Here is a 115,343-nt window from a genome sequence, read left to right on the forward strand (position 1 = left end):
ATTGAATCGAGTGGATTCTTTAATACCAAGCGTTAATAAAAATGCCGTAGCAAAAATAATCAAAATCGCAGGTACATTAATATATGTGCCAGCAGCTGGATTAAAGGCTCCTGAAATTGCTTGAGGCAAAACGATATGAAAGCCAGCAAGAAGTGAGTTTAAGTAAGAGGACCATCCTGTCGCAACAGCGGCAACAGCCAGTCCATATTCCAAAAGCAAAGCCCATCCTACCAACCACGCGATAATCTCGCCAAAGACAATATAGCCATACGTATAGGCGCTCCCAGTTACGGGGACGCTTGATGCAAATTCGGAATAACACATGCCAGCAAAAGCGCAAACAATGGCAGCGATAATAAAGGAAAAAACGATCCCAGGTCCAGCATGTGTTGCTGCCACTGTTCCGGGCAAGATGAAAATACCAGTGCCGACGATGGCGCCAACGCCTAATAATATAAGATCAAAGGCACCTAACGTTTTCTTTAGTTGAATAGTCCCTTTGTTTTGTAATAGTTCCTCAATTTTCTTTCTTCTAAATAATATTTTACTCACATTCAAACCTCTTTTTCTTAGAAATATGTAAAAATATTATACTTTTTTGATAATTGGGTCAATATTTTTGTCGAAATAAAGCGAAAAAACTATAATATTTAGAAAATTCAGAACCTTAATAGTCAGGGCGCTACTCCTTATGCTAAATCTATCAAAAAAACATTATTTTTTGTTTTTCCTAAAAATACAATTGTCTTTTTTAGAAAAATTGATTATGATTTTAAAGTATATTCAACGTAGATAGAACAACAGGGAAAGAGGCGTTATGGAGTGGCCAACAAAGAATTACAACGAGGATTAGAGGCACGTCACATCCAAATGATCGCACTTGGCGGTACGATTGGTGTGGGCTTATTTATGGGTTCTGCAAGTGCCATCCAATGGACAGGACCTTCTGTACTCCTTGCCTATGGAATTGCAGGTATTTTTATATTTTTCATTATGAGAGCAATGGGTGAGATGCTTTATATGGAGCCAAGTACAGGCTCTTTTGCAACATTTGGCTATAAATATATTCACCCCCTAGCAGGCTATTTAACGGCATGGAGCAACTGGTTCCAATGGGTAATTGTTGGGATGTCAGAAATTATAGCCGTGGGAACGTATATGCAATATTGGTATCCAGATTTACCTGCATGGATACCGGGTCTAATTGCGATGATAATATTAGGTGTGGCAAACTTTATCTCGGTTAAATCTTTTGGTGAATTTGAATTTTGGTTCGCCATGATTAAAATCGTAACCATTATATTAATGATTGTAGCAGGGGTTGGACTGATCTTCTTTGGCTTTGGTAATGATGGTATTGCAATTGGCTTGTCAAATCTATGGAGTCATGGTGGCTTCTTTACTGGCGGCTGGACAGGCTTCTTCTTTGCTTTATCGTTAGTTGTTGCAGCTTACCAAGGCGTAGAGCTTATTGGCATTACAGCAGGAGAAGCGAAAAATCCACAAAAGACAATTACGAATGCTATTCAAAGTATTATTTGGCGCATTTTAATTTTCTATATCGGAGCTATTTTTGTCATTGTGACAGTGTATCCGTGGGATGAATTGGGTACTATCGGTAGTCCTTTTGTTGCGACATTTGCCAAGGTAGGTATTACAGCTGCTGCAGGTATTATTAATTTTGTCGTTATTACAGCTGCTATGTCTGGCTGTAACAGTGGTATTTATAGTGCAGGACGTATGTTATATACTCTTGCGATGAATGGACAAGCACCGAAATTTTTCGCGAAGCTTTCCAAAAATGGTGTACCTTTATTTGGTACAGCTGGCGTGTTAATTGGTTTAGTGATTGGTGTCATTTTAAGCTATATTGCACCACAGAATTTATTTGTCTATGTGTATAGTGCAAGTGTTTTACCAGGAATGATACCGTGGTTCATTATATTAATTAGTCAAATGAAATTTAGAAAAGTAAAAGGTGAACAATTAGCGAATCACCCGTTCAAAATGCCATTAGCCCCTATTACGAATTATTTAACAATTATCTTTTTAATCATGGTGCTGGTTGGCATGTGGATTAATGATGATACGCGTATATCATTAATTGTAGGAATTGTTTTTTTAGTAATTGTAACTATTAGCTATTATGCATTTGGTATTGGCAAAAATCGCTACAGTACGGATCAAGGCGAATAGCAAAAAAGATGCTTCTCTCAAAAAGAGAGGCATCTTTTTTTTGCCTATTTTTGCTAGTATATTTTTTACATAATCATTCGTAAACATGCCAAACTATAAAAAAATACATGTGGACTGGTATTCGTTGAAATAAAAGGGGTTGAACGGAATGCACGAAATGCCTGAACAGCTTGTTGCTAAATTAAAGAAGGAAATAAATGATGTAGATGATGTAAAGCTAAATATGATTGCAACAGAAGAAGGGGATGTTACCCTTATCTATTTTTCCTCTCTTATAGAAAAGATGACGTTACAAACAATGGTATCTATTCCGTTAACCAATAATATTAAACAAATTCATCAAATGGCTCAATATGTGGACCCTAAAGATATACAAGGCGTCATTAAAAAATTAAACTCTGGGCAAACACTGCTGTTTTTTCATGAAACCAATGCACTTTTAAGTATGGATACGTATAGTGCACCTACAAGGGCCATTACAAATACTGAAACAGAATCAACGGTTATAGGGCCTCAGGATGCATTTACAGAATCTTTGGAGACCAATATTTCTCTAGTGAGAAGACGAATTCAAAGCGCTCAGCTGAAAAATGAAAATCGTATTGTTGGTTCAGAGGCTAATATTAAAATTTCCATTATGTATATGGATAATATTGTGAACCATAAAAACTTAGATGATCTTCGGAATCGTATTGATCAGGTGGAATTCCCTTTATTTACGGATATATCAGTGTTGAAGCAATTAATAGAGGATAATCCGCTATCACCATTTCCTCAATATTATATGACGGTACGTCCCGATAGTATTTGTCGATACCTTATTGATGGCCGGATTGTCATGTTTATGGATAATAGCCAATTAGCTATTGTTTGTCCGACATCTTTTTTTGAAATGTTCGTGTCAATTGAGGATTATTATAACAGGTGGACCACAGCCTCATTACTAAGGATGCTGCGCTTCTTTGGTTTTTTCTTAACGATTATGATTACGCCCATGTATATTTCTGCCTTAACCTTTCATCCAGAAATATTGCCATATGAGCTATTGTTAAATCTTCAAGAATCGAGAAGTAAAGTTCCTTTTCCACCTCTCATCGAAGTGCTATTTATCGAACTTATTGTAGAGGTATTAAGGGAAGCCGGTTCTCGAATGCCTGCCAAAGTCGGACAAACAATCGGTATCGTAGGAGGTATAGTAATTGGGACTGCGGCTGTGCAGGCAGGATTGCTTAGTAACATCCTCATTGTGTTGGTGGCCACTTCTGCACTATTATCTTTCCTACCACCGATTTTCTTAATGAGTAATACTAGCCGATTTGTACGGTATATTTTCATTTTATCCGCCGGGTTATTCGGTCTATTTGGACAAATGCTTGCCTTTGCTTGGCTAATTCATCATTTACTAAGTTTAAAATCATTAGGAACTCATTATATGACGCCAGGTATACCGAGAAAACCAACGGATTTATTAGATAATGTCATCAGATTTCCTATCAACTATTTAACGAAAAAGTCGGGCATTTCAAGGGTTCAGAAAAAAACGACAGAGGAGAAATGAGGTAAAAAGCCTTGGGCGCAGCTAACGTAAAAATGCTAAATCGCTATCACGTCATTTTTTTGGCCCAGAGTATTATGGTTGGGACTGGGATACTGTCATTGCCTCAAAAATTGAGTGCTATGGGCTATACTGAATGGTTTATGCCCATATTATTCGGTATAGTTGCTACCTTAACGCTATGGCCAATGGTTTGGCTTTGTTCTAAATACCCGAATGACCATTTATTTCGTATCAATGAAATTCTTCTTGGGAAAGTGTTAGGGAAAGGGCTCAATGTCTTATTTGTGATTCAATTTATTATCTTTAGTGCAGGAATTATTAGTAACTATATGCATCTTATACAAAGTACAGCGTTACAAGAGCAAACGATCACCTTGCCTGTTCTTTGCTTCTTACTTTTATTGATTTATATTGTAAGTGGTGGTATCAAATCCATCTCTAGATTTTGCATGATGACTTTTTTTATTACGCTTGGCATGTTCTACTTTACACGGTGGGCCATTGAAAAGGGGGAGGTAAGTCATTTACTTCCTTTATTTAATTTTAGTGGGATCGATTTTTTTCATGCATTTAAAGAAGGGTATTTATCAATTCTTGGCTATGAATTAATTTTATTTTACTTTCCATATATAATCGATCAGAAAAAAGCCTTTCGCCATTCATTGATTGGTATTTGGATTAGTATTTTTCTCTGTTTTTTCACGACAGTAGTAAGTGTCATCTATTATTCTGAATGGCAGCTGAAAAATGTAGAGTTTTCCGTCTTAAATTTATTTAAAGCAGGCGAGTTTACCTTTGTGGAACGAATCGATATTATCGGTATAACATTATGGGTATTTTTAATATTATCTACGGCCACAGCCTATGTATGGTGTGCCAAATTAGGGGTGGATTCCGTGTTTAAAAAGAAAAATAGTTATCCATTATATGTGATTGCAGCGATCATATTTTTAATTATTAGAATGCCATTTTCTCGAGAATTCCAAGAGAAACTTTTTACAGCAAGCAATTATATTGGTTATATGCTAATTATTTGGCCTATCTTCTTAAGTATGATCTATGTAGTTCGAAAAAAGAAGGTGCAACCATGAATAGAAACCTTCTACTAGGCATCACACTTGTGCTCTTAGTGTTATTGGCTGGTTGTTCTAGAAAAGAGCTGAAGGTACCATTAGAGGATATAGGTATGGTGGGGACTATGGCATTTGATTATATGGATGAAGACCAAATGAAATTAACGGTAGCCATTCCTCAATACGCACCTGAGGCACAACAAAACACACAAATCTTTTCAGTATCTACAGATCTAGTTTCGAATGGTATTGTAGAAATCGAAAAGCTTTCGGATAAAAAGATTGTCTTTAACCAATTACGTGTTGTGCTCGTTAATGAAGAATTTGCACGAAAAGGAGAGATACGAAAGGTAATTCAGCATCTGTACAGAAATGCTGAGGTGGGCAATAAAGTGCTCATTGCTATTGTGAAAGACAAAGCAGAAGGAATTATAAAAGGAAATTATCCAGATAAACCAAACATTAATTTATACATTAATGATTTATTGGAACCGAGCATAAATACGGCTTTTAATCCGAATACGAATATTCATGATTTTATGTATACCATAACGAACCCAGTGACGGATACGATCATTCCATATCTTGAAAAGCGCGATGATAAAATTGAAATTAAAGGTGTGGCTGTATTTCAAGGGGATCATATGCATGAAGTTATTAAGCCTGAGGAGGCACTAATCGTTCAGGCATTACTAGGAAGAAAAAGTCTAGCGCCTCTCCATTTAGATATACATGAGGGACATGGGGAGGAAAAATTGATGATAGATTTAATTGAGAGCTCTATCAAAATGCAAAGTAATAAGAATATTGAATCACCAAAGCTTGTTATTCGGCTTAAGATTAAAGGAACGCTAAGTGAATATAAAGGAGCAAGAGAGTATGAGCTGAATACAATTGAAAGTATTAGCCACTTAGAGAAAGATGTTAATAAGCAGCTAGAAGTGGATATCACTAAGTTTTTAGATAAACTTAAAAATATGGATGTCGATCCTAGCGGGCTAAGTGAAAAATTTAGAATGTACTATCATGGAAAGTGGACGACCAAAAAAACGAGGGAAGTCATAGGCAAATTACAAACGGAAGTACATGTCGAGACATCGATCATTAGTACAGGTACGTTAAAATAAACAGGACAATCCTTAAGAAATTGAAGTGGATTGTCCTTTTCGTTTGTTTAAGATTTTCGCATAATAAAGCTTAAATGTCTGCCTGCCTGTTTGTCCTGACGATAGGAGAAGCCATCAGGGCTAAGGAATGTACAAGTGGCATCAATCTGGATTTGCTCAGATGGAATACCAGCAAGCTCGCATTGTTTTTTCACCGTTTTTTGATTATCAATATGGTATTTATTCGTCTCGGCATTAAAATACATGAATTCCTCTGCATAACCAAGGCTGTGGAACTTCTCATAAACATCAGCATCTACCTCGAATTTTTGCTGGCTTAATGCCATACCAATTTGAACGTAAAAATCTTCTGGTCGACATTGTTCTTCTTCCAACAGATGCTTGAACAGTTTAGGTGTAATTTCTTTAATAGTGCCTTGCCATCCTGAATGAATAACACCCACTAAACCATTGACCGCATTATAAAAAATCACAGGAACGCAATCTGCTGTAAAACTGCATAATAATAAATTAGGCTCAACTGTATAAAGAGCATCTGTGTTTTTCACTGCCGTATCCATTTGCTCCGCGCCACGTCCTTTATCGGCTAATGTCACTCGATGGAAGTTGGCACTATGTGTTTGTTCCGTACAAATAAAATCTTGAAGGTCGCAGTTTAATGTTGTTGCTAATTGTTGACGATTGTCAATGACATCATGGATATTATTGCAAACATGCAACGCCATATTATTGTGCTCTAATTCAATCGTATCCTTTAAGGTAGTACCAGCGATAAATTGATCATTATCTACATATATTTTTGATTTCATTCAATCACCCCGCTTTACTATATAGGATTCCACTACGAATGTATAGGTTCCATTCCTTTGAATATTTGTTACTCCTTTCCCTTACCCTGCTAGCAAACTTTTAGACATAATGAATAGATTTCTTCACATATAGTATGGGGAATCATATATGGAGGGAGAGAATAAAAAGATGGCTCAACTAGATATTTTATTAATTTGTCAATTAGGCATGGGCCTTTTCTGGATCATTACATATATATTAGTTATTTACAAAGGGTGGAAGGATAAAAAATACGGCATGCCTATGGTTGCTATTTGTGCCAATATTGCATGGGAATTTATCTTTACTTTTCTTTACCCACAAAATGACCTTCAACGATTGATTACGCTTACTTGGCTCGTATTAGATATCGTCATACTGATGCAATTTTTACGTTTTGCACCACCAGAATATCGGAGAATCCTCTCTAAAAAATTATTGTATGCCTCTTTTTTGGTCACTTTAATTTTCAGCATGTTGATGATTTTAGGGATTATTCATCAATTTCAGGATTTTGAAGGGAAGTACGCTGCGTTTTTGCAAAACCTCATGATGTCAGGATTATTTATCGGTTTATTATTGCGTAGAGGGAATTTAGATGGTCAATCCATGGGCATTGCTATCTGTAAGATGATGGGAACATTGTTTGCTGCGGTGGGCTTTTATCTTTATTTCCGTACGCCGCTGATTACCATTATTTCTATGGCTACCCTTTTTTATGACGGTCTCTATATTCTATTAATTTACCAAATGAAGAGGAAATTAGTAGTGAAGTAGGGATTATTCAGTAAATATTGCTGACTTATATAGATGGTAATGTTTGTTAATGACAATTAGATTGCAACTTGATGACAAGGTGCATCAATATAAATGGTGTTAAAATGGGATTCGTCGATTTTTATTGTTCGTCTGTCATGTATTTGTAAAAATCCTTCCAAATATTTTGTGATGATTATTGCTCAGAAACTATTTACGATAATAGGAGAGCAAACAGGAAGGATGATAGACATGTTGAAAAAAGTAAAAAAAGCGGTACTTGCTTCAGTTATTGCAGCTTCATTATTAGTACCAGTGGGGGCAATGGCGGCTGAATCCTATACAGTCTCATCTGGTGACACTCTTTGGAAAATCGCATTGAAGACAGAAACGGGTGTACAAGAATTAATTGATGTAAACCCACAGCTTGCAAATCCAAATCAAATTTATCCTGGACAAAAAATAAATGTCCCTGTAAAAGAACAAGCAAGTGTTGAACAAGAAGTCATTAAACTGGTGAATGCGGAACGTGCCAAAGCAGGTCTTTCAGCATTACAAGACGATTGGGAGTTATCAAGAGTAGCCAAATACAAGTCTCAAGATATGCATGATAAAAAATACTTTGACCATACAAGCCCAACGTATGGAACGCCATTTACGATGATGAAAAATTTCGGTATTTCGTATCGATCAGCCGGTGAAAATATTGCCAAAGGTCAACGCTCTGCACAGGAAGTCGTAACGGCTTGGATGAACAGTGAAGGGCACCGTGCCAATATTCTCAATAAGAACTATACACATATCGGTATAGGCTATGTAGCGGATGGCAATTACTGGACGCAAATGTTTATACAAAAATAAAAGAAGAAATGCCCAAATCAGGTAAGACTGAGTTTGGGCATTTTTTTACTAGAATTTATTAATATTTCTCCGGATCTTCTTTGGACGGTACATTATTATATTAAATAACTTTGAACAAATAACAAAGATAAATAAATGAATCTTTATAGCAAAACGCATCCGTGTCAGTCCTCGATGCGTTTTATAAGCTTCAATATTTTTTGAGGGCAATCGCCTTGGCTCGGGAGTTGACCCCTAGCTTACTATAAATTGTAGATAAATAAACACGAACAGTGCCTTCTGATAAATGCAGCCGCTTAGCTATTTCACGATTAGTTATACCATCTACTAGTAAATCATAAATATCCTTTTCACGTTGTGTCAGCATTGCCGGAGCTTTTGCATGAAATGTTGTACCTTCTTTCAGATAATTAAAATAAACTGTCGGAATGGATTCCCATCGCTGATGAAGCTGTTCGAAATAAATTTCTAATAGTGGCTCTAAATCCTTTTCATCTAAAAATGATCGAACATAATAGTAGGGTGCTGCGAGTTCGAAAGCCTCGTGTAAAGTTTCTAAGGCAAGTTCCTGGTGTTCTAGACTGTATTGACAGATAGCTTCAAGTATTGTGGCTTCAATAATTGTAGCAATTTGCTCTTCCTGCTGGCCCTTCATTTTTACCTGAATCAAAATCGTTAAGGCTTCGTTCGGCATTTTCTTCAATAATAGTAAACGGGCGTGTACTAAGAGCCAGAAGGGTTGCTTTGATTGGGTAGACTGTAAAATTAAATGAGCCTGATGACTATCGCCTGCGATAATATGACAGTAGGCTTGCATAATTTGGATAGATGTACGCCAGTGCTTTTCAGTCACATCCTCTAATAGCTGGGTCAGCATAGCCCGAGCAGAACTAATTTGATTTTGCTGTATATAGATTTTTGCTTTCAGGAGATACATGGGGATACATAATCCAGGATCTTGTAATTGATGACCAAGCTTAAGCGCCATCTCAATTTCTTTATGTGTAAACGTTATTAAGTTGCGTTCATATAACGATTCGGCGGCAACACCATAGCTAAAGGCAGTAACATTAGCTGTTTTTAAAGACGTTTCTCGAAAAAGCTCACTTATGACTACTCCTTGTTCCATTGTTTGAAGTTTTCCTTTTGAGCCAATGCTTGTTCGTAAAAGTTTATATTCAAAACTATTATAGGGAATAGGCACATGATCCCATCTAGAAGGGATATGTCCTTTTGCGAGCTGTTTTCTCATAATTTGTTCCACTAACTGTAAATCACCACCAGCGGCAACAATAGCAAAAGCCTTTGCACTTTCATAAATATAAGTCATGGCCGCATGTTCCTCTTGATCCATCCAATGTTCAGTCTGCTGTCGCAATTCAAGTTCCTCCATAAGAGATGACGCTGCTTCAACTTCCGTGGTTGAAATCGATGTCAAAAAACCAATGACTAGCATTTCATAAGAGACTTTATAGTGGTCACGACGAAGCTGGTGCAACCACCGCATAAACGTTGCTGTCTGACCTGATAAAAAAAGTTGGACAAGGTGATTGGTCATCCATGGCGTCGCAAGTTCATATTGTCTATGTTTAAGTGCTAATTCAATGGCAGAAATATAATCCCCTTGGTCATAGATGAACTGAGAAGTTTCTAGAACGAGATTATGTATGTCCTGCTTCGAAAATTGTTTTGTTAATTCCATTTGCAATGCTTCCGCTAATAAATGATGGTAACGGAATATGGGCTGTTTGGATTGCAGTCGAATGGTGAAAAGTCCTTTTGCTTCTAAATGCTCCAATTGTTCAAGACTATTTGTCCGCTTGGTCAATTGATCACAAATAGCAGGATCCAACTCCTGTAATAGGGAAGTGCGCAGTAAAAATTGTTGTGTTTCAGATGGTAGGTTATGAATAATTTCTTGCCATAGAAATTCTGAAATGAAGGGCTGTGCAGCTTCTTCAAATGCTTCTATTTCAGGGTCATGCGCAAAGCTAGTTAACAATAATCCAGCTACCCACCCTTCAGTTTTATCTAAAATAGTTTGCAGCTGTTGGTGGTTGAGAGTAGGTAAATGTTTGCAGGAAAAGAATCGCTTCACCTCCTGTAATGTAAAGCGTAAATGTCCCGAATGGATTTCATGAATCCATTGCTTAACTCGCCACTTAACTATTGGTAGTGCAGGGACGGAACGAGAGGACATATAGATATGCACATGACTAGGTAAATACTCTACGAATTGTGTCATGAGTCGATGTATCACAGGATTTTCTATGACATGATAATCATCTAATACAATCGAGATGGGCTGTTGAATGGCATTTATTTCTTCTAACAGTGAATAGATAAAAAATTCAAGTGTTGCAGGGTCCTGCGAGTTGAGGAGCGGTGCCAGAATCTGATCTATTTCACTTTTAGAAGCCCTCGCAATAGCGTGTAAAATATATGTCCAGTAACGTATAGGATCATTATCAGCAGCATCTAAGGAAACCCATGCAGTGGTTTCTTTTTTATTTTTCAGCCAGCTACTTAATATACTGGTTTTTCCATAACCCGCTGGAGCTCGTAAAATGGTTAATTTAACATGTATATGTTGATCGAATAGATCGAATAATTGTGTTCTTTCTATTAAAGTGGGTGAATGATGAGGCATTGTTATTTTAGAAGATAATAATGTTTGAGGCATCTTAACTTCCTCCTTTTATTCAGAAAAGTTCCACAATTTTTATTGTACTAAACTATTATCATTTTTTCGTATGTTAATAGTCCTATCATTTCCATCTTTCATTGTTTTTTGGTGTCTAAATGTAATGGTAATGGACATTCAAAACTGAGTCCATCGTTCTCCTCTTTTTCATGATCCATTTCAACGGTGTAGAGCCTACCTGCCCTCACGCAAAAAACTAGTGGATAAATAATTTAAAGGAGCTGGGCAACTCATGTAAACAACTAATCAACACATTTTACACTAGTTAGATTAGGTGAATGTACAAGAAACCCCATTTTGTGGGCATATAGTAGCCTTATATGTCTGGGAGGTTGTTCAGTGTGGGAAAAGAACAAAAATTTTTTAGGATCAAGTTTAAATCAAATCCAGGTTGTCATTGCCATTGCTGCGGTTTTTGTTGCCCTTGTCGTTGTAAACACCCATTTTTACCAGTACCACCGACTTGTAACTATCTCGTCTATGTAACAGACGCTGGACAGTTAGCAACTCCTGATAACAGAGTATCAGTGATCGATACAGCAACCAATACGATAGTCGCTTCCATTCCAGTAGGAACGGCTCCACTAGAAATAGCGATTACACCAAATGGTGCGTTTGGTTATGTGCCAGCACTCTTCTCCGATAATGTAACTGTATTTGATACTGCGACAAATATGGTAGTCGCTACGATTCCGGTAGGAAATGAGCCTCTTGGTATAGCGATTTCACCAAATGGAGCTCTTGCCTATGTCTCAAATCACGGAATAGGTGCTAACTCTGTATCCGTCATAGATACAGCGACAAATACTGTCACGGCTACTATTCCAGTAGGGCTTCAACCTCAAGGTATTGCGTTTACGCCGAATAGTGCGTTTGCTTACGTGGCAAATGAAAATTCAGGGAATGTATCGGTTATAAATACAACAACCAATATGGTGGTTGCTACTATCCCTGTTGGAATCCGCCCAAGGTCAATTGTCTTCACACCAAATGGACAATTTGCTTATGTTACAAATGAAAATAGCAATAATGTATCTATCATTAATGTTGCAACAAATACAGTAGTTGGTACAATCCCTGTAGGAACAGGACCTGTAGGAACAGCTATTACACCTGATGGAACACTTTTGTACATCGTCAATAAAGGTAGTGATACCGTATCTGTCATCAGTACAGCGACAAATATGGTGATTGCTACAATTCCTGTTGGATCTTCACCTGACCAAGTAACGATCTTGCCGAATGGCACTTTTGCATATGTCACAAATCAAACAGACAATACAGTATCTGTCATAGATATAGCAACAAATATGGTAGTGGATGTAATCCCAGGGTTTAATGGCCCGACTGGTATAGATACAGGGGTAATCTGTCTATAAATTGAGTGTTAAAAAGAAAGAGATAAACATCATATTGGGGTAGCGGCCGTTTGCATATAACATGTCTTAGTGCCAAGCTATCCCAACTTTACATAATAAAAAACCTACCTTATTAACTGTAAGCTTCCATAGTAAGTAAATCCGGAATGTTCATTTTGTCGACAAACAAATAAATATCTACAAAAACCACACACTATAAGCAATTGATGAATAAGATGTCTCTGTAGTATGACCATAGAGGTAGGTGTATATGTTGAAAAGGAAGTTAGTTTCCGCATTTTGCGTTTTATGTATGGTGGGACTAGTAGGTTGTCAAAAAAATTTGAACAACGACCAAAGTCTAGAGCAAGAAAATCAACCATTAAAACAGCCAATCGAAGAAATGAAAAAGCCAGTTAGCTATGAGCAAGTTCCACAAATTGGGCCGGCTCTTGTAGAGATTGTAGATCCTAGGACAAAGACGATTATTGAAACCATTTCACCAAAGGATAGTGGCTATGAGACTAATATACATGCCTATCAGCAGCACATCGAGCAGTTAGCAAAGGAATTAGCACGAGGGACAGATGAGATGGAAGGCTATGACCAGAGAATGATGCTCGATCGATTGGATGAAGAAGGAAAAGTAATCAAGGGAAGGCCACAAATGATTTTAAAAGAAAGCGAATTAGTGGAGAGAATTCTGGAAGCCTCTGCGACTGGTGGTCAAGTAGAAGTACCTCTTTATTTAACGCAAAGTGGGTATTCATTTGAGGACATTCCTTATTTAGAGGAAGTCGTTGTGGCATCCTATACGACGTATTTTAATAGCACTGATGTGGGAAGAAATAAAAATATTGAACTTTCTGCCGAGGCCATTAATAATGTCATCGTTGGTAGTGGAGATCATTTTTCATTTAATACGATGGTCGGACCACGTGATGAAGCAAATGGCTATCAGCCTGCACCAGAAATTATAAATAAGAAAGTGGTAATGGGGATTGGTGGGGGTATTTGTCAAACTTCTTCGACCCTCTTTAATGCAGTGGATCAGCTACAAGTCAAGTATGTAGAACGTCACCATCATTCTCTGGATATTGGATATGTGCCAAAAGGAAGGGATGCTACGGTTTCCTATGGAAGCTTGGATTTCAGGTTTCAGAACACTAGTGATGTCCCATTTTTAATTCAAACTACCTATGGAAAAGATTTTTTGACGATCGAAATACGAACTGCTGAAAAATATGTAGAAATATTGACAAAGGGTTAATGCTGCGAAAAGACACCATAAGACGTTGGTGTCTTTTTATAAGTGTCATGATATAGTTAAAATTGAATATATAGTAAACATTTGGGAGGGGGATAGATAATGCATCCAAAACTACTGGCCGTCATAGAGACGATGGATCTATATCAGGCAACATACCCAGAGGATGCTTGTGTCATAGTGGCAGACACTGAAAAAGTACTTGCCTATAAACCGGGGAAGCATGTTGACTTAAAAGTAGGTGTAGGTGAACCTGTACATAAATATCGGGGAACAGCAACGGAAGTCGCGTTGAGTTCAGGTCGATTCGTTAAAGAGGAACGAGGAGCAGAGGGGTTTGGTATGGCGTATATCGCCTCGGCACAGCCTATTTTTGATGGAGGTCAGATCATCGGTGTATTAAGTGCCATCATTTCTAATGAGAAAATGGATCGTATGCGTCTATTGGCGACGGATCTTTCGAGTGCGGTTGAAGAAATGACTGCCACAAATGAAGAATTAGCTACAGCCAGTATAGATGTTTCCAATCGTTTAGGAGAATTATCAAATTTCTCAGAATCAATGGCAGGCGATATTGAACAAATTAATGTAATTGTTCAGTTAGTAAAAGATTTAGCGATGAAATCTAAAATTCTTGGCTTGAATGCATCCATCGAAGCGGCTCGTTCTGGTGAGCATGGTCTTGGTTTTGCAGTTGTCGCAACTGAAATACAAAAAATGTCCCAAAGCAGTACAGAAAGTGCGAATAGTATTACGAAACAATTAGAAAGCATTAAACAATCGATTGATCAGGTGAATGTTTCCGCAAATCAAGTTGCTGCCTTTACCCAGCAATTTGCAATAAGTATTCATGAATTAAGCGATGCATATAAAGGGGTAAACCATACTGCTGAAAAGCTATTGCATATTAGCGAAATCAAAGTTTAAACATATAAAGGATAATAGCCGATAAAGGGCTATTATCCTCCTATTAAATAATCTCTAAAATTTCCTCAGGTGTCGCTACCTTGTATTCTGGCTCTTCATTTTGTATGACTTCAATTGCGTCATAGCCCCATTCTACCCATATAATAGGTACCCCTGCTTTTTTACACGCCACAATATCCCTTTGTTCATCCCCTATATATATTACTTCAGATGATGAAACACTCGATTCCTTTAAAAACTTTTTCATGACTTTATCCTTGCCAAAAATACGATTGGAGCAAAGGACATCTGCAATACAGTCAATGCCATTCATTTTGAGAAATTCTAAAATATTGTCCTTCGAATTAGAAGAGATAATCAAAATCTTATAACCTCTTTTATCAATTTCTAGCAATACTTCTTTCATCCCTTCAAAAAGATGAACATCGTTTAATGATTGGCGATATAACTTGTAAAATTGCGGTAAAATCATAGGCAATTTATACATCGGGAAATCAAATAATTTACTACGTTCTGAAATCGATAATTTTTTTAATGTATCAATTTCCTTTAATTCAATCCCTTTAAATTTATATTTTTGTGCTAACGTATTCCATGCTGATGCAAACACGGCGGTTGAATCTGCAAGTGTTCCATCAAAATCAAAAATTATATGCTTCATTGCAAACTTTCTCCTTTATCATCTAGTTGTATTGACGTTTTATGCAAAAAAATGTTACATGGAATGGGCGTTTGATTGGGGCATGAAATATGGAACAACAATCCTATTAAAAGTTCTGTATTCATCATATGGTAAATATTATCAGAAAATACGGCATTTGCAATGGAAATCATGCAACAAAATAGGGCGTCTCAAAAATCATTTGAGACACCCAGTAAGCTACAGCCCAGCCCCTCTGACGAAAGATAGGTATGGTATCTATGTGAGTGCTATTCTGTTTTTTCTCGTGTTTTAACTAAATAATATGCATTGACGGAGGATGCGATAGGAATAATGAGGGCAATGCCGATGCCTGCGCAAAAAATCGTCATCATTTCTGCGCTAAATACTTTGGAATTGACGATTTCGCCAATTGAATAAGAGAGATCCTTAAACCATATGAGTAAACTTAAATAGCCACCAAAGAAAGCAAAAAATAAAGTATTTGTATCGGTTCCTAAAATGTCTCTTCCAATATTTAATCCAGAGGTAAACAGTGACTTTCTACTAATCGAAGGATTATGATAAAAAATTTCATGCATCGAAGTCGCGATGGAAATGGCAACATCCATAATGGCACCAATCGTACTCATAATAATGACCGATGCACCAATCTGCACGAAATTCACACCAATATATAGGGAAAAAATACTTATTTCCTCCGTTGATTCTTCGCCAAAGCCTTGAATCATCGATTTTTTCGTTACTAACGTAATAAAAAACAATAAAACAACGATCGTCACCATTGTGGAAATAAACGCTGTAATGGTTTTACTATTTGTTTTATTAATATAAAACAAACTAATGCAACTGATAACAGTGCACGCAATAAACGTCAGGATGATAGGGCTATTTTTAGGGTTTGTCATAAGAAAAATAGTCACAAATAGCACGCCGAAATTTAAAAATAAAGAAAGAAACGAGCGTAGTCCTTGCTTTCCTCCAACTACCACCATTAATAAACATAAAATGCCTGCCAATACAACGATGACATTCATGCCTTCACCCTCTTTCGATTAATGAAAAAAATAGCGGTATATTGACTAATAGGTATGGTGAGGACTACTCCAATACCCCCTGCAAGGGCACGAGCTAGCTCTAAAGAAAGGTTCAAGGATAGTGTCAGTCCTAATGTAGAGGAATTTTTCAAATAGAGTATGACCATTGGTATGGAGCCACAAATATAGGCGAAAAATAATATGCTTGTAATGGTACCCATAATGTCTTTTCCAATCTCATGACCGGATGCCTTTAAAGCTTGTAAAGAAATACGAGAATCTTGTTCATATAGGGCGAAAATAGAAGAAGACATCGTAATGGCGACATCCATAACAGCCCCAAGTGAACCAATAAATAAACCAGCCATAAAGACGGTTCGGTAGGGACGTGTTAAAAATTGCATTTCCTCATAGCGTAGACCGTTTTCCCCTGTTAACCACATCACAGCTGTGCTAATTATGAGGGCTATCATTGTCCCTAAAAGTGTAGATATAATCGCTGCATATGTTTTCGTCTTCAAACCACTAATCAGTAACAACGAAATAATGGTAAATAATAGGACACAAACCCCACTTATGAATAATAAATTGAGGCTGCCATGCTTTACGTAAAGGTCTAATGCAAATGTTAAAATGCAGGCATTTATGACTAAGCTAATAATGGCAAATAAACCTTGTCGTTTACCGATGATAAGTAGCGCAAAGATAAAAATCCAAGCGATCATCATAATTGTTTGATCTCGTTTCAAATCGAGAATAGAGCCCGTTAACTCTGATTTTGTTGAATGTTCATCTATGGCGACAAAGATTTCATTGCCGACATGGTATTCCTGATCAAAAGCTCCGGATGAAGAATAGTCATTCGTCAAATCAATTATTTGTCCTTTGTGCTGCCCATTTTTAAGCACAGCTTTCATTTGCTGTGTATACAACATATCGTCATTATCATACATATCTGTTATTGGCTCAGAATCTGCCACTTTGACTTTTAGAATTTCAGCAATGGGTCGATCATAAAATTGTTCATTATGATGAACGAAAAAAATGGAAAGGGCACAGCCAAGTAATAACAAGGCGTAGAAAATACGTTGTTTATACGTTATGTTTCTTAAATATTGCAATGAAATGACCTCCAAACTAGTGGACTGAATAGTCACTTGTACAGGAACGATTTTAAGAATAGTAAGTTCCAATATATTCTCAAGTTTAACGATAGGAATGATATATTCCAAGGCATTTATACTATAAAAATGCGGCAGGACATTTGTATTCTAAAAAAAAATATGATAGATTAATTGGTATTATAAATTCGAAGGGAGGGCGAAGTGATTGGAAACTGTTTGTGCGAAAGGTTTAACTGAATCAGAGGTAAAATCTTACAATCTTTGTGGGGATTTGCTGGCTAAGGGAGAAGTGTGCCCTTTTTTAAGCAAATTTCATATCGATACAGATTCCGGTGCTTTTTGCCTTCTTTATTTCTAACAGATTGATGCCCAATTAAATGGGATGAATAGATTGCTAGACGCCGGTACGTAACGGCGTTTTTTTGTTTAATTGTAAAATTTAACATGCCCTATTGATTATAGGGATGTTTGTAAGGTGCCGTTTATGACGGCGCCTTTTTTTGTGTTTGAAAGGAGTGAAAAGTGATGTGTAACCTTATATGTCCATTTATTTCTTGAGCAATTAGCTTAGTAGTAATGGATAAAATAAATAAGGAGATTGAAAAAATGATACTTCAATTAAATGGAATTAGTAAGAGCTACTTGGGAGATCCGATTCTTTCAAAGATATCAATGAAATTGGAACGTGGCGATCGGATTGGACTTATAGGTGTAAATGGAGCAGGAAAATCAACACTACTAAAGATCATTACAGGGGATCTTTCTTATGATGAAGGGGACATTTTTATAGGGAAGGGAATTAAACTAGGTTATTTGCGACAAGATAGTGGGTTACAGCCAGACCATACGATTTGGACAGAAATGCTTGGCGCATTTACTGAGCTTCAAGAGGCTGAAAAGGAACTTCGAGAGCTGGAAATGCAGATGGGTGAGCCTTCCTGCATAAATGACCCTGAAAAGCTGGAACAAGTTATGAAGAAATATGAGAGAAAATCAGATTGGTTTTCACAGCAAGGTGGCTATGATGTCGAGGCAAAAATAAATAGTATGTTAAATGGAATGGGCTTTGGGAGTACGCCGACAAACACACTTGTCGCATCATTAAGTGGCGGACAGAAAACTAGACTGGCACTTGCTAAAATTTTATTAGAGCAGCCGGATTTGTTGCTGTTAGATGAACCGACTAATCATTTGGATTTTGCGACTTTAAACTGGCTTGAAAGCTATTTACGGGGCTATCAGGGGGCTATTCTTGTTATTTCTCATGATCGTTATTTTTTAGATGCCCTTGTCAATGAAATTTATGAGATTGAACGTACCCATGGAACAACATACAGCGGTAACTACTCTAAGTATGTGGAAAGCAAGGCGAAAAATCGCGAATTAATGGAAAAGAAATATACAATGCAGCAGCAGCAAATCGCCAAAATGGAGAATTATATTGAGCGGAATATTGCGATGGCTACTTCCTCAAAAAGCGCCAAGAATAAAAGGAAGCAGCTTGAACGAATAAGTCGTCTTGAAAAGCCTCACAAGGATCTAAAACACGCACAAATGGCATTTGCTACAGATAAGAAATCACATAAAGAAGTGTTGAAGGTAAAAGATGTAGTGCTCTCCTATCAGCTAGAAAATAGCAGGAAAACATTAGTGCAAGATATTGAGTTTTCCTTATATAGAGGCGATCGGGTTGCATTAGTAGGTCCCAATGGTGTTGGGAAATCAACGCTATTAAAGGCGTTATTACATGAATTGACACCAGACCGTGGCGTTATCGCATGGGGGAATGGTGTGACAATAGGCTATTATGATCAGGAGCAAGAGTCATTGCATCCTAATAACACAATATTACACGAAGTTTGGGGTCCTTTTCCTTCGGTGGATGAGGCAAGAATACGATCAGTACTCGGTAATTTTTTATTTACGAAAGAAGATGTTTTTAAAAAGATAGCCTCCCTTAGCGGTGGGGAAAAAGCACGTGTAGCCTTAGCAAAGCTTATTTTGCAAAAAGCAAATGTGCTTATTATGGACGAACCAACCAATCATCTTGATTTATTTAGCAAAGAAGTATTGGAGGAGGCTCTATTGCAATTTGACGGCACATTATTATGTATTTCTCATGACCGTTATTTTCTTAATAAGCTAGCGAATAAATTGTTAGAATTATCACCAACTGGGATGACGGCCTTTTCGGGAAATTATGATGATTATGTTCAAAAAATAAACCATTAAAGGACTTAGCAGCCACCTCTATAGCAAGAGGTGGTGCTTTTTTTAAAAAAATTACGGACAGAAGTATAGATAATATAATTAAATAGTGTTATCGTAAGAACTAGCTAAATAAAATGATCCTTCGGGGTAGGGTGAAATTCCCAATCGGCGGTGATGAAGTCATTCAAAGTCCGTGAGCGCAAGCTGATTTGGTGCAAATCCAAAACCGACAGTAATAGTCTGGATGGGAGAAGGGTATAAGTGCGAGCTTTTTAAATTCAATTTAATTTAGAAGGTCTATTTGACTATGCATTTATGACACTGCTTCCCGCAAATATGTTGGGAAGTTTTTTTTTAGCCAATCAATTGAATAGAAGATGTTCTTCGGGGTAGGGTGAAATTCCCAATCGGCGGTGATGAAGAAATTCAAAGTCCGTGAGCGCAAGCTGATTTGGTGCAAATCCAAAACCGACAGTGATAGTCTGGATGGGAGAAGAACAAATAAGATAATAGTCTATGGAAAAAATGAATATCCAAGTAGGCTTATTTATTGATGTCTTATACTCCCAAAACCCCTTTGTCAAAGGGGTTTTTCGTTTTATATAAGCTTTAGAAGGGAGACGGATAGAAACCCAAAAGCGATGGATAGAAGCTACGAAAGATCAGTGTGAAAGTAGGTGAAGAAATGTTTACAGGTATTGTAGAGGATATTGGCACTATTAAAGCCTTGCAAAGCAATAAGAACAGTATGAAAATTACGGTTCAATCATTTAAAGTTGCTGAAGATGTAGGGTTAGGGGACAGTATAGCAGTCAATGGTGTTTGTTTAACGGTGACCCATTTTACGGATGAAGAGCTTACGATGGATGTTATGCCTGAAACCGTCAAAGCTACAAATTTACATCAGCTGACAATAGGTGATCCGGTTAATTTGGAGCGTGCCATGCCTGCTAACGGGCGATTTGGGGGGCATTTTGTTGCTGGTCATGTAGATGGCATTGGGAAGATTTTACGAAAGCGTCCAGTGGCCAACGCGGTTTATATTGATATCGAATTGTCTGAGGAACTAACAAGTTTCTGTATTCCAAAGGGCTCTATAACGATTGATGGCACAAGCTTAACAATCTTTCAGGTTGAAACGAATCAAGTCACTATTTCACTGATTCCTCATACTTATAAGGAAACGATTTTAGGTATGAAAAAAATGGGCGCATTCGTCAATATTGAAACAGATTTAGTCGGTAAATATATTTTAAACGACTTGAAAAATGGGCAAGGCAAGTCAATGATAACAAGAGATTATTTGGCACGACACGGTTTTTAAGATCACATAATGAGGAGATGAAAAATAGTGCTACATGCAATTGAAGATGCCATAGAGGATTTAAAACAAGGGAAAGTGATCGTCGTAGTGGATGATGAAGATCGGGAAAATGAGGGGGATCTTCTAGCGCTTGCTGAATTTATCACTCCGGAAACGATAAACTTTATGGCGACTTATGGAAAAGGTCTAATTTGTACACCGATTTCGCAGGAGCTAGCATATAAATTAGATCTGCACCCAATGGTTCAGCATAATACGGATAACCATCAAACTGCATTTACCGTAAGTATCGACCATATGGACACAACAACGGGGATTAGTGCCTTTGAGCGAGCTTTCACCATACAAAAGATGCTGGAGTCTCAGGCAAAAAAAACTGATTTTCGTCGACCGGGACACATTTTTCCACTAATCGCAAAGGATAATGGTGTCTTAGAGCGAAGAGGCCATACGGAGGCGAGCATTGATTTAGCCAAGCTTTGTCACAGTATTCCTGCTGGAGTAATTTGTGAAATTATGGGAGACGATGGTCACATGATGCGCTTTGATGAATTGACAAAGTATGCAGCACATCATGGATTAAAAATGATTTCTATTGAGGCGTTAGCCGCTTATCGTAGTCAATCATTTACAACAAACTAAAAACGAGGGAGATATAAAAAAATGGGTCAAACATTTGAAGCACAATTAATTGGGACGGATTTAAAAATTGCAGTAGTCGTAGGTCGATTCAATGAGTTTATTACAAGTAAATTATTAGATGGTGCAATGGATGGGTTAAAACGACACGGTGTAGATGAAGCTTCCATTGATGTTGCATGGGTGCCAGGAGCTTTTGAGGTGCCTTTCATTGCGAAACAATTAGCAGAGACAAAGAAATATGACGCCATTATTGGTTTAGGTACTGTTATTCGTGGTTCTACGACACATTATGACTATGTATGTAATGAGTCTGCCAAAGGTATTGCGAATGTTTCATTAACAACCAATGTGCCAGTTATTTTCGGTATTGTTACAACAGAAAATATTGAACAGGCGATTGAGCGTGCGGGAACAAAATCAGGTAATAAAGGCTATGACTCCGCGATCTCGGCAATTGAGATGGCTAATCTACAAAAAATGATTGGCTAAAGACATCCTGAATAGGTTATAACAGTATTTGTTTCTTGAATAATTTTTATGTCCATGGGAAAAATATGCCTAAGTATATTTATTACATGTCGAAGTTTTCATAAATGTACTAAACTTGAGCAGGCTCAGTAGGAGATGAGAAGTATTTCAATGGAACAAATGATGAATTTGAAAATGTTGAAATCACTATTTCAACGCTCTGCTGATGTAATATTCCAACAGTATAAATTTCAGCAACATACGGTCCATATGATAACCTGTGATGCCATGATAGACGAAGAACTCCTTCAAACAGTTGTGGTCGAACGTGTCCAATCCTTATTTAATAGTGGTTCTGATGAAACGTTAGAGGAGCTAATTGAACAGCATCTTCACGTTCCCTATTTACAAAAGGTCACTAAGAAGGAGGATATAATTACAAGAGTCTACAAGGGCCATGTCTTATTATATTTTGAGGAAGATCACTTGATTTATTCCAGTGATATTTCAAATAGACCTAATCGTGAGACGGGGGAAACAACGCTTGAGTTAGTTGTAAAGGGACCAAGAGATGATTTTATTGAAGATGTATTTATTAATATAGCTTTATTAAGAAAACGTTTACCTACAAATTCATTTAGTGTAGAAACATTAGAAATCGGTCAACGCTCTAAAACAACGGTAGCCGTTTTATATATGGAAGACATTGTGAATTTAAATATGCTAGAACAAATCCGATTACAATTACAAAAAATTGATACAGATATTGTCGTCAATGGTGATTTGCTAATGGAGGCAATTGAACAAACGGCAAAAGTTCTCCCTAGACACGATTATACGGGAAGACCAGATTTTGCTCTTCAAGCATTAATGAGGGGACGAATATTAATAATGATCGATGGCGTTTCCTACGCCATGATTATTCCCGCTAATATTATGCTGCTCTTTAAAACATCTGAGGACAATGAATATCCGATCATTGTCAGTTCAATGGAACGGGTGCTCCGAATATTTGGGATACTGATCAGTATGTTACTTCCTGGTTTTTGGCTAGCCGTAACAACTTATCATCAAGAGCAGCTCCCATATCTTCTACTTGCGACAGTGGTTGAATCAAGAACGGGATTACCATTTCCGACGATACTAGAAATAATGATGATGCTATTTATGTTTGAAATGTTCCGCGAGGCCAACTTACGCTTGCCTAGTGCCATCAGTGGCTCGATCAGTGTTGTTGGAGGGTTAATTATTGGAGATGCTGCGATTAAAGCTGGTGTGACAAGCCCTTCGATGATTGTTATCATTGCAATTTCAAGCATTGCTGCATTTACACTGGTCAATCAAGCCTTTGTGACCGCAATGAGTATTTTCCGGTTAATCATCATTTTATTTTCAGCCTTTTTGGGTCTATTTGGATTTTTTATTTCAGTATTTTTCATTATCATTTATGCAGCAAATATGCGTGTTCTAGGTGTGCCCTATATTAATTTTAGTGCAGATTTTGAAAAGGGTAATATTGGAAAATCCTTACTGCGTTTATCGCCGAAGGGCTATAGTCTACGTCCTTCCTTCCTAAAATCACAGGACAGGACAAGAACTGCTAATAATAAAACAAAAAAAGATCAGGGTGTATGACCATTACCAGACATCAGACTGTAGACAAGCTCAAAAAAATTAGAGATTGTCTACAGTCTTTTTTACATTAACTTGCCACTATGGGAGGGGAGCTGTTTCTCTCCTATTTCCGTAGGAGCTGTTACCCCTAGTACCAATCAACTTTTAAGAAACCTTAGTGCTGAACTTCTATTTCTACGCATGTGAAAGAGAAGAAGAACAACAAACGCCATTGAGAGTTATCTTCTCAATGGCGTTTGTCTAAAGCTCTCTACATTTTGTAGCTATTTAAAAGGAATATGGACGATGGCAGTCGTTTCAAGGTGTTTCGATGATTCAATCGAAATATCTCCATGATATTTATGGACAATTTCTTTCACAATAAATAGTCCTTGCCCTCGAATTTTACCATTTTCATGCTTTTTCGTAGAGAATCCTTGTTTAAAGATTTGGTTTGCGTCTACAATATTCGGTCCTGTATTCGTAATTTTAAATTCATATTGTCCTTCATCAGCTCGACAACAAATCATAATTTTACGTTGCCCCTCAGGCAATTCATTCGCAGCATCAATCGCATTGTCAATTAAGTTCGATAGAATCTTGATTAAATCGGTCGTTTTAATTTTATTAAAATCGCCCTGAGAGATGGTAAAATCCATATCAATATTATGATTCTGTGCTGTTAGCTTTTTCGTTTGTAATAATATGGATAAACCTGGATGGTCAATATTTAATTTTAATGATTTAATCGCTTGTACTTCTTTAGACAGTGATGCTAAATATTGTTTTGCTTGATCTGTTTTTTCTAACTGTAAAAGGCCATGTAAAACTTGGATATGGTTCGTGAAATCATGACGTAACGATGACACCGAAGTAATCAACGTTTTGATCTCTGCTTGGTAAGTGTCTTCTGTAGCTCCTACTTCCTTCGCTACCTCTTTTTGGTACCATCTTTGTAAAAATAAAAAAGAACCAGCAACAATTAAAATAAATACACCATTGAAAATAAAAATAAATAGGTTATCTTCAATTACTTTGCCTTTAATACCATTCAATGTATCTGCACTTATATCAATGCCTAGGTAACCAATTATTTTGCCTGTATCATCTTTAATTGGCGCACCAACAGATAAATAAGAACCATGGACTGAATCATGGATTACCTCTGTGACATAGGTTTCACCATGATAGGCTTTTTCTACTTGTTTAGCTGGAACAGTACAAACCTCACCTATTTCAAATCCTTTTTTTAGTTCACTTGGCAGACCCATCACCATTGCTTTTGAAACTTTTGGATTATCCACCTGTAATGTATAAACAAATAATGCACCTAGCTTTACCCTTGCATCATTTAAGTAACTTCTTACTTCCCAATAATAATCATTCTTTTGCGGATTATTCAAAAATTGCTGATAAGCAATTGTATCGATGGAAGAAGCAATGGAATTAGCAGCCTCAAGACTTTGATTAGCAATTGATTCTTCAACGGTCTTTTTAATTTTTACATAGGAGGTAATGATGTTTAAACTTGTAAACAAACATAATAAAATTGTGGATAGAATTAATATAAGCTTTATTTTTCGATTTTTCATATTACTCGGGACTTCCTCATCTATTAATATTCTAGAATATTAATTAACTCTATTTTTTGTTTGTAAACCAAACAATGCTTGTTTATCCTACATAAATTAAAACACAAAATCAATATGACTTTAAAATTACACACCGTAAACACTAGTTTAATAATCCTTTACAAGAAAGTAAACTAAAAAGGTGAAACAGCACATTTTATGTCTCATTTCCTATACTCATGGAAAATTCAAAAATTTTCTAAAACAAAGGTCACATAAAAAAAGAATAGGTGCCAGTCGTATATAATCTTTTCGACAAAATTTGTAGATAAAGTACTGTATATAAAAGTTGAGGGGAACGAGGAGCAGCGACTCATGCGGAAATCGATAGTTTCATTATTTCTATATAGAGGAAAAAATCTCTCTGAAAAATAGGGAGCTTTTTTCTATTTGTAAGACATACATTACAAAGAATAAAGTGATAAAATGAAGGGGATGAAAGAATTGGAAAAGGATCTCCTGAAATTATTAAAAGAGGGAGGACTTATTTTATATGCAAGACATGGGACTGCAACAGTTGGTGTAGATCAAGCTAATGGTCTATTTCAAAGTTGTCAGTATCAAAGAAATTTATCAGAACAAGGCCGTCATGAGGCTATTTATTATGGCCAAATGTTACGTTATTGGCAAATTCCCATCCTTGCGCCTATCACAGCAAGTCCTTTCTGTCGAACGATTGAAACAGCTCAGTTGGCTTTTCCAAATGTTCAAGTACAGATTGACCCTTTTTTGTTTGAGATCTTTATGTTAGGTGGAAATCTTTCGAATGTTCAACAAAATACAATTTTAATGGCTTTTCAATCTATGTTGGAAATGAAACCTCCAGAGGGAATCAATAGAGTAATGATTGGTCATAGTTTTCCAGAAAATGTGGGACTAGGGGACATCTCGAATATGGGCACGGTTGTTGTAAAACCTAAAGGCTTAGGTCAAGGATATGAAGTTTTGGGGAAAATGACATTAGAAGATTTAGCAAAATTAGATTCCATTTGAGGTGAGGAAACGATGAATATTAAAACAGTTTCACAATGTACATTAGAGGAAGTATTACGGGCGTGGAACAAAGGCTTTGAAGGATACTTTGTGCCAATCCACATGACAGCAGAGATGTTTTTACAGCGGCTTGTTGGGGAAGGATTGTCAGCTGAGCACTCCATTGTCGCTTTTGACCATAATGAACCAATTGGTATTGTCGTGAACGGTTTTCGTCACATGGATGGCAAGAAAATAGCTTGGAATGGGGGAACGGGTATTTCGCCTAATTATCGTGGGAAAGGCGTTTCACGATTATTAATGGAGGAAACTCTAGCTATTTATGAACGAGAAAATGTTGAAATTGCCACACTGGAAGCAATAAAGGAAAATTCGGTAGCGATTGCTTTGTATGAAAAATATGGCTATGTTATAACTGATCAACTTCAGTTTTTAAGTGGGGAATATGAGGCGAAGGTAGAACATACATCAGCAATTCGAGTAGAAATAATTCGCCCAGAGCAATTACCTCATGTGCCGTTTTATCAGGAAGATGTTCCTTGGCAATGTAGCTGGCATAGCGTTAAGCAGGGAGAGGCTAGGGTTTTCTATAACGAAGCAAATGATGTGCTGGGCTATATGTTATATAAAACAGCATGGGATAAACAGGGTGAGTTGGAGCAGGTCATTCTTTATCAATTGGAAGTAGTAGAAGAGAGTAATATCCAATTACTGCCGCGCTTCTTAGCCAGTGTGACAGCTCATAAGGTGAATATAACAGCCGTTAATTTCTTAGCTAGCAGTCCAGCCACGAGCTATTTAGTGGAAAATGGACTAAAGGTGACGACAGAGCAGGTACAGATGAAAAAGCAATGCTAACCATAGTTGTCAACCTAACTAAAATCCAGTATACTAATGCGATAATGGATGGGAATAGAGGATGAAAGACATGACATTTGAAGAAATATTACCACGTTTTAAAGCAGGAGATAAAGGTATTCGTGAAGGTTGGGGCGGTGCTGAACTATATGTGAAGCTAGTTGGTCAAAGCCAACACGATGGTGAGACTTTAAACCCTTATTTTTTGATTAATGTACGCGGAGAAGGCTACACAATGTTCACGCCTACAGTATGTGATTTATTAGCAGAAGATTGGATTGTCGTTGAATAATAATATGAGAAGTCATCTCAATTTTGAGGTGGCTTCTTTTTGTAAGGAGACTTGTTATGAAGTTCGAAGAATATAAAAATAAAACTGTTTTCATTACAGGGGCAGCATCAGGTATTGGATATGCTCAAGCACTTGGATTTTTAGAAAATGGCGCGTATGTATTTGGTTTTGATATAGAGGTACGAGGGTTAGTCCAATTACAGCAGCAATATCCGGAGCATTTTGCCTATATGGTAGGAAGTGTTTGTAGCCAACAAGATGTGGAACAGTCGTACGAAGCTGCTATTTCTTCATTTACACAAATTGATATTTTATGTAATACAGCAGGTATTTTAGATGGCTTTGCAAAAACGCTTGATACGGACGAGGCACTGTGGGATAAAATTATGAACACCAATGTCAAAGGAACGTTTTTTGTGACAAATAGAATCTTGCCTCATATGGTTGCACGAGGAGCTGGTACGATTGTCAATATGGCTTCGATTGCTGGACTTGTTGCTGGTGGTGGAGGAGCAGCCTACACAGCTTCTAAGCATGCCATTGTTGGCTACACGAAGCAGCTAGCTTTAGATTACTGTAGAGCGGGAATACGGGCAAATGCAATTGCTCCTGGAGCCATTCAAACTCCGATGAATCAGGCAGATTTTGAAGGAGATGGGGAAATGGCGAACTGGGTGGCAGAGGAAACGCCAGCTGGTCGCTGGGCACAACCTCAAGAGGTGGCAAATCTAACCTTATTTTTAGCAAGCTCAGCAGCAGATTATATGCATGGCACTGTCTTGCCGATCGATGGCGGCTGGTTGACCAAGTAGCATTGTTCATTCAGATATTCTTCTGCTATAATACGCAAGTAAGTAAAATTGCTTGCACTACGGCACTTCAGATAGGGCGCTAAGCTCTCGTCCTTTGGTCGTAGTTATTACTAAAATAGCGATTAGCTATTTTACAAAGGAGAATAGAATTGAATACTTCGACTGTAAAAGATTCAAGTCTTATGTCAGCAAGTGAACTGACAAAGACGGCACTTGTTGCAGCTCTCTATGTTGCTGTAACGGTTTTATTGTCAGTCATTAGCTTTGGCGCTGTTCAGCTACGTTTGTCAGAAATGTTTAATTATCTGGCATTGTACAATAAGCGCTATGTAGTAGCAGTGACGTTAGGCGTTATACTTGCAAATTTCATGTCGCCCACATGGATAGTAGATGTGCCGATTGGTGGGATTGCCACCTTCCTAGTCTTATTACTTTGTAGGAGTATTACAAAGCATATCGCCCATGACATTGGAAAAATGGTTGTGACAGCACTAATATTTGCTGTATCTATGTTTACGGTTGCTGGGCAATTAACCATTCTTTATGACCTCCCTTTTTGGGCTACATGGTTCACAGTGGGGATTGGAGAATTATTGTCTATGACTGTTGGTGGACTGACAGTTTACTTATTAAATAAAAAAATAGATTTGTCTAAATAATTGAATGATCCTAGCATTATCCATACAGCAAAAAGGGACTCCCATTGGGAGTCCCTTCTATATAAACTATTTGTTTATTGGTTAACTGGAGCTTCTTTTGACGTCTCACCATTAGTATTATCAGGTTTTGCCATAAGCAGCACTGAATTAATGGACGTATTTGATAGTATATAATTTCCTTTTACTACAGCTAAAACCTTAGCCACATATTCTGTGGAAGTCGTGAGTGGCTTACCAAATGCATCCGAATCTATGTTTAGACTTTGACTCACATTGGAGAGACCATTCTGATAAATTCTTGTACTATTAGTATTGTTCATGGCATCACTTTCTTTGAAACTATCTGCTTCATTTTTAGGTAACATAAACACTCTATATTCCGTTACATTTTGTCCGTTTTTGACATCGAAGCTAACTGTAATATCGGAATACTTATTTTTGTCCCCTTGAACACTCAATTGCACTTTCTCTATCGTTACAGGTGCTAAACGCTCCACTAAAGTAATAGAAGAAGATGGGTTGGATAAGTTATACATTGCCTTGGAATTTCCATTACCTACGGACAAGATATACACACGATATTCTTCACCATTTGTGATAAGTCTTCCATCTATATCTCTACTACCAGTTCCCAAACTCATACTATATTGGCCTTTATTTATATCTGTATAATTAGTGACTTTACTAGCTGCGTTCACATCAAAGCCATTTGCTTTTGATGCAGGTACGACAAGAATGCGGTAACTAGCTATATTTGATTCATCAGAAGGCTTCGCGAACGATATTTGTAAATCTCGACCATCTCCATAATCACCAATATCGCTTACAGTAATATTACTTACCGCTTGAACCCCTTTACTCTTACTAAGTGTAATCACAGGCGAAGCAGAGGACAGGGCATAGGTATTTGGAGTATTTCCATTGGATACAGTCAGTACATAGACGCGATAGCTAGTTCCTTCTGTAACATAATTACCACGCACATCCCTAATCCCATCCAACGTTCTAGTTGTAGCAATATTCCCACCTTTGTTTTCTGTGATGTAATAAGTACTACTATTGGCTTGTGAAAGATTAAAGCTACTGTAGTAGGCTGTCGGTACGATTAGAATTCGATAATGATTGACATTTGATTCTTCAAAAGGCTTCGTAAATGTTACTTGCACATCACGGCCATCTCCATTGTCATCTATATCTGCAACATTCAGATTGGTTACAGCTTGCACATTAAAGTTCTTAGTTAGCGTCATTGTAGATGTCGGCGCAGATAGTGCATTGTTTCCAACGGAGCTTCCATTCACTACAGTTAAAACATAAATTTGGTAGCTAGTGCCTTCTTTGATTGCATTTCCGCGCACATCTCGAGCATTTTCAGCTAACGCCTGCTCATACGTGGATTTTCCAGATGTGTAGACAGTCGTGTAATTGTTGCTAGAAACATTATTTGCTTCCGTTAGACTAAAATTAGTGTAATTTGATGTTGGTACAACTAAAATCCGATAATGACTAATTTTTGACTCGTCTACAGCTTTATTGAAAGAGACAAAGAGGTCACGCCCGTTACCATAATCACTTATATCGCTAACATTGAGATTCGTTACTGCACCCAAATTGCTGCTAAATAGCGAAATCGGATTGGAGACAGGAGACAACACGTTATTCGCAGAGTTATTTGTTACGGCCATAACGAATACACGATAGCTAACTCCATTCTGAATGGCATACCCGTCAGTATCTCTTGCTCCAGAAGAAAGCACCTGAGTAATATTGTAGCCTGTCTTGTTCACTTGTGTGTAATAAGTGTTACCTAAACTATTCGCCTTCGACAATGTAAAGTCCGAATAGTTATTAGCTCTTACAACAAAAATTCGGTAAGCGCCGATAGTAGATTCATCGGACACTTTATTGAAGCTAACACTCAGATCGCGTCCATCCCCAAAGTCATTCACATCATTCACTTGTGTAATAACCGGAGTAGACATTGTATTTTGGCCTAGTGTTACTGATGATGAGCCAGACGACAGCTTGTTTCCTACTGAATTCGAATTACTTACAGACAGAACGACCGCTGTATAAGGTACGTTATTTTTAATGAGATCACCAGAAGTATCACGTGCTGTGGAAGACAATGTTCCTGTCAAAATACTGCCGTTACTTCCCGATTTATTCACTGTTGTATAGTAGCTGCTTGATAGACTATTGGCAGTAGTGAGATTAAAATTGCTAGCATCCTTGGTCTTTACGATAAACACACGATAATTGGCAATATTGTTATCATTTTGCGGACGAGTGAAGCTAACAGAGACATCGCGTCCATCACCAAAATCGTTAATATCGCTAATCTTCACACTTGTTACCTCTGTTACTGAAGACAAATTGGTTAAGGTAATCTTTGGAGAAGAACTCGATAAAACGCTAGAATAAGAACCTTTCCCAACAGCAAGTATACGAACCACATATGGCTGATCATTTCTAATATAGTCTCCGTCCACATCTCTTGAATTCTGCGTTAAAGTAACAGCACGGTTCGAACCTGATGTAGACACCACTGAATAATTAGAAGGGGAGACTTTCAAGGCAGATGCCAAATTGAAGCTCTTTGAAGCCTTCAAAACCATTACCCGATAATGATCGACGTATGATTCTGTAGACGATCTGGAAAAGCTAACCTCCATGTCACGCCCATCTCCCTGATCATTGACATCGCGAACGGATACATTGCTCGCAGGAGAAATACTAATATTGCTTGGGGTTTCGTCAGATATAATCGTTACGGTCTGATTTCTTGAGTTCCAGTCAACTTCCTGACCAAGCGCTTCACTTACGAAGCGGACTGGTACCATTGTTCTGCCTCTTAAAATTTGTGCTGGTACATCAAGTGTAACCGATTGGCCATTAATAGTTGCTACCTTCGATTTCATCCTGAGAACTACTGTTGTATCTCCTTTAAACCCTGTTACCGTTTGACTCCTTGAATCCCAATTTACAGTGGCACCCAATGCCTCAAAGATTGCTCTAAGTGGCAGCATAACACGCCCTTGAATCATCGCTGGCGGCTGATCGGTCTTCAATTGAACCCCGTCCACAGTAATTGTGATGGCTTTTGCCGCTTGTGCGGTTGCCGGCTGCAGCAATAGCGGTACAATAAGCATTGCTGCAAAAAATAAAGTCCATATTTTTTTCATAAATTCCACCCTTCTACATGCCATATGACTGACGCAGCATGACAACTAATTTAACGTATCAAAGGTCTAAAAGTTTCACCATTTTACCTCTAAAAGAAAATTTAACCATTAGTGGCTGTGGAGCGGTATTTTTTAGGGAGGAGGATCGACTAAAGTAGATGATTACACTGATCTTTATAAAATTAAAGAAGGCAACTCTCTTACCCATAGTCACTTCCACTGAATGAGAGGTTGGTGACTATAGAAAAAAGAACTGCCGAGAAATTAGAATGGCTTACTTTTTGGTGTTATTCCACTGTAACTGATAATTCCTTTACAAGTAAAGATGAGGAGCCATATCCTTTTGGTAGGAAGTAAAGCTCAGAGCTAGTTTCTTTAATATCATGTAGGAACTCGAAAAAATTACCAGCTATTGTCATTTGCTTAACAGGAGAGGCGATTTTACCATTTTCAATATGAAACCCTTTTGCAGCAACTGAAAAATCACCTGTAACCGTATTCGTACCAGAGTGAAGACCAGACAATTGAGTAATAAATACACCATTACTAACTGAGTGAATTAACCTGTCTAGAGATTTCTCACCAGATGAAATATATAAAATTTGGGGCGCAATCGTTAAGGCTCCCTTGTAGGAATCTTTATGGGCATGCCCGGTTGTTTCACAGTTATCTTTTTTAGCCGTTTTTCTATTATGCAGAAGTGTTTGGAGTGTACCTTCTAAAATAATTTCCTGCTCTTTTGTTGCAACACCCTCACCATCAAAGCTTGCTCCAGACAATGCGGCGGGATGGAATGGAGTACTCAGCAATGTAACGGCTCCTGATGCCACTTTTTGCCCGACTTTTCCTTTTAGTAGAGATTGATCTTTTTGAGCATTTTCAGCTGACAGTATCGGCATAAAAGTTTCTAATAATGAGGCTGATGCATCAGAGCGAAGAATGATTGGATATTTACCACCCGGAATCGATTTTTCGCCTAAATTCGCAAGAGCTTCCTCAGCTGCTTCCTTTGCAATATCATCAGCCTGCAGAGAATGAAAATCACGTGTCATTTTCAAATAATGGCCTGTTTTCATTTCTTCACCTTCTTTTACAACTGTGGAGAGGAAAATCACGAAGCCGTTCTCCTTATGTGTTAAGGCAAGATTTTTGCTATTCACTAATGAGCGTTCAGCTGTATATTCTTGCAGGAAACAATAATCAAGAGCAATAATGCGTGAATCGTATGCACGAATCTTTTCCTCGATGGAACGAAGAAGCTCTATTTTTTCTGGAATTCCGATAGTCTCTAATTCTTCATTGTAATATTCATAAGATGGGTATTCAGAGCTGCCATCAAAAATAGCTATGCCCTCACCCTCATCAAGTATGTTTGCATTTGCTTTAGCGCTATTAATTAAAAAGGGAATTGAATCATCGTCTAGCTTTTCCGTATAGGAATAGCCCATTTTTCCGTTGTAAAGTCCTCGTAGGCTTAGACCTCCGTCCTCAGACGTTTCGTAGCTATCAATCTCGCCCTTGTAGAGCATGCATCGGATCGATTTATTTTGTTCATAATAAACCTCAGCTTCTATAAAACCAGCTTCTTGCGCCTTGTCTAATAGTTTTTCCTGGTATTTAGCAATGTTCATCCATTATTCCCCCTTCGTTCCACCAACTGTTATTTCACTTACGCGAATCATTGGCTGACCTACATTGACAGGAAGACTCCCACTTAGAGAGCCACACATACCAGCTCCATGAGCGAGATTATTACCCACTCGATCAACGAGCTGCAATGTTTTTGCGCCATTTCCAATGAGTGTTGCGCCACGTACAGGGCGTTCGATTTTTCCGTCTTTGACGATATAGGCCTCCATTACCGCAAAATTATAATCACCAGTAGAAGGGGAAACCTGTCCACCTCCCATATACTTTGCGTAAATACCATACTCTGTCGATGCGATAATATCGGCTGGCGTAGATGTGCCTGGGGCGATATACGTATTTGTCATACGGGATGTAGGGTTAAATCGATAGGATTGTCGACGAGAAGAGCCTGTTGGCTGTGCACCCATACGGCGAGCATTAAATTTATCAATTAAGTATCCCTTTAAAATACCATTTTCAATTAAAATGTTCTTCCTAGTTTTTTCTCCCTCGTCATCAATATTTAATGAGCCCCACTCGTTCGGAAGTGTACCATCATCAATATATGTAACAATTTCAGGAGCGACTCTTTCACCGATACGGTTGGCGAACACGGAATTATTTTTGGCAACAGCAGTTGCTTCTAAGCCATGTCCACAAGCCTCATGGAAAATGACACCACCAAATTCATTATCAATAATGACAGGGAATTTACCGCTTGGACATTCATCTGCATGAAGCATTGTAACCGCGATACGTGCAGCTTCACCTGCATAATGGTTTAGGTCTAGCTTTTCAATAAATTCAAAGCCTGCATGTGCACCTGGTCCATAGAAGCCCGTTTGTACTTCAGTACCTTCTGTAGCTGTCGCTTGCATACTAAGTCTACTGTGAACACGCGTATCCTCAACAAATTTACCCTCTGAATTTGCAATCAGTACATTTTGTTGTTCATCTAGATATCGAACTTTTATCTGGTGAATTCTGGGATCGTATTGTCTGGCAATAGAATCTGCTTGTCGCATGACAGCTGTTTTACTTGCGTGCTCCACTGTATGAGGCATGCGGCGAATTTGATGAATAGGAGTGATAATCTCTTTATGAAGAGGGTGAATGGTACCCGATTCACCGCCTTTGATGGCTAGGGCTGCACGCTCTGCCGCTGCAAGTAAACCTTTCTCAGAAAAATCATTGGTATACGTATAAATGCTCTGAAGTCCTGAAAAAATACGGATGCCGATTCCGAAATCACGCCCAGTAATACTTTGTTCAATCTTGCCGCTTTGTAAGACAAAGTCATTGACATATTTATCCTCTATAAAAATTTCTGAAAAGTCCCCACCAGTTGCTAGCGCGGCTTCAAGGACATTTTCAATAATGGATTGTTTGATCATATATCTTCCTCCTTTTCTTGATTATACCAAATAGTTAAAAAATTCTGTATTATCCTATTTTCCTAGATTTGAAGATAGGGTCACATAAATTTATGTATATTACATAAAAAATTTTTTATGACATATTTCTCTAACCATTTCACCACACTAACAGAAAGACAGAGGAAGGTGAAAAGATGCAACAACCATATAATGTCGGAGATATCGTTTATATTTTTTATCGGAATCCTCATATTCAGGATGTAGCGAATATACAGGAAGCCGCGGTAGTTTATCATCCAGAGCAACCAGAAGAGCTAGCCGTATTTCTATTTGAAACCTATTACCCGATAACGCAAGACATGTTAATTTTTTCAAGCGAAATGGCGGCTGAGCAAGCCTACCATCAGTATTTTCAATGAGGGAGGATTACGATGAATAAACCGTTTATCCCTCAGCTCGTCTATTTTGAGCCTGATGCGCTCCATTATCCGTTAGGTCAGGAGTTAAAAGAAAAGTTTGAGCAGATGGGGATCGAAATACGTTATACCACTTCGCATAATCAAGTAAGAAATCTCCCTGGAGACAATGATTTTCAAAAGTATCGCGTAGCGAAATCTACTTTGGTAGTAGGCATTCGGAAAACGTTAAAGTTTGATACATCCAAGCCCTCCGCTGAATATGCTATTCCATTTGCTACTGGCTGTATGGGCCATTGCCATTATTGTTATTTACAAACAACGATGGGGAGCAAACCTTATATTCGTACTTATGTCAATGTGGATGAAATATTGGAGCAGGCTGATCATTATATGGCTGAACGAGCTCCTGACATTACACGTTTTGAGGCATCCTGTACGTCCGATATTGTAGGGATTGACCATCTCACACATACATTGAAACGTGCTATTGAGCATTTTGGACAAAGTGAGTTAGGTCAATTACGATTTGTGACGAAGTTCCATCATGTGGATCACCTATTGGATGCTAAACATAATGGTAAGACAAGATTCCGTTTTAGCGTCAATGCAGATTATGTTATTAAACATTTTGAGCCAGGAACTTCTCCATTAGCAAAAAGAATTGAGGCGGCTGGTAAGGTGGCAAGGGCTGGCTATCCGCTCGGTTTCATCGTCGCCCCCATCTATCTACACGATGGGTGGCAGGAAGGCTATTACCAAATGTTTGAGCGGTTAGATGCTGAATTGCCAAAGGATGTACGTGAAGATATTACATTTGAATTTATCCAGCATCGTTTTACGAAGCCAGCTAAACGTGTGATTGAAAAAAACTATCCGATGACAAAGCTGGAACTTGACGAAACCGTGAGAAGGTATAAATGGGGGAAATATGGAATAGGTAAATACATTTATCAAAAAGAAGAGGAAGAAGATATTAAGGAACATTTATATGGCTATATGAAAAAGTTCTTTCCACATGCAAAATTAGAATATTTTACGTAATGAGAGAGAGCCTTTGCCGTTCTCTCTAAATTTTATTTGAGCTACATATGGTTCAATGAAACGACGATTCAAATCATAGCATTGTCTGTGACTGATCGTATTGTATAATTCTCCTTTCAATGGTAACGCTAGCAGAGAACGACAAGCAGAAGGGGAGAATAAGGATGGACTCATTTCGAGTAAATTGTTGGTCGGAGCATGAGGAACTAAAGGTGGTCATGCTTTGTGCACCTTCGAAAGTTGATGTAACAGATTCGAAAATAGCCGAGCAGGTTGGGTGGAGTGAGCCTGTCAACCATCATAAAGCTATGGAAAATTTTCTGGCATTGAAGACAATGCTTGAAAACGCTGGGGTAAGAGTGATCGATTATGCCGAAGAATTATCAAATGATCAGCAGCTGTTAAGTGAGCAGCTCATTAATCGTTATTTTGTGCGCGATCTAGCCTGTGTTGTGGGCCAGCAGCTTTTACCTGGAAATGCAGGAAGCTCATTAAGGCGCCCTGAGTATCCACATGCTCATGCTATTTTAGCCAAGTGGTTTTCTGAACAATTTATTAGTAAAGCACAGCCTTCTCAATCACTTGAGTGTGGGGATGTGATGCTATTAAATAAGGATGCAGTCCTCATGAATCTAGGGATGAGAACTTCAATAGAGGCTGTTGAAAGCTTGAAGGAACGCTTCTTTCAACAAGGATTTTCAGAAATTGCGGTCATTGATTTACCGAAGGGCAATGATACGCTTCATTTAGATATGAATTGTAATGTTGTACATCATAACTTAATGATTGCTAAAAGCTTTGTGCGTTATTTTCCTGTACAGGTGTTCACAGCTCAAGGCAGTCATTTTGATATGCCAGAATCATTTTTAAAGCGGCATGGCTTTGATGTTTACTGGCTCGAAACCTATAAAACCATTCCGGACATTAACTTGATTAATCTTGATCCAGAAACGTTAGTAATCAGTAAGCAGGCATCTAAACAGGAGTTATTAAAGCATCCATTATTAAGTAAAAAGAAATTACTGGAAGTGGACGTTACAGAGCTTGAAAAAGGTGGGGGAGGCATTCGATGCATGACATTGCCTTTAGTAAGAAAGTAGTGAAGGGTTGATTACATGACATCAAATACAAGTAAGGGCAGGTTGTCTTGGTGGCAACTTTCGCTTCTCGGTATTGGCTGTACATTAGGAACGGGTTTCTTTCTTGGGACAAGTATGGCCATTCATAAAAGTGGACCGGCTGTGTTAATTCCTTTTTTATTAGCGGCCATTTGTACGTATATTGTTTATGATGCACTTGTTAAAATGTCTGTTGAAAATCCTGATAAAGGCTCATTTCGTACTTATGCTAAACAAGCATTTGGGAGGTGGGCAGGATTTAGTAATGGTTGGGTCTATTTAATTTCGGAGATTCTAATTATGGGGAGTCAGCTCATGGCACTCGGTATTTTTACGAAGTTTTGGTTTCCGTCATTGCCATTATGGGTTGCGGCCTCTATCTATGCTGCTATAGGGCTAGTCGTGATTCTCACAGGCATGAAGGGTTTTGAAAACTTCCAAAACATCTTTGGGGCATTAAAGGCGGCAGCAATTGTGATGTTTATTATCGTAGCTGTTGTAATCCTCCTGAAAGGCTCACAAGCATCAACTTTGGATTCACTCTATGCAAATTATGAACAGTTTTTCTCACAAGGTATAAAAGGAATTTGGCTCGGGCTATTGTATGCCTTTTACGCCTATGGAGGCATTGAAGTAATGGGGTTAATGGTCATTGATTTAAAAAACCCAAAAGAAGCACCAAAAGCAGGAAGAATAATGTTAGTTGTTATTACCATCATTTTTTTAATGGCGATTGCCCTTGCGTTAGCGCTTGTCTCTTGGAAAGACTTTACGATTGATGAGAGTCCTTTTATTACAGCTCTTCAAGGTTATCACATTCCCTTTGTGGCGGATATTTTTAATGGTGTTTTAATCATTGCTGGATTTTCAACAATGGTAGCTTCACTCTATGCGGTGATTACAATTCTTATTACACTTGCAGAGGATCACGATGCACCAAAAATATTAGCGAAGAAAGGGAAAAGGAAAGTGCCTATTCCTGCCTTTATTTTTTTAACTTGTGGCTTAGTCATAACAATTGTTATTGGCTTTCTCATGCCAGAAAAAATCTTTGAATATTTGATGACAGCAGCGGGTTTAATGTTGATCTATAATTGGCTGTTTATTTTAGTGACATATAGGAAGCTGATGGAGTTATCTAAGTGGGAGCATGTGAAAAATGGGTTGGGAATGCTGCTCATTGCTGTTACGGTATCTGGTACGTTAGGAGAAAAAACAAGCAGACTCGGTTTTTTCGTGAGCCTGCTTTTTATTGTCCTCATAGGGATTGCAACCTGGATTGTTGTGAAAAGGCAAAGTCATAAGGAAGCCTAATGGACGTTAGTTTTGTAGCCTCCGTAAGAACGGGCATTTGGACGGACTTTGATTATCATCACTTAAAAAATATTGCTTCCATTCATAACTATCTTCTTGTCCGTACCATTTTAAATCCGGATGCCCTGGGAGTGCATCATAATTGGCAATGCGTTGACGGATGAGCTTCTTTAATTTTCGCCCGAATGCAGTAAAGTCGTTTATTTCTTCAAAAATCCAGCGTGGTTGAATGGCCATGAGCAAAGTAGAAAAATGGCGACTCCTGCGCAATTTGTGTGCGGGTGTTGCACAGGAGATAAAATAGGGCTCACCGTTAAAACAAAACTCCCATTCATTGTGGGCAGGGTCAGTTGGTATTTCTTCAGGCCAATCGAGAGCGTCGATTTTAGTTAATTGGTTAAGAATGGTCCAAAATAATTGCTGATAATCCTCAACTTTATATTGAGCGAGCATATCCTGAGGGCTATGAAAGAAAACAGTGAGTGTCGTATATTTACCAAAAGTTTGGGAGGATTTTGCGAATTCCTTTAAACATTGTGCTAGCTCATGAATGGATGGCTCCTTCCGTGGATCTCCGATAAAACTATAGCGCAAATGGTTCGATAAAAACCCCATTCTTGCAGGTACACATGGAAAGGTATTTTCTTCATCGGCAATTGTGGCGGCAAAATCTGTGTAGGCAGACTGTTGCCAAATTGGAAGGGTGTCCAAATGTTCCTCAATCCACTTCCTATCAAATACTCCTACGTTCACTTGAGTCTCCTCCTTCTATACACCTTTATTCTATTAAAGAAAAAGCTAATGGGTTACGAAATCATGATGAATATGTAAGGATATAAGGATCGATTATTAATCACTCAATGGATGGTATGAATGGTAGAGTCTTGCTTAATTTGAATTGTTTTGAGCAAGGGAGGAGCGGCATTAAAATAATGACAATTGTTTTGAAAACTAGTGCTGCTTCAATGGCTGATAAATCAGAACCATTGAAGCAGCACATGTTAATCTTTTTGTTGAAAGACCTTTTGTTCAAGGATAGATAGGGCATGTTGAATATCTTTTATATCATCCTGTGTCGCATGTTGAATAAGCTGTAGAAAACGTTCCTCGATGCATGCAAAGGCCTCCTCCATCATTTTATCTCCCTCCATAGACAAGCGAATATACTGCTTTCTGCGGTCCTCCGTGTCGTTCCATTTTTCAATGAGGTTTTGGTCTTGTAATTTTCGCAATTCACGACTTGTGTTGGGTAAGGACATATGCTGACATTCGCTTATTTCGGTAGGCGTGACGGGCTGACTTACTTTAATATATTCAAGAATTTTATATTGAAGCGGTGTTATATTGGCAACGGTCACGTTTTGTGTCAGCTCGTGTGTCACTTGGTGGACATTGGCTGTAAACGTTACGAATTGATGAAATAAACTGCTTTTATCCAATTGGATCACCTCTTATTGTCAAGATAACAAATAACTTGTCTTAAAACAATTATCATTTGACAACAAAAAACAAATCAATTATTATTTAGTTATCAAATGATAAGTAGTGGAGGCGTAGTATGAAAACGTTAATTGTCTATACATATCCAAACCATAAGAGCTTAAATTATGCATTTTTACAGGAAGTAATGAAGGGGTGTCAAGAGAATCCTGCCATTGATGAGATACAGTTACTAGATTTATATGAAGAAGAATTCGATCCTCGTTTAATTTTCCATGAGCATAAACGACGTCGGGATATGTATCGTGATCCGCAACTGGAAAAGTACCGTCAACAGCTGACATGGGCAGATCAAATTGTATTTGTTTATCCAATATGGTGGGGGAGACCGCCTGCTATGCTGTTAGGCTATATTGATCAATTATTTGCATCGAATTTTGCGTATCGGGATACAAAGGGATTATTTCCAGAAGGACTCTTAAAAGGAAAGTCGGTTGTTTGTGTGTCCACGATGAAGGGGCCAACCAAATATCCACTGCTATGGCTGAATAATGCTCATAAAATTTTGATGAAAAGAGCGTTATTTAGTTATGTAGGAATGAAGAAAGTGAAGTTTTTTGAGTTTGGAAACATGGAAAGTAAAAAAGGGCAGCAACAGCGAAAGCTGAACAAAGTTTATCAGTATTTTAGAAAGGTTGCATACTAATAAAAAAACTCGTGCAGACATCCTTAGACGTTTGCACGAGTTTCTGTAGTATCGATGGGCAATGTAATCGAGAAGGCTGTAAATTCTCCAAGCTTGCTTTCGACGGCAATAGTACCGTTGTGCATATCAATAATTTTTTTGACGATGGCTAAACCGAGACCACTTCCTCCGTTTGTGGCAGTCCGTGATTGGTCGGCCTTATAAAATCGTTCAAATATATGCATTTGCTGCTCTTCCGATAGCCCAATACCAGTATCTTGCACAATGATGGTAACGGTATCGAGATGCTGCGTCATAGTTAACGTGATTGTACCTCTGTCGGATGTGAATTTAATGCTATTCGTTAGCAAATTCATCCAAACTTGATTCAATAAATCTTCATCTGCAGTAATAGTTATATTGTCCAGTTGGACATCGAAGTCCAGTTGTTTAGCTACCCAATTTGGTTCAAGAGCCAGTATGACATTCCGCAATTGTTTATCCAGCCGATAGGTTGTAGTTTCAAATGGATGATGCTGAGATTCTAAGGAAGTCAGCTTCAGCAAATTATCACTAATCTTTGATAACCGATTACTTTCCAATTCAATAATTTCTAAGTAATGTTGACGCTTTTCTTCAGGCAGATGAATGTTCTTAAGAGCCTTCGCAAAGCCATTAATAGACGTTAAAGGTGATTGGATCTCATGGGAGACGTTTGAAATAAATTCTTGTCGCATCCTTTCAAGCTCACCTAATTCAACAGCCATATGATTAATGCCATGGATTAATTGGCCAAATTGGTCCTCCTCATTGCCTTTTACATCTAATTGGATATTAAAATCCCCTTTTGCCATTTGTCTTAATGCTTCAACAATAGCGTCCCAGTAATTCCGTTGTCGATTGAGCCCAATTAAGAAGATAATAGCGGCCGAACAGGCAAAGAGTACAAAAACGCCAAGGACAGTGCCTAATTGCTGCCAAAAATCATGGGGTTCTGTACCTAACTGACCATATAACCATCCTGTTGCATGATAAGAAATAAAAGCAAATAGAGTATTTGTAATGAGAAAGAGGAATAGAACAAATAAAATTCTAACAAAGAATTTTCGTTTTCTCATAATGCTAGTTCCAAGCGGTAGCCAAGACCTCGAATGGTACGGATGGCAAAGCCACTAATCTCCTGAGGAAAACGCTCACGTATTCTTTTAATATGGACGTCTACTGTGCGTTCGTCTCCTTCATAATCATAGCCCCAAATTTCTTCAATCAATTGTTCGCGAGAAAATGTTTTGCCCACATAGCTCGCTAATGTAAATAATAGTTCGAATTCCTTTAAACGAAGGACAATGATTTCTCCGTTCAGATCAACTTCATGTGTATGTCGATCGAGTTTAACATTGCCTGCTTCTACTACTTGAGAGAGCGCAATACGATATCGTTTTAATATCGATTTTACACGCACAATTAGCTCGGCAGGTTCAAAAGGTTTTACCAAATAATCATCTGTCCCTAAATGGAAACCCTTGACCTTTTGAGCAGTTTCTCCTTTAGCAGTAAGCATGAGAATAGGGAGATCAGTATTATATGAACGAATTTCCTCACATAAAGTCCACCCATCCATGTTTGGCATCATGATATCCATGATAACCATATCTACCTTTTCATAGGTTAACTTGGACAGTGCATCGACACCGTCCGTCGCTTCAATAACCTCTAGACCTTCATTTTGTAGAAATACTTTTACTAATTCTCGAATATGGGCATCATCATCTACCATTAACAGTTTGGTCATCTAAACAATTCCCTTCGTTAGTCCTCTTTAATTCGTAATTGCTGCTTGGCAAACTCACGATACATGGCATGCGTCTCAAAGAGTGTCTCATGTGTACCACAACCTGTAATATGTCCTTTTTCTACAAATAGTATTTGATCGGCATCGACTACCGTTGATAGGCGGTGAGCAATGACTAAAGTTGTGCGACCTTGCATTAAATTATCTAACGCTTTTTGTACATAAATTTCTGACTTACTATCTAAACTTGATGTAGCTTCATCGAGCATTAAAATTTGCGGATTCCGTAGTAGCGCTCTTGCAATAGAAATACGCTGACGTTGTCCTCCTGAAAGCTTGATGCCTCTTTCGCCTACTTCGGTGTCAAACTTATCGGGAAGATCGTTAATAAATTGTTCAGCATAAGCCATTTTAGCCACTCTTTCTAGCTCATCATCCTGCACTTCACGGTCAACACCATAGCAAATATTTTCTCGAATCGTTCCTGACAGCAAAGCACTTTCTTGCGCAACATAGCCAATTTGACTGCGCCAAGAGTGAAGTGAAAATGTCTCAATAGGCGTTTCTCCTAGTGTAATATTACCGTTAGTTGGTTGGTAATATCGTTCTAACAGGGAGAATGTGGTTGTTTTACCGCCACCACTTGGACCTACAATGGCCGTTACTTTGCCTGGCTCTATTGTGAAGTTAATATCGGATAAAATCGGCTCCTCACCATATGAAAAGTCAACATTATTAACATAAATTGGCTGATCTATTTTTTCAACAGTAATGCCTTCTTCAATATGTTCCTCCTCATGGTCCAGTAAGGCACTAATGCGTTCAGTGGCACCCATTGCTTTTTGAAGTTGCGTAAAGAACATCGTTAATTGTGTCATTGGCATGATGATTTGGATTAAATATAAAATAAATGCCACCATATCACCAGCTGTCAGCTCACCAGAGGAAACGCGCACGCCACCATAGCCAATAATAGCGACGAGAACCGACATCAGAACGAATGAAATTAATGGTGAAATAAGAGCATGGATTTTTGCTTCTTTTAGGCCAAAGTTAAAGAGATTCGTAATGCCCTTTTTCCCACGCTCATATTCTACTTGCTCCGCATTAGAAGCTTTAACCAAACGTGTTTCAGGTAAAACTTGGTTTAATACCGAAGTAAACTTAGCGGTTTCATCTTGCATCCCTTTAGAAATGACAAACATGCGTTTTCCTAGAAGCATTAAAATAACCATCGCTAGTGGAACAGCGATTAACATCACTAAAGTCATTTTCCAATCTAGGAATAAGAGAATAATAATGGAACCGATGATGGAAATAACACCCGATAAACAGTTCGCTAGATGCTCTGTAATGAGCTCCTTTACGACCGCTGTATCATTTGTTACACGGCTTAATGTTTCGCCAGTATCGTTTTCATCATAATAGGGGATTGGTAAATGCAGCAGCTTGCGCCAAAGTTGATCCCGTAATTTTGCTACTACATGGTGACCTACACGATTTAAATAATAGATAGATAATCCACTTGCAATGGCTTGGGCGATAAAAGCAATACCAAGCAAAATGATCTGCCAATAATTAAGTGATTCTAATGAAAAGCCGTCCACTAATTGTTTTGTAAATAATGGGACGATAAAACCTACGCCCGTAGTTGCTAAACTCATAATTAAAGCTATAACTAGGAGCCAAATAGGTGGTTCAGCTCGTTTTACTAATTGTATAAAACGTCGCCAATCTGGTTTTTTAGTAGTTTCTTTTGATGTCTCTTGCAAAGAAATAGCCTCCTTCAATATCGTCAAACAACGTATGTCGTTCCTATGGCTTTTACTATAGCATGTGTTTATGAACTGAATATGAAATGAAATAAAAGGTGATGTGCAAATCATCATCACCTTTTAAATAGGACTAGTCAGCAAACTCATCATGGTATAAAGACTTACCTAGTAGTCGATAAATTCTTAGAGCTAATTGTATTTGTAATAGTTCCTCATAGCTTTTTAAATCGGTCTTTAAAATCTCTTTAATTTTTTCGATACGGTAAATTAAAGTATTGCGATGAATAAACATTTCCTTAGCGGTTTCACTAATATTCATATGATAAATAAAGTAATTTTCTAACGTAATTAAATAGCTTGTCCCATGTAATAAATCGTGCTCAAAGACAGCCCCTAAGCTCTCTAAGAAAAAATCTTTTAATTGAACCTCATTAATATTCGAATCTAAAAAGTGATAGATGGAGTGATCGGCAAAATGGGCCACAGCTCCGCTTTCTTCAAATCGGTGCATGAGACGGAGAGCTTCGTGAGCCTCGGCAAAGCTTTTATGAACGTAACGAATTTGTTTATATTCTTTCCCAATACCAATTAAAAAGGAAGTTTCTGCTTGATACTGACTTAATAATTGCAAAATTTCCTCAGCATATCGTTTCGTTTCATTAACAGTCATATCTTGCTTACCTTCTTGTTGTCCCACCAACACGATAATTTGATGATTTCGATAAAGACATGTAATTTCACCATTGATGGTACTAGAGTGTTTATAGATTAAATTCATACATTTTTTTGCAATATTATCAGATTCGTACTTTCGAGAAATTAAATCATGATGATCCTGCACGTTATCACGGATCATAGAAATTACAATGCAGTAATATTTATAATTGATATTTAATCCATGGAGGTCACAGAGCGTTTGAAGCGTCTCGCTGGATGTGATTTTTCCCGTTAATAAATCATCAAAAAACTCCTGTTTAATTTTTAGTCGGACGTCCTCAATTTCCTTCTGTTTAATCCTCTCTAATGCCACGATCGTGGAGGCTTGCTCTAAAACAATGTAATCAAATTCATTGAGATCATGAACGGTTTGCCAAATGACTATATAGCCGTAAATATAATTAGCTACTGCTACAGGAAGAATTCTACATTTTACAATAAGGTCCTCTAAATGATAATTTCTTGTAATCAATTTTTGCATCTCATTGAGATCCTTAGGAATGGAATCGATAAAATCCTTTGAAAAAGTCGGACGATTTTTTTTAAGGTTGATGCCATAGGCAAGTGGTACTGGATTGGCATCGAGATCAGTGAAATGCAGTAAATTCCAATCCTGGTCTAAAAAGATAATAGGATTATTAATGGTTTTGGCTAATTTTGAGGAAATCGATTCGATGCCCCCTCCTTCTAGCGCTACTTTAAACAATGTGTTGTGCATATCCAATGATTTTCTATTTAATAAGTCATAGCGGCCGGATGCCTTTTCATTAATGATCGATATGACCTTGGACAAGATGTAGTTATAAGGTAACTCCAACAAAGGTAATCCATATTGATTGGCAATATCGATCATGTTTTGAGGTGTTTTTTGTAGATAGCGTCTCATTTTAATGACGAGGCCCGCACAATTGACTTTAGATAGTTCTTGGATAATTTTATTTTGTAACTCTTCATCATCTTGGAATATATAACCGGTTGTTAATAATAATTCATTCGGTGTTAGCCAATCAAATGCATCGGGATTCTCGATGATGTTCACAAGTGATATTTTATTGTGAATGCCTTGCTCTCCCGCAACAATTTTAATCCCCTCCAAAGCCTTAGTTTCTAATAAATCTTTAATTGTTAGCAAATGATTTCACTCCTTTGCCATAATCTTATCACAAAACATTGTACATATTGCCCAAATCAACTGCATTCTTTTTGGTATTGCTAAACAATGATATATAGAGCATAAGGGAATAAAATAAGGCATGTAAGACAGGAATGTGGAAAAACTAACATTCTCGCGATTCATTTTCATTTAGATGAAATGAACAATAGGTCAGGAAAATGGAGGAATGAAAGAAATTGGAAGATACAATTATCATCTCAGAATTTTTAGCGGCAGCTGAAGCGGGAGATAGAGATACTTTGCAACGTTTTTTACAACAAGGTGTAGATATTAATGCTCGCAATAAGCAAAAGCGAACAGCAATTTTACTTGCTGCCATGAACGATCAATTAGAAACGGTAAAATTTCTAATACAAGAAGGGGCAGATATTAACCTTCAAGATCAAATTTGTTTAAATCCATTTTTATATGGCTGTATTAATGGGAAATTAGAGCTTGTGAAAATAATGCTCCAAGCAAACACAGATTTAGAACGTCTAACACGTTTCGGTGGAGTAGGTGTTCATCCAGCAAGTGAGAAAGGATTTGTTGAGGTAGTTCGTGAGCTTGTTACAAAGACAGATATTAATGTCAATCATACGAATATTTGTGGTTGGACACCATTAATTGAAGCAATCCTTTTGAATGATGGTGGAGAAAAGCAGCAAGAAATTGTTCGTTTATTAGTAGAGCATGGCGCAGATACACAATTGGTCGATCAATATGGAGTGACTCCATTAGCAATCGCTAGAGAAAAAGGTTTTACGGCTATTGAAAAAATTCTACTAGAAGCTGGGGCAAAATAGTAGCATTCCAACGACTCAAAGGGGTGTACATATGATACACGCTAAATCTGGTGATAACTATTTCCTTCAGCAATTAGCTGAGACAGAGTTTACTGGGACGGTTCATAGTGTATTTAAACGTGCATTAAATATCCGCAGTGTAGCAAATGGTGAAATTTTTACACTTGCAACGAAAGCTATGGACAATGCTCCTAATACGCTTGTCATTGATCTTGATACTTTGGACAATTTGCACATAAACCAAAATGACCAAGTAAGGATGAAGTATCACCAATTATTAATAGAAGATAAATTAACAATAGCGATAGAAACAGCCACTCTTTGGCAGTGTCGTCTCCCTATTTTCCCGTCAGACACGGCAAAGTTAAAACAGAATATCGTTCAAGTGAAACAGTTTATTGATATATATGGAAAAAGTGGGGGGATGAAGCGCAGTGATTCACCAGTTAGTGAGTTTGAGGCAGAAACTTCGAGATTGCTAAAAGAGCGCACAGCATTACTCCATGAAGCATTATGTAATCGCCGATTTGATAATTTTCAACAGTATGCACTTGATTTAGTGGGCTTGGGGCCAGGGTTAACGCCATCAGGTGATGATTTTTTAGTTGGATTATTGACGGTCATCCATTTAGAACATAGTCCGTGTTCTATGTATCAGCCATTGTGTGAAAGCGTCATCAAATTGATGAAGCCCTTAACCAATGATATTAGTTACACAACATTGAATAAGGCTGCATATGGACAGGTTAGGGAATCTATTCATGCACTTGTCTCTGTCATGCTATCTGGCACGGAAGGTGAAGCGATTCAAGCACTGAAAAAAGTACTTGCCATCGGCTCTTCATCAGGTACAGATATCGCCTTAGGGCTTATAAGTGGCTTTGAAGCCAATATAGAATTAGGAGGATAAAAATGAGTATTAAAGTCGTAATTAAGCGAAACACATATTTTGATTCAGTATCATTGATGTCACTTTCAACAAAAGCGAATCAAATTGAAGGCGTTGAGCAAGCCATTATTGGTATGGGTACAGAAATGAACAAGGGAGTCATTCGCAACGTTGGTTTAATGACTCCTGAAGTAGAGGAAGCAACAGCAGGGGACTTGATGATTATTGTGAAAACTGCTAATGCGGATGAAACAGAAAGCGCTTACTTAGCAGTGGAAGAATTATTTACAAATAAAAATTCAGCACAAGCAAAAAGCGATATTAAATACGCAACGATTGATTCAGCTGCACAAGGTATCCCAGATGCAAACTTTGCTGTCATTTCTGTGAATGGTGCTTTTGCTGTTCGTGAAGCACGGAAGGCTCTTGAGAATGACTTACATGTTATGTTATTCAGCGATAATGTAAGCGTGGAAGACGAAGTGGAATTAAAAACATTAGCACATGACAAAGGCTTATTAATGATGGGTCCAGACTGTGGTACAGCAATCATTAGTAATATAGGACTTGCCTTTGCAAACGCTGTAAGAAAAGGCAGTATCGGTATTGTTGCAGCATCTGGTACTGGTAGCCAAGAGGTGAGCGTTCGTATACATGACTTCGGTGGTGGGATTACTCAACTTATCGGTACAGGTGGCCGTGATTTAAGTAAAGAAGTAGGCGGAATTATGATGCTAGATGGTATCCAAGCTCTTGATGCCGATGAAGCGACAAAAGTAATCGTCCTAGTATCAAAGCCGCCTGAAGCAAGCGTGGAGAAAAAAGTATTAGCACAAATTAAAGAGTGTAGCAAGCCTGTTGTTGTTTACTTTATCGGTGGTAATGAAGAAGCAGTAGTAGCAGCTGGTGGACATTTCGCTAAAACGTCTAAAGAAGCAGCGTTAAAAGCAGTATTACTTGCTGGTATTGATGAAGCAGGCATTAACAAACGTGCACTGAACCTTCCATTAATTGAAGAGGTTCGTGCTAAATTATCGCCAGAGCAAAAATATATCCGAGGATTATTCTGTGGTGGAACGCTTTGTGATGAATCTATGTATCTAGCAATGGAAAAATTCGATCATGTATATAGTAATATCCAAAAAAATCCTGATTTTCTATTAAAAGATATTAATGTGAGCCAGGAACATACTTTCATAGACTTTGGGGATGATGACTTTACTAACGGTAAACCGCACCCAATGATTGACCCATCTTCTCGTATTGAGCGTTTTTTACAAGAAGCAAAAGATCCATCAGTTGGTGTCATTGTAATGGACTTCGTTTTAGGCTTTGGTTCACATGAAGACCCAGTTGGTGTTATGCTGCCTGCTATTACTGAGGCTAAACAATTGGCTGAAAAAGAAGGTAGACACTTAGAGATTATTGGATATGTGCTAGGAACAGATTTAGATAAACCAAGTTTAGAAGATCAAGTGAAAAAATTAGTCGATGCAGGTGTGACACATGCAAGCAGCAGTACAAATGCGGGCTTACTTGCTAGAGAAATGGTTTTGAAAGGAGATTATCATGAGTAAGATTAATGAACTTTTTACAAGTAAAATTAACGTAATTAACGTAGGTATTGAACTTTTTAACAATGATATATTAGCGCAAAATGCGAGTGCTACACATCTAGCATGGTCACCACCAGGTGGAGGGAAACCGGCAATAATCGAGGCACTAAACAAAATCGATAAAGCTGAATTGGCTGAAAAAATTGAAACAGCAAACCGTCTTGCAGTCGAAAAAATTGTTAACTCTCAACCGGTTCTGATTGGTTTCGATCAAGCGATTAATGTAGTACCAGGCATGACGAAGAAAACAATTTTACACGCTGGCCCACCAATTACATGGGAAAACATGAATGGTCCAATGAAAGGTGCCGTTATGGGAGCTCTCATTTTCGAAGGCTTAGCAAATGACCTTGAGGAAGCGGCGAAAGTTGCAGCATCAGGAGAGGTTACATTCTCACCATGTCATGAACATAACTCTGTAGGATCTATGGCTGGTGTTACATCTGCCTCCATGTTTGTGCACATTGTTGAAAATAAAACATACGGTAATCGTGCATTTACAAACTTAAGTGAGCAGATGGCTAAAGTTTTACGTATGGGTGCAAACGATGACAGTGTTATTGATCGTTTAGTATGGATGCGTGATGTTTTAGGACCAATTTTACGTGACGCTATGAAGCTCAATAAAGAGGGTATCGACCTTCGTTTAATGCTAGCACAAGCACTTCATATGGGTGATGAGTGTCATAACCGTAACAATGCAGGTACTGCTTTACTCATTCAAGCTTTAACACCTTATATTTTAGAAACAGATTACCCTGTTGAACAGAAACGTGAAGTATTTAATTTTGTAGCAAGTAGTGAGTATTTCTCAGGGCCTACGTGGATGGCTTGTTGTAAATGTGCATTAGATGCTGCACATGGTATTGAGCACAGTACGGTTGTGACAACAATGGCACGTAACGGTGTAGAATTTGGTATTCGTATTAGTGGAATGGCGGGTAACACATGGTTCACGGGCCCTGCACAACAAGTTATCGGGCCAATGTTTGCTGGGTATAAGCCAGAAGATTCAGGTCTAGACATTGGAGATAGTGCTATTACAGAAACATACGGTATTGGTGGTTTCGCTATGGCTACTGCACCAGCAATCGTTGCCCTAGTAGGCGGAACAGTGGATGAAGCAATTGGTTATTCACGTCAAATGAAAGAAATTACGACAACTGAAAACCAAAACATTACTATTCCATTATTAAACTTCATGGGAATTGCTACTGGTATTGATATCCGTAAAGTAATTCAAACTGGTATTCTTCCAATTATTAATACAGCAATTGCACACAAAGACGCTGGAATTGGTATGATTGGTGCCGGTATTACTCACCCTCCAATGGAAGCTTTTGAGAAAGCATTAATCACAATTAGTGAGAAGTGGGCTTAAGCCCACTTCCTATAAGTAGGAGGAGCTTTAGATGGAACATGCAAAAATTGAACAGTCCTATCAAGACTATAGAGCACTAGGCTATTCGGAAGAACTATTACCAAAAGGTCCTCTGGAAAGAGACTGGGGGATCTTTAACTACATCACAGTTTGGATGGGCGCAGTTCACAATATTATGTCTTATATGACAGTTGCAGGATTTTTTATCTTGGGATTATCTGTTAATCAAGTTTTCTTAGCCATTATGCTATCAGCAGTGATCGTTTCTGCAGGCTACGCCTTAAATGGATATGCTGCCTCTAAATATGGTATACCATTCGCAATATTACTGAGAGATGCCTTCGGAGTAAAGGGTTCCATTATTCCAGCCTTATGTCGTGGATTAATTGCAGGGGTTGTTTTCTTTGGTACAACCACAGTGGTAGGGGCTCAATCTCTAAATGTTTTATTCGCTAGATTCATTCCGAACTATATGTCTATTGGTGGGGACTTCACTCTTTTTGGCTTAGATGTTCCGACAATGATTTCTTATAGTATTTTATGGATAGTTACAGTGTTACTATTTTTGGGCGGCATGGATATGCTCACTGTTTTTGGTAAATATTCATCACCAATCGTTTATATCTTCATCATTGGAGCAGCGATTTGGGCGATCAATATTGCTGGTGGTATTGGTCCAATTTTAGATTACACACCTGCAACAAAAATGGAAAGTCCATTAGTATTTATTGCTTGTGTGAGCGCATTGGTATCTAATTGGGCAGGTCCAATCGTTAATATTGCAGACTTTACAAATAGAGCTAAATCACCAAAAGCTATGGTCTATGGTTTATCTATTGGTATGATCGGTTCGTATCTACTATTTGCCATCACTTGTATTAGTTTAATAGCGGGGACAGAAATTGCATTCGGACAACCAATTTTTAATATTGTCGATGCAATCGATAAAATCCAAAATCCATTTTCTGTTATTGTATTAATTTTAGCATTAAATGTTGGGGCAACTGCATTTGTCGTATTCGGTAATTTACTACCATCTGGATTACAAATGACAACGTTATTTCCTAAAGTATTTACTGTAAAAACAGCAGGAATTTTAACAGCCATTGTTGGAACAATGATTTTGCCTTGGAAACTAGTTTCTAGTACAGAAACTTTATTCTTCTTCTATAGTTTTATTGGCTCTATGTTTGGCCCAATCGCAGGTATTATGTTGTCTAGTTTTTATATCGAACGTAAACGTCGTATTGAGTTATCTACAATTTATGTGAAAGACGGTAACAATGGGGCTTATAAATCTGGCTATAACATCGTAGCATGTGTCGTGCTATTGATTAGTTTTATGCTACCAATGTCAGGTGCTTTCCTTAAAGGTGTGCCTTTCCTAGTGAAGCTAAATGACTTTGCCTTCTTTAGCGGACTAATCGTGTCGTTCATTTTATATACAGTGTTATATCGATTTAATAACCAGAAAATTCAAAATAATGCGGAAAATGAAGTAGGGGTGTAGTTGTGAGTAAATTAGTAATTGTAGCAATCGGAGGCAACTCGTTAGTAAAAGATAGCGGCAGTGAATCTATTCAAAGCCAGCAGGAAGCTGTTGCTCAAACTGTCGAACATATAGCAGATATGATTCAAGAAGGCTATAAAGTGGTTGTCACTCATGGCAATGGGCCTCAAGTAGGTTTTACGCTACAAAGAAGTGAAATTGCTAATGAAATATCTGGCATGCCAGCGGTTCCTTTAGTGAACTGTGTTGCCGATACACAAGGCGGAATTGGATATTTAATTCAACAAGCCCTAATAAATGAACTGGCGAAGCGTCAAATTAATAAAAAGGTAGTCAGTGTGATTACACAAGTGGAAATCAATGAAAATGATCCGAACTTTGTCAATCCTACTAAGCCAGTAGGTTCATTCTTTACGAAAGAACAAGCGGATGCTATGTTAGTGGAACATCCAGATTGGAAAATGATAGAAGATTCTGGGCGCGGATATCGTCGTGTGGTACCTTCACCACTACCAATCGATATTGTAGAAAAAGATGCAATCAAATCACTTATTGACAATGATTATGTAGTCATCGCAGTAGGTGGGGGTGGTATCCCAGTAATTAGAAAAGAAAACAATATTTACAAAGGTGTAGATGCTGTTATTGACAAAGACTTTGCAACAAGTCTGTTAGCAGCTCAAGTAAATGCAGATTCATTAATTATTACAACGGGCGTTCCACGTGTATTCATTAACTTTGGGAAGCCAGAACAACAAGCACTTGAAGAAATTACGATTGAAGAAACAAAGAAACATGTTTTAGACAATCAATTCCCACCAGGAAGTATGCTACCAAAAATCGAAGCAAGTTTGAGCTTCTTAGAAAATGGTGGTCACCGAGTTATTATTACAAATCCTGAGAGTCTAAAAGAGGCAATCAATAATCAAGCGGGTACTCATATTATTAATTAACATAGGGGGAGTCACGGTATGGATTATATTCAATTAGCAGTTGACAAAACGAAAGACGGTATCGACCAAAATATTGGTGGACCTTTTGGTGCAACGATTGTAAAAGGTGATGAAATCATCGCTGTTGTAGGAAATACGATGATGCGTGATACAGACATAACTGCACATGCAGAAATAGTAGCCATTCGCGAAGCTTCTAAAAAGCTTGGCACAATGGATTTATCGGATTGTGTAATCTATGCAACATGCGAACCATGTCCAATGTGTGTTTCAGCAATTATTTGGTCAGGTATAAAAGAAGTGCATTATTGCAATACAGCAGAAGATGCTCATGTACATGGCTTCTCTGATATGCATATACGTGATTACTTAACAGGTAAAGATACAAGTGTGTTAAACATGCATAAAATGGAGACGCCAGAAGAATGTGATGCACTATTCCATCATTCCCATAACAAAATGGCTAATAGCAAATAATAGCCTATGATCAAGACATTAGAGTAGGGATCTCGTTATCGAGAATCCCTTTTCTAATTTTCATTTAATAAGATATGAAATAATTGGTACAATTAAAAAAGATACAGGGCATGAGCAAATTTGGTTTGATTTTCATCTTCGTAATTCTTAAGAAGGAGTTGTTTACATGGTTGACAAAGAACGTTATCAACAATTACTAAATAAAATGAATCAATATAATTCAGGTGAGAAAGGAATTACGAGAGTTGCCTATACAAATGAAGAGCAGGCTTGTTTACATGCCTTCATTCGTTTATGTAAAGATGAACATCTTCAAATTCATATTGATCAATGTGGAAATCTTATTGCTCGAAGAGAGGGTAAAGTACCAGGAGTACAGCCTGTAGTCATGGGCTCTCATTTAGATACAGTCTATCAAGGTGGAAAGTATGATGGTGTTGTTGGCGTAACGGCAGCCCTAGAAGTAATCAAACGATTAAATGAGAAATCAATCGTGACCAAGCATCCAATAGAAATTATTGCATTTGCCTGTGAGGAGTCTTCTCGATTTGGTGTATCAACGGTCGGAAGTAAAGCAATGGCAGGGCTTATAGATAAAGAAAAATATCGTCATCTTGTAGATCGAGATGGCATTTCGATGGAAGAGGCCTTTGCACATTGTGGACTGGATTTTAGTAGTGTAGATCAGGCAAATAGAGTAGGGGAAGGTTTCCATGCCTTTTTTGAGTTACATATTGAGCAAGGTCCTATGCTTATTAGCTATGAGAAAAAAATTGGAATTGTGACGGGGGTGGCAGCACCAGTCCGTTTATTAATGACATTAAATGGGAAAGCTTCCCATTCAGGTACAACACCGATGAATATGAGGAAGGACGCACTTTTAGGAGCATCAGAATTGGCATTAGAATTGGAAAAAGCAGCGATAGCCGAGCAAGAGTTTGGAACAGTGGCAACAGTAGGTATTTTAGACGTTGTTGCAGGGTCTATGAACGTAGTCCCAGGACAAGTGGAGCTGACAGTCGACATTCGCTCCTCCTCAGTACAATCAAGGGATCGAGTTCTTCAGCATTTCTATACTGCCATCGCAAATGTTCAACAAAAGCGAATGCTTGCTATTGACTATAAGGTCATTAGCTCGGAGGAGCCTGTCCTACTTTCTCCAAGTCTAATGAAAGAGTTGGAAAGTATTTGTTTAGAAAGAAACCTCTCCTATCAATATATGCAAAGTGGTGCTGGACACGATTCAATGAATATGACTAGACTCGGACCAGTCGGCCTTATTTTTATCCCATCAGTGGACGGCTTAAGTCACCATCCTGATGAACATACAGACCTTGAAGATATTTTATTAGGCATAGATGTTTTAGAAGAAGCGGTTTTAAGATCCGCCATAGTTATCTAGCATTATACGTGACAATGAATAGGGGTTTTTTACAATAGTGGGAGTATAGTTTGTCGTGCAGGTATGTAATACTTAATTACCCTCCGAAGCAGATGCATGTATGGTGACAGCTAATCGTCCAGTAGAAACTCCGGTAAAAGAATGAATACTAAAGCGACGCTCCTTAAAATGACTGGACAAGATTCTTGGAATGAAGAAATTGAGTACATCCGAAGAAAGACGACTGTTGATTATGTAGTCGTCTTTTTCGTATGATTTTAATGGGTAGCATGAGGCTTCTGATTACCAATTATTAATTGGATGATGATCATGACGATCACGATGATCATCATGCCAATAATGGCAGCTGTAAAGTTCCCTGTGTAATCTCTTACAAGGCCCACAAATAGGGGACCGAGAGCAGCAAATACGAAGCCGACAGATTGGGTCATAGCGGCTAAGAAACTTGCTTCTTGGATATCTTCAGCTTCATCTATTGGTAAAGTTAATCCTAATGAGAATAAGCCGCCTGCCCCAATGCCGATAAGGACACTGCTTAGCCAAGGGTTAATGGTAAATAGTAGCATCAATAAACCGATTAATTCAAGTGATGAACAAGCTACTAGCCAAACAGCTCGATGCTGGAAGCGGTTATTTAAAATAGGGACTAAAAACGTTGCGGGCATTTGGGCAACCGTTAATAGGGTGAGCATCATTCCGGCATCATGTTTGCTATAGCCCATATGTTCAGCTATTGGCGGTAACCAGGCCATAATCGTATAAAACATGAAGGCCATTAAACCAAAAAAACCTGTTAATAACCAAGCTTTTTCACTTGTTAAAATTTTCTTGATAGGGAATATTTTTTTATTACCTGTAGTATTTGCTTGGTGTGCTTTTCGCTCGAGAGGCTTCCACCAAAAAAATAGAGCGATGATGGCAAGTAAAGCCCAGGATGCTGCAGAGGTTTGCCAAGAATGAAAAATAGTGCTTAATGGGATGGAAAGACCTGAACCTAAGGCAGCCCCTACAACTAAAGCGAGTGAATAAATACCAACTATACGAGAAGGATTTGCAAACTTTGCTTTAATAAAACCTGATAGTAATGGACCAACAATGGCAATGCCTATTCCCGCAAATAGAGCTGTAACATGCATGACCCAGGGAGAGTAAGCAAAGTACCTTGTAGCGGTTGCAAGCCCAATTAATATGAGGGAGTAGGCTATTGCTCGTTCAATACTCCAACGATTGGCGAGCTTGAGCGCGATCGGTGCAAATAACCCCATACATAAGACAGCTAATGATGTCAATAAACTGGCACTTGCCGCACTCATATGCAATGATTCTCGGATAGTGCCTAACAAAGGTGAAACGGAAGTAATTACAGGTCTTAAATTTAAAGAAGCCAAAACAATGGCAATTATAGGTAGTACCGTTTGCTTCATTTTCATGTTTGATCAACTCCGTAAATTTGAATAAATAAATCCTAAGTTGAAGTCTATAGCAATCTAAATGATTGGACAATACTATTATTGCTATTACAATGATAGATACAAACTATGATTGGTTGTGATTCATATGGAAATACGTCATCTACATTATTTTATGGCAGTCTGTGAGGAGCTACATTTTACAAAAGCGGCTGAAAAGCTGGGCATTTCTCAACCAACGTTAAGCCAGCAAATACGGGTGCTTGAGGATGAGCTAGGAATGCCGCTATTTGATCGAATTGGCAAAAAAATAGTGGTTACGGAGGCTGGTGCCTTATTGTTTACCTATGCTACTGCTATGCTTAATACACTACAAAATGTCAAAAATGCTATTAAAGATTTACAAGAGGTTCAAGGTGGTCAAATAAGTGTTGGTATTATGCCATCTGATTTAGATTATCGAATTACACAACTTGTCATTGATTTTCATCAAAAATTTCCTAAGGTAAAGCTTACAATCCTTGCTTCTATCGATATCATGAGGCAAGTTCTTGAAAATGAAGTGGATATAGGAATTGGGACGAATGTTGAGCCCCATGATCGCTTAGTCATTATTCCTTTACGAAAGGAGGAGTATGTTGTAACGGTTTCAAAGGAACATCCATTGGCGCATCGAGAAGGGGTCACTATTGCTGAATTAAAAGATCTTCCAATGGTCATGTATCCTGAAGGATTTTTAGGAAGAGAAATAGTTGAGGAGACAGTGAAAAAACATGGTTTCCAGCTCCATACTATTCTTGAAACAAGCTCCGTTACGTCAATTATGAATCTAGTACGCGCGAATATAGGAGCTACGGTGCAGCCCTATCCATTGGTTCAGCAAATGAATGATTCGGATTTACGTATCATTCGTATATCAGATGATATTCCTAGTCGAAGTTTGTCAATTATCTACCGAGTGGACCGCTATGTAAGTCACGCCACCACAGCTTTTATAGAACAAATAAAAGCATATTTAAAAGAAGAATTTTGAAAAATCCGTAAAAATAAGTTCCTTTTTTTGGAGAGTTCTCATATACTAATTATAAACCGACAGTCGGTCTAAAAATGTGGTATAAGTTTTAGTCACAACTAACACCTAAACTTATCGCTACATTTTTTTTATACAAAAATAATGATCGACAGTCGGTCTATTAGGGAGGAGTTATTACATGGAAACATTCGTAAAGGAAAAAGGATTTTCAAAGGATTTTAAAATACTTGTATTTGGGCAGATTATTTCTATTTTGGGTTCTGCCTTATTAAGGTTTGCGCTATCGCTTTTTGTTTTAGATATGACGGGAAGGGCCGATCTTTTTGCCGTGCTATTTGCTATTTCAAGCATACCTATTCTTCTTACGCCATTCGGTGGTGCCCTTGCCGATCGTTTTAATCGACGGCATTTAATGGTGTTATTTGATGTCATTAATAGTGTCATTGTTTTGATATTCTATCTCACATTGTGGACTGAATATCATTCAGTGTTAGGGATAGGCGTAGTTATGGTGCTCCTTTCCATTATTAGCGCTATGTATTCACCTGCAGTCATGGCTAGTATTCCGTTATTAGTAAGAGAACAACACCTTGAGCAGGCAAATGGAATCGTGAATGGGGTGCAGGCTTTGGCCGGTGTTGCTGCACCGGTACTAGGTGGAATTCTTTATGGATTACTAGGCATCAAAATTCTGGTCCTTGTAAGTGGTCTATTATTTTTCGCTACAGCCATCGTAGAAATGTATATGACCATTCCATTTGTGAAACGAGATGATGATGGACAATTAAACATGACGTTATTCAAGGATATAAAGGAGGGGTTTACATATGTTGTGAAGCAATCTTTTATTTTGAAATGCACGGTACTGGCCGCCTTATTAAATTTATTATTTACACCGCTCTTTATCGTAGGAGTACCCATCGTCCTTCGTGTCACGTTAGAAGTAAGTGATTCGATGTACGGAATAGGGATGGGCATTATTGATTTTGCAACCATACTTGGTGCATTAACGATGGGCTATTTCGCTAAAAAGCTCCAAATTAACAGGCTATATATTTGGGTATTGGTGACTGCTTTTTTAGTGATTCCTATGGCTATTGCTGTCATTCAGCCCATGCTTCAAATAGGCTATTATGCTTCATACTTATTATTTACCGGTTGTGCGCTTGTGATGGCGATGATGATGACGATCATTTCAATATACGTAATGACACTTGTGCAAAAGGAAACACCCAATGAAAATTTAGGAAAGGTCATGGCGATCATGATGGCTGTTTCACAATGCATGGCACCACTTGGGCAAATGGGCTATGGACTGTTGTTCGAGACCTTTCGCGCCAACATCTTTATACCCATTTTAATGATTTGTGTTATGATGCTGCTTTTGGCGCTACTCACGCATAGATTATGGCGTATACATGCTTGAACACAAAAAAACTACCACTTAAACGGTAGTTTTCTTTGTGTGATTGGCTTGCTAAAATCTTCTAGGTCTACGGGGTCTAGATCTAATTGTACCAGTGCGTGTGGACGTAGTTGGGAAAAGCAGGATGGGCCTGTGTTGATCATTATTTCCGATATGTGTAGATTCCTCTGCTAGTGATTCCACAATTTCTTCTTCCTCTGTGAAAGGAATTTGAGAAGCATTTAATAATGGTGCGGGTGACTCATTATGATGTGTTGTGCTGGTAGTATTTTCCATAGGTGTAGAAGTCGTTGTAGTAGTAGTAACCTCATGATGGGTTGGTTGTTCTATTTCAGCATGTGGCTGTTGAACAGCGTGGACATCCTTCATAACAAGAATAGGTCGCATCATATCATGGTCCTCGTGCTCAAGGAAGTGACAATGCCACATGTAATTCCCCACATGATCCTTCCAATGCATAATAATTTTCGTCACTTTGCCAGCATCCACTTTCACCGTATCCTTCCAACCACGTTCATAGTCCCGAGGTTCCTCTGGTGGTCCTGTAAATGATACGATTCCTTCATTTTGATAGAGTTCTAAATCAAATGGCCGACGTTCAAGAATTTTAAATTGAATGAGATGCAGATGAATAGGATGAATAAAAGGCGTAGTATTAATAAAACTCCAAACTTCAATACTATCTAAGGAAGGTTTTTCTGTCGCTGGGTCATGATACATTCGGTTGTTCAATAACAGCATAGGTCTTCCAAATTCATCCGTTGTTGCTGTCAAAGGTAATTGTCTATCAATATGTGCATGATGTGGATGTAAATCCATTGTGACTGCCAGTCTCTCAGGAATTTCACTCGTATCCTCACATTTTAAGGGAAGTGATACTTTAAATTGCATAATGACGTTTGTATGCTCATCGATAAAATCTGTATCTGTGTTGAGTAAGGTAATTTCCTGTCCCTCACAAGCTGAAAAATCGATGATGATATCTGTTCGTTCAGCAGGTAGTAACTCCACAGATTGGATTGCTTGAGGTGCTGATAAAAAACCGCCATCTGTGCCTATTTGCATCATAGTCTGCTCATTTGACAAGCTGATGATATAGCCTCTTCGATTGGAGCCATTCAGGAACCGAAATCTATATTTACGAGGTTCAACATCTAAATATGGCCAAAGCTTTCCATTGACCACAATCGTATTACCTACGAAGCCGGGGGTAATCGATGGGTGTACAGTAACTGGAAATGGCGGTTCATCAGGATAAAATAACGAGCCATCCTCATTAAAAGATTTATCTTGGATTAAAATAGGATATTCGTATTCACCACATGGTAAATTGGAACGTTCCTCCAGAGCATCTCTAAGTAAATAGAAACCTGCCAAGCCTGCATAGACATTTAAACGTGTTAAAGCCATGGCATGGTCATGGTACCACATTGTAGTACCAGGCTGGTGGTTCGTATATTCATGAATTTCTTTATTGAATTTTGGACCAGTATGTCGATAATCTCTTGTGTACCATGCTTCTGGATGACCGTCGCTCTCCCAATCCACGTTAGCTCCATGTAAGTGAGTGACGGTTCTTACCTCTTGGGAATCGTTGGCGGCATGAAGTGTAAAATCCACTGGTAAAAAGTGCTGTAATGGTAATTGATTTTTATATTTAACGTAAATCGGTTTATCTTTCGTCGCTTCTATAGTTGGTCCTGGATAAAGGCCGTTGTACCCCCATATTAATGTATTAGGAAAATGCTTGTGAAAACGATGCTCGCCCTCCATCATGATCAGTTCGTAATAATCATGTTTTTTTTGACCCCTACAGTACTTTGGTTTTGCTGTTACTGGCTTCTGTAGAGCATCTACAAATTTTGGAATGGTAGCTGGATCAGAAGGGTTAATTGGTAAACTCAAAACATCACATCCCTTTTCAATTACTTAACATGCCTAGTTATCACATCATATGGGTAAAAACAACAGTTGACTGGGACAAAAATGGAGAAAAATGTGTAAAGGTATAAAAATTTAATGGAGGGGGAAAACAATAGGGCATTATAAAGCAGTCTTACAAAAGTTTTTTGAAATCGAGGTAATAGTTGGTATATTGCTAAAAAGTCGGACGAAGTGAATAAATATGTCTTATAATTGTTACAGCAAGAAATGAAAGTGGATTAAATAGGGGCTTGGAAAAGTGGTGAGACAGTGGTGTTAACATTAGAGGAATTAAATAAGACAATCATGGAAATGCGCATAAAGGGGTATTTAACAGATGCGCTGAAACTGGCAGATCAAGGTCTTTTAGTAGCTTTAGAGGATAATAACTATGCGTATGTATTGGATTTGTACTATCAGAAAATTTTAGTACATCATTCTTTGGGTGATACTCTAGCCATTGTCAGCCTTATTTTCGATTATGAGGCTATTTGTGAAAAGTATGGTACTAGCAAAGATTTGATGCAGTATTATTTGGTCATGTCATTAATCTACGATATGGTAGGAATCCGTGAAAAAACAGCAGAGATGACGAAAAAGTCAATTGCTTATGCTCAAGAATTACAAGATATTATGATGCTTGTTCGTTGTCACAATAATTTATGTTATATAGAGGTAGAAAAGGGCTGTACGAAGGAAGCCCTTCAAGCAGGTTTGTTAGCAAGAGAATACAATAAAACGCTATATGAGACACAACCAGATTTAGCAAGATTATTAGATATTCGCATTAATAATAATTTAGCAGATGTGTATATTTTAGAAGGGGATTTTGTGGCAGGGAAGGCATTGCTTGATGACTCATTGACCTCTAGCATAATTTCTCAACATAAACCTGAAAAAGTAGCAGCTTGGTTTGGCTATGGCTTTTTATATGAAAAACAGCACAAGCTTGAGGAAGCGGTGCACTATTATCAACAAGCAATAGAACTTGCCAAATCCTATGGTGATAAGCCCATTACAAAAAAAGTGATGCGCTTATTGTTAAATGTCCTGTACCAATTGAATTGGCGAGATGAAATTTTTGATGTCCAAAAAGAATATATAGATCTTTCAGAACAGATGAGCATTGATCATTTATTACAGCAAGTGTTGAATTTGGAATTTAAGCGTCAAAAAGAGAGATTAGAAAGAAAGGCACATTATGATCCATTAACAGGTGTCTTGAATCGACACTTTCTGGATCACGAGCTAGATGAATGGTTTCGTGCTGCCAAAATGGCGGAATCCTATGTATGTATTACAGTTCTTGATATTGATAATTTTAAACTATTTAACGATACGCATGGACATTTGTTTGGGGATAGGGTTTTACAGCTTTTAGCTAATGGTTTGAAGGAGTTTTTGCAGGAGGAAGACATAAAAATTATCCGTTATGGAGGGGATGAATTCATTGTCTGTATTCGCCACCCACAAAAGGATTTCATGAAAGCACTTGTCCAAAATACACACGCTCATTTGCTAACGTTAACATTAGAAAAAGACCAGAAAAGCTATCCTTTAAAGGTCAGTATGGGAGCTTGTATAAATGATCGAAAAAATTATCATTATAATGATTTATTTGGTCAAGCTGATCGTTGTTTGTATGAGGCAAAAGGTAAAGGCCGTGCCACCTATGTTATCTATGAACTATTATAATTTGAGTGATTCCTATTTACAGTGTTGAATAGGAATTTTTCTCTTGTTTCAGGGAATATTTTGACAGAAATTGAAGCGTCATCGCAGATTAGAACGAGGCAAAATGATACGGAATGAAATTTACTGTACCAATCATTTGAAAACGTTATTCTAGCAACGTACAATATATGAAATTAAGAAACACGACAGCACAAAATTGTTGTATAATGTTGTGGTATGAGGAAAGAAAGCAGGTTGACAAAATGGAAAGCAAAATGAATTGTTATGCAGTTAAAAAAACACACAAACATCCGCTATGTGTTGTGCCAAAAAAGCACGATGTGAAACAACAGGTGAATAGATGAAAAACTGGTTAATTTTCATTTCTGTCTTTATTGTTTCGTTGTCACTTGTCATTAGCATTTTAGTACTCTGGAAAGCCGAGGCTCCGTTCCGTTCAATTGAAGAGCAGGCTGAACAGTTGGCACTCGATGCCAAAGCCCTCGCAATTGTATCGGAGTCCTACACATATAATGGCAAACATTCGTATGTTACTGTGTTCGGGGTAGACGAATACGGTGATAAAAAGGCTGTCTTTGTTCCGACGAATCTAGACAAGGATTCCATTCAGGAAGTGTTATTAGAAGATGGCATTACGGAAAAGCAAGCATTATCGGTTTTTAAAAATGAAGGAAATGTACAAAAGGTCCTCCACATGAAATTGGGCTATGAGGAGCCGGGCGTTGTTTGGGAGATTACATACCTAAACGATCATGACAAACTCAACTATGTCTATATTATGTTTAAGGATGGCGACTGGTGGAAGCGCATTACGAATTTATAAGAGGAGTAGATCCCGGATGAAAAACTTATTAGCAACACGTGTAAAAACTTTAACACCATCTTCAACATTAGCTATTACTGCGAAAGCAAAAGCATTAAAAGAGCAAGGTATTGATGTCATTGGCCTTGGAGCTGGTGAACCAGACTTTAATACACCTCAAAACATTTTAAATGCTGCCATTGATTCAATGGAAAAGGGGTATACAAAATATACACCTGCTGGCGGACTTCCAGTGCTAAAAAAAGCTATTATTGATAAACTACAGCGCGATAATAACCTTACTTATCAGCCAAATGAAGTGATTGTTGGTGTAGGTGCAAAGCATATTTTATACACATTATTCCAAGTTATTTTAAACGAGGGTGATGAAGTTATTATTCCAATCCCTTATTGGGTGTCTTATCCTGAGCAAGTTAAATTAGCGGGCGGAGTACCTGTATATGTTGAAGGTACACGTGAACAAAACTATAAAATTACTGCTGATCAATTAAGAGCTGCTGTGACTGATAAAACAAAAGCGGTAATTATCAACTCACCTAGCAACCCATCTGGTATGATATATTCACGTGAAGAGCTTGCAGAACTTGCTGCAGTTGCAGAAGAAAAGGATATTTTAATCGTGTCAGATGAAATTTATGAGAAGCTTGTATACAATGGTATTGAGCATTTTTCAATTGCACAACTTTCTGATGCAGTGAAAGCACGTACAATCGTTGTAAATGGTGTAGCAAAATCTCACTCTATGACAGGCTGGCGTATTGGTTATGCTGCGGGTGATGCGGACATAGTTAAAGCAATGACTGACCTTGCATCACACTCAACATCTAATGCGACGACAACTGCACAATATGCAACTGTTGAGGCGTATAATGGACCACAGGACGCGGTAGAGGAAATGCGCCAAGCATTCGAATCTCGTCTTGAGGAAATTTACCCACAGTTAAGTGCAATTCCTGGCTTCCATGTATTAAAACCACAGGGTGCATTCTACTTATTACCAGATGTAGCAGAAGCAATGGCTCACACTGGCTATGATTCAGTAGACGCATTCGCTGCGGATATTTTAACAGAAGCAAATGTGGCTGTGATTCCAGGCTCTGGCTTTGGTGCACCAACTACTATGCGATTATCTTATGCTACATCTTTAGACTTACTAGAAGAGGCAGTCCGTCGTATTGATACATTTGTAAAATCAAAATGGCAAGACTAATCCCTCTAGACGACTTTGGAGGATTTCTATGAAAAAAATTATGATTAAAGATATGCCACAGCATATCGGTGAAACAGTCAAAATTGGCGCTTGGCTAGCTAACAAACGTTCAAGTGGTAAAATCGCCTTCTTACAACTTCGTGATGGCTCTGGCTTTGTTCAGGGTGTTGTCGTGAAAGAAGAAGTGGGCGAAGAAATTTTTGCAACAGCTAAAGGACTAACGCAAGAAACTTCTATGTATATTACAGGAGAGGTGAAAGCTGACGAACGTTCAAGCTTTGGCTGTGAGCTAGCTGTAACAGGAATTGAGGTTCTACATACAGCAACAGATTTTCCTATTACACCAAAGGAGCACGGTCCTGAATTTTTAATGGATAACCGTCATTTATGGTTACGTTCTCGTAAACAACATGCCATTATGAAAATCCGTAATGAAATCATTCGTGCAACTTATGAATTTTTTAACAACAATGGTTTTACAAAGATGGACCCACCAATTTTAACAGGATCTTCACCGGAAGGTACATCTGAGCTATTCCATACGAAATACTTTGATGAGGATGCATTCCTTTCTCAATCGGGGCAGCTTTATATGGAAGCGGCAGCTATGGCATTAGGAAAAGTATTTTCATTCGGTCCAACTTTCCGTGCTGAAAAATCTAAAACGCGTCGTCACTTAATCGAGTTCTGGATGATTGAGCCTGAGATGGCCTTTGTAGAGTTTGAAGAAAATCTAGAAGTACAGGAGCAATATGTAACGCATATTGTACAATCCGTTCTGGCTAACTGCAAATTAGAATTAGAGCGACTTGACCGTGATACATCGAAACTTGAAAATATTAAAGCGCCATTCCCTCGTATTTCATATGATGATGCGATCAAGCTTTTACATGAACAAGGTTTTGACGATATCGAGTGGGGTGACGATTTTGGGGCACCACATGAAACGGCTATTGCCAATTCATTCGACAAGCCAGTATTCATTACATGCTATCCAGTAGGCATTAAGCCATTCTATATGCAACCACATCCAGATCGCGATGACGTTGTATTATGTGCTGATTTAATCGCACCTGAAGGCTATGGTGAAATTATTGGTGGTTCTGAGCGTATCCATGACTATGATTTATTAAAATCTCGTCTTGAAGAACATAACCTATCATTAGATGCATATGCATGGTATTTAGAGCTTCGTAAACAAGGTTCTGTTCCACATTCAGGCTTCGGACTTGGATTAGAGCGAACTGTGGCATGGATTTCTGGCACAGAACATATTCGTGAAACAATTCCATTCCCACGTTTATTGAACCGCCTATATCCATAAGCAAATCAATTTAAAAGTCGCGTAGTGAAATATCTACGCGGCTTTTCTACTTACTTAAAGAAGGAGTCTAGAGGAATATGAATGCAAATAATCATCGACTCCGTACATGGACTGAGCAGAGAATGATTCCCATTCCCCAGCTTTTTTTTCAGTTTTATAAGGAGTTAAATATAGAAGATGAAGAGGCGCTAATTGTTATGCACTTGTTAGCCTTTCATATGGAAGGGTATGACTTCCCTACACCAAATGATCTAAAGAATCGTCTCACAATGCCAGAAAATGAACTAACATCCCGTTTACAACGATTAATGCAAAAGGGCTTCCTTGAAATTACTCGTGATGTGGATACAAGTGGCAAGCTCTATGAAAAATATTCGGTTTACCCACTCTGGGAGCGAATTGTGCAGATGATCGAGATGAAAGAGCAACAAAAATCTGCCACAACACTTCAACAAGAAGAAGGAGAGATTTTCCGACTCTTTGAAGAAGAAATGGGACGTCTTTTATCTCCTTTAGAGCTTGAAAAAATAGGATGTTGGCTTGATGAGGACAACCATAGTCCAATACTCATTAAAGAGGCATTGAAAGAAGCTGTTTTTGCTGGGAAACTGAGTATTCGCTATATTGATCGTATTTTGTTAGAGTGGAAGAAGAAAAATATTACGACACCTCAAGCTGCACAAAAGCAAAGTGAGCAGTTCCGAGAGAAGCAAACATTTAGCAGGACTCCAGCACGGACAGTTCAGCAAGATGCGCAACCAACTAACAAAGTACCTTTTTATAATTGGTTAGAAGAAAGAGAATAGGGGGCATCCAGTTTGTTAACAAAAAAACAGTGGGAGCATTGCCTAGAAGAAATGGATCGAATGTTTCCTAATGCACATTGTGAGCTTGTACATGCCAACGCCTTTGAGCTCACAATTGCGACATTATTATCTGCACAATGTACGGATGTACTTGTTAATAAGGTAACAAAAACATTATTTCAGAAATATAAAACGCCTGAAGATTATTTGGCTGTCCCGTTGGAAGAATTACAACAGGATATTAGGTCTATTGGCTTATATCGCAATAAAGCAAAGAATATTCAGGCTTTATGTCAACGTTTGCTAGATGAATATAATGGCGAAATACCGGCAACCCGAGAAGCACTTGTAACATTGCCAGGTGTAGGTCGGAAAACAGCAAATGTGGTGCTATCAGTAGCCTTTGATATTCCTGCTCTAGCAGTTGATACCCATGTAGAGCGTGTTTCCAAACGTCTAGGTCTATGTAGATGGAAAGATTCCGTACTTGAAGTGGAAGAAACAATCATGAAAAAAACGCCTATGGATAAGTGGTCGAAAACGCATCATCAGTTAATTTTCTTTGGTCGTTATCATTGTAAGGCCCAAAATCCTGGCTGCCATGCCTGCCCTTTACTTAGCGATTGTCGTGAAGGTCAAAAGCGTTTGAAGAAAGGCTTGGTGAAGGAAGCATGAATAGTAAGGCGATTGAAAAAGATCAGGTAGATGCTTGGTTTGCTCAATGGACAACCCTTCAAGCAAACATCCACGAAGCCCATGATGCTAGAGACGGTACAGCAAAAGGTTTAATGGAAGAGGCAATCCAATTGTTTGAACAGCTTGTACAAGCTGCAGGAGACGAGGTGCTGCCGATTAATGGGGTTGAACGACTTGCCTTTATTAAAGCGAAGCCAGGGCAATATGCTTGTTATCGTCAGCTTGATGAATTGTTTAAGGAAACGAAAAAGCGTACAGCACGTTTACGAATTCAAGCTAGTAAAAAATAAAGTGGCAGGATAAAATACTCGTGCCGATAGAAAAAACCGAGAAGCATTATATGCTTCTCGGTTTTTTGTTTATTCTGAGCTTTGTTCTTCATTATTTGGGTCTACAGGATCTGTAGGAGGAGTTGGTTGCTGGCTTCCATCTGAACCGCCGTTGTTTCCACCGTTGTTGCCGTTATTCCCATTCCCATTCCCATTTCCATTATTATTATTATTATTGTTATTACCACCGTTGTTGCCATTACCGTTACCATTGCCATTATTATGACCGTTATCTTGATCTTCTTCACCAGGATCTGTTGGTAAATCAATGTTTGGCTCATCCGGATCTTCCGTTTCTACATCCTCTTCTTCAGTTGTACTTGTAATTTGGAAAGTTGTGGTACCTGGTTCGCTTCGTGTACCGTCCACAATGGCTACGACTGAAATCGTGTAATTGCCATCTTCCAGCGTATTGGCAACTGATAAACCTTTGCTCTCTGTTTTACCAAGGTCAAACTTTTTACCGTCATCACGGGTTGCAGTTACTTCAAAGGAAGTTGGTAATGGTTCATCTGTTTCCGGATTCAAGCTGGCATCATGTTCCCAAGAAATATTGATAGACTGTGCCCCTAAATCTAAGCTTGCAGATACGTTGTATGGCGTAGCTAATTCTGGTGCCTCATAAACACTCGACACTTCTGTTGGCTCAGTACCACGAACGAATAGCTCTGTTTGACGTAATTCGTTTGGTGTAAAGTCACTTGCCAATTTCAATGGCTTAGACCCCACTTCAATCGTTGCTTCTACAACTGTACTTGGCTTTTTAAAGCTTTCTGTTTCAACGTTTGCTGAAATGTCTTGCATAATCGATTTAAATAGATTTTGTGGTAAACGACGTTCTTCCCACGTTGTAATTGGATCAAAATGTTTTTCATAGCCACTCCATATAGCGATGGAATAGTTTGTCGTATAACCAGCAAACCATGAATCTGGAACACTTGTGTTCGGTAAATTATATTTATTAAAATCTTCAGCTGAATAGTTGGTTGTACCTGTTTTACCTGCGATGTCTAGTCCAGGGACATTAGCTGCAGTACCTGATGCGTCAGGTTTGTTGCCAACTACATCACGTAGCATATCTGTTACCATATAAGCTGTAGCTTCACTCATCGCTACATTAGGCTCAGGTGTATAATTTTTAGATGTTTTCCCATCACGGTAAACAATTTTTGTAATAGCGTGTGGGTCCGTGTAAACGCCGTTATTTCCGAATGCTGCATAGGAAGCCGCCATTTGAATAGGGGAGATAGTAATCGCTCCACCACCAATTGCGTCTGATTCATAAAGGTTTTCTGTTTCAATCCCTAAACGTCCAACAAATTCCTTCGCATTTTCAGTACCTACTTCTTGTAATGCTTTGACAGCTGGTACGTTTCGTGAAGCATATAATGCCTTACGAGCGGTCATGGCACCCATATATCTGCCATCCCAGTTAGTAATAGTTTGTTTTGAATTGGAATAGTTCATAGGTTCATCTACAAGTGTATGGCCTGTAGACCATTTTAAATATTCAATGGCTGGACCGTAGTCCACTAATGGTTTCATTGTAGAACCAGGTTGATTTTTTGTTAAATCATCTGCATAGTTCCAGCCACGTTCGGCACCATAATGTCGACCGCCACCAACAGCTTGGATCGCTCCTGTTTTCGTATCAATGACCGCTACACCTGACTGAATATCTTCTGTTGGGAAATTGCTGTCATTGTTCATCACATTTTCAACAACTTTTTGGGCATTTGGATCAAGTGTTGTATAAACTTTAATCCCTTCTGCCATGGCTGAACCATCGCCATTATTTTCTAATTCATTAATAACGACATCTAGGAAAGCATCGTATTTAGAGCCAGCAAATGATTGACGTGTTGCATCGTCAGCAAGACCTGCTTGGACATCAACGTTTTTAGCTTCTTCCATTTCCGTTTTTGAAATTTTTCCGTGTTGATACATTAATCCTAAAACCGTATTACGACGTTGCTTAGCAAGGTCAGGATTTTTCAATGGATTATAAGCATTTGGTCTTTGTACTAACCCTGCTAATAATGCTTCTTCATCTAATGTTAAATCTTTTAATTCTTTCCCGTAGAAATATTGGGCTGCTGTACCAAAGCCATAAATACGGCCTGACATTAGCATTTTATTGAAGTACATTTCAAAAATTTCTTCTTTTGAATATTTACGTTCTAATTGAAACGCTAGCCAAGCTTCCTGTGCTTTACGCTTTAATTTCTTTTCATTTTGTAAAAATGAGTTTTTGACCACTTGCTGTGTTAGGGTAGAGGCACCTTGTGCACCAAAGCCATCACGGAAGTTAGCAAGTATAGCACCACCTAGACGGTAGAAGTCCATGCCGTGATGTTTAAAAAAGCGTACATCTTCCGTTGCAAGAATTGCGTTCACCATATCTTCGGGTATATCTTCATATTTTATATATTTACGGTTTTCAGCACCGATTGTTGCAAAGATTTCACCGTTTTTATCGTAGAACTCTGAAGACACAGGGTCTTTCAATAATTCCTCATCAAGCTTAGGAGCTGTGCTTGCATAGTAAGCAAATAAACCTGCTCCTCCAATGAAGCCTACAACACCGATGACTAATAGCGTTAAGAAAATACGTTTTATCCACATTTTAGCGGGTGTTGACGATTTTGTTGTTGTTTTCTTACCTTTTTTATTTTTTTCAGCGAGAGCCTTTTGATGCTCTCCACGTGTTCGACGACGTTCAGTCATACTATTTCTCCTCACTTTCAAACCCGCAGCATTTTTCATCGATCAGTTGTTGGATGATGGGTAAATAATCGATACGTGGATAATAGCTAGTGGGAATTTCATACGCCTCTTCTACAATCGTTGAAAAGGGTATAGATTTACGATTGCCATTTTCCATTGCTTGCCAGGCCTTTTGTAAAACTTCATATGGCACAATAAAATATCGTTCAAAAGCTGAAAAGCGAACGATAATAAAAGCCACACCATTTTGTTCAGTCACTTGCTGCATATGGGTCATTTGATGCTCATGAATATTTTTTAAGGGGAAACTCGTTTTGGAAGCTGTTTCCTTTGCATCAAAATCAATATAATGCCCATTCCAAACACCATTGTAGTCGGTTGTAGAGGGTGTTCGAAAATATGCTTCACGAATGACAGCAGCACTTCGTGAAGGGTACTCTACTTTGACGATTTGTACAGGAACAGGTTTCTTATGAATGATAGCAAGTCGTCTTTTAATATAATAGTCGTTTGCTTCATTAATTTCATCTTCTAGTGTCTTTCCACGATTACTAAAAGACAAATCTTTACTTTTACTCTTTTTTTCCGTTTTCTGTACAGAAGTATTGGGGGTATATAATTTCCCATTTGGATAGCGAATTGTCATTTAGCTCACCCTTTATTAAACTGCTTTCCTATATATGAGTTTACCATGATTTGATGGCTCTTCTCTACCTCCATCCGTGTTGTCTTTGTTACAAGAGTAGTAGACAGTGGAAGCAAAGAATAAACAAATTGCGTCGAAAAAAAGCTAATGATTGTCTTCCTTGAATCGTCAAAATAATTGATAAATTTAATCATCGAAACGGTTGAAAAATGGTGAATTATCTACACCTTTCATTCAGGACGCTTTTTTAGTTGGAAGGTTCATTTATAAAAATTTATCGAAAATCTTCTTCTTTCAGCTAACTTACGCTTATTTTGTCACGCATGAAGGTAATTCTATACATGCGAGGAATACTTTAAGTAAAGCAAAGGGGGCGTTATTTTGAACAAGTTAGAACAATTAGTTGCGCAGTTAGATCTGGTCAATCAATTACTTTTCACGAGAGTGTCACTGGAGAACAATGCTCAGAATATGCACTTTTTTTTGCAGCTCAAAGCAGTTAGCCAGAAAGTAAGCTTAGCAGAAAAGAACTGGCAAGTAAAGAATGCTTGTTCGCCTATTAGTAGTGAAAAATGATAGACTTTGGTACACTTATCTCATAAGCAATTGAACTAACTCAATAGCATTAAAATTGATACAGTATTTACCACAAAATAAGTAGGGGAAGGTAAAGGTATCAAGAAGTGCCATATTTTCGTAGTTGAAATGATGGACAGGACATACTCATCATATATATGTACTTGCTACGAAAAATATTTGCTTACGTGTAATTGATGAGAGATGAGGTGCAAAATTGTTAGTTATTCAGCAAACATCCAAATTATTAGATGAATGTGATCGATGTGTTTCACGTTTTTGGCAAATGCGTGAGGAGGACCGTACACCTGATTTTTTTCAAGAGGTGAAACCACACGCTGATAAAATTCACCAACTGTTGAAGGAATGGCAGCAAGAGGCCAATAAATGGATTCAAGAGAATCGACCGAAATATATGCATACACAACAAATTGCTTCAACGGTAGAATCGATGGAGCAATTTGTTGTGCAATCTTTTTATAAAGAAACAAGTAAAAAACGCTTTTTAGACGCGATTCATTCGACCTCCTTTACAATGAAAAACTTTGAACGACTGGTAAAGGAGGAGGCAGTAAATGCTATCAAAGAAACGAACGATTAGCGAGCTTTTGCATGAATGGAGATATGATGAAGAATTAAAAGAACGTATTTTACATTGGCAAACACTTGAAGGCCGACCTGCTAGATATGCTCCTTTCCCAGAAAATTTACATCCTTCTTTAGTGAAGGCTTTGCAGGCAAGGGGGATCGAGCAACTTTATACGCATCAGCGAGAGGCCTTTGATTTGGCACAGAGTGGTACATCTTTCACGGCTGTTACACCAACCGCATCAGGTAAATCGTATTGCTATCATTTGCCGGTGTTGCAAAAAATAGTAGAGGATAAAAATGCACGAGCCATCTATTTATTTCCAACAAAGGCATTGGCGCAGGATCAAAAAAATGACTTGAATGAGCTTATTGAACAAAGTGGTGAGGAGATTTTAAGTTATACCTATGATGGTGATACGGCTCCAGGCATTCGTCAGAAAGTTCGCAAAGCAGGACATATCGTTATGACGAATCCAGATATGCTTCATTCAGGAATCTTGCCACACCATACAAAATGGGTATCGCTATTTGAAAATTTGCAGTATATCGTTATTGATGAATTGCATACATATAAAGGGGTATTTGGTTCCCATGTTGCCCATGTTATACGTAGATTAAAACGCATATGTGAATTTTATGGTAGTAAACCTGTGTTTATTTGTACCTCGGCAACGATAAAAAATCCTAAGGAGCTGGCCGAGTTGCTAACAAATGAATCACATGCGCTCATCGCAGACTCTGGAGCACCTGTCGGCAAGAAGACATTTCTTTTCTATAACCCGCCTATTATCCACAAAACTTTTGGGGTGCGTAGAAGTGCCGTGTTAGAGGTAAGTGATTTAGCAAAGAGGCTTTATATAGCTGGTATTCAATCTATCATTTTCGCTAAAAGTAGGGTACGGGTTGAAATGATTGTCACTTATTTAAAGGAGCTCACTCGCAATAAGCTGCTTGATGAATCCGTGCGTGGCTACCGAGGTGGTTACTTGCCATCTGAACGTCGGGTGATCGAAAAAGGCTTGCGTGATGGAACCATTCAAACCGTTGTCAGTACAAATGCGTTAGAATTAGGGGTCGATATCGGCCAGTTACAAGCATGTATTATGACTGGTTACCCAGGAAATATTGCAAGTGCCTGGCAACAAGCAGGGCGTGCAGGAAGACGGCAAGATGAAGCTTTAATTATCTATGTTGCACAATCGACTGCACTTGATCAATATGTGGTGAATCATCCTTTATTTTTACTTGGTAGTGCACCAGAGGAGGCACGTATTTATCCAGAAAATATGTTAATTTTAATGGATCATTTAAAATGTGCCGCTTTTGAATTACCTTTTTCTATAGAAGATACTTATGGTGAATATGACATACAAGAGTTGTTAGATTATTTAGCGGAAGAGGGCGTTGTCTTTAAGACGAGCGATAAGTGGCATTGGATGAGCGATCGTTTCCCCGCACATGATATTAGTTTACGGTCCGCTTCACAGGAAAATGTGGTTATTATTGATCTATCTATTCCTGCCCAAACAAAGGTAATTGGAGAAATGGATCGTCATAGTGCCATGACATTATTACATGAGGAAGCCATTTATTTACATCAAGGGATTCAATTCCAAGTAGAGAAGCTCGACTGGGAAGAAAAGAAAGCTTATGTCCGAGAAGTCGACATCGATTATTATACAGATGCCAATCTTGCCGTTGAAATGAAGGTATTAGAGGAAGATCGAAGCCGAACTTATAACGGCGGTACGATTAGCTTTGGAGATGTAGGATTAGTCGCACAAGCAACCATTTTCAAGAAAATTCGCTTTGGTACGCATGATAATATAGGATCAGGGCCCATTCATTTACCTCCTGATGAAATGCATACAAGCGCATCATGGCTATCACTTCATCTAACAGAACAGTGGTCAGAGGCGGAATTGACAGAGGCAATGATTGGAGTAGCCTATGCCATGAATGCCTTTATTCCTTTGTTTATTCAATGTGATAGCAGTGATGTAGCAGTTGTCCCACAAGTCAAAGCATCCCATAATGAGTTGCCCACATTCTTTGTTTACGATAAATACCCTGGTGGGATTGGTTTAAGTGAAAAGGTCTATGACTTATGGGAAGAGCTATTAATGAAAACCTTGGAGCATGTTTCAAATTGTCTTTGTGAATCTGGATGCCCGTCATGTATTGGAGCCCAAGACAGTTTACAAGAAGGCAAGAAGAGGGTCATAATACTTCTTCAGAGATTAAATCAAATTAATTAACATGAAAAAGAGGGCTTGAGGAATAACTTATTATTTCCTCAAGCCCTCTTGATCTATCAGTGTATATAGATGATCTATCGGTTAATGACAGTAGGCTTTTCTAACTCACGTCCAGTAGCATACTATCAAGTTAAAGATGATTAGATAGATATTTTGTGTTTTTCGTTAAGTAGTGTATTGCCATTTACTTTAACGACAATATTTAGACTTAGAAATCCACCGATTTTTACTTTTACTTTAGAGATCGTGCCATTCGCTTCTTTAATTTCACCTGTCAATTTAACATAAGGGTAGATTTGTTTGAACATACTATCTCTACTTTTTTTATCTACTACTTCATTATTAATATAAAGAACTTCTTCAGTCACAGCATTTACAATTCGAATAATATGGCCTTTATATTCTAACTGCCATACTTTAAATACTTCTTTTTCTAAATCCTCGGTTGTGTTTTTCCATTCTTCTTTTAGTTCTTCACGCAAATTTTTAAACAAGGCATTTCCTCCAAAAAAATAATAATTATATCATAATCTATATATAATTTCATTTTATAGGAAATACTTACAATAGTACACAGGCAATAGACAATTGCGTAAGTTTTCTGTACAAAAAAGTGACATAAATCAATAGGTGTCGTTTCTAATAATGTGAATGGGGAAATGTTTGAATCACTATAAGTGAGAATTTCCTGCGATGAAAATTTTGAATGAGTCAAGCAATCATGGTAATCTTGCAAGAGAGTCTTATATTATTAGCAGAAAATGAGTGAAATACATGTCTTACGAAAATAAAATACTGCAAATGAAAAAAATGCTTAGTAAAAAAACAGCGGCGGCTCACCAAAAGGTAGAGGAGCCAGCTTATCAAAAGCCAGCTAGGCCGAGCTATACCAAGCGATGGGAAGAGGCTGGTCTTACGGTTGTAGAAAATAACTTTGGTATTGTGTTTAAGCGCTATGTACAATATCCGTTTTCTTTTCAGCATGGTCATTATCAGTTACAATCATTTTTTGATGCGTTGAAAAAGTGGCAGGGTGCTGCGTTTGAACATCCGTATGCACTGGATTTTCATGAACCTGTATTATTTTTTGATACAGAAACGACAGGCTTAAAAGGTGTGGGCACTCATATTTTTTTGCTTGGGTTTTTAGAGGTAGACAAAGAATGTTTTAGTTTAACTCAATATATTCTTGCAGACCCTGCACATGAGGCAGCGTTTTTGTTTGAATCGAAACTGTGGCAAAAAACTGCAACGGTCATCACCTATAATGGTAAAAGTTTTGATTGGCCACAGCTTGAAACACGCTGGACACTGCATCAAAAAACATTACCCAAATTAAGATCACAACGACAAATCGATTTATTGCATAGTTCCAAGCGTTTATGGAAAAATGATATGGAGCGCTTAAAATTAAAATCTGTGGAGGAAGAGAAGCTTGGTTTCTCTCGGAAGGGAGACATTCCCGGACATCTTGCCCCTATTATTTATTTAGATGCTGTGAAAAGTGGCGTACCAGATGCTCTTATGAAGGTTTTACTGCATAATGAGTGGGATTTACTGTCGCTTATCACGCTATATAGTCATTCTACTCAGCTCTTGTTTGAAGAGGGATATGAAGAATCTGCAAAAACCTTTACCAATATTGGGAAATGGTATGGTGATTTAAAAGAAAGCACACAAAGTGTTAAGGTGTTAGAACGAGTGACAACACAATTTGATGCACTGGAAGCGGGTAATGCTCAATATTATTTAGCACTACAGCATAAAAAGAGTAAACGCTACAGTGAAGCCATTGATGCATTTGTGGCCTCTCTCCATTTTGTCGAAGCAAGAACAAAGTTGCATGTCCTTGAGCAGCTAGCCATACTTTATGAGCACCAAATAAAAGATTATAAGCAGGCCCTTTATTATACGCAACAAGGCATACATCTCATTCAAAAGAATGAGCAATGGAGAGTAGAACAAAAACAAAAATGGGTAATTTCTTGGGAAAAGAGGTTGCTCAGATTAGGAAATAAGAAATAATTTCCCAGGTAATCGCATAAAACGACAAGATTAGCCTTACAATTGGAGTTTTCAGACGATATAATGTGTTGTAGTATGCTATAATGTATTCGTGTATGTAGTGTGAGGAAGGGCGATGTGAATGGACATTAAATTAACGTCAAAAATGATCCTTGAAAAGGAATTTAAAAAGAACTTTAAAGGCTATAATGTGGAAGAAGTAGATTCATTCCTTGATGAAATTATTCAAGACTATGAAACGTTTGAAAAAGTGATGGCCCAACTACGTGAAGAAAATAGACAATTAAAAGAAGAAATTGAAAATACACCGAAGAGACAACCCGTTGCTTCAGTGGCAGCAGCAGGTACAACTAATTTTGATATTTTAAAACGTCTTTCTAATTTAGAAAAACATGTATTTGGTAGTAAGCTATACGAATAATTTTAGTCAATTATATTGTATTTAACATAAAACTCTAGTATAATCTTTCGTATCATCATGAAATTCTGGTAATCGCTGCGGCGCTAGACGTCGTAGAGGAAAGTCCATGCTCACACGGTACTGAGATGTCCGTAGTGTTCGTGCTTACTGAAAAAATAAGGTAAGGCAGCTGTTCAGGCTGACGGCGGAAGGAAAACCTAAGTCCTTGGATATGGTTGACACTTCCTGAAAGTGCCACAGTGACGAAGCTTGCTTGGAAACTTGCAAGGTGGAACGAGGTAAACCCCACGAGTGAGAAACCCAAATTATGGTAGGGGCACTCTCTTGAAGGAATTGAACGGATAGAGGGACGGAGCTTGCTCTGTAGATAGATGATTACTACCTGGTCGTACGAGGCGCAAGCTGTTTGAGTACTCAGGAACAAAACATGGCTTATGGAATTTTTTTGATGCTTATTTACGAAATAACAAGCGCTCTCCAACTCGGTGGAGAGCTTTTCTTTTGAGTTTATGAGGAAAAAGTAACCTAGTTAATCAAGTCTTGGTATGCGCGATACGTTTGAGAATGGCTACTTGCTAGCCAAGCCTCTATCGCTACCGCTTCTAAGTCACAACATCTGAAAACGGTGATCGCATCAATGTGTATTTATCTTGATTCAGCAAAAGTTTGGGTACCTAGCAAAGTGTTAGATACACATGACTCTACTCTATAGGTAGCGAGAGTTTGCACATTTTCTTTCCATTCAGGTGGCGACAGGACGACTGCTGAATCAAGTATAAACCTCTAAGGATGTCACAGATTTTTAAGACGAGCTTACGAGTTACTCAAAAAAACTGTACACCATCTAAATGGGGTGTCAATGATTTACATACGAGTTGGCCTGACGTAAGTGCCCTTTAAAGGGGAGTATAGAGAGATAGGATGGGGCGGAACATGAACGGAGTAAATAATTGGGAAAGTGTGGATAAATTGAAGTTGATTTCTCAATATCCTACTACCTTAATACTTAAAATCTTCGAAAATGTATCTGAAGGTATCATGATTACTGATAAATACAAAAAAATAGTAATGGTTAATCCTGCCTTTGAATTTGTCACAGGCTATAAACGTGATGATGTGGTGGGTAAAACACCTGCCGTTTTACAATCAGGTGTTCATGAATTACCGTTCTATTTAGAAATGTGGGAACAGATACGACAAGAAGGAATTTGGCAAGGAGAAATATGGAATCGTCGTAAAACTGGAGACGTATATCCTGAATGGTTAACAATTGTTTGTGTAACCAACGATGAGGGTGAGGTTACAAATTATTGTGGTATTTTCACAGATTTGTCTGAAAGAAAAATAGTAGAAAACGAACTAGAAAAACGTTTACTGACTGATTCACTAACAGACGTATCCAATCGTTTTGCATATATCGAAAGAATGGATAATCTTTTAGAATCAACTTCTGCTATTTCTCATTCAGTGCAGCATGCGGTCTATTTTTTAGATTTGGATAGATTTAAGCAAATTAATGATACATTAGGACATGCTGTTGGAGATTCCATTTTAATTGAAGTCGCCAAACGACTAAAACAGTTACTGAAAAACAAAGATATTATTGCAAGATATGGCGGAGATGAATTCGTCATTACATTAACGAATGTAAAAAACGTAAAAGAAGCTGCACAATTTGCTGAACAAATAATAAGTAGTATTGAAAAGCCAATGATGATAAACGGCCAGGAAGTTTTTATTTCTACAAGTATAGGCGTAAGTGTCTATCCAGTAGATGGGAAAAATACGGAAGAATTGATTAATTGTGCAGACAGAGCAATGACCTATTCAAAAAAGAATGGTTTGAACGGCTATTCTTTTTATTTTGATGAACTGCAAACAGATGCACAGCGTGTCTTATTGCTAGATTCAGAGTTAAGAAGAGCCATTGATAATCGTGAGTTTGAGCTGCATTTTCAACCGAAAATTTACATGGACAATGAGCAAATTCAAGGATTAGAGGCATTGGTCCGTTGGAATAATGAAAGGCTTGGCTTTGTCTCTCCTGGAGAGTTTATCCCTTATGCTGAGGAAACAGGATTAATCATTCCTTTAAGTGAGGTCATTCTGGAAAAGGCGTGCGAGGCAGTTATTCAAATGCAACAATACGGGTGGAAAATACCGGTTGCCATTAATATATCAAGCATTCACTTTAAGCAGCAAAATTTTTTAGATTCGATACAAGCAATATTAGAACGCTATAATATGCCAGCAAACAATTTTGAAATAGAAGTAACGGAACGGACAGTCATGAACAGTGCTAACGAAACCGTAAGCAAATTAGTTCGGTTGAAACAATTAGGCTTTAAAATCTCCATAGATGATTTTGGGACAGGCTATTCGTCCCTGAGCTATTTAGTTCGCTTTCCGCTAGATTGTTTAAAAATCGATCGAAGCTTTATTCAACATATTGGGTCGCTCGATGAAAAACAGGCAGTTGTAGATGCTATTATTCAAATGTCCCATCGCCTAAAAATGAAAGTTGTGGCAGAAGGTGTAGAACAGGCACAACAAGTGGATATACTACGTAAAATGAACTGTGATATTATTCAGGGCTATTATTACAGCAAACCATTACCATTAAACGACCTCATGGAGTTTATGGAATATTGGGAAATTGAGCATCAAGGAAGGAAATAATCTATGGCAAATTATCAATTAGTAGCAACGTCAGCAATGGGTTTAGAGGCAATTGTAGCACAAGAAGTAAAAGCACTTGGTTATGAAACAACTGTTGACAATGGCAAAGTATATTTTCAGGGTGATGAAACAGCGATTGCGCGTGCCAATTTGTGGCTACGAGTAGCCGATCGTGTAAAAATTGTCGTTGGACAATTCCCTGCAAAATCATTTGAACAATTATTTGAAAGTGTAAAAGATTTACCTTGGGAAAAATATTTACCAGTGGATGCTGCCTTTCCTGTTTCAGGGAAGTCGGTTAAATCGAAATTATATAGTGTGCCTGATTGCCAAGCAATTACAAAAAAAGCAATTGTTGAACGAATGAAACAGCATTATAAGCGACTTGGCTTTTTAGATGAATCAGGTGCTACTTACAAAATTGAGGTTTCGATTTTAAAAGATGTGGCGACACTAACGATTGATACATCAGGCGCAGGTCTTCATAAACGTGGCTATCGTCAAGCACAAGGTGAGGCACCGTTAAAAGAAACATTAGCGGCGGCACTTATACAAGTTTCAAAATGGAATCCAAATCGTCCGTTTGTCGATCCATTCTGTGGTTCAGGAACAATTACTTTAGAGGCAGCCATGTTTGGACAAAATATAGCACCAGGCTATAATCGTGAGTTTATTTCTGAAGACTGGCCATGGATGAAAGCGCAAATCTGGGATGCTGTCCGAGACGAAGCAGAAAGTTTGGCCAATTATGATCAACCGTTAGAAATAGTAGGTTCTGATATTGATCATCGTATGGTAAGCATTGCACAAGAAAATGCTACAGAAGCAGGATTTGGCGAGCTGATTACGTTTAAGCAAATGCAAGCACGTGATTTCACGACTCAGCTAACAGATGGCGTAATGATCGGTAACCCGCCATACGGAGAACGTATTGGAGATGTTGAAGTTGTAGAACAGGTTATCCGTGATTTAGGAAAAGTTATGAAAAACTATCCAACTTGGTCCGTATATATGCTATCTTCCATGAAAAATTTTGAAGAATTATATGGACGACAAGCGACGAAAAAACGGAAATTATTTAATGGTTTTATCGAAACAAATTATTATCAGTTCTGGGGACAAAAGTCTAAAAGAGATTAACGAATAGTAACGGAAGATAAGATTTTTTCTTATCTTCCGTTTCGTCGCGTATAATAGCACCAGATAGTAAGAGGGGGAACATCAATTGCGTAAATCTTTACCATTTGCATTATCAAAGGACCGATCTTTTTTTGATTCACTAGGTGACTGGATGGGTGACGTCCTTTATGATGAATTGCCTGAAAAAGGCTTTGAATGTCGTGATGAGCAAATCTTTATGGCTTATCAAATAGAACAAGCGCTTAAAGAAAAAAACGTACTCTTTGCAGAAGCAGGTGTTGGAACTGGGAAAACAATAGCCTATTTACTCCCAGCTATTTCTTATGCACGCTATACAGGGAAGCCAGTACTTATTGCATGTGCTGATGAAACATTAATCGATCAGCTCGTTAAAGAGGGCGGAGACATCTATAAGCTTCAAAAAACGCTTGATCTGGAAATTGATGTTCGTTTAGCCAAATCACGGGATCAATATTTATGCTTAAAACGCTTTGAGGAAGCGGAAAAAGTTGAATCGGATGAATGGATTGACGATATTTCCTTCTCCATTCCGGATGGTGTGTATGCCCAAGGTTCAATGATTGCTATTCATCCATATGGAGAACGTAGTAATTATCCATCTGTCAGTGATGAGGATTGGCAAAAAGTTAATTACAACTCGATTATGCAATGCTCTGTTTGTGATCTTCGTAATCGCTGTGGGCAAACATTGCATCGTTCTCATTACCGTAAATCAACGGATTTAGTTATTTGTTCACAAGATTTTTTAATGGAGCATTTAGCTACGAAGGAATCTCGTGAGCGTGAAGGACAGCTTGCCTTACTGCCAGAAGTGTCTATGATGGTATTAGATGAAGGACATCTGCTGGAATACGCTGCACAAAAAGCAATGACTTATAAAGTACAGGCAACAACGATTGTCCAACTTTTAGAGCGATTAATGGTAGATGGTGTGCGAGAACGAACATTGTATGCTATGGAAAAATTGCAAGATGATCACGAGCTATTTTTTGATCAGCTTCGTGATGATATCGTTGCTTCAGATGAGGATCGTAAACGTATCAATAAATCCAAAACATTGCTTGCTTATGGAAAACAATTGATACATGATGTGGAAATATTGATGGAAGAATTTGTTTTTGAATCTGAAATGTATATGATTCCTGAATATGAGTTAAATATGGCAGAGGAATATTTAGAACAATATGAGGCTTCCTTACGTATTTTCATAGCTCAAGGAGATGCAGTCGATTGGCTTGAGGAAACAGATGGGGAAGAAACGTTGGTTATTATGCCTCGTTTAATTACAGAAGTTTTAGCAGAAAAACTATTCTCTAAAAAGCTTCCGATCGTCTTTTCGTCTGCCACTTTATCCGTCAATAAAGACTTTTCGTATATCGCCTATAGTTTAGGTATTCGAGAGTCCCAATCATTTTCAGTCCCTTCGCCATTTGATTATGAAGAAGTAATGAAAATCTATTTACATGAACTTGATCAACATGCTAAAACTGCACGTGTACAGCAATTACTAAGTGATGGTGAGCAAACATTAATTTTATTTAAATCAAAGCAAGCCATGTTGAAATTTAAAGCCGAATTGCCATTAATGGACCGCATGCACGTTGCCTTTGAAGGGGATCGAGAGCTCTCCGCCATTGTTCGTGATTTCCAGCAGGGAACCGTTAAAACATTATGCTCATATCATTTATGGGAAGGCTTAGATTTACCTGAAGAAGCATTAACACGTGTCATTATTTATGATTTACCGTTTCCTCCACAAGATCCATTATTTGATGCGAAGCGTACGTTTGCTGAAAACCCATTTGAAGAAGTGGAATTACCATTTATGCAATTACGCTTACAGCAAGGAATGGGCCGCTTAATTAGGACGTCAAACGATCATGGCGATATTCATATTTTATTGAATGAAGAAGAACAAAAACAACGCGCAGCCTTTGAAAATATATTAGCTGTTGCACCTGAAATAAAATAGAAATAAGAGAGTTTGCTAAATCAGCAAGCTCTCTTTTTTTGTTATATCGAAATAACTATTTTGCCCTTGTTAAATAATGTAATAACAAAAAGATGTTGAATATTTCTCTTTTAAGCTATATAGTTCTTTGTAATGCAATGAATTTTGATGAAAGATAATATTTTTTGTATTGAAAATAATTTCACAAAAGGTTTATAATAATGACAAGAATTTTTAAGAATAATCAAATTGATTGTTGATTATTCTGTGATGGGGGGCTTTAACCTGTCGAACATTCAATCATTGTGTAGAAACTATACTAATCTTTCGGCAACGGATATTGACAAGTTAATAGAAATAGAAGCTACGCTTAAATATTATGCAGAGCTCACTGATTGTTATATGTTCATAGATTGTATGATGGATAATTTATCACATGCAATTGTCGTGGCAGAAGCATTCCCAAACAAGGAAAAAGGTTTATACGAAAAATCGGTTATTGGAAAATTCGTTTTTGAAAGTTTTGAACCAGCCGTATTTACTGCGTTTAAGCAAAAAGAAAAATCATCGATTTCCAGAGCCGTTACACAAGAAGGCATTACGGTCGAGCAAAATGTGATTCCGATCTTTAATGAACAACAGCAAGTAATTGCTGTATTGATTCAGGAAAAGACGGTGAAGATGCAAACGACACCAAAAGATGATTTTCAAAATATGCCTTTTGCATTAATTGAACATATTGTAGAACCTAATTCTCAACCTATACCAGTTGTTTCTGATTTACTTGTAGAGTCAATTATTCTTACCAATCACGAAAACAAAGTCATTTACAGTAACCCAGCTGGCTATCATTTTATTTCAGAACTTTCGGGATTGGAAAACTTTGACAATGTTGCATTGGATAAAATCTTACCGTTTTTACAGGAGGTCTATGATAAAGGCGACGATGTCTTTTTCCTAGAAATTACGATTGAACGTAAATCCTTTATCGTCAAGAAAATTCCAATTCGCAGTCAAAATGACAAGGTTACACTCCTCATTATTCATGATCTAACAGAGCTAAAGCTGAAAGAAAATGAACTTATGATGAAAACATTTGCCATACGAGAAATTCACCATCGTGTGAAAAATAATCTTCAGACAGTGACAAGCCTATTACGCCTGCAAATGCGCAATGAATTGTCGGCTGTCAATGCAAGTGCTTTTCAGGAGGCATTAAATCGAATATATAGCATCTCATCTGTATATGAGCTTATTTTAGAAAATGAGGATAACGCTGAAGAAAGAGTTGACGTTATTGCATTAGCTAAAAAAATTGGACATAAAATGATTGGCACGTCCAATACAGCAACTATCCAACTAGCATTTCATCACGAACATTTGCAAGTATTTTGCCATTCCAAAAAGGCAGTATCCCTTGCACTCATTATTTGTGAGCTACTACAAAATGCATTAAAATATGCTTTTGTTGGTCGTGATGAAGGAGCCATTGATATTCATTTCATGCAGGAGGCTTCAAATATTTCACTTCATATTTCTGACAACGGCGTTGGAATGCAAGAAGTGAAGGCATCATTTGGCATGGAAATTATCACAAGGCTTGTGGAATATGATTTAGCTGGCTCATTTTCAATTATCCCTAGTGAAGAAGGTACACATACTCAAATTCAGTTCCCTGTAAGTGAGGAGGTATTTATCGTAAATGACTAGGAAAGTTATGATTGTCGAAGATGAATCATTGATTGCCATTGATTTGAAGTTTATGCTAGAGGATAATGGTTACGAAGTAGTGGCACAAGCTAATAATGGAGAAACCGCCATTGAGCTAGCCTTTTTGCATAAACCACAATTAATCTTAATGGATATTAAAATGCCTAAACTAGATGGTTTAAAGGCAAGTAAAATTATTGAACAACAGCTTGGCATACCTGTTCTCTTCATCTCGGCATATAGTGAAAAAGAATTATTACTATACATGAAGCAGGATAATATATTAGGATATGTTATGAAACCGTTTTCTGAAAAAAATGTGTTGCCTGTGTTAGAGGTTGCTTTTCATCAAATTGATAAGTTCAATCGTCTCAATGGGGAGATTTTACATAAGCAAACACAATTGGATAAGCGAAAAGTCATTGAACGAGCTAAAGGATTGCTTATGCAGGCTGAAAATATAAGCGAGGACGAGGCTTATCGCAAAATTCGCAATGAAAGTATGCAAACACAACAAGAAATGGTGCATATTGCGGAGCAAATTATTTTAAACTTACAAGTCAATAGTTGAAGCAAAGGCGCTTTAAAGAGATTTCTTCTTTAAAGTGCCTTTTTTTATATAAATTTATTAATCATAAAGGGGTGATGAGTAAGATGGCAATGATAGGAACGATTATCGTTTATATTATTATGATTTGTGCTGTTTTAGGGGCAATCGGAGCAATCCGAGATGCTGAGTATGGAATTGGTAAAGAGTTTATGAATGGTATCCATACAGTTGGTCATATTTTCGTCCCAGCAGCGGGGATCATGGCAGCTATACCTTACTTAACATGGTTTATTAGTCATTTTATTAGTCCGATTTTTGAGTTAATTGGTGCAGATCCTGCGATTGCAGCGACAACTATTTTAGCTTCGGACATGGGTGGTTACCAATTAGCCAATGCTTTAAAAGAGTCATATGAGGGATGGGTAATGGCTCTAGTCGTTGGATTTATGTCAGGTGCTACTATTGTCTTCTCGATTCCAATGGGTCTTGCGATGTTAGATAAGCGTGATCATAAATATATGGCGCTTGGTATTATGGCTGGTGTATTAACAATTCCGATTGGTGCATTTATTTCATCGATTATGATCGTGCTATTTAACACAGAAGTACGTGAAGTTATTAGTACAACAGAGGCGCCTACATATGTATTTGCCATTTCTGTTTTACAAATTTTAATTAATTTACTGCCTTTGTTCATCTTTGTTGTGTTAATCGCGTTAGGCTTAAAGCTTATTCCAAACGGTATGATTGCAGGCTTCATGTTATTCGGCCGTGTGATGGATGCGGGAATCAAATTGGTATTAGTGTTCTCGATTGTTGAAATTTTTACAGGTATTTTTACAAAAATATTTGGTGCATGGGGCTTCGATCCAATTATGGCTGATGAGATCGATCAATTCCGAGCATTAGAAACAGCTGGTTATATAGGTATTATGCTAGCCGGTGCATTCCCAATGGTTTATTTAATTCGAAAATATGCATCGAAACCACTTGAAGCGGCTGGTAAGAAATTGGGCCTATCATCCGTAGGGAGCGCAGGGATTTTAGCAACAATTGCTAATATATTGGCGATGTTCACGCTTGTTCGCCATATGCCACCAAAAGATAAAGTTATTAATATTGCGTTTGGTGTATGTTCAGCATTTTTATTAGGCGATCACTTATCGTTTACAGCTAATTTCCAGCCGACGATTATTTTACCTGTTATTGCTGGTAAGTTTTTAGCGGGTGTGATTGCGATTATTTTAGCGTATAAGCTTTCTGTACCGACTGCTTTAAGGTTAGAAATGGAAGATCGCAAGGCAGGCATTATAAAAGAAGGCGAATATTTAGAACAAAAATCTTAATCAATTAAAAGTGAGGTGATGATGTGTGAGTGAAGAAAAGAAACGATTTATTCAGGAGTTTGTGCCGGGTAAACAGCTAACATTGAGTCACCTTATTGCGAACCCTGACCCCGAGATGTTTCAAAAATTGGGTATTCAAGAATCGGGTGCACTAGGTATTATGACGTGTACTCCGAGTGAAACGGTTATCATCGCAGGAGATTTAGCGACCAAAGCTGCCAATGTCAAATTAGGATTTTTAGACCGTTTTACAGGCAGTCTCGTTATTGTCGGTAGTGTATCAGAGGTGGAAATGGCGATGTTAGAAATTAATCGTTTTTTATCCGAGGTATTAGGCTATACACCATCAAGAATAACAAAATCATAGGATGTGTCGTATGAAAAATCGAGTAATGATAATAGGCGGTGTGCAAGCAGGAAAGTCAACATTGATGAATACTTTGTTGGGCAAAGAAAGCAGTGCCAATAAAACACAAGCACTCGTTTATGAAGACTGGATTGTCGATACACCCGGTGAATATATTGAAAATCCCATGTATTACAGAAACATTATGGCCACTTCGTTGGAAGTAACACATGTCATTTATTTGCAGGATGCCACATCTTCAAGAAGTGTGTTTCCTCCGCAATTTAGCTTAGGGATTCCGAAAATACAAATCGGTGTCATTACAAAAATTGATGCACCTGATGCAGATGTAGAAAGAGCTACAGGTTTATTAAAAAATGTGATGACACAGGGCCCTATCGTGAAAACTTCTTCGTGGAAAAAGCTTGGCGTTGAATGGATTGCGCCACTTATTCAGCTTCATACACACGAAGAAATTCAACAATTCGTGAAGGATTGCGATAGTCCATATCTCATGTATTGCTCACAGTAGCGAGAGGATGGTGTAGGGTGAAGACTGAAAAAATTTATAGTGCTGGTATTGATATTGGGACAAGCACGACCAAAATGGTAGTTAGTAGTTTTTTGTTAAAGAATGTGGCTGGCGTAACACATGTGCCAAGGATTGAAATTATTGAGAAAAAGGTGTTACATCAAAGTCCCATCATTAAGACACCATTTATCAATAAAGACATCATCGATATGAAAAAAATTGAAGAATTCATTTTTCAGCAGTATCAATTGGCTAAAATCGCGCCAACTGATATTTCAACAGGCGCCATTATTATAACTGGCGAATCTGCCACGAAGGAAAATGCAAGAGAGGTTGTCCATACCATTGCGGACGGCGCTGGTCATTTTTTAGTTGCTACTGCTGGTCCTGATTTAGAAGGCATTATTGCGGCTAAAGGGTCAGGTACTTTACAGCAATCCAAAAATTCCTCTAAAGTGATCGCCAATATTGATATTGGTGGTGGAACTGCCAATATTGCAGTGATGCAATTTGGAGAAGTCATCGGGACATGTACCTTACATGTTGGTGGTAGATTGATTGAATTTAACAATGGTAGGATTCAATCAATTTCTCCACCACTCATGGAACTGATGGAAAAATGGTCTAATCCGTTATCCGTCGGTGATGCGGCAGAAGATGCTCGAGTGACGCAATGTATAGAGGAAATGGTCGGTACACTTGCTTTAATTTTGAAGGGTCAGTGTACGGATGACAAACATCCATTATTACTTGGGCATTTGCCAAACTGGCATAAACCAGTAGATGCCATCGTCTTTTCTGGAGGAGTAGCCTCTTGTATTTATGAAAATGAATGTACACAGCGTCAATATGATGATATTGGTGAACGATTAGCGAAAATGCTCGTTCAGCATGAGCAGCTGCAATCATTTTTATGGCTCCAACCAAAAGAAACCGCTCGTGCTACCGTCACTGGTGCAGGTACACAAACTACGGAAATTAGTGGGGCAACCATCCAGGTGGATGGCGAGGTGTTACCACTCAAAAATGTTCCTGTGTTTAACTGCCATCTGGATGAAACAGCAATAGACTATAACAGCACGGTGAAAACAGCGGTGGAGCGAGCAGATGATTTATTTGCAATACAGGATTATCGTGCACCATTTGCACTCTATTTTAGTGAAATGCCATATTTAAGCTTTCAGGGTGTACATGCATTGTGTGAGGCCATTTTGCAACATTTGGCAACAAGATGCTCCAAGGACATACCAATTATCATAGTCATTCAATCAGATTATGCAAAGATTATTGGACAAACCATACAAGCAATCAATCCGACAGTCCCAATTATTTGCATCGATCAAATCAAAGTGGAGACGGGTGATTACATTGACATTGGAGAGGTTCTGCCATCAGGCGTTGTTCCAGTTGTTGTGAAAACACTTGCCTTCCACTCAAAGTAAGGAGGATGAATGTGAATTTATCGGTGATATTTGGTGGAGAGAAATATAATTTTAAATCATTAAAAGATGTCATGGCCAAGGCCAATGAAGAAAAATCAGGTGATCAGCTAGCGGGAATTGCAGCTGAGACCGTCCAGCAACGTATAGCAGCGAAGGCAGTACTAAGTGAGCTTCTAGTGAAAGATATCCGAGAAAATCCATTAGTGCCACAAGAAAATGATGAAGTTTCACGAATTATTGAGGGCGACATTAATGAGCAAATATATGGAGAAATCAAAAACTGGAGCATTGAGCAGCTACGCGAATATATTTTATCGAATGATACTGGTGATCGTGAGTTAAAGCGTTTAAGCAAAGGCATGAACTCTGAAATTATTGCGGCTGTCACGAAGCTAATGTCAAATCTAGATCTCGTTCATGCAGCCAATAAAGTAGAAATTTTATCTACATGTAATATTACTATCGGTCAAAAAGGTACGCTGTCCTCACGTTTACAGCCAAACCATCCAACAGACAATATCGACGGTATTATTGCATCCCTAAAGGAAGGTCTTTCCTATGGTATTGGTGATGCAGTTATTGGTATCAATCCTGTGGATGATTCAGTAGAAAGTGTCAAAAAGGTGTTAACTGCTACAAAGGAATTTATCAATGATTGGTCAATTCCTACGCAGAATTGTGTATTAGCCCATATTACGACACAGATGAAGGCCATTAAACAGGGCGCACCAGCTGATATGATTTTCCAAAGTATTGCTGGCACTGAAATTGCCAACCGTTCATTTGGGATTTCAGCAGATTTAATACGAGAAGCAGAAGAGCTCATTAAAAGGCAGGGAACGGGTACTGGTCCGAACCTATTCTACTTTGAAACAGGGCAAGGCTCGGAACTATCGGCAGAAGCTCATATGGGCATCGACCAAGTAACACTTGAATCTCGCAATTATGGATTTGCTAGACATTTCAATCCTTATATCGTTAACACGGTAGTTGGTTTTATCGGCCCGGAGTATTTATACAACAATAAACAAGTAATACGAGCGGGTCTTGAGGATCACTTCATGGGCAAAATGCATGGTATCCCTATGGGTGTAGATATTTGTTATACAAACCATATTAAGGCAGATCAAAATGATGTAGAAGATTTAAGTGTGTTACTGACAGCGGCTGGCGTTAACTTTATTATTGCGGCGCCAATGGGTGATGATGTCATGCTCAACTATCAATCAATGAGCTTCCATGATGTAGCTACATTACTACAAACATTTGGAAAAAAACCAGCACCAGAATATTTAGCATGGCTTGAGAAAATGGGCATTTATGAAAATGGTCGACTTTCAGCTAGGGCTGGCGATTTATCCATTTTTGAAAGGTAGGTGAGTCGAGTGAATGATCAATTAGTCTCTATGATTACACAACTTGTCATGGAAAAGATGGAGAAAACTACTGAGGGGCAAGCACCTGAGGTAATTGCAACACAAACAGAGGAGCCGCTTATTAAGTTCTATGATACAACAGCAACTAGTGGGGCAACAGAAATAGTAGAACCTATGTCTACAACAAGTGAACCATTAATTCAGCTGTATCAGCACGGAATTCCTCAGCAGGCACATATAGCTCCTGCAACTTTTGAACAACCGGTAAATGTAGCTGTACCCATTAAGCCTTTTCAGTTCGAAGCAGACACATTAACGGAAAGTATACAGGCAGCTAAAAAACATACACCAGCTCGAATTGGAGTAGGTAGAGCGGGCACAAGACCAAAAACAAAAACATGGTTAAAGTTCCGTCTCGATCATGCCGCTGCAGTGGACGCTGTGTATGGTGAAGTGACAGAAGATCTTTTACAAAAACTTGATGTCTTTCAAGTGACAACGAAAGTAACAGATAAAGAAGAATACATTACAAGACCTGACTTAGGTCGTCGTTTATCAGATGAAGCCAAGTCATTAATTCAACAAAAGTGCAAGCAACAGCCGAAAGTACAGATTATTATTTCGAATGGCTTAAGTGCGAGTGCGATTGAGGAAAATGTACAAGATGTTTATTTAGCGCTTCAGCAAAGTCTTAGCAATTTAAATATTGATATCGGCACAACGTTCTATATTGATAAAGGCCGAGTGGCTCTCATGGATGAAATCGGTGAGTTGTTACAGGCTGAGGTTATTGTTTATTTAATTGGTGAGCGTCCTGGACTAGTATCAGCTGAATCGATGAGTGCTTATTTATGCTATAAACCTAGAATCGGCACAGTAGAAGCAGAGCGCATGGTCATATCTAATATCCATAAAGGAGGCATCCCACCATTAGAGGCGGGTGCGTACCTTGGAACAATCGTACAAAAAATCTTGCATTACGAGGCAAGTGGGGTAGAGCTTGTCGCAAAAGAAGGTTAGGAGGCTGAAATATGAATCCTCAAAAAATAATGGCCCAAATTTTGGCGATGCAAACTATTCCAAGAGTCAACAGTGAATTAGCAGAGCAGCTAGATTTGAAGCCGCACCATCATAGTATTGGGCTCGTGACCCTCACGATTGATGATGTAGGATATGTAGCACTAGATGAAGCAACGAAGAAGGCAGATATTGATGTTGTCTATGCGAAAAGTTTCTATGCGGGAGCGGCACATTCATCTGGTCCCTTGTCGGGGGAGGTTATTGGCATTATTGCTGGCAGCTCGCCTGATGAAATTCGTAGCGGTCTAGATGCCATTCAACAGAAAATAGAGTTTGACACGTACTTTGAAGCTATTAATAACAATGACAACCATGCTTTGTTTGCCCATACCGTGGCAAGCTGTGGGACGTATCTTGCTGATCTAGCAGATGTAAAGGTTGGCACACCTCTTGCGTATTTAATCGCACCGCCATTGGAGGCAGTTGTTGGTTTAGACGCAGCATTAAAGGCGGCAGATGTAGAGCTAAAGGTTTTCTTTGGCCCTCCCTCGGAAACCAATTTTGGTGGCGGTTTATTAAGTGGCAGCCAATCTTCCTGCGAGGCTGCGGCACAAGCTTTTAGAGAAGCCATCGAAAATTTAGCAAGAAACCCAGTGATTTAGAAAGGAGGCGGCTTTATGGCCACATTAGACAAAGACTTATTAGCTATTCAAGAAATGAGAGATGCTGTTAAACATGCTAATACAGCACAAGCTGCCTATATGCAATTTTCACAGCAACAAGTAGACAGCATCGTGAAAGCTGTTGCGGATGCTGCCTTTAAGGAAGCTGATCGCTTAGCCAAAATGGCTGTGCAAGAAACAGGGATGGGTATCCCTAATCATAAAAAAATGAAAAATGAAGTTGCTTCACGAGATGTCTATGAAGATATTAAAGAATTAAAAACGGTTGGTATCGTAGGCTATGATCGTATGAAAAAAGTGGCAGAAATTGCAAGTCCTTTTGGGGTTATTGCAGGGATCGTGCCAACGACGAATCCAACATCAACAGCCATTTTTAAAACATTAATTTCTTTAAAAACGAGAAATGCCTTAGTGCTAAGTCCTCACCCATATGCTGTGAAATGTACAAAAGAGGCGTTAGACATTTGCCGAGTAGCTGCAGAACAAGCAGGTGCACCAGAGGGTTTACTGCAATGCTTAACGATGTCTTCTATGGAGGCAACACAGCAGCTAATGAAGCATCCTGATATTCATTTGATTTTAGCAACAGGTGGCGGCGCATTAGTGAAGGCGGCATATAGCTCAGGAAAACCTGCTTATGGAGTAGGACCAGGGAATGTCCCTGCCTACATCGAAAAATCAGCAAATATTCAAAAGTCTGTACGTCAATTGGTGCACAGTAAATCGTTTGATAATGGCACCATTTGCGCTACAGAGCAAGCTATTATTGTAGATAAAGCAATTGCCGAGCAGGTACAAACAGAATTAAAGAAAAACGGTGCATATCTATTAAATGCTGAAGAAAAAGCTAAAATGGAGAAATTAATTTCACCAGTTCCGGGAAAGGTGAATCCACAAATCGTCGGCAAATCAGCAACCTGCTTAGCGGATTCTGTAGGCATCACTGTACCAGAGGATACTAAAGTACTTGTTGGCTTAGAAACGATGATTGGTAAGAATATCCCGTTTTCTCTTGAAAAATTATCACCTATCTTTGCGCTCTATACGGTAGAAAACAGTACAGAAGCTAAGCAAGTGATGATTGACCTTTTAAATATTGGTGGACGCGGACATACATGCTCGATTCATACTGAAAATGCAGCTTTAGCAGAGCAATTCTCTGTTGAGTTACCAGTATCTCGTATTGTAGTGAATACACTATCATCTATTGGTGCAGTAGGTGGCACAACTGGATTAGCACCATCCTTTACATTAGGCTGTGGTACATTTGGCGGCAATATTACGTCGGATAACATTACAGCAAGACATCTTTTAAACATTAAACGCATGGCTTATGGCATTAAGGATGTAGACGTGCCAAAACCAGAGTTTGAAGTGCAGTCCGTTGTTGAGTCAGTTGTATCACAGGAGTCTTCTTTAGACACAACAATGGTTCAACAAATCGTTGATCAAGTATTAAAACAAATCACATTACAAAATAAATAATTTGGAGGAATGACAAATGAGTACAGCATTAGGAATGGTAGAAACAAAAGGTTTAGTAGGAGCAATCGAAGCAGGAGACGCAATGGTAAAAGCGGCAAGCGTTAATTTAGTAGGTAAAGTACATGTTGGTGGCGGTATCGTAACGGTTCTTGTTCGTGGAGATGTAGGTGCTGTTAAAGCAGCAACAGATGCAGGTGCAGCAGCAGCACAACGTGTAGGGGAACTTTTATCAGTTCATGTAATCCCACGTCCACATCACGAATTAGAAATGATTTTACCAAAAGCAGAAGCTTAATATATCAGCAATGAGAGCTGATCCAACTAAAGGACAGCTCTCCTCTTGTCATCAAGGAACAACAACAATCCATTTAATATAGAGGTGGCTAACGTGACAACAGCGACAAAAACATTTCCAGTGGCCATTTCGGCTCGTCATATCCATCTAAGTGAAGCGGATTTACAAGCACTTTTTGGTCCACAAGCAACGTTAACAAAGGATTTTGACTTATCACAGCCTGGACAATTTGCTGCAAAGGAGCGTGTCTCCATTGAGGGACCGAAAGGCGTTATTCATAATGTCCGAGTACTTGGTCCCGTAAGAGCAGCTACTCAAGTGGAAGTCAGCCGAACAGATGCGATGAAACTAGGAGTAACCCCTCCGCTAAGACAGTCAGGAGATATTGACAACTCAGCAGGCATCAAAATTATTAGCCAACAACATGAATTGTCCATTGAGCAAGGAGTCATTATTGCACAGGCACATATTCATATGACTGAGGATGACGCGAAAGCATTGGAAGTCCAAAATAATGATTTGGTTTCTGTAGAAGTAATCAGTGACCGTCCAGTTACATTCCGTGGTGTAGTTGTACGCGTTTCCAATGATTTTAGTTTGGAAATGCACATTGATACGGATGAAGCAAACGCTGGTTTTATTGAACAACAAGCACAAGGAACATTAATAAAAGTAACATCGTAAGGAGGAGGCAAGATGCAAGAAAATTTAGTGCAAAAAATTGTAGAAGAAGTTCTGCAGCAAGTTTTAAAAAATCAATCTTCCCCTCCACATGACGGTAAAATTCCAATTGGTGTATCCGCCCGCCATGTCCACCTTGCACAAGCAGAAGTGGAACAGCTCTTTGGTGAGAATTATCAGCTTACACCAAAGTTTGAGCTTTCACAACCTGGGCAATTTGCTGCGGAGGAAACCGTAGTCATTGCTGGTCAAAAAGGATCGATTGAGCGTGTACGTATACTGGGTCCAGCTCGTTCATTGTCTCAAGTGGAAGTCAGCTGGACAGATGCCATGAAACTAGGGATAAAACCACCATTAAGAATTTCAGGTGATATACAAGGCTCTAGCCCTGTTACATTGATTGGTCCAAAGGGGAGTGCCGTGCTAAATGAAGGACTCATTATTGCACAAGCACACATTCATATGTCCCCTGAAGACAGTGCGAAATTCAATGTAGTAGATGGACAGTCTGTACAAATCAAGGTAGAAGGTATTCGCCCAATTATTTTATCGAATGTGGTTATCCGTGTATCTGAGCGTTATCGATTAGAGATGCATATTGATACAGATGAAGCCAATGCAGGTTTAATTCAACAAGGAACATTAGCAGAAATCGTTCAACATCAAGTGAATGAGCAACCGATTCCAGTGAAAGAGCAGTCTCCAGTCGTAGCGAAGGTAGAAAAACCAGCTATCTATCATTATGATAAAAAGCTACTTTCACAACTTGAAGTGTTAGAAATAGAAGCGCAAGAAATTGTCGTGCCAAAGAAAACCATTGTAACGGCGTTAGCTTATGATAAGCTGCGAGAGTTAAATAAAACTTTAACGATCCGTTCTGAGTAGCAATCTAATCTGTGAAGCATAAAGAGGGTGAAGTTCATGCAAATGGGAAGAGTGATAGGCAGTGTATGGGCAACACGTAAGGAGGAAGGGCTGAATGGTTTAAAACTACTAATCATTCAACCAATTGACTCCAATCAACAGCCGATTCGCACTGAAATTGTAGCAGCTGATCGTATCGGTGCAGGGATTGGTGATGATGTCCTAATAACAAGCGGCGGTTCATCACGCTATATTATGAAAGAAAATCCGTTACCAATCGATGCAGTTGTCATTGGTATTATTGATTCTACTGAAGTGATGAGAGGTGAGGACAATGAGTAGCGCAATTGGAATGATTGAGACAAAAGGATTGGTAGGCTCTTATGAAGCGGCTGATGCGATGATTAAAGCTTCAGACGTGACAATCGTCAAGCAGGAATTCGTAGATGGTGGCATTGTGACAGTGGTCGTGAAAGGTGACGTTGGTTCTGTACAAGCAGCAGTAGAAGCTGGAAAAGCGGCTGCTATGCGTGTTGGAGAATTATTAGGCGCTCACGTAATTCCAAGACCTGATGAAGAGGTTTTCCAAATGATTAATGGACCAGAAGCACCGAAGAAAAAGCCAGTTTCTGCATCTACATCAACACGTGCTAAAAAAACAATCGAAGCAACACCAGCGGCAGATAATCGAGGTGAAGCATAATGGCATTTCGTAAAAATAAAATCGCTGTGATTGGTGCCGGACATACCGGTTCTACATTGAGTTTATTTTTAGCACAAAAGGAACTAGGCGATGTCGTACTTGTTGATATACCCGAAGCTGAGAACCCAACAAAAGGGAAGGCATTGGATTTACTACAGACAGGTCCAATAGAAAAGTTTAATGTATCTATAAAAGGGACGAGTAATTATGAGGATATTGCTGGTGCAGACATCGTAGTCATAACAGCAGGAATCCCTCGTAAGCCAGGCATGAGCCGTGATGATTTAGTGACAACGAATGCAAAGATTATTCAACAGGTCTCAAGACAAATTAAACACTATGCTCCAAATAGTATTGTCCTAGTGTTGAGTAATCCGGTTGATGCCATGACGTATGTCTGTCACAAGGAAACAGGCTTTGCTAAAAATCGTATCATTGGTCAGTCTGGTGTGTTAGATACAGCTCGCTTCAACACGTTTGTTGCACAGGAGCTACAAATTGCACCTGAAGATATCTCTGGTTTTGTACTAGGTGGACATGGTGATGAAATGGTACCTTTAATCCGTTATTCCTATGCAGGAGGAATCCCGCTAGAAAAACTCATCCCCCAGGATAGACTCCAGCAAATCGTCGAACGTACACGTAAAGGTGGCGGTGAAATTGTCGGTTTATTAGGAAATGGTAGTGCGTATTATGCACCAGCTGCTGCATGCGCGCAAATGGTCGAAATCATTATCAAAGATCAACGGAAAATTGTCCCTTCAATTGCCCTATTAGAAGGTGAATATGGGTACCAAAACCTGTATCTAGGGGTACCAACAATTTTAGGCGGCAATGGTATTGAATCTGTAATCGAATTGCACCTAACAAATGAAGAACAAGCAGCCCTTCAGCATTCTGCGGAGGCTGTTAAACAAGTAATTGCTATTTGCCAAAACATAGAGTAAACAGACTCTACTTTCGAAGAATAGAAAGAATCCCCATCTTTCTTTCGATTGAAAATGAATGGCAGCTCCTAAAAATGTTTGATTGGAAACCGAACATTACTCGAAAGCTAGTGAAAATTCCCCTAAATATATACCTCTCTTTGATTAAGAGAGGACGAGCTGTAGCAAGCGCATCGTTTGCTACAGTTTTTTATTTTGTAAAAAGTGCTTTTTATCCAAATAAGTTAAAGGAAGTTGACTTTGCCCTAAGGGGAAAGTGTATAACGGATATAAGACAGAGTTGAAAGGGAGAAGTGATGGTGTGATATCAATTGGTGAATTTTCGAAAATTTGTGGTGTATCAACGAAAACGCTCCGCTATTACGATGAAATTGGTTTAATTCATCCTGAGGAGATAAATGAAGAAAACGGCTATCGCTATTATTCCATTAAACAGTTGAAAAAAATGCTCTTTATTAACCGTTTAAAATCCTATCAATTAACGCTTGAGGAAATCAAATCTTTCGTGATGATGGAAGAACACGAGCAAGAAGAAAAATTATATGGTGTCCTCATACAAAAGAAAACGGAATTACAGGAGCGTATGAAGGCTTATGATTTTACGGTGAAGCAAATCAATCATGATTTACTCCATATAAAGAAGGGTGTATCAATTATGTCTTATCTGGATGATATACCTATCAAACTCGTTGAGACGAAGCAACAGACAATACTGACTAGACGGCAGTTGCTGACAGGTGAAGATTATAAAGAGGGATATCACCATTTTTTCCAAACACTCTATGAGAAAATTGCTAAGGAGCAATACTCCCTACTTGGGAAGCCGATGACAATTTATCATAGTGCTGAATATGATCCTCTTGGTAATGATACCGAATTTGCTATTCCTATTAAAGAATCAGTGAAGGGAACAAGAGATTTTCCAGGAGGGCTTTGTGCAAAATCCGTGTTAAAAGGCGCTTATAGTGAGTTATCTGCAATTTATGCCAATATACTAGAGTGGGTGAAAAAAGAGGGCTATGAGCTAGTGGATTCTCCTTATGAAATATATATAACAGATCCCAATCAAGAGCAGCATACTGAAGACTGGCTAACAGAAGTTTACTTTCCAATCAAGAAAAAATAATAAGGAGGTTGAATGAATGGGAGTTTATTGGAATACACCTGCATCAGATAGACTGAGTTTGGATGCATCATTTATAAAGGAAGCGTATCGTAATATAACAGGTATTGTAATTATCAGAAATGGCAAGCTAGCATATGAAAATTATTTTCAGAAGAACGAGTCAGAGCAAGCACAGCATGTGGCCTCGGTCACTAAGAGTGTACTATCCGCACTTATCGGCATTGCCATCGATAAAGGTTTTATTAAGAGTGTCGAGCAACGGGTATTGGATTTCTTTCCTGAGTATCGTACAGATGATGAAGTGAAACAACAAATTAACATACGACATCTATTAACAATGACAGTGCCCTATCCGTTTCAGGATTGGCATGAGCCACTAGATATTTTATGTCAGCAAGATGATTGGGTGGAATATATCCTCAATAGTATGGGGGGAGGAGCCATCGGTCCCTTTAAGTATTCCTCAGCAGGAGCTCATTTACTTTCTGCCATCCTGACGCGGAGCACAGGAAAGACGGCCCTTGCATTTGCGAATGAATATTTATTTCAACCGTTAGGAATAAAAGAAATCTCGAATTATCCAATGACTGGCTATGGTTTTGACGATTTATTCGGAAAAAACGTGAAAGGATGGGTGCATGATCCGAATGGGCTTTCTACAGGCGGCTGGGGATTAACAATGACGACAAGAGATATGGCCAGAATAGGCTCTTTATATATGAATGAGGGTTTATGGAATCACCAAAGAATCCTGTCAAAAGCATGGATTCAAGAATCTATCGCGGGAAATTCACATCATTATGGCTATTTATGGTGGCTACGAGAGGAGGAAGATTTATTTTCTTATGCTGCAGTTGGCGATGGCGGCAATATAATCTGTTGTATTCCTTCATTGAACACAGTAGTTGCTATCTCTTCACTCTTTATGGTCAATGCTCCAGATAGATGGTCATTTATCAAAGAACATATTATTTCAACATTAGTGCAATAATATCACAACCTATATCATAACAAACCATATCACCTCTACTATAATCAAAGTAGGAGGGATGAGGATGAATAACATCATACAAGAGATGATTGATTGGATTGAAGATCATCTCTTAGAAGGCTTTTCATTAGAACATTTAGGGAAGGATATGGGCTATTCCCCGTATTATTGTTCGTTTAAATTCCATCAAATAACGGGGATCACCATTAAAAAATATGTTTCATTACGCAAGGTCTATTTGGCCTCTGAAGCGTTAAAAAGGTCGGAAGCAAAAATGATCGATATTGCCTTACATTATGGCTTTTCAACACAGGAATCCTTTTCTAGAGCCTTTAAAAAAACCTTTGGTATAAGTCCTCATGAATTCCGAAAGTCCCCACAACCTTTGCAAACATTTGTAAAAAAGAATTTAAAGGATGAAAGAGGCTGGTTTACAATGGATATTTCTTCAAAATTAAAAATTGAAGCATTGCAAGAGAAAATGCATGCGCAATATGATCAAGCGGTATTGAATGTTTTAAATGGTCAAATGATGTACGAGGAGTTTTCGAAACAGCAATTAATGGGGAGCAGTGATTATGTACCTTTTAATGAAGCCATGTGTATCAATCCAACAGTTAGCCCCATTTTTGGTGAAGAATTTAACAACATTCGTGCCGCTGGACACCAAGTAACGATGCAGGACTATGAGCGTATAACAGTGAATCCTTTAAAGTCATTGTGGACCAAAAACTATCAATGTATCGTTTTATGGTTTGGAGATGATATGTTTTGTCAAATGAACTTACTAACTGTACTTGCTTTTCTGGAGCAGCAAAAATACGAAGGCAAGGTTTATTTCCATATAGTACAGGAAGCTACCTATGATGTGGATGAAATTGAGATCATGCTTGGAGACTATTTAAAGATTTATCAAGACGTTTTGATCCGTCATCGTATCCCAGAGGCAACGCTTTTACCAGTAATGTATCAAGGCATTCAATTATATTTTGACTATTTAAAAGAAGAAAATGATATTTCAACGTATATTAAGAAACATCTTGATCAGTCTCCAGAGGAACTGTTACCACAATTATTTCGCCTCTTTCCTCAATATGGGCTCGGAGATACACAGTATTTAAAAATAATAGATAAAGTGAAAAATGAAAAAATTGAGTAAAACTACTAAACGGTCCACAATATACAAAATTTTCGAAAATATGATAAACTTATAGCACAAGGAGGATGAAAGCATGACTGTTCAACAATTTACTGACTATGTTAAAAAGATGCAACATTATGAGGAAGCACTTAATGTGATTTATTGGGATATGAGAACGGGAGCACCTAAAAAAGGGTTAGCACAACGTTCAGAGGTATTAGGTACATTATCAGCCTCCTTATTTGATATGCAAACGAGTGAAGAATTAGGTGAGCTACTATTAGCCTTAGAGACAAAAAAATCAGATCTTGATTATGTGACACTTCGTTTAGTAGAAGAAGTAAGAAAGAATTATGATCAAAATAAAAAAATCCCTGCTGAAGAGTATAAAGAATTTGTTATTCTACAATCGAAGGCGGAAACGGCTTGGGAAGAAGCAAAGGAAAGCAATAATTTTGAATTATTCCTTCCATTTTTAGAGGAAATTATTCAATGGCAAAAAAAATTCATTCAATATTGGGGCATTAAAAATGGATCTCCATATAATACATTGCTCGATTTATATGAACCTGACATGACGACAGATGTATTAGACCAAGTATTTGGTGATTTACGAGAATCCATTGTAACGCTTGTACAAAAAATTGCTGATTCATCGAATAAACCAGATACAAGCATGTTATTTAAGCGTTTTCCACGTGAAGCTCAGCGTGAACTCTCACTAGAGATGCTAGCTCAACTTGGTTACGACTTTGATGCTGGCCGTTTGGATGAAAGTGTCCATCCATTCATGATTGGCTTAAATTACGGGGATGCTCGTATTACAACGAAATATGATGAAAATGATTTCCGTTCAGCTATTTTTGGTACAATTCATGAATGCGGTCATGCCATGTATGAGCAAAACATTGATGAAAAACTTGCAGGTCTACCATTAGCTACTGGTACATCGATGGGTATTCATGAATCACAATCATTATTTTATGAAAACTTTGTCGGCAGAAATGAAAAGTTCTGGGAGCATAACTACGAGCGCCTTCAACATTTCTCACCAGAACAATTTGGTGATGTTGCATTAGACGAATTTTTACGTGCCATTAATATGGTAGAACCATCTTTCATTCGTATTGAAGCAGATGAACTAACGTATCCACTACATATCATGATTCGCTATGAAATTGAACGTGACTTGTTCAATGGGGATTTACAGGCAAAAGATCTGCCGCAAGTATGGAATGATAAATATGAGGAATATTTAGGTATTCGTCCTGAGACAGATGCACAGGGTGTGCTGCAAGATATGCATTGGTCAGGCGGTATGTTTGGTTACTTCCCATCTTATGCGTTAGGAATGATTTATGCAGCACAATGGAAGCATGCGATGGATAAGGATATTCCTCATTTTGATGAGCTACTAGAAAAGGGCGAGCTGCTACCAATTCGAGAATGGTTAACAGACAAGGTCCATCAATATGGGGCATTGAAAAAACCATTCGAATTGCTAAAAGAAGCAACAGGGGAAGGCTTAAATGCCAAGTATTTAGCCGACTATTTGCTGGATAAATATACTAAGTTATATCAATTATAAAAAAACAAGCGATTTCTCTACAATGAGAAATCGCTTGTTGCTTTGAAAAAATCCTTACCAAAGCATAAAGCATTTGAGCCAGATGATGAATTCGAAATAATTTCGAAGATTGGAATTGTGTAAGCAAATATGATTATCGCTACTACAATTACAAGTCAATATAATAATTATTGGACGCGAGAATTGTGAAGAAAAGTACTTAAACTAACGAAGCAGTTTAGTTGAATATGTAACTTTTGGAAGATAATTTGTGTCTATATAAAAGAGGTGGGTGGATTGAAAATAAAAAAGTTATTCTATGGTTTGATTGTATTAGCTTTATTCATGATTACAGGATGCAATATTCAAGGGGGAACTACAACAGTATCGATTGACAGTATAGATGCCGAAGAAGTTTTAACATTAGATTCTGATGCTGATATTTTTCAGTATGATGGAGTTATCTACAAAACTAATATTGATTGGGTTGAAGAATTGTCTTTAACAAAAGATGTTCAAATCGGTGAAATAAAAATAATAAATAATACTAATACAGATTTTAAAGATGAGATGTCAAATAAACTTCCTGTTGGTACAAAGATTTTTTCAACCAAAGAACGAGGAGATATTTTAATTGTTGAATCTGAAGGAGTAATCAAAAGATATCTTGCAATTGTTGAAGGGTAACCAAATTATCTTGTTCAACAAACGGGGGCTTTAATTTAACAAGAATTATGATTATAATCTTCCACAATCGGGCAAATTTCTCTAATAAGGAATGCGTCTATTTGCATTTAAGGGCCATTTGATTGAATAATATTCTTTTATGAAAGGTCCCCAAACGACGGCTTTGGGAAGGTTATAATTCAATTAACGGGTCATTTGATGGAGGAGGTGAAAACATTGAAAAAAATGTTTGTTTCAGTACTTTTTGCTATGTTGATTTTATCAGCCTGTAATTCATCAAAATTAAGTTTTAGTGAAATTGAAAATGTACCTCGAAAAATTGAAGAGCATATTGATTCCAATTTAAAACTCCAATCAATTAATGACGGTACAAAAGGTTATTATATTATTTTTCATTCCATTGGGGAAATAGAGGCAGACTTAGACCCGCAGGATAATATAGTAAATATAATATTTAATGAACTTAACCCACAAGATAAAGATATAAAGCGGAATGTATATTATTTAACGATAGATTCAACGCACGATACAATCAATGTTCTAGTGAATGGTGAAGAAATACCTTTCGATGAGGCTACAATTGTTCTACAAAAGGGCGCATTTCTTTAATAAGGAATGCGCCTTCCTCCATTAAAGGGCCAGATTGTGGTGAAAACAGGAAAGAGGGGGTTCGAGTACTGTGAGGTTGTCAATCCAAATTTGCTCCTTAGCCTCTCCACGGTCCGGTACCGCAAATTTGGATTGACCACCGCCACGTTTCACCCTCCAGCTACCGCCTAGCCAAAAAGAAAAAAGAGCAGCATTCGCTACTCTTTTTTTATACACATAACAATTAGACGCCAGAATTATAGTTGGCACGTTCTAATCTCGCATCACCACTACCATATAAATTCATTACTATATAACTTGTATATCCTGTACCAGTAAGTCCACCTACAACACCTAAATATTTATGAGCAACTGTACTTTTAATTTGCCAAAGACTCGGATCTAATTTTGAAACACTTTCAGATTTATCATGTGAAAAGAGGAATCCACTAGCCTGCGTGTTATCTTTTGAAACTGCTGTCAATTTCCCTGAAGCATATGTAAAATCCCCTATTAAAGTATGCGTAAATGAAACACCATTTATTTCTGCTCTAAATGTTTGTTTTCCGCTAGCTGCTGCTGCTCTCATTAATTCATTCGACTTCGGAACTTCTCCAACCGAAAATTTAATACTTACAAAATTATTAACTTCAGGAACATAACTAGTTTCAGAAATATCACGTTTTCCTTCTTCAATTTGCTCGTTTACTTTAACAATTATTTCATCTAATGCTGATTCAACAGCATTTAGTTGTTCCTGATCAATTAGATCATTTTCTTGAGCCTTTGCACTATTAATAAAACCAAAAGCAAAAAGCAGTAAAAAACTAGAAATAAAAGCAACACCTAATTTTATTTTTCTCATAATACCTTCTCCCTTTCTATTGCTGTACTCAGTTAACAATGATAGTATAATAATGCAATATTTACTAGTTATTTGGTAAAATATGTATTATTACTAATTTTACAAAAATTAACAAGAGAGGTTAAAAACATGCTATTTTTATACAACTTTATTTTCATTTTTTTTATAGTCTTAGTAATCAACTTAATAATTGAAAAATTAGTAAATAATAACATAATAACTAAAAAGATTTTCTTTAAAAATTTAGTTATCTGTATTTGTATCAGCTTTTGTATCGCTTTCTTTTATTACATTCAACCTTTCTCTCAAGATATGATATCACGCTAACACTAAGCTCATTGAACAACTCTAGCAAAAACAAAAAGGAGTAGTATTCGCTACTCCTTTGCTATTTCAAAAACACCTTCTTAATTCCTCTACTTCGTCAGATTCTTCAATTTTCAACGCTCTTTCGTTGTACTTCTCAAATTCTTCAGGTGTCAATTCTCGCAACGTACTTTCATACTTCGAGTTGTTCCAAAGGGAACGCAGCAAGTGGGTATAAATTGCATCGTCCGTTTCCTTGTAGCTGTCTAATTCACCACACTCATACATTTTGGCATAAGCCTTGAACGTACCGCTATAAACGAGCAATTGACGCTTTTTAAGCGCTGTATAGGCAGGATAGTGGAAGAGTATCATGTGAATTTTGAGAGAGGAAGATTGAGATTGAAAAGTATAATATTAATCCTTGATTTGAGAACAAATCAAAAGAGCATGTTTTGAACAAAAGATTGATCAAAACATGCTCTTATCTACATTTCTTACAGGAAACCAGCCATACAAAAACATTGAAGCATTATTCATTTATTGGGTAAAATCGAGATAGTCTACAACCTTCTAGTTCTTCTAACTGCACATTATCTACGATTTCCTTCGCAACCAATCGACTAATAACAGGAGATAACGTGATTGCGGAATGCATAACTGCTAAATAAAGTCCTTTTATTTGATCATGAAAACCAACAATGGGGTAGCCGTCTTTAGGCATTGGTCGTTCCCCTACTTGAATACTCTCTAGCTCTAGATATTCTCCTTTTTTTAAATCATTTCGAAGGGTATCAAAAGCTCTTCTTCCAACCTCTTCAGGTCCGTTTTCTCCATGGTCATCCAAATAATCTTCAGCAGCAATTATAGTAGTATCAGATAATTGTCTTGCCTCAAATCTTGAATTAGAAATTAATGTGTGAATAAGCTTTCTTGGAGATTTCATACGAATAATAATAGAAGGTGATGCTTCAACAGGAACATCAATACTAAGAGGCTTACAAAGCTCAGGTAAAGTTGTACCAGTTGCCAATACAATGACATCTGATTCTATAAACCCTTTTGAAGTATGTATGCCAACAACTTTAGCGTCCTCCTTTTTAATTTGTGTTACTTTTGTGTCGAACAATATATTTACCCCATTTTCTTGCGCTTTCTTTACTAAAAGATTCGTTAGAATATTAGGGTCTATTGCACCTTCTTTAAAAGCATATAGAGCTTCCTTTGGATATTCTTTTAAATGAGGTTCTAAGTCCGATATTTGCTGGCGAGTTATTGTTTCTATATAAGATTTATGGATGTTTACAGGAATTCCCCATGAAAGGGAGCCGTTCCAATCTACCTTTAATTCTGGGATCTCTTTTTCCAATACATGATATTCTGCTAATGAGCCGTCATACAAATGTTGAAAGGTATCTGGAACACGCCCTGAAGGATTGATCCAAGCAAAGGAAGTTGATGTTACACCACATCCTGCTTTTGAATGGCTCTCAACTAAAGTGACATCCTGATTTTTCTTTGATAGATTATAAGCAATAGATGCACCAACAATCCCTGCACCAACAATTATAATCTTTTGCTTTTTAGTCATTACTTTTCCTCCTAGTTCTATCTCTATAATTTATAGTAAACGTTTAATCGTCTAAATTCAGTTACCCTCTTGCTCTATTAACAAAATTGTAAATACTGTGAATTGTTTAGAGACGGATGCGAGATTAAAATGTATTTTGTTGTCGTATGTTTAAAATATCGCTTAAAAAATGCAAAATACCTCCTGAAGCAACCCGTCCTAGATTAGAACGGGTTAACTTTACGGAGATTATAAAATTAAATAGCTGTATTGCCACTTTATATTACTTCATCTGGTGGTTGTGTCTTTCTCCAACCATAATACTGCATGACGACTTTTGATCATATAAATCATTTCAATTCCCACCTTTCAGTTTTTTAAAATTACAAAATTAATATTGACGAATACGAATATAACTTTCTACTTTTCTTCGGTTCTCTTCAAAGATTTTTTTCGCATTTTCATTATGAAGTGCTTTCTCCATAGAGATCTCACGTTTTGTAATAGTTATCGTGAGAGCAAAAATGTTTAACATCATTTATTATCACCTCCTTAAATGACCATGAAAAATAAAAAAACCCGTAGAGAGACTCCTCTACGGTGAAAAAAGGCACAAAAATACCGCAGGGGCACACTTCTCCCTGCGGTATGGGTATGCTTAATTACCAAAAAACCTTAAGCGATCCATTCCGATCTGGTCGAATGTGTGATTTTCATTTTTACTGAAGTTGTAGCTACCAATGACATCAATTTAACGATAATGATCATTTCATTCGACCTCCTTAAGAATTTTTTGTTTACTTTGTAAGTATATCTTTCTTTAAGTTGTTTGTAAACATCTTTTACTAAGATTTCCTGATTGTGTAAACGTCTAGAAAAACGCTTTGCTGCTTTACATTGTTAATTACCTGATTTTTTTCCGAGTAGCAAATAGAAGACATAAAAGCCAAAAACATAACTATTAAGACAGGGATTTCAGAAATAGTTTAGAATTTTTAAATTTAAGGACAATTTAAATGAAAACCTAAAGGGATTTTACGAAATTTTAATGTGCTTGAGAATTTTTGTACTTAAAGTAAAGGGGGCTTTAGTTGAAAACCAACCTTCCACAATCGGGCGCGATTCGGTACTGCACCCCAAAAGTTAGAGTGAAAAACTAACTTTTGGGGTGATTTTTATGACTAAATATAGTGAAGAATTTAAATTGATGGTGGTTCAAGAATATTTAAGTGGGTCTATAGGATATCGAGCGATAGCGAAGAAATATGGTATAGGTGATTCTCCATTAAGGAGATGGGTACGTGCTTATAAAGAGTTTGGACGTAACGGCTTATTAGTTAAGAAAACGAAGCAGTTTTATTCTGTTCATTTTAAAATAGATGTATTAAACTTTATGAAACGAACAGGTGCTTCCTATCAAGATACTGCGATTCACTTTAACTTGAATGATCCAACTTTAGTTGCCAGTTGGTATCATCGGTTTTTAAAAGAAGGGATAGAGGGCCTGCAAAAAAATTCAAAGGGGCGCCCGTCTATGTCTAAGAAACAAAAGTCCACAGCGAATAACCAAGAAAAAACAATGTCACGTGAGGAGCAGCTAGAACGCGAAAATGAACTGCTTCGTTTAGAGGTGGCGTATTTAAAAAAGTTGAAGGCTTTTCGGGAGAATCAAGATGCCTTCCTCGAAAAGCACAAGCTGCCATCGCCTTCGAACTTAAACAAGAAGGATTTCGATTAAAAGATATTTTAAAACAAGTGGATATTCCAGAAGCGACGTATCATTATCATATTAAACTGATGGGGCAAAAGGATCCAGACATAGAGTGGAAAGTCTTGATTTTAGAGACTTTTGAAAAACATGAAGGTCGATATGGCTACCGCCGAATTCATGCGGAATTAAGAGTGCAAGGACATACAATTAATCATAAAAAGGTACAACGAATCATGAAAAACCTAGGGTTAAAATGTGTAAAATTCGTACGTAAATCACGCTATAAATCATACAAAGGAACAGTTGGGAAAGTCGCTAAAAACCTTTTGAATCGTAGATTCAGAACGTCATATGCCCTTCAAAAATTGGTGACTGATGTAACTGAATTTAAATGTACAGATGATGAAAAATTATATTTAAGTCCGATCATGGATTTATATAATGGTGAGATTATTGGGTTTAGTATGTCAAAACGGCCAAGCCTAGATTTTGTGTTAGATTCACTTAAACAAGCACTTCCAATTATTCTAAAGCGTGCTGAATATCGGACAACAATTCATTCCGATCAAGGATGGCACTATCAACACAATACGTGGGCGAAAACATTAAGGCAGAACAGGATTTTTCAAAGTATGTCTCGTAAAGCAACATGCGCAGACAATGCGGCCATGGAGAACTTCTTTAGCTTACTAAAACAGGAAATGTATTATGGAGAACAATTAATCTCTTATAAAGCATTACAAAAGAAAATAAATGATTATATCAATTATTATAATAATGTTCGTATTAAACAAAAACTGGCCAGCATGAGTCCGGTAAATTTCCGAAAACATGCCAGCCAATTAGCTGCATAATAAAAACTCTAACTTTAAGGGGTCACTACCTTCTGTAATAAGGATCAGCGCTCGACCTCATTATATGGCCAGATTGTTGAGGAACGTTTTCAATAAAATTGAATAGTATTGTTGAAATATTTAGTAAGATTGTAAGTTTTCTACTTAAACTAACGGAGCAGGCTCTATCTAGTAGAATTTTAGTATTCGTTAACGAATACTAATAATACAGTAATTAATTGGAAAATATGTCTATCAATAATTAGAAAATGAAATGGGGTTACGTTAGAGAAAATTTGCAATAATATTTTCAGTTATAGTCGGAGCACTACTCCTTATTCCAAAACTAGATGGGATGTGGACTTGAAATAAAAAAAGAATCCTTATGGATGGTGATGTAAGAAAATCAGAGGTAAATGGGTCTTGAAAGCAACACTAAAACAAATTTTTTAACCTCAAACTATCATGTTGAATCCTCATTTGGAATGTTAATTGTCGCATTATTAACATTTGTCAGTATCGTCCTCTGTTTCCCGGTAGTAGAATTAAGCGATATGTATTTACCAGAGGGCGTTATGCCTATGTGGAATTATGCCTTTGAAAAATAGGGGGTTTTGCCTTTTAACAAGCAAAAGAAGTGAAGGTATTCAACCAATTATTTGAACGACCAGCTCTAGAAGTATTTACAATGTCTACATTTAGCGATGTCCATTCCCCACATTGGGCTATTGTAGAAATCTAGATAGCTGCAACAGAAGGAATGGTCAAAAATGAAAGGAGCAACACAATTTGCGAAAAATGAGTGAGTTTAAATATTTCATCCCCATAATTTTCTTTTCGTTTTGCATATTATTTTCTAATAATATTGTTTTTGCAACTAGTATAGAAAATGATTTTATTTATGACGACAATCAAACAGGTGTACTACCAGATCAATATTACCCAGGTGGGGTAACAATTTGGGGCGATTTGCGAACTAATAGAAATGATTTAGTTTTACCAGACATGCTAGGTGGAAAACCTGTCACTACGATATGGTTAGATGCATTTAAAAATAAACAACTGACCTCCTTAGAATTTTCAAATAGTACAAAGTTAATTGCTTTCGGAGCGTTTCAAAATAATCAACTGACATCGGTAATACTTTCGAATCAGCTTGAATGGATTGGATATTTTGCTTTTAATAATAATAATCTGTCAAGTATCACGATACCAAGCAACGTAAAACAAATAGGTGAAAATGCATTTATTGGAAATGATTTGAAAACGATAACGGTTTTTGGTGCTAATACAGTATTATTGCAAAATTCTATCCCTAATAATACGAAGATATTAGGGATTATTCCATCTAAAGCAAAAGAATATGCTGATGCAAATGGATTTGCATTTGAAGAAATAGCGAATAAAATCACATATGATGGAAATGGACAAACAGGTGGTGGACTATCGGAAGACTATACAGGAAACACTACAAAAACATTTATTATAAAAAATCAAGGAAGTTTAAAGAAGGTAGGCTACACATTTATAGGGTGGAATAGTAAGCAAGATGGAAGTGGAACGGATTATAATGTTGAAGAAGAAATAGTAATAAATCAAGATATTACTCTATACGCAAAATGGAGGGAGATTCCCTTTCTGGTAAGCTATGAATCAAATGGTGGTACAACTGTAGCACCCGAAACCGTCGCGATCAACACAATGCTGATAGAACCGCCAGTCCCAACTAAAACAGGTTATACGTTTGATGGATGGTATAAAGAGGCTGCCCTGACGAACTTGTGGGACTTTACAAAAGATATGGTAACAGAAGATACGACGCTGTTTGCGAAATGGAACGCAACACAGTATGAAGTGACGTTTAACAGCAATGGGGGTAGTATGATCGCCTCACAATTCGTCCCTCCCAACACAAACGCGACAGCACCGCCAGTCCCGACAAAACTAGGCTATACATTTGATGGATGGTATAAGGATAATGCATTCGCAGTACCATGGGATTTCACTACAGATGTCGTCACAGAAGCCATCACATTGTATGTGAAATGGACAATCAACCCAACATACACCGTCACATATGATAAAAACGGGGCAACTGGTGGTACTGTGCCACAAGATAACAATTCATATGAAGAAAATGACAGTGTGACGGTGCAAGACAACAGCGGTAAACTTGTCAGAACGGACTATAAGTTCAAAGGTTGGAACACGCAAGCAGATGGCAATGGGACCTCTTATGCTGAAAAAGCAACAATCCAAATGAGGAAAACGGATGTCACACTGTATGCCGAGTGGACAGTAAACCCACCAACGACAGGCGGAGATAGTAATCCACCACCTGTATCAGATGACAATGACTACTCACCACCAACAAAAGTTAAGATCACGTTGCATACAAATGGTGGCACAGTGATAGCGCCAATCGACATACGTTATAATACAAAAGTTAACGATTTACCTGTTCCTACAAGAGCTGGTTATCGCTTTGATGGTTGGTATCAGGATGAAGCACTAACAAAACGATGGGCAGATGAAATACTTGTGCGAGAAAATATTTCTCTTTATGCCAAATGGATAGAGTTACCTGTGGAAGAATCTGAATCTCCACAAGAGCCGAAACCATCCAAGCCAATCGTAACATTTAGCGATATAGAAGGACATTGGGCAAAAGCGATGATGAAGGAACTAGCGACACTTGGCATTATTCAAGGCTATGAAGATGGTACTTTCCGTCCAAATGCCCCGATTAATCGTATGCATGTGGCAGTGTTACTAACAAGATCATTTTCACTAAAAAAAGTAAGAGAAGCGGATGATTTTTCGGATGTGGCGTCCACACACCCTGATTATGAGGCGATACAAGTATTGCAACAAGCAGGCATTGTAGACGGGTCAAACGGTGCTTTTCGTCCAACAGAAAATATGACAAGAGCGCAATTAGCAAAAGTTCTTGTTGGCTTGCTTGGGCTAACACCAGAGGGCGCAAGTTCATTTGTAGATGTGGATAGCACCCATTGGAGTTCAGGCTATATTGCGGTGTTAGAGCGTGAAGGAATTACATTAGTCGATAATGGCAACTTCCACCCAAATGAGCCAGTAACAAGAGCGCAGTTTGTGGCATTTTTATATCGGATTATACACAAATAGCAAGAAGCAAAAAATTTGAAGGATATTTCTTTCAAGTTTTTTTGTTGTATAAAACACGATGCTAGATTATTTTTTAATGGTGTTGTTTCCGCGTTTTCACTGTCAAGGATTGTATAGACAAATAGTGCAGGCACGGTGTATGATCCTGCACATTTGAGTATGTAACTGTTTGACAATCCTTATCATTTCGAAATAAAAAAATTTGAAGGGGTGGTTAAAAATGAATAACAATAGTGATGGTGAAAATAAAGATAATAAGTATAAAATCTATCCAAAGTCAGAAAGAATAACTGTAGTTTTTTGTTTGCTTCTGTATTAGTTTGGGGAATTAATGATCGTTTTAGTACAGATACTTTTGAAGGCTTAAATGCCAAGTACCTTGCAGACTATTTACAAGATAAATATACGAAACTCTATCAATTATAATGTGAAAAAAGCGATTTCTCGGAAATGAGAAATCGCTTTATTTCTAAATACTTACCACAATTGATAGCCTTTGGAGCCAGCCGGTGAATTCGAAATAATATCAAAGATTGGCACGGTGTAAGCGAATAAAATTAAGGCTACTAATATGACAAGCCATACTTTAAAGTTTTCTAAAATAGCTGGTGTTGGTCCACTAAGCTCATGTACATCCCCAATAGGGAACTCCTCTTCACCCTTAGGAGCGAACCAAGCTAATTTCACGACGATATAAATAATTATTAGAATGGCGATAAAGAGAATCGTTCCGCCCACAGCTTGTGCAATCTGATACGGAATCCAATCATATGCCTGTGAAGCACCACCATATTCTGAGTAATCTGAACGACGAGGTGCACCGATAAGACCAGCAATATGCATAGCAGAAGACATAATTGTCATACCGACTGCCCATAAGATACCAGCGAAATTGCTAAGATTATTTAAAGCCTTTGTTAAAGTACGCCCTGTTAAATGAGGAATTAACCAGAAGGCCGCACCAAAGTATGTTAAAACAACAGCAGTTGCAATCGTTAAGTGGAAATGCCCTGTCACCCAAATAGTGTTATGGATTAATTGGTTCATTTGATAGGAGGCATTGACAATACCGCCAGCACCACCAGGAATGAATGCCACCATACCGATAAATGGAACGAAGAAACGAGAATCTTTCCAAGGTAATTTTTTGAACCATCCGAACAGTCCTTTTCCACCTAATTCTCGGCCACGTAATTCGAACATGGCAAACATCGAGAAGGCTGTCATTAGCGATGGAACGATTACAGCAAATGTTAATACAACTTGAATGAACTTCCATGTACCATCAATACCAGGCTCTGTTAACTGATGGTGAATCCCAACAGGAATAGAGAAGAGTAAGAACAGCATAAACGAAAGTCTTGCTAAAGAATCGGAGAAAATTTTTCCCCCAATGACCTTTGGAATAATCACGTACCAAACCATATAAGCAGGTAATAGCCAGAAGTATACAAGTGCATGACCGAAATACCAGAAAAGGGTACGAGATAAGGCAACATCGACACGTTCAATTAAACCTAATGACCATGGTAACAGTTGGATTAATACTGAAGCTGCCACACCAAGTGTTGCAACGAACCACATTAAATTATTAACAACCACCATAAACGATAATAATGGGCTAGGCTGACCGCTACCTTTATTTTCTTTGCGCCATTGAGCATAACGTAAAATTTGACCTGCGCCGCCAACCCAAGAACCAACTACGACTAAAGTAAGGCCTAAATAGAAAATCCAGTGTGCCTTTAGCGGTGCATAAAACGTATAAAGAACAGTTGCTTTATTTAATAGAACCATTGTTGCCGCAGCGGCTGTACCAATTGTCATTAACCAAAAGCCGATCCAGCCAAGTCTGCGCTGACTATTAGTAAATGTACCAGAAGTACGACTAACACTAGCAATTTGGAAACCGTAAATAAAGAATGTAGTTAAAATAAGACCGAGTAATACTCCGTGTACGGTTAACACTTGGTAATAGCCAATGCCCGCTGGTAATGTAAATTGACCAGAACGTACAAATACTTGTAATAAACCGGCAAGACCACCTAATAACAATGCGATAAATGCCACATATATATGCGCCATTGCTAGCTTTGCATCGCGACGATCTACTTTTGCCATTGAATTAGTGTGACTCATTTGAATCCACCACCTTTAACATAGAGTGCATCATCGTATGTCCTGTACCACAATATTCATTGCATACGATTAAAAACTCGCCTACTTTGTTGACTACCGTTACATATTCTGAAATATAACCAGGCTCAAGCATCATATTAATATTTGTACCTGCAACCTCAAAACCGTGCATGACATCCTCGCTTGTTGCGATGAATTTTACTTTTGCACCCAGTGGTACCTCAATTTGTGGAGGATTATAATTGAATGCAGAAGCTATTACGACTACCTCATAATCCCAATCTTTGCCCTCTACCTTATGGACTCCTGGATTATCAAAAGGGGCTGTCTCTTTCACTTTCTCGTAATCTAGTGTTTTTTTACCATTGTTCGGGTGGGAGCCTTGATGAAATGCCCCGATACCGAGAATGATTAGGAATGCGACTAAAGTAGCAACTCCGAACACAAGCCAATACTTCTCATACTTATGTATGTGCATATGTTTCTGTCCCTTCTTCGTAGATTAAAACCGTCCAATGAACAAATCAAAGCAGTACACCCAAAGTAAAATAATGATGATACCTACTCCAAAAACTGCATAGAGTGAACCTTTTAAATTCTCATCTGACTTCTTTTTATTTGCCATTTTTGCTCCTCCTACGCTTTTTATAGTTGGTGTTTCTTACAGTCATCATATATAAATCTGATGCAATTTGATGTGAAAAAAATCACACTTCTAGACAAAATGTGTGAAGAAAGTGTGAAGAATTTAGGGGAGAAAAAAACAAGCCATCTCAAAAGTCATTGAAATAGCTTGTTTTATTATTATATTTAGCTCTTTTTTAATAAGAAAAATAGATTTTAATGAAGTCCTATCAACTCTTCTAGGCGAATGGCAAATTTAAAACATATATGCTGTATCCTCTTGCATATAATGTCTTATTTGGCATAGACTTTAAACCTAGCTTTCTACTCCACTTCCTCCTCAATTGTTAATAGAACAGTTAGGGCACCCACGCTTGGGACCGAAACTGGGAGAGCAAAAGCCTTTTCAAAGCCATATAATTTTGTATTGCCCACCATCACAGTTGGCGGAGTGATATCAATTTCTAAGCTTTCTTGCCCAACAGCTGTACATAAATTTCCTGCAATCATGTTACCAAATTCCCCTGTAAAGGATTCTAACATTTCTCCTTCAAGCGGCATACCAAACATCGTACTACCGATTCCACTGAACACTTCAGGAGAGGAGTCAATGATGACGCGACCCTTTAAATCTCCGATTAAACCAATTAATACACCCATTTGCTGCTGTTGAAAGGGTTCAGATATAATACTAGGCGAC

At 38.0% G+C, this 115,343-nt stretch carries 101 protein-coding genes, 1 other RNA gene, 1 pseudogene and 2 riboswitches (2 of these 105 running past the window's edge); of the genes and pseudogenes, 75 read left to right on the forward strand and 28 right to left on the reverse strand.

Annotated features, from left to right (window positions below):
* Positions 1 to 543: the start of an APC family permease gene (locus tag MKY88_RS07450; protein WP_340814807.1), read on the reverse strand. It extends 840 nt beyond the left edge of the window; the window shows 543 of its 1,383 coding nt (coding positions 1-543); it begins with the start codon at positions 541 to 543; its stop codon lies beyond the left edge, outside the window.
* A gap of 279 nt (positions 544 to 822) precedes the next feature.
* Here MKY88_RS07450 and MKY88_RS07455 point away from each other — a divergent pair, with 279 nt between their 5' ends.
* From MKY88_RS07455 to MKY88_RS07470, 4 genes are all read left to right on the forward strand, one after another.
* Complete coding sequence (locus MKY88_RS07455) at positions 823 to 2,196, forward strand: amino acid permease (protein ID WP_069480708.1); 1,374 nt, start codon at positions 823 to 825, stop codon at positions 2,194 to 2,196.
* Between the two features lie 148 nt (positions 2,197 to 2,344).
* The gene (locus MKY88_RS07460; protein ID WP_340813291.1) at positions 2,345 to 3,754 is read left to right on the forward strand and encodes a spore germination protein; all 1,410 of its coding nucleotides are present in this window, start codon (positions 2,345 to 2,347) and stop codon (positions 3,752 to 3,754) included.
* A gap of 32 nt (positions 3,755 to 3,786) precedes the next feature.
* Positions 3,787 to 4,845 (forward strand): GerAB/ArcD/ProY family transporter, encoded by a 1,059-nt coding sequence (locus MKY88_RS07465; protein WP_340814808.1) that lies wholly within the window; start codon positions 3,787 to 3,789, stop codon positions 4,843 to 4,845.
* Positions 4,842 to 5,954 (forward strand): Ger(x)C family spore germination protein, encoded by a 1,113-nt coding sequence (locus MKY88_RS07470; protein ID WP_340813292.1) that lies wholly within the window; start codon positions 4,842 to 4,844, stop codon positions 5,952 to 5,954. Before MKY88_RS07465 ends, MKY88_RS07470 begins: the two co-directional genes overlap by 4 nt.
* A gap of 47 nt (positions 5,955 to 6,001) precedes the next feature.
* Here the strand turns inward: MKY88_RS07470 and pgeF are convergent, their stop codons facing one another.
* Positions 6,002 to 6,763, reverse strand: a complete 762-nt coding sequence (gene pgeF, locus MKY88_RS07475; protein ID WP_193831403.1) for a peptidoglycan editing factor PgeF — start codon at positions 6,761 to 6,763, stop codon at positions 6,002 to 6,004.
* Positions 6,764 to 6,932: 169 nt separating this feature from the next.
* On the opposite strand from pgeF, the gene MKY88_RS07480 reads away from it, so the two are divergent.
* Positions 6,933 to 7,559 (forward strand): transmembrane-type terpene cyclase, encoded by a 627-nt coding sequence (locus MKY88_RS07480; RefSeq protein ID WP_340813293.1) that lies wholly within the window; start codon positions 6,933 to 6,935, stop codon positions 7,557 to 7,559.
* A gap of 231 nt (positions 7,560 to 7,790) precedes the next feature.
* Positions 7,791 to 8,399 carry a SafA/ExsA family spore coat assembly protein gene (gene safA / locus MKY88_RS07485; protein ID WP_340813294.1) on the forward strand — a complete coding sequence of 203 codons (609 nt, stop codon included), beginning with the start codon at positions 7,791 to 7,793 and terminating at the stop codon, positions 8,397 to 8,399.
* A 190-nt stretch (positions 8,400 to 8,589) separates the two neighbouring features.
* Here the strand turns inward: safA and MKY88_RS07490 are convergent, their stop codons facing one another.
* Entirely contained in the window at positions 8,590 to 11,082 is a 2,493-nt protein-coding gene (locus MKY88_RS07490; RefSeq protein ID WP_328202358.1) for a LuxR C-terminal-related transcriptional regulator, read from the reverse strand.
* Positions 11,083 to 11,444: 362 nt separating this feature from the next.
* Between MKY88_RS07490 and MKY88_RS07495 the strand changes: the two genes are divergently transcribed.
* From MKY88_RS07495 to MKY88_RS07505, 3 genes are all read left to right on the forward strand, one after another.
* On the forward strand, positions 11,445 to 12,482 hold the full coding sequence (locus tag MKY88_RS07495) for a beta-propeller fold lactonase family protein (protein ID WP_328202356.1): 1,038 nt from the start codon (positions 11,445 to 11,447) through the stop codon (positions 12,480 to 12,482).
* 292 nt (positions 12,483 to 12,774) lie between these two features.
* Positions 12,775 to 13,731, forward strand: a complete 957-nt coding sequence (locus MKY88_RS07500) for a VanW family protein (protein ID WP_328202855.1) — start codon at positions 12,775 to 12,777, stop codon at positions 13,729 to 13,731.
* A gap of 99 nt (positions 13,732 to 13,830) precedes the next feature.
* Positions 13,831 to 14,655: a methyl-accepting chemotaxis protein gene (locus tag MKY88_RS07505; RefSeq protein ID WP_328202354.1), complete on the forward strand. Its 825-nt coding sequence runs from the start codon at positions 13,831 to 13,833 to the stop codon at positions 14,653 to 14,655.
* Positions 14,656 to 14,698: 43 nt separating this feature from the next.
* Here the strand turns inward: MKY88_RS07505 and MKY88_RS07510 are convergent, their stop codons facing one another.
* The 3 genes from MKY88_RS07510 to MKY88_RS07520 all read right to left on the reverse strand — a co-directional run bounded on the left by MKY88_RS07510 (position 14,699) and on the right by MKY88_RS07520 (position 17,474).
* A complete protein-coding gene (locus MKY88_RS07510; RefSeq protein WP_069480715.1) occupies positions 14,699 to 15,316 on the reverse strand; it encodes an HAD-IA family hydrolase in 618 nt (205 codons plus the stop codon).
* Between the two features lie 269 nt (positions 15,317 to 15,585).
* Positions 15,586 to 16,353: a YibE/F family protein gene (locus MKY88_RS07515; RefSeq protein WP_069480716.1), complete on the reverse strand. Its 768-nt coding sequence runs from the start codon at positions 16,351 to 16,353 to the stop codon at positions 15,586 to 15,588.
* Positions 16,350 to 17,474: a YibE/F family protein gene (locus MKY88_RS07520; protein ID WP_328202350.1), complete on the reverse strand. Its 1,125-nt coding sequence runs from the start codon at positions 17,472 to 17,474 to the stop codon at positions 16,350 to 16,352. Before MKY88_RS07520 ends, MKY88_RS07515 begins: the two co-directional genes overlap by 4 nt.
* Before the next feature lie 609 nt (positions 17,475 to 18,083).
* Between MKY88_RS07520 and MKY88_RS07525 the strand changes: the two genes are divergently transcribed.
* The 5 genes and pseudogenes from MKY88_RS07525 to MKY88_RS07545 all read left to right on the forward strand — a co-directional run bounded on the left by MKY88_RS07525 (position 18,084) and on the right by MKY88_RS07545 (position 23,757).
* Positions 18,084 to 19,709: an ABC-F family ATP-binding cassette domain-containing protein gene (locus MKY88_RS07525; protein WP_340813295.1), complete on the forward strand. Its 1,626-nt coding sequence runs from the start codon at positions 18,084 to 18,086 to the stop codon at positions 19,707 to 19,709.
* 113 nt (positions 19,710 to 19,822) lie between these two features.
* A riboswitch (FMN riboswitch) is annotated at positions 19,823 to 19,948 on the forward strand.
* A gap of 116 nt (positions 19,949 to 20,064) precedes the next feature.
* Positions 20,065 to 20,190: riboswitch (FMN riboswitch) on the forward strand.
* Positions 20,191 to 20,373: 183 nt separating this feature from the next.
* Complete coding sequence (gene ribE, locus MKY88_RS07530; RefSeq protein WP_328202344.1) at positions 20,374 to 21,012, forward strand: riboflavin synthase; 639 nt, start codon at positions 20,374 to 20,376, stop codon at positions 21,010 to 21,012.
* A gap of 27 nt (positions 21,013 to 21,039) precedes the next feature.
* Positions 21,040 to 21,630: pseudogene (ribB, locus tag MKY88_RS07535) on the forward strand (3,4-dihydroxy-2-butanone-4-phosphate synthase); the annotation flags it as partial.
* Positions 21,631 to 21,675: 45 nt separating this feature from the next.
* Positions 21,676 to 22,143 carry a 6,7-dimethyl-8-ribityllumazine synthase gene (gene ribH, locus MKY88_RS07540; RefSeq protein ID WP_008176574.1) on the forward strand — a complete coding sequence of 156 codons (468 nt, stop codon included), beginning with the start codon at positions 21,676 to 21,678 and terminating at the stop codon, positions 22,141 to 22,143.
* Positions 22,144 to 22,293: 150 nt separating this feature from the next.
* Positions 22,294 to 23,757 carry a spore germination protein gene (locus tag MKY88_RS07545; protein WP_328202342.1) on the forward strand — a complete coding sequence of 488 codons (1,464 nt, stop codon included), beginning with the start codon at positions 22,294 to 22,296 and terminating at the stop codon, positions 23,755 to 23,757.
* Between the two features lie 263 nt (positions 23,758 to 24,020).
* Here MKY88_RS07545 and MKY88_RS07550 read toward each other — a convergent pair whose 3' ends face one another.
* Positions 24,021 to 25,328, reverse strand: coding sequence for an ATP-binding protein (locus tag MKY88_RS07550; protein ID WP_193831414.1), 1,308 nt, complete (start codon positions 25,326 to 25,328; stop codon positions 24,021 to 24,023).
* A gap of 483 nt (positions 25,329 to 25,811) precedes the next feature.
* Between MKY88_RS07550 and MKY88_RS07555 the strand changes: the two genes are divergently transcribed.
* The 5 genes from MKY88_RS07555 (at position 25,812) to MKY88_RS07575 (ending at position 28,981) form a co-directional block, all read left to right on the forward strand.
* The gene (locus MKY88_RS07555) at positions 25,812 to 26,360 is read left to right on the forward strand and encodes a histidine phosphatase family protein (RefSeq protein WP_340813297.1); all 549 of its coding nucleotides are present in this window, start codon (positions 25,812 to 25,814) and stop codon (positions 26,358 to 26,360) included.
* A 12-nt stretch (positions 26,361 to 26,372) separates the two neighbouring features.
* A complete protein-coding gene (locus tag MKY88_RS07560; RefSeq protein ID WP_340813298.1) occupies positions 26,373 to 27,218 on the forward strand; it encodes a GNAT family N-acetyltransferase in 846 nt (281 codons plus the stop codon).
* Positions 27,219 to 27,288: 70 nt separating this feature from the next.
* A complete protein-coding gene (locus MKY88_RS07565; RefSeq protein ID WP_328202337.1) occupies positions 27,289 to 27,510 on the forward strand; it encodes a DUF2829 domain-containing protein in 222 nt (73 codons plus the stop codon).
* Positions 27,511 to 27,566: 56 nt separating this feature from the next.
* Positions 27,567 to 28,322 (forward strand): 3-oxoacyl-ACP reductase, encoded by a 756-nt coding sequence (locus tag MKY88_RS07570; protein ID WP_069480725.1) that lies wholly within the window; start codon positions 27,567 to 27,569, stop codon positions 28,320 to 28,322.
* Between the two features lie 149 nt (positions 28,323 to 28,471).
* Positions 28,472 to 28,981, forward strand: coding sequence for a QueT transporter family protein (locus tag MKY88_RS07575; RefSeq protein ID WP_340813299.1), 510 nt, complete (start codon positions 28,472 to 28,474; stop codon positions 28,979 to 28,981).
* A gap of 74 nt (positions 28,982 to 29,055) precedes the next feature.
* Here MKY88_RS07575 and MKY88_RS07580 read toward each other — a convergent pair whose 3' ends face one another.
* The 3 genes from MKY88_RS07580 to MKY88_RS07590 form a co-directional block, all read right to left on the reverse strand.
* A complete protein-coding gene (locus tag MKY88_RS07580; protein WP_340813300.1) occupies positions 29,056 to 32,166 on the reverse strand; it encodes a copper amine oxidase N-terminal domain-containing protein in 3,111 nt (1,036 codons plus the stop codon).
* A 287-nt stretch (positions 32,167 to 32,453) separates the two neighbouring features.
* Positions 32,454 to 33,797: a TldD/PmbA family protein gene (locus tag MKY88_RS07585; RefSeq protein ID WP_340813301.1), complete on the reverse strand. Its 1,344-nt coding sequence runs from the start codon at positions 33,795 to 33,797 to the stop codon at positions 32,454 to 32,456.
* A 3-nt stretch (positions 33,798 to 33,800) separates the two neighbouring features.
* Positions 33,801 to 35,189, reverse strand: a complete 1,389-nt coding sequence (locus MKY88_RS07590) for a TldD/PmbA family protein (RefSeq protein ID WP_340813302.1) — start codon at positions 35,187 to 35,189, stop codon at positions 33,801 to 33,803.
* 176 nt (positions 35,190 to 35,365) lie between these two features.
* Here MKY88_RS07590 and MKY88_RS07595 point away from each other — a divergent pair, with 176 nt between their 5' ends.
* The 4 genes from MKY88_RS07595 to MKY88_RS07610 all read left to right on the forward strand — a co-directional run bounded on the left by MKY88_RS07595 (position 35,366) and on the right by MKY88_RS07610 (position 39,063).
* Complete coding sequence (locus tag MKY88_RS07595; protein ID WP_069480729.1) at positions 35,366 to 35,590, forward strand: transcriptional regulator SplA domain-containing protein; 225 nt, start codon at positions 35,366 to 35,368, stop codon at positions 35,588 to 35,590.
* 12 nt (positions 35,591 to 35,602) lie between these two features.
* The gene (gene splB / locus MKY88_RS07600; protein WP_069480730.1) at positions 35,603 to 36,631 is read left to right on the forward strand and encodes a spore photoproduct lyase; all 1,029 of its coding nucleotides are present in this window, start codon (positions 35,603 to 35,605) and stop codon (positions 36,629 to 36,631) included.
* A gap of 164 nt (positions 36,632 to 36,795) precedes the next feature.
* Positions 36,796 to 37,731 carry an arginine deiminase family protein gene (locus tag MKY88_RS07605; RefSeq protein ID WP_340813304.1) on the forward strand — a complete coding sequence of 312 codons (936 nt, stop codon included), beginning with the start codon at positions 36,796 to 36,798 and terminating at the stop codon, positions 37,729 to 37,731.
* A 15-nt stretch (positions 37,732 to 37,746) separates the two neighbouring features.
* Complete coding sequence (locus MKY88_RS07610) at positions 37,747 to 39,063, forward strand: amino acid permease (protein ID WP_340813305.1); 1,317 nt, start codon at positions 37,747 to 37,749, stop codon at positions 39,061 to 39,063.
* A gap of 6 nt (positions 39,064 to 39,069) precedes the next feature.
* On the opposite strand, the gene MKY88_RS07615 is transcribed toward MKY88_RS07610, so the two are convergent.
* Both MKY88_RS07615 and MKY88_RS07620 read right to left on the reverse strand, forming a co-directional pair.
* Positions 39,070 to 39,816: a YqcI/YcgG family protein gene (locus MKY88_RS07615; RefSeq protein WP_340813306.1), complete on the reverse strand. Its 747-nt coding sequence runs from the start codon at positions 39,814 to 39,816 to the stop codon at positions 39,070 to 39,072.
* 248 nt (positions 39,817 to 40,064) lie between these two features.
* Positions 40,065 to 40,502, reverse strand: coding sequence for a MarR family winged helix-turn-helix transcriptional regulator (locus tag MKY88_RS07620; protein ID WP_193831424.1), 438 nt, complete (start codon positions 40,500 to 40,502; stop codon positions 40,065 to 40,067).
* Between the two features lie 119 nt (positions 40,503 to 40,621).
* Here MKY88_RS07620 and MKY88_RS07625 point away from each other — a divergent pair, with 119 nt between their 5' ends.
* Positions 40,622 to 41,209, forward strand: coding sequence for an NAD(P)H-dependent oxidoreductase (locus MKY88_RS07625; protein ID WP_069480735.1), 588 nt, complete (start codon positions 40,622 to 40,624; stop codon positions 41,207 to 41,209).
* Positions 41,210 to 41,232: 23 nt separating this feature from the next.
* On the opposite strand, the gene MKY88_RS07630 is transcribed toward MKY88_RS07625, so the two are convergent.
* From MKY88_RS07630 to MKY88_RS07645, 4 genes are all read right to left on the reverse strand, one after another.
* A complete protein-coding gene (locus tag MKY88_RS07630) occupies positions 41,233 to 42,306 on the reverse strand; it encodes a sensor histidine kinase (protein WP_193831426.1) in 1,074 nt (357 codons plus the stop codon).
* A complete protein-coding gene (locus MKY88_RS07635) occupies positions 42,303 to 42,980 on the reverse strand; it encodes a response regulator transcription factor (RefSeq protein ID WP_193831427.1) in 678 nt (225 codons plus the stop codon). The genes MKY88_RS07630 and MKY88_RS07635 overlap by 4 nt, the downstream gene beginning before the upstream one ends.
* A 17-nt stretch (positions 42,981 to 42,997) precedes the next feature.
* A complete protein-coding gene (locus MKY88_RS07640) occupies positions 42,998 to 44,752 on the reverse strand; it encodes an ABC transporter ATP-binding protein (RefSeq protein WP_069480738.1) in 1,755 nt (584 codons plus the stop codon).
* Between the two features lie 133 nt (positions 44,753 to 44,885).
* Positions 44,886 to 46,604, reverse strand: coding sequence for a PucR family transcriptional regulator (locus MKY88_RS07645; RefSeq protein ID WP_340813309.1), 1,719 nt, complete (start codon positions 46,602 to 46,604; stop codon positions 44,886 to 44,888).
* A 218-nt stretch (positions 46,605 to 46,822) separates the two neighbouring features.
* Here MKY88_RS07645 and MKY88_RS07650 point away from each other — a divergent pair, with 218 nt between their 5' ends.
* The 8 genes from MKY88_RS07650 to MKY88_RS07685 all read left to right on the forward strand — a co-directional run bounded on the left by MKY88_RS07650 (position 46,823) and on the right by MKY88_RS07685 (position 55,659).
* Positions 46,823 to 47,431: an ankyrin repeat domain-containing protein gene (locus MKY88_RS07650; RefSeq protein WP_193831429.1), complete on the forward strand. Its 609-nt coding sequence runs from the start codon at positions 46,823 to 46,825 to the stop codon at positions 47,429 to 47,431.
* 31 nt (positions 47,432 to 47,462) lie between these two features.
* Complete coding sequence (locus tag MKY88_RS07655; protein WP_340813310.1) at positions 47,463 to 48,341, forward strand: DUF2877 domain-containing protein; 879 nt, start codon at positions 47,463 to 47,465, stop codon at positions 48,339 to 48,341.
* 2 nt (positions 48,342 to 48,343) lie between these two features.
* Positions 48,344 to 49,897, forward strand: a complete 1,554-nt coding sequence (gene fdrA, locus MKY88_RS07660; RefSeq protein WP_328202317.1) for an acyl-CoA synthetase FdrA — start codon at positions 48,344 to 48,346, stop codon at positions 49,895 to 49,897.
* Positions 49,890 to 51,317 carry a YlbE family protein gene (locus MKY88_RS07665; protein WP_340813312.1) on the forward strand — a complete coding sequence of 476 codons (1,428 nt, stop codon included), beginning with the start codon at positions 49,890 to 49,892 and terminating at the stop codon, positions 51,315 to 51,317. The genes fdrA and MKY88_RS07665 overlap by 8 nt, the downstream gene beginning before the upstream one ends.
* Before the next feature lie 31 nt (positions 51,318 to 51,348).
* Complete coding sequence (locus MKY88_RS07670) at positions 51,349 to 52,827, forward strand: cytosine permease (RefSeq protein WP_340813313.1); 1,479 nt, start codon at positions 51,349 to 51,351, stop codon at positions 52,825 to 52,827.
* 2 nt (positions 52,828 to 52,829) lie between these two features.
* Positions 52,830 to 53,780, forward strand: a complete 951-nt coding sequence (arcC, locus tag MKY88_RS07675) for a carbamate kinase (RefSeq protein WP_340813315.1) — start codon at positions 52,830 to 52,832, stop codon at positions 53,778 to 53,780.
* Positions 53,781 to 53,798: 18 nt separating this feature from the next.
* Positions 53,799 to 54,257, forward strand: a complete 459-nt coding sequence (locus MKY88_RS07680) for a nucleoside deaminase (protein ID WP_340813318.1) — start codon at positions 53,799 to 53,801, stop codon at positions 54,255 to 54,257.
* 166 nt (positions 54,258 to 54,423) lie between these two features.
* Positions 54,424 to 55,659: a Zn-dependent hydrolase gene (locus MKY88_RS07685; RefSeq protein WP_328202307.1), complete on the forward strand. Its 1,236-nt coding sequence runs from the start codon at positions 54,424 to 54,426 to the stop codon at positions 55,657 to 55,659.
* 257 nt (positions 55,660 to 55,916) lie between these two features.
* Here MKY88_RS07685 and MKY88_RS07690 read toward each other — a convergent pair whose 3' ends face one another.
* Positions 55,917 to 57,089 carry an MFS transporter gene (locus tag MKY88_RS07690; RefSeq protein ID WP_340813321.1) on the reverse strand — a complete coding sequence of 391 codons (1,173 nt, stop codon included), beginning with the start codon at positions 57,087 to 57,089 and terminating at the stop codon, positions 55,917 to 55,919.
* Positions 57,090 to 57,216: 127 nt separating this feature from the next.
* On the opposite strand from MKY88_RS07690, the gene MKY88_RS07695 reads away from it, so the two are divergent.
* Both MKY88_RS07695 and MKY88_RS07700 read left to right on the forward strand, forming a co-directional pair.
* Positions 57,217 to 58,101: a LysR family transcriptional regulator gene (locus tag MKY88_RS07695; RefSeq protein WP_328202304.1), complete on the forward strand. Its 885-nt coding sequence runs from the start codon at positions 57,217 to 57,219 to the stop codon at positions 58,099 to 58,101.
* 178 nt (positions 58,102 to 58,279) lie between these two features.
* On the forward strand, positions 58,280 to 59,527 hold the full coding sequence (locus MKY88_RS07700) for an MFS transporter (protein WP_340813323.1): 1,248 nt from the start codon (positions 58,280 to 58,282) through the stop codon (positions 59,525 to 59,527).
* A gap of 51 nt (positions 59,528 to 59,578) precedes the next feature.
* On the opposite strand, the gene MKY88_RS07705 is transcribed toward MKY88_RS07700, so the two are convergent.
* Positions 59,579 to 61,432: a multicopper oxidase family protein gene (locus tag MKY88_RS07705; protein WP_340813324.1), complete on the reverse strand. Its 1,854-nt coding sequence runs from the start codon at positions 61,430 to 61,432 to the stop codon at positions 59,579 to 59,581.
* A 288-nt stretch (positions 61,433 to 61,720) separates the two neighbouring features.
* On the opposite strand from MKY88_RS07705, the gene MKY88_RS07710 reads away from it, so the two are divergent.
* The 7 genes from MKY88_RS07710 to MKY88_RS07740 all read left to right on the forward strand — a co-directional run bounded on the left by MKY88_RS07710 (position 61,721) and on the right by MKY88_RS07740 (position 68,294).
* Positions 61,721 to 63,145, forward strand: a complete 1,425-nt coding sequence (locus tag MKY88_RS07710; RefSeq protein ID WP_340813325.1) for a tetratricopeptide repeat-containing diguanylate cyclase — start codon at positions 61,721 to 61,723, stop codon at positions 63,143 to 63,145.
* A gap of 340 nt (positions 63,146 to 63,485) precedes the next feature.
* Positions 63,486 to 63,968, forward strand: a complete 483-nt coding sequence (locus tag MKY88_RS07715) for a cell wall elongation regulator TseB-like domain-containing protein (protein ID WP_069480753.1) — start codon at positions 63,486 to 63,488, stop codon at positions 63,966 to 63,968.
* 16 nt (positions 63,969 to 63,984) lie between these two features.
* A complete protein-coding gene (locus MKY88_RS07720; protein ID WP_069480754.1) occupies positions 63,985 to 65,178 on the forward strand; it encodes a pyridoxal phosphate-dependent aminotransferase in 1,194 nt (397 codons plus the stop codon).
* Between the two features lie 28 nt (positions 65,179 to 65,206).
* On the forward strand, positions 65,207 to 66,502 hold the full coding sequence (gene asnS / locus MKY88_RS07725; RefSeq protein ID WP_193831441.1) for an asparagine--tRNA ligase: 1,296 nt from the start codon (positions 65,207 to 65,209) through the stop codon (positions 66,500 to 66,502).
* Between the two features lie 77 nt (positions 66,503 to 66,579).
* On the forward strand, positions 66,580 to 67,308 hold the full coding sequence (locus tag MKY88_RS07730) for a DnaD domain-containing protein (protein ID WP_258268227.1): 729 nt from the start codon (positions 66,580 to 66,582) through the stop codon (positions 67,306 to 67,308).
* Between the two features lie 12 nt (positions 67,309 to 67,320).
* On the forward strand, positions 67,321 to 67,983 hold the full coding sequence (nth, locus tag MKY88_RS07735; protein WP_069480757.1) for an endonuclease III: 663 nt from the start codon (positions 67,321 to 67,323) through the stop codon (positions 67,981 to 67,983).
* Positions 67,980 to 68,294 (forward strand): YpoC family protein, encoded by a 315-nt coding sequence (locus MKY88_RS07740; protein ID WP_328202293.1) that lies wholly within the window; start codon positions 67,980 to 67,982, stop codon positions 68,292 to 68,294. Before nth ends, MKY88_RS07740 begins: the two co-directional genes overlap by 4 nt.
* A gap of 69 nt (positions 68,295 to 68,363) precedes the next feature.
* On the opposite strand, the gene MKY88_RS07745 is transcribed toward MKY88_RS07740, so the two are convergent.
* Entirely contained in the window at positions 68,364 to 71,060 is a 2,697-nt protein-coding gene (locus tag MKY88_RS07745) for a PBP1A family penicillin-binding protein (RefSeq protein ID WP_340813328.1), read from the reverse strand.
* 1 nt (position 71,061) lies between these two features.
* Positions 71,062 to 71,706: a Holliday junction resolvase RecU gene (recU, locus tag MKY88_RS07750; RefSeq protein WP_069480760.1), complete on the reverse strand. Its 645-nt coding sequence runs from the start codon at positions 71,704 to 71,706 to the stop codon at positions 71,062 to 71,064.
* A gap of 381 nt (positions 71,707 to 72,087) precedes the next feature.
* Between recU and MKY88_RS07755 the strand changes: the two genes are divergently transcribed.
* The 3 genes from MKY88_RS07755 to MKY88_RS07765 all read left to right on the forward strand — a co-directional run bounded on the left by MKY88_RS07755 (position 72,088) and on the right by MKY88_RS07765 (position 75,131).
* Positions 72,088 to 72,282: a hypothetical protein gene (locus tag MKY88_RS07755; protein WP_008176489.1), complete on the forward strand. Its 195-nt coding sequence runs from the start codon at positions 72,088 to 72,090 to the stop codon at positions 72,280 to 72,282.
* Positions 72,283 to 72,499: 217 nt separating this feature from the next.
* Positions 72,500 to 72,883 (forward strand): YppE family protein, encoded by a 384-nt coding sequence (locus tag MKY88_RS07760; protein WP_193831446.1) that lies wholly within the window; start codon positions 72,500 to 72,502, stop codon positions 72,881 to 72,883.
* Positions 72,858 to 75,131, forward strand: a complete 2,274-nt coding sequence (locus MKY88_RS07765; protein WP_340813330.1) for a DEAD/DEAH box helicase — start codon at positions 72,858 to 72,860, stop codon at positions 75,129 to 75,131. Before MKY88_RS07760 ends, MKY88_RS07765 begins: the two co-directional genes overlap by 26 nt.
* A 140-nt stretch (positions 75,132 to 75,271) precedes the next feature.
* On the opposite strand, the gene MKY88_RS07770 is transcribed toward MKY88_RS07765, so the two are convergent.
* Complete coding sequence (locus tag MKY88_RS07770) at positions 75,272 to 75,625, reverse strand: hypothetical protein (protein WP_328202281.1); 354 nt, start codon at positions 75,623 to 75,625, stop codon at positions 75,272 to 75,274.
* Between the two features lie 280 nt (positions 75,626 to 75,905).
* On the opposite strand from MKY88_RS07770, the gene MKY88_RS07775 reads away from it, so the two are divergent.
* From MKY88_RS07775 to MKY88_RS07910, 28 genes are all read left to right on the forward strand, one after another.
* On the forward strand, positions 75,906 to 77,156 hold the full coding sequence (locus tag MKY88_RS07775; RefSeq protein WP_328202280.1) for a ribonuclease H-like domain-containing protein: 1,251 nt from the start codon (positions 75,906 to 75,908) through the stop codon (positions 77,154 to 77,156).
* Positions 77,157 to 77,277: 121 nt separating this feature from the next.
* On the forward strand, positions 77,278 to 77,577 hold the full coding sequence (gene gpsB, locus MKY88_RS07780) for a cell division regulator GpsB (protein WP_069480766.1): 300 nt from the start codon (positions 77,278 to 77,280) through the stop codon (positions 77,575 to 77,577).
* 60 nt (positions 77,578 to 77,637) lie between these two features.
* An RNA gene (rnpB, locus tag MKY88_RS07785) (RNase P RNA component class B) lies at positions 77,638 to 78,017 on the forward strand.
* A 493-nt stretch (positions 78,018 to 78,510) separates the two neighbouring features.
* Positions 78,511 to 80,256 carry a putative bifunctional diguanylate cyclase/phosphodiesterase gene (locus MKY88_RS07790; protein WP_069480767.1) on the forward strand — a complete coding sequence of 582 codons (1,746 nt, stop codon included), beginning with the start codon at positions 78,511 to 78,513 and terminating at the stop codon, positions 80,254 to 80,256.
* Between the two features lie 3 nt (positions 80,257 to 80,259).
* Entirely contained in the window at positions 80,260 to 81,396 is a 1,137-nt protein-coding gene (locus tag MKY88_RS07795) for a THUMP domain-containing class I SAM-dependent RNA methyltransferase (RefSeq protein ID WP_069480768.1), read from the forward strand.
* 85 nt (positions 81,397 to 81,481) lie between these two features.
* Complete coding sequence (locus MKY88_RS07800) at positions 81,482 to 83,389, forward strand: ATP-dependent DNA helicase (RefSeq protein ID WP_340813333.1); 1,908 nt, start codon at positions 81,482 to 81,484, stop codon at positions 83,387 to 83,389.
* A gap of 228 nt (positions 83,390 to 83,617) precedes the next feature.
* A complete protein-coding gene (locus MKY88_RS07805) occupies positions 83,618 to 85,078 on the forward strand; it encodes a sensor histidine kinase (RefSeq protein ID WP_328202273.1) in 1,461 nt (486 codons plus the stop codon).
* Complete coding sequence (locus MKY88_RS07810) at positions 85,071 to 85,649, forward strand: ANTAR domain-containing response regulator (RefSeq protein WP_025115126.1); 579 nt, start codon at positions 85,071 to 85,073, stop codon at positions 85,647 to 85,649. The genes MKY88_RS07805 and MKY88_RS07810 overlap by 8 nt, the downstream gene beginning before the upstream one ends.
* Before the next feature lie 83 nt (positions 85,650 to 85,732).
* A complete protein-coding gene (gene eutH, locus MKY88_RS07815) occupies positions 85,733 to 86,974 on the forward strand; it encodes an ethanolamine utilization protein EutH (protein WP_328202269.1) in 1,242 nt (413 codons plus the stop codon).
* Positions 86,975 to 86,999: 25 nt separating this feature from the next.
* Positions 87,000 to 87,341 carry an ethanolamine utilization microcompartment protein EutS gene (gene eutS / locus MKY88_RS07820; protein ID WP_012293763.1) on the forward strand — a complete coding sequence of 114 codons (342 nt, stop codon included), beginning with the start codon at positions 87,000 to 87,002 and terminating at the stop codon, positions 87,339 to 87,341.
* A 10-nt stretch (positions 87,342 to 87,351) separates the two neighbouring features.
* On the forward strand, positions 87,352 to 87,852 hold the full coding sequence (locus MKY88_RS07825) for a EutP/PduV family microcompartment system protein (protein ID WP_008176450.1): 501 nt from the start codon (positions 87,352 to 87,354) through the stop codon (positions 87,850 to 87,852).
* 17 nt (positions 87,853 to 87,869) lie between these two features.
* Positions 87,870 to 89,294 (forward strand): ethanolamine ammonia-lyase reactivating factor EutA, encoded by a 1,425-nt coding sequence (locus MKY88_RS07830; RefSeq protein ID WP_340813334.1) that lies wholly within the window; start codon positions 87,870 to 87,872, stop codon positions 89,292 to 89,294.
* Between the two features lie 5 nt (positions 89,295 to 89,299).
* On the forward strand, positions 89,300 to 90,670 hold the full coding sequence (locus MKY88_RS07835; protein WP_069480771.1) for an ethanolamine ammonia-lyase subunit EutB: 1,371 nt from the start codon (positions 89,300 to 89,302) through the stop codon (positions 90,668 to 90,670).
* Positions 90,671 to 90,679: 9 nt separating this feature from the next.
* Positions 90,680 to 91,690, forward strand: a complete 1,011-nt coding sequence (eutC, locus tag MKY88_RS07840; RefSeq protein WP_328202263.1) for an ethanolamine ammonia-lyase subunit EutC — start codon at positions 90,680 to 90,682, stop codon at positions 91,688 to 91,690.
* 11 nt (positions 91,691 to 91,701) lie between these two features.
* Positions 91,702 to 92,352 carry an ethanolamine utilization microcompartment protein EutL gene (gene eutL, locus MKY88_RS07845; protein ID WP_258268237.1) on the forward strand — a complete coding sequence of 217 codons (651 nt, stop codon included), beginning with the start codon at positions 91,702 to 91,704 and terminating at the stop codon, positions 92,350 to 92,352.
* Positions 92,353 to 92,367: 15 nt separating this feature from the next.
* Positions 92,368 to 93,858, forward strand: a complete 1,491-nt coding sequence (locus MKY88_RS07850; RefSeq protein ID WP_328202261.1) for an aldehyde dehydrogenase family protein — start codon at positions 92,368 to 92,370, stop codon at positions 93,856 to 93,858.
* Positions 93,859 to 93,874: 16 nt separating this feature from the next.
* Positions 93,875 to 94,153, forward strand: a complete 279-nt coding sequence (locus tag MKY88_RS07855) for a BMC domain-containing protein (RefSeq protein ID WP_008176438.1) — start codon at positions 93,875 to 93,877, stop codon at positions 94,151 to 94,153.
* A gap of 93 nt (positions 94,154 to 94,246) precedes the next feature.
* A complete protein-coding gene (locus MKY88_RS07860) occupies positions 94,247 to 94,837 on the forward strand; it encodes a phosphate propanoyltransferase (RefSeq protein WP_069480775.1) in 591 nt (196 codons plus the stop codon).
* A gap of 12 nt (positions 94,838 to 94,849) precedes the next feature.
* Positions 94,850 to 95,719, forward strand: a complete 870-nt coding sequence (locus MKY88_RS07865) for a phosphate propanoyltransferase (protein WP_340813336.1) — start codon at positions 94,850 to 94,852, stop codon at positions 95,717 to 95,719.
* Between the two features lie 36 nt (positions 95,720 to 95,755).
* A complete protein-coding gene (locus tag MKY88_RS07870) occupies positions 95,756 to 96,040 on the forward strand; it encodes a EutN/CcmL family microcompartment protein (RefSeq protein ID WP_008176433.1) in 285 nt (94 codons plus the stop codon).
* Positions 96,033 to 96,401, forward strand: a complete 369-nt coding sequence (locus MKY88_RS07875; RefSeq protein WP_258268241.1) for a BMC domain-containing protein — start codon at positions 96,033 to 96,035, stop codon at positions 96,399 to 96,401. Before MKY88_RS07870 ends, MKY88_RS07875 begins: the two co-directional genes overlap by 8 nt.
* Positions 96,401 to 97,348 (forward strand): malate dehydrogenase, encoded by a 948-nt coding sequence (mdh, locus tag MKY88_RS07880; protein ID WP_340813338.1) that lies wholly within the window; start codon positions 96,401 to 96,403, stop codon positions 97,346 to 97,348. Before MKY88_RS07875 ends, mdh begins: the two co-directional genes overlap by 1 nt.
* A 301-nt stretch (positions 97,349 to 97,649) precedes the next feature.
* Entirely contained in the window at positions 97,650 to 98,474 is an 825-nt protein-coding gene (locus MKY88_RS07885) for a MerR family transcriptional regulator (RefSeq protein ID WP_328202256.1), read from the forward strand.
* 16 nt (positions 98,475 to 98,490) lie between these two features.
* Complete coding sequence (locus tag MKY88_RS07890; protein ID WP_340813339.1) at positions 98,491 to 99,465, forward strand: serine hydrolase domain-containing protein; 975 nt, start codon at positions 98,491 to 98,493, stop codon at positions 99,463 to 99,465.
* A 64-nt stretch (positions 99,466 to 99,529) separates the two neighbouring features.
* Positions 99,530 to 100,624: a helix-turn-helix transcriptional regulator gene (locus MKY88_RS07895; protein ID WP_340813340.1), complete on the forward strand. Its 1,095-nt coding sequence runs from the start codon at positions 99,530 to 99,532 to the stop codon at positions 100,622 to 100,624.
* A 73-nt stretch (positions 100,625 to 100,697) separates the two neighbouring features.
* A complete protein-coding gene (locus MKY88_RS07900) occupies positions 100,698 to 102,194 on the forward strand; it encodes a carboxypeptidase M32 (RefSeq protein WP_340813341.1) in 1,497 nt (498 codons plus the stop codon).
* Positions 102,195 to 102,461: 267 nt separating this feature from the next.
* Positions 102,462 to 102,860 (forward strand): hypothetical protein, encoded by a 399-nt coding sequence (locus MKY88_RS07905; RefSeq protein ID WP_340813342.1) that lies wholly within the window; start codon positions 102,462 to 102,464, stop codon positions 102,858 to 102,860.
* A gap of 216 nt (positions 102,861 to 103,076) precedes the next feature.
* Complete coding sequence (locus MKY88_RS07910) at positions 103,077 to 103,469, forward strand: peptidylprolyl isomerase (protein WP_340813343.1); 393 nt, start codon at positions 103,077 to 103,079, stop codon at positions 103,467 to 103,469.
* 223 nt (positions 103,470 to 103,692) lie between these two features.
* On the opposite strand, the gene MKY88_RS07915 is transcribed toward MKY88_RS07910, so the two are convergent.
* The 3 genes from MKY88_RS07915 to MKY88_RS07925 all read right to left on the reverse strand — a co-directional run bounded on the left by MKY88_RS07915 (position 103,693) and on the right by MKY88_RS07925 (position 106,727).
* On the reverse strand, positions 103,693 to 104,313 hold the full coding sequence (locus tag MKY88_RS07915; RefSeq protein WP_328202243.1) for a hypothetical protein: 621 nt from the start codon (positions 104,311 to 104,313) through the stop codon (positions 103,693 to 103,695).
* Positions 104,314 to 105,151: 838 nt separating this feature from the next.
* The gene (locus MKY88_RS07920) at positions 105,152 to 106,210 is read right to left on the reverse strand and encodes an NAD(P)/FAD-dependent oxidoreductase (RefSeq protein ID WP_193831474.1); all 1,059 of its coding nucleotides are present in this window, start codon (positions 106,208 to 106,210) and stop codon (positions 105,152 to 105,154) included.
* Between the two features lie 370 nt (positions 106,211 to 106,580).
* Positions 106,581 to 106,727, reverse strand: a complete 147-nt coding sequence (locus MKY88_RS07925) for a YrzI family small protein (RefSeq protein WP_328202239.1) — start codon at positions 106,725 to 106,727, stop codon at positions 106,581 to 106,583.
* 639 nt (positions 106,728 to 107,366) lie between these two features.
* On the opposite strand from MKY88_RS07925, the gene MKY88_RS07930 reads away from it, so the two are divergent.
* The 3 genes from MKY88_RS07930 (at position 107,367) to MKY88_RS07940 (ending at position 111,880) form a co-directional block, all read left to right on the forward strand.
* On the forward strand, positions 107,367 to 107,927 hold the full coding sequence (locus MKY88_RS07930) for a helix-turn-helix domain-containing protein (RefSeq protein WP_036223000.1): 561 nt from the start codon (positions 107,367 to 107,369) through the stop codon (positions 107,925 to 107,927).
* Positions 107,891 to 108,754, forward strand: a complete 864-nt coding sequence (locus tag MKY88_RS07935; protein ID WP_340814809.1) for an IS3 family transposase — start codon at positions 107,891 to 107,893, stop codon at positions 108,752 to 108,754. The genes MKY88_RS07930 and MKY88_RS07935 overlap by 37 nt, the downstream gene beginning before the upstream one ends.
* 777 nt (positions 108,755 to 109,531) lie before the next feature.
* Positions 109,532 to 111,880, forward strand: coding sequence for an InlB B-repeat-containing protein (locus MKY88_RS07940; protein ID WP_340814810.1), 2,349 nt, complete (start codon positions 109,532 to 109,534; stop codon positions 111,878 to 111,880).
* Positions 111,881 to 112,357: 477 nt separating this feature from the next.
* Here the strand turns inward: MKY88_RS07940 and MKY88_RS07945 are convergent, their stop codons facing one another.
* The 4 genes from MKY88_RS07945 to MKY88_RS07960 form a co-directional block, all read right to left on the reverse strand.
* A complete protein-coding gene (locus MKY88_RS07945) occupies positions 112,358 to 114,019 on the reverse strand; it encodes a b(o/a)3-type cytochrome-c oxidase subunit 1 (RefSeq protein ID WP_069480785.1) in 1,662 nt (553 codons plus the stop codon).
* Positions 114,006 to 114,497 (reverse strand): cytochrome b5, encoded by a 492-nt coding sequence (locus MKY88_RS07950; protein WP_008176413.1) that lies wholly within the window; start codon positions 114,495 to 114,497, stop codon positions 114,006 to 114,008. Before MKY88_RS07950 ends, MKY88_RS07945 begins: the two co-directional genes overlap by 14 nt.
* Before the next feature lie 24 nt (positions 114,498 to 114,521).
* Positions 114,522 to 114,644, reverse strand: coding sequence for a hypothetical protein (locus MKY88_RS07955; RefSeq protein ID WP_009370491.1), 123 nt, complete (start codon positions 114,642 to 114,644; stop codon positions 114,522 to 114,524).
* Between the two features lie 323 nt (positions 114,645 to 114,967).
* Positions 114,968 to 115,343, reverse strand: partial view of a chemotaxis protein CheX gene (locus MKY88_RS07960; RefSeq protein ID WP_069480787.1) — the 3' portion only. The gene runs 86 nt beyond the window's last position; 376 of the gene's 462 nt are visible here — the last part of the coding sequence; its start codon lies off the right edge, out of view — the gene reads right to left on this strand; its stop codon occupies positions 114,968 to 114,970.

The organism is Lysinibacillus sp. FSL R7-0073, from assembly GCF_038009065.1.
Taxonomy (GTDB): domain Bacteria; phylum Bacillota; class Bacilli; order Bacillales_A; family Planococcaceae; genus Lysinibacillus; species Lysinibacillus fusiformis.

Excerpts from the sequence above, each read along its gene's own strand:
- MKY88_RS07460 (WP_340813291.1), top strand. The coding sequence starts at position 2,345 with ATGCACGAAATGCCTGAACAGCTTGTTGCTAAATTAAAGAAGGAAATA.
- MKY88_RS07465 (WP_340814808.1), top strand. The coding sequence starts at position 3,787 with ATGCTAAATCGCTATCACGTCATTTTTTTGGCCCAGAGTATTATGGTT.
- MKY88_RS07470 (WP_340813292.1), top strand. The coding sequence starts at position 4,842 with ATGAATAGAAACCTTCTACTAGGCATCACACTTGTGCTCTTAGTGTTA.
- pgeF (WP_193831403.1), bottom strand. The coding sequence starts at position 6,763 with ATGAAATCAAAAATATATGTAGATAATGATCAATTTATCGCTGGTACT.
- MKY88_RS07480 (WP_340813293.1), top strand. The coding sequence starts at position 6,933 with ATGGCTCAACTAGATATTTTATTAATTTGTCAATTAGGCATGGGCCTT.
- safA (WP_340813294.1), top strand. The coding sequence starts at position 7,791 with ATGTTGAAAAAAGTAAAAAAAGCGGTACTTGCTTCAGTTATTGCAGCT.
- MKY88_RS07490 (WP_328202358.1), bottom strand. The coding sequence starts at position 11,082 with ATGCCTCAAACATTATTATCTTCTAAAATAACAATGCCTCATCATTCA.
- MKY88_RS07500 (WP_328202855.1), top strand. The coding sequence starts at position 12,775 with ATGGTGGGACTAGTAGGTTGTCAAAAAAATTTGAACAACGACCAAAGT.
- MKY88_RS07505 (WP_328202354.1), top strand. The coding sequence starts at position 13,831 with ATGCATCCAAAACTACTGGCCGTCATAGAGACGATGGATCTATATCAG.
- MKY88_RS07510 (WP_069480715.1), bottom strand. The coding sequence starts at position 15,316 with ATGAAGCATATAATTTTTGATTTTGATGGAACACTTGCAGATTCAACC.
- MKY88_RS07515 (WP_069480716.1), bottom strand. The coding sequence starts at position 16,353 with ATGAATGTCATCGTTGTATTGGCAGGCATTTTATGTTTATTAATGGTG.
- MKY88_RS07525 (WP_340813295.1), top strand. The coding sequence starts at position 18,084 with ATGATACTTCAATTAAATGGAATTAGTAAGAGCTACTTGGGAGATCCG.
- ribE (WP_328202344.1), top strand. The coding sequence starts at position 20,374 with ATGTTTACAGGTATTGTAGAGGATATTGGCACTATTAAAGCCTTGCAA.
- ribH (WP_008176574.1), top strand. The coding sequence starts at position 21,676 with ATGGGTCAAACATTTGAAGCACAATTAATTGGGACGGATTTAAAAATT.
- MKY88_RS07545 (WP_328202342.1), top strand. The coding sequence starts at position 22,294 with ATGGAACAAATGATGAATTTGAAAATGTTGAAATCACTATTTCAACGC.
- MKY88_RS07550 (WP_193831414.1), bottom strand. The coding sequence starts at position 25,328 with ATGAAAAATCGAAAAATAAAGCTTATATTAATTCTATCCACAATTTTA.
- MKY88_RS07560 (WP_340813298.1), top strand. The coding sequence starts at position 26,373 with ATGAATATTAAAACAGTTTCACAATGTACATTAGAGGAAGTATTACGG.
- MKY88_RS07565 (WP_328202337.1), top strand. The coding sequence starts at position 27,289 with ATGACATTTGAAGAAATATTACCACGTTTTAAAGCAGGAGATAAAGGT.
- MKY88_RS07570 (WP_069480725.1), top strand. The coding sequence starts at position 27,567 with ATGAAGTTCGAAGAATATAAAAATAAAACTGTTTTCATTACAGGGGCA.
- MKY88_RS07580 (WP_340813300.1), bottom strand. The coding sequence starts at position 32,166 with ATGAAAAAAATATGGACTTTATTTTTTGCAGCAATGCTTATTGTACCG.
- MKY88_RS07585 (WP_340813301.1), bottom strand. The coding sequence starts at position 33,797 with ATGAACATTGCTAAATACCAGGAAAAACTATTAGACAAGGCGCAAGAA.
- MKY88_RS07590 (WP_340813302.1), bottom strand. The coding sequence starts at position 35,189 with ATGATCAAACAATCCATTATTGAAAATGTCCTTGAAGCCGCGCTAGCA.
- MKY88_RS07595 (WP_069480729.1), top strand. The coding sequence starts at position 35,366 with ATGCAACAACCATATAATGTCGGAGATATCGTTTATATTTTTTATCGG.
- splB (WP_069480730.1), top strand. The coding sequence starts at position 35,603 with ATGAATAAACCGTTTATCCCTCAGCTCGTCTATTTTGAGCCTGATGCG.
- MKY88_RS07605 (WP_340813304.1), top strand. The coding sequence starts at position 36,796 with ATGGACTCATTTCGAGTAAATTGTTGGTCGGAGCATGAGGAACTAAAG.
- MKY88_RS07610 (WP_340813305.1), top strand. The coding sequence starts at position 37,747 with ATGACATCAAATACAAGTAAGGGCAGGTTGTCTTGGTGGCAACTTTCG.
- MKY88_RS07625 (WP_069480735.1), top strand. The coding sequence starts at position 40,622 with ATGAAAACGTTAATTGTCTATACATATCCAAACCATAAGAGCTTAAAT.
- MKY88_RS07630 (WP_193831426.1), bottom strand. The coding sequence starts at position 42,306 with ATGAGAAAACGAAAATTCTTTGTTAGAATTTTATTTGTTCTATTCCTC.
- MKY88_RS07635 (WP_193831427.1), bottom strand. The coding sequence starts at position 42,980 with ATGACCAAACTGTTAATGGTAGATGATGATGCCCATATTCGAGAATTA.
- MKY88_RS07655 (WP_340813310.1), top strand. The coding sequence starts at position 47,463 with ATGATACACGCTAAATCTGGTGATAACTATTTCCTTCAGCAATTAGCT.
- fdrA (WP_328202317.1), top strand. The coding sequence starts at position 48,344 with ATGAGTATTAAAGTCGTAATTAAGCGAAACACATATTTTGATTCAGTA.
- MKY88_RS07665 (WP_340813312.1), top strand. The coding sequence starts at position 49,890 with ATGAGTAAGATTAATGAACTTTTTACAAGTAAAATTAACGTAATTAAC.
- MKY88_RS07670 (WP_340813313.1), top strand. The coding sequence starts at position 51,349 with ATGGAACATGCAAAAATTGAACAGTCCTATCAAGACTATAGAGCACTA.
- MKY88_RS07680 (WP_340813318.1), top strand. The coding sequence starts at position 53,799 with ATGGATTATATTCAATTAGCAGTTGACAAAACGAAAGACGGTATCGAC.
- MKY88_RS07685 (WP_328202307.1), top strand. The coding sequence starts at position 54,424 with ATGGTTGACAAAGAACGTTATCAACAATTACTAAATAAAATGAATCAA.
- MKY88_RS07690 (WP_340813321.1), bottom strand. The coding sequence starts at position 57,089 with ATGAAAATGAAGCAAACGGTACTACCTATAATTGCCATTGTTTTGGCT.
- MKY88_RS07695 (WP_328202304.1), top strand. The coding sequence starts at position 57,217 with ATGGAAATACGTCATCTACATTATTTTATGGCAGTCTGTGAGGAGCTA.
- MKY88_RS07700 (WP_340813323.1), top strand. The coding sequence starts at position 58,280 with ATGGAAACATTCGTAAAGGAAAAAGGATTTTCAAAGGATTTTAAAATA.
- MKY88_RS07715 (WP_069480753.1), top strand. The coding sequence starts at position 63,486 with ATGAAAAACTGGTTAATTTTCATTTCTGTCTTTATTGTTTCGTTGTCA.
- MKY88_RS07720 (WP_069480754.1), top strand. The coding sequence starts at position 63,985 with ATGAAAAACTTATTAGCAACACGTGTAAAAACTTTAACACCATCTTCA.
- asnS (WP_193831441.1), top strand. The coding sequence starts at position 65,207 with ATGAAAAAAATTATGATTAAAGATATGCCACAGCATATCGGTGAAACA.
- MKY88_RS07730 (WP_258268227.1), top strand. The coding sequence starts at position 66,580 with ATGAATGCAAATAATCATCGACTCCGTACATGGACTGAGCAGAGAATG.
- MKY88_RS07740 (WP_328202293.1), top strand. The coding sequence starts at position 67,980 with ATGAATAGTAAGGCGATTGAAAAAGATCAGGTAGATGCTTGGTTTGCT.
- MKY88_RS07745 (WP_340813328.1), bottom strand. The coding sequence starts at position 71,060 with ATGACTGAACGTCGTCGAACACGTGGAGAGCATCAAAAGGCTCTCGCT.
- recU (WP_069480760.1), bottom strand. The coding sequence starts at position 71,706 with ATGACAATTCGCTATCCAAATGGGAAATTATATACCCCCAATACTTCT.
- MKY88_RS07765 (WP_340813330.1), top strand. The coding sequence starts at position 72,858 with ATGCTATCAAAGAAACGAACGATTAGCGAGCTTTTGCATGAATGGAGA.
- MKY88_RS07775 (WP_328202280.1), top strand. The coding sequence starts at position 75,906 with ATGTCTTACGAAAATAAAATACTGCAAATGAAAAAAATGCTTAGTAAA.
- gpsB (WP_069480766.1), top strand. The coding sequence starts at position 77,278 with ATGGACATTAAATTAACGTCAAAAATGATCCTTGAAAAGGAATTTAAA.
- MKY88_RS07790 (WP_069480767.1), top strand. The coding sequence starts at position 78,511 with ATGAACGGAGTAAATAATTGGGAAAGTGTGGATAAATTGAAGTTGATT.
- MKY88_RS07795 (WP_069480768.1), top strand. The coding sequence starts at position 80,260 with ATGGCAAATTATCAATTAGTAGCAACGTCAGCAATGGGTTTAGAGGCA.
- MKY88_RS07810 (WP_025115126.1), top strand. The coding sequence starts at position 85,071 with ATGACTAGGAAAGTTATGATTGTCGAAGATGAATCATTGATTGCCATT.
- eutH (WP_328202269.1), top strand. The coding sequence starts at position 85,733 with ATGGCAATGATAGGAACGATTATCGTTTATATTATTATGATTTGTGCT.
- MKY88_RS07825 (WP_008176450.1), top strand. The coding sequence starts at position 87,352 with ATGAAAAATCGAGTAATGATAATAGGCGGTGTGCAAGCAGGAAAGTCA.
- MKY88_RS07835 (WP_069480771.1), top strand. The coding sequence starts at position 89,300 with ATGAATGTGAATTTATCGGTGATATTTGGTGGAGAGAAATATAATTTT.
- eutL (WP_258268237.1), top strand. The coding sequence starts at position 91,702 with ATGAATCCTCAAAAAATAATGGCCCAAATTTTGGCGATGCAAACTATT.
- MKY88_RS07850 (WP_328202261.1), top strand. The coding sequence starts at position 92,368 with ATGGCCACATTAGACAAAGACTTATTAGCTATTCAAGAAATGAGAGAT.
- MKY88_RS07855 (WP_008176438.1), top strand. The coding sequence starts at position 93,875 with ATGAGTACAGCATTAGGAATGGTAGAAACAAAAGGTTTAGTAGGAGCA.
- MKY88_RS07865 (WP_340813336.1), top strand. The coding sequence starts at position 94,850 with ATGCAAGAAAATTTAGTGCAAAAAATTGTAGAAGAAGTTCTGCAGCAA.
- MKY88_RS07870 (WP_008176433.1), top strand. The coding sequence starts at position 95,756 with ATGCAAATGGGAAGAGTGATAGGCAGTGTATGGGCAACACGTAAGGAG.
- MKY88_RS07875 (WP_258268241.1), top strand. The coding sequence starts at position 96,033 with ATGAGTAGCGCAATTGGAATGATTGAGACAAAAGGATTGGTAGGCTCT.
- mdh (WP_340813338.1), top strand. The coding sequence starts at position 96,401 with ATGGCATTTCGTAAAAATAAAATCGCTGTGATTGGTGCCGGACATACC.
- MKY88_RS07890 (WP_340813339.1), top strand. The coding sequence starts at position 98,491 with ATGGGAGTTTATTGGAATACACCTGCATCAGATAGACTGAGTTTGGAT.
- MKY88_RS07895 (WP_340813340.1), top strand. The coding sequence starts at position 99,530 with ATGAATAACATCATACAAGAGATGATTGATTGGATTGAAGATCATCTC.
- MKY88_RS07900 (WP_340813341.1), top strand. The coding sequence starts at position 100,698 with ATGACTGTTCAACAATTTACTGACTATGTTAAAAAGATGCAACATTAT.
- MKY88_RS07915 (WP_328202243.1), bottom strand. The coding sequence starts at position 104,313 with ATGAGAAAAATAAAATTAGGTGTTGCTTTTATTTCTAGTTTTTTACTG.
- MKY88_RS07920 (WP_193831474.1), bottom strand. The coding sequence starts at position 106,210 with ATGACTAAAAAGCAAAAGATTATAATTGTTGGTGCAGGGATTGTTGGT.
- MKY88_RS07925 (WP_328202239.1), bottom strand. The coding sequence starts at position 106,727 with ATGATGTTAAACATTTTTGCTCTCACGATAACTATTACAAAACGTGAG.
- MKY88_RS07930 (WP_036223000.1), top strand. The coding sequence starts at position 107,367 with ATGACTAAATATAGTGAAGAATTTAAATTGATGGTGGTTCAAGAATAT.
- MKY88_RS07940 (WP_340814810.1), top strand. The coding sequence starts at position 109,532 with ATGAGTGAGTTTAAATATTTCATCCCCATAATTTTCTTTTCGTTTTGC.
- MKY88_RS07945 (WP_069480785.1), bottom strand. The coding sequence starts at position 114,019 with ATGAGTCACACTAATTCAATGGCAAAAGTAGATCGTCGCGATGCAAAG.
- MKY88_RS07950 (WP_008176413.1), bottom strand. The coding sequence starts at position 114,497 with ATGCACATACATAAGTATGAGAAGTATTGGCTTGTGTTCGGAGTTGCT.
- MKY88_RS07955 (WP_009370491.1), bottom strand. The coding sequence starts at position 114,644 with ATGGCAAATAAAAAGAAGTCAGATGAGAATTTAAAAGGTTCACTCTAT.